Source organism: Streptomyces sp. NPDC025833 (genome assembly GCF_055558055.1).
This window is the reverse complement of sequence record NZ_JBVHNF010000003.1, coordinates 330026-435797: the sequence shown is the minus strand read 5'-3', so window position 1 is coordinate 435797 and position 105772 is coordinate 330026. Positions and strand designations below refer to the sequence as shown.

137 protein-coding genes and 1 pseudogene (2 of these 138 cut by a window edge) are annotated in these 105772 nt (G+C 71.1%); 90 read left to right on the top strand and 48 right to left on the bottom strand.

Annotated elements, in window-relative coordinates; translation table 11 throughout:
- The 8 genes from ACZ4K2_RS07310 to rimP all read right to left on the bottom strand — a co-directional run.
- Window positions 1-3602: the 5' portion of a hypothetical protein gene (locus ACZ4K2_RS07310; RefSeq protein WP_467474608.1), read on the bottom strand. 886 nt of this gene lie to the left of the window's left edge; only the first 3602 of its 4488 coding nucleotides appear in the window; its start codon is at window positions 3600-3602; its stop codon lies off the left edge, out of view.
- A gap of 271 nt (window positions 3603-3873) precedes the next feature.
- Window positions 3874-4779: a tRNA pseudouridine(55) synthase TruB gene (gene truB, locus ACZ4K2_RS07305; protein WP_467474606.1), complete on the bottom strand. Its 906-nt coding sequence runs from the start codon at window positions 4777-4779 to the stop codon at window positions 3874-3876.
- On the bottom strand, window positions 4776-5231 hold the full coding sequence (gene rbfA, locus ACZ4K2_RS07300) for a 30S ribosome-binding factor RbfA (RefSeq protein WP_467474604.1): 456 nt from the start codon (window positions 5229-5231) through the stop codon (window positions 4776-4778). The genes truB and rbfA overlap by 4 nt, the downstream gene beginning before the upstream one ends.
- Before the next feature lie 43 nt (window positions 5232-5274).
- Window positions 5275-5568, bottom strand: coding sequence for a DUF503 domain-containing protein (locus ACZ4K2_RS07295; RefSeq protein WP_467474602.1), 294 nt, complete (start codon window positions 5566-5568; stop codon window positions 5275-5277).
- 190 nt (window positions 5569-5758) lie between these two features.
- Window positions 5759-8830, bottom strand: a complete 3072-nt coding sequence (infB, locus tag ACZ4K2_RS07290) for a translation initiation factor IF-2 (RefSeq protein ID WP_467474600.1) — start codon at window positions 8828-8830, stop codon at window positions 5759-5761.
- A 146-nt stretch (window positions 8831-8976) separates the two neighbouring features.
- Window positions 8977-9273, bottom strand: a complete 297-nt coding sequence (locus ACZ4K2_RS07285) for a YlxR family protein (protein WP_467474598.1) — start codon at window positions 9271-9273, stop codon at window positions 8977-8979.
- A 90-nt stretch (window positions 9274-9363) separates the two neighbouring features.
- Window positions 9364-10350 carry a transcription termination factor NusA gene (gene nusA, locus ACZ4K2_RS07280; protein WP_467474596.1) on the bottom strand — a complete coding sequence of 329 codons (987 nt, stop codon included), beginning with the start codon at window positions 10348-10350 and terminating at the stop codon, window positions 9364-9366.
- 2 nt (window positions 10351-10352) lie between these two features.
- The gene (gene rimP / locus ACZ4K2_RS07275; RefSeq protein ID WP_467474594.1) at window positions 10353-10862 is read right to left on the bottom strand and encodes a ribosome maturation factor RimP; all 510 of its coding nucleotides are present in this window, start codon (window positions 10860-10862) and stop codon (window positions 10353-10355) included.
- Between the two features lie 262 nt (window positions 10863-11124).
- On the opposite strand from rimP, the gene ACZ4K2_RS07270 reads away from it, so the two are divergent.
- The 3 genes from ACZ4K2_RS07270 (at window position 11125) to ACZ4K2_RS07260 (ending at window position 13225) form a co-directional block, all read left to right on the top strand.
- Window positions 11125-11637, top strand: coding sequence for a hypothetical protein (locus ACZ4K2_RS07270; RefSeq protein WP_467474593.1), 513 nt, complete (start codon window positions 11125-11127; stop codon window positions 11635-11637).
- A complete protein-coding gene (locus tag ACZ4K2_RS07265) occupies window positions 11634-12143 on the top strand; it encodes a ferritin-like domain-containing protein (RefSeq protein ID WP_467474591.1) in 510 nt (169 codons plus the stop codon). Before ACZ4K2_RS07270 ends, ACZ4K2_RS07265 begins: the two co-directional genes overlap by 4 nt.
- 182 nt (window positions 12144-12325) lie before the next feature.
- On the top strand, window positions 12326-13225 hold the full coding sequence (locus tag ACZ4K2_RS07260; RefSeq protein ID WP_467474589.1) for an aminoglycoside phosphotransferase family protein: 900 nt from the start codon (window positions 12326-12328) through the stop codon (window positions 13223-13225).
- A gap of 86 nt (window positions 13226-13311) precedes the next feature.
- Here ACZ4K2_RS07260 and ACZ4K2_RS07255 read toward each other — a convergent pair whose 3' ends face one another.
- The 6 genes from ACZ4K2_RS07255 to dxr all read right to left on the bottom strand — a co-directional run bounded on the left by ACZ4K2_RS07255 (window position 13312) and on the right by dxr (window position 20590).
- Window positions 13312-15015: a proline--tRNA ligase gene (locus ACZ4K2_RS07255; protein ID WP_467474587.1), complete on the bottom strand. Its 1704-nt coding sequence runs from the start codon at window positions 15013-15015 to the stop codon at window positions 13312-13314.
- A 74-nt stretch (window positions 15016-15089) separates the two neighbouring features.
- On the bottom strand, window positions 15090-15620 hold the full coding sequence (locus ACZ4K2_RS07250) for a GNAT family N-acetyltransferase (protein ID WP_467474585.1): 531 nt from the start codon (window positions 15618-15620) through the stop codon (window positions 15090-15092).
- A gap of 20 nt (window positions 15621-15640) precedes the next feature.
- Entirely contained in the window at window positions 15641-16489 is an 849-nt protein-coding gene (locus ACZ4K2_RS07245; RefSeq protein WP_467474583.1) for a GNAT family N-acetyltransferase, read from the bottom strand.
- Window positions 16490-16694: 205 nt separating this feature from the next.
- The gene (ispG, locus tag ACZ4K2_RS07240; protein WP_467474581.1) at window positions 16695-17852 is read right to left on the bottom strand and encodes a flavodoxin-dependent (E)-4-hydroxy-3-methylbut-2-enyl-diphosphate synthase; all 1158 of its coding nucleotides are present in this window, start codon (window positions 17850-17852) and stop codon (window positions 16695-16697) included.
- 168 nt (window positions 17853-18020) lie between these two features.
- The gene (locus ACZ4K2_RS07235) at window positions 18021-19322 is read right to left on the bottom strand and encodes a M50 family metallopeptidase (RefSeq protein ID WP_467474579.1); all 1302 of its coding nucleotides are present in this window, start codon (window positions 19320-19322) and stop codon (window positions 18021-18023) included.
- The gene (gene dxr / locus ACZ4K2_RS07230) at window positions 19319-20590 is read right to left on the bottom strand and encodes a 1-deoxy-D-xylulose-5-phosphate reductoisomerase (protein WP_467474577.1); all 1272 of its coding nucleotides are present in this window, start codon (window positions 20588-20590) and stop codon (window positions 19319-19321) included. Before dxr ends, ACZ4K2_RS07235 begins: the two co-directional genes overlap by 4 nt.
- A gap of 303 nt (window positions 20591-20893) precedes the next feature.
- Here dxr and ACZ4K2_RS07225 point away from each other — a divergent pair, with 303 nt between their 5' ends.
- On the top strand, window positions 20894-22492 hold the full coding sequence (locus tag ACZ4K2_RS07225; protein WP_467474575.1) for a recombinase family protein: 1599 nt from the start codon (window positions 20894-20896) through the stop codon (window positions 22490-22492).
- Here ACZ4K2_RS07225 and ACZ4K2_RS07220 read toward each other — a convergent pair.
- A complete protein-coding gene (locus ACZ4K2_RS07220; RefSeq protein ID WP_467474573.1) occupies window positions 22416-22970 on the bottom strand; it encodes a hypothetical protein in 555 nt (184 codons plus the stop codon). The genes ACZ4K2_RS07225 and ACZ4K2_RS07220 overlap by 77 nt on opposite strands.
- 13 nt (window positions 22971-22983) lie before the next feature.
- Entirely contained in the window at window positions 22984-23433 is a 450-nt protein-coding gene (locus ACZ4K2_RS07215; protein ID WP_467474571.1) for a hypothetical protein, read from the bottom strand.
- Window positions 23434-23626: 193 nt separating this feature from the next.
- On the opposite strand from ACZ4K2_RS07215, the gene ACZ4K2_RS07210 reads away from it, so the two are divergent.
- From ACZ4K2_RS07210 to ACZ4K2_RS07115, 20 genes are all read left to right on the top strand, one after another.
- Entirely contained in the window at window positions 23627-23908 is a 282-nt protein-coding gene (locus ACZ4K2_RS07210) for a helix-turn-helix domain-containing protein (protein WP_467474569.1), read from the top strand.
- Window positions 23905-24081, top strand: coding sequence for a hypothetical protein (locus ACZ4K2_RS07205; protein ID WP_467474568.1), 177 nt, complete (start codon window positions 23905-23907; stop codon window positions 24079-24081). The genes ACZ4K2_RS07210 and ACZ4K2_RS07205 overlap by 4 nt, the downstream gene beginning before the upstream one ends.
- A gap of 96 nt (window positions 24082-24177) precedes the next feature.
- Window positions 24178-24513 (top strand): hypothetical protein, encoded by a 336-nt coding sequence (locus tag ACZ4K2_RS07200; protein WP_467769949.1) that lies wholly within the window; start codon window positions 24178-24180, stop codon window positions 24511-24513.
- The gene (locus ACZ4K2_RS07195) at window positions 24510-25196 is read left to right on the top strand and encodes a hypothetical protein (RefSeq protein ID WP_467474565.1); all 687 of its coding nucleotides are present in this window, start codon (window positions 24510-24512) and stop codon (window positions 25194-25196) included. The genes ACZ4K2_RS07200 and ACZ4K2_RS07195 overlap by 4 nt, the downstream gene beginning before the upstream one ends.
- Complete coding sequence (locus ACZ4K2_RS07190; RefSeq protein WP_467474563.1) at window positions 25193-25456, top strand: hypothetical protein; 264 nt, start codon at window positions 25193-25195, stop codon at window positions 25454-25456. Before ACZ4K2_RS07195 ends, ACZ4K2_RS07190 begins: the two co-directional genes overlap by 4 nt.
- Window positions 25453-25824 carry a hypothetical protein gene (locus ACZ4K2_RS07185; protein WP_467474561.1) on the top strand — a complete coding sequence of 124 codons (372 nt, stop codon included), beginning with the start codon at window positions 25453-25455 and terminating at the stop codon, window positions 25822-25824. The genes ACZ4K2_RS07190 and ACZ4K2_RS07185 overlap by 4 nt, the downstream gene beginning before the upstream one ends.
- Complete coding sequence (locus ACZ4K2_RS07180) at window positions 25821-26012, top strand: hypothetical protein (RefSeq protein ID WP_467474559.1); 192 nt, start codon at window positions 25821-25823, stop codon at window positions 26010-26012. The genes ACZ4K2_RS07185 and ACZ4K2_RS07180 overlap by 4 nt, the downstream gene beginning before the upstream one ends.
- Window positions 26009-26242, top strand: a complete 234-nt coding sequence (locus ACZ4K2_RS07175) for a hypothetical protein (RefSeq protein WP_467474557.1) — start codon at window positions 26009-26011, stop codon at window positions 26240-26242. Before ACZ4K2_RS07180 ends, ACZ4K2_RS07175 begins: the two co-directional genes overlap by 4 nt.
- The gene (locus ACZ4K2_RS07170; RefSeq protein WP_467474555.1) at window positions 26239-26517 is read left to right on the top strand and encodes a hypothetical protein; all 279 of its coding nucleotides are present in this window, start codon (window positions 26239-26241) and stop codon (window positions 26515-26517) included. Before ACZ4K2_RS07175 ends, ACZ4K2_RS07170 begins: the two co-directional genes overlap by 4 nt.
- Window positions 26514-27440, top strand: a complete 927-nt coding sequence (locus tag ACZ4K2_RS07165; protein WP_467474553.1) for a YqaJ viral recombinase family nuclease — start codon at window positions 26514-26516, stop codon at window positions 27438-27440. The genes ACZ4K2_RS07170 and ACZ4K2_RS07165 overlap by 4 nt, the downstream gene beginning before the upstream one ends.
- A complete protein-coding gene (locus ACZ4K2_RS07160; protein WP_467474551.1) occupies window positions 27437-27679 on the top strand; it encodes a hypothetical protein in 243 nt (80 codons plus the stop codon). Before ACZ4K2_RS07165 ends, ACZ4K2_RS07160 begins: the two co-directional genes overlap by 4 nt.
- Window positions 27676-28557, top strand: coding sequence for a recombinase RecT (locus ACZ4K2_RS07155; RefSeq protein WP_467474549.1), 882 nt, complete (start codon window positions 27676-27678; stop codon window positions 28555-28557). Before ACZ4K2_RS07160 ends, ACZ4K2_RS07155 begins: the two co-directional genes overlap by 4 nt.
- A 64-nt stretch (window positions 28558-28621) precedes the next feature.
- Window positions 28622-29374 carry an exonuclease domain-containing protein gene (locus ACZ4K2_RS07150; RefSeq protein ID WP_467474547.1) on the top strand — a complete coding sequence of 251 codons (753 nt, stop codon included), beginning with the start codon at window positions 28622-28624 and terminating at the stop codon, window positions 29372-29374.
- Window positions 29374-29811, top strand: coding sequence for a hypothetical protein (locus ACZ4K2_RS07145; RefSeq protein WP_467474545.1), 438 nt, complete (start codon window positions 29374-29376; stop codon window positions 29809-29811). Before ACZ4K2_RS07150 ends, ACZ4K2_RS07145 begins: the two co-directional genes overlap by 1 nt.
- Window positions 29808-30032 carry a hypothetical protein gene (locus ACZ4K2_RS07140; protein WP_467474543.1) on the top strand — a complete coding sequence of 75 codons (225 nt, stop codon included), beginning with the start codon at window positions 29808-29810 and terminating at the stop codon, window positions 30030-30032. Before ACZ4K2_RS07145 ends, ACZ4K2_RS07140 begins: the two co-directional genes overlap by 4 nt.
- On the top strand, window positions 30029-30229 hold the full coding sequence (locus ACZ4K2_RS07135; RefSeq protein WP_467474542.1) for a hypothetical protein: 201 nt from the start codon (window positions 30029-30031) through the stop codon (window positions 30227-30229). The genes ACZ4K2_RS07140 and ACZ4K2_RS07135 overlap by 4 nt, the downstream gene beginning before the upstream one ends.
- A complete protein-coding gene (locus ACZ4K2_RS07130; protein ID WP_467474540.1) occupies window positions 30226-31095 on the top strand; it encodes a hypothetical protein in 870 nt (289 codons plus the stop codon). Before ACZ4K2_RS07135 ends, ACZ4K2_RS07130 begins: the two co-directional genes overlap by 4 nt.
- Window positions 31092-31886 (top strand): hypothetical protein, encoded by a 795-nt coding sequence (locus ACZ4K2_RS07125; RefSeq protein ID WP_467474538.1) that lies wholly within the window; start codon window positions 31092-31094, stop codon window positions 31884-31886. Before ACZ4K2_RS07130 ends, ACZ4K2_RS07125 begins: the two co-directional genes overlap by 4 nt.
- Before the next feature lie 91 nt (window positions 31887-31977).
- Window positions 31978-32262, top strand: coding sequence for a hypothetical protein (locus ACZ4K2_RS07120; protein ID WP_467474536.1), 285 nt, complete (start codon window positions 31978-31980; stop codon window positions 32260-32262).
- A complete protein-coding gene (locus tag ACZ4K2_RS07115; protein WP_467769948.1) occupies window positions 32259-32585 on the top strand; it encodes a hypothetical protein in 327 nt (108 codons plus the stop codon). The genes ACZ4K2_RS07120 and ACZ4K2_RS07115 overlap by 4 nt, the downstream gene beginning before the upstream one ends.
- A gap of 253 nt (window positions 32586-32838) precedes the next feature.
- Here the strand turns inward: ACZ4K2_RS07115 and ACZ4K2_RS07110 are convergent, their stop codons facing one another.
- On the bottom strand, window positions 32839-33051 hold the full coding sequence (locus ACZ4K2_RS07110; protein WP_467474533.1) for a hypothetical protein: 213 nt from the start codon (window positions 33049-33051) through the stop codon (window positions 32839-32841).
- Window positions 33052-33236: 185 nt separating this feature from the next.
- On the opposite strand from ACZ4K2_RS07110, the gene ACZ4K2_RS07105 reads away from it, so the two are divergent.
- The 22 genes from ACZ4K2_RS07105 to ACZ4K2_RS07000 all read left to right on the top strand — a co-directional run bounded on the left by ACZ4K2_RS07105 (window position 33237) and on the right by ACZ4K2_RS07000 (window position 44143).
- Window positions 33237-34112: a hypothetical protein gene (locus ACZ4K2_RS07105; RefSeq protein WP_467474531.1), complete on the top strand. Its 876-nt coding sequence runs from the start codon at window positions 33237-33239 to the stop codon at window positions 34110-34112.
- Window positions 34109-34495, top strand: a complete 387-nt coding sequence (locus ACZ4K2_RS07100; protein ID WP_467474529.1) for a hypothetical protein — start codon at window positions 34109-34111, stop codon at window positions 34493-34495. Before ACZ4K2_RS07105 ends, ACZ4K2_RS07100 begins: the two co-directional genes overlap by 4 nt.
- The gene (locus tag ACZ4K2_RS07095) at window positions 34492-35124 is read left to right on the top strand and encodes a zinc finger domain-containing protein (RefSeq protein WP_467474527.1); all 633 of its coding nucleotides are present in this window, start codon (window positions 34492-34494) and stop codon (window positions 35122-35124) included. The genes ACZ4K2_RS07100 and ACZ4K2_RS07095 overlap by 4 nt, the downstream gene beginning before the upstream one ends.
- Entirely contained in the window at window positions 35121-35522 is a 402-nt protein-coding gene (locus ACZ4K2_RS07090; protein ID WP_467474525.1) for a hypothetical protein, read from the top strand. The genes ACZ4K2_RS07095 and ACZ4K2_RS07090 overlap by 4 nt, the downstream gene beginning before the upstream one ends.
- Before the next feature lie 50 nt (window positions 35523-35572).
- Window positions 35573-36157 (top strand): hypothetical protein, encoded by a 585-nt coding sequence (locus ACZ4K2_RS07085; RefSeq protein WP_467474523.1) that lies wholly within the window; start codon window positions 35573-35575, stop codon window positions 36155-36157.
- The gene (locus ACZ4K2_RS07080; RefSeq protein WP_467474521.1) at window positions 36154-36570 is read left to right on the top strand and encodes a hypothetical protein; all 417 of its coding nucleotides are present in this window, start codon (window positions 36154-36156) and stop codon (window positions 36568-36570) included. Before ACZ4K2_RS07085 ends, ACZ4K2_RS07080 begins: the two co-directional genes overlap by 4 nt.
- Window positions 36567-36875: a zinc finger domain-containing protein gene (locus tag ACZ4K2_RS07075; protein ID WP_467474519.1), complete on the top strand. Its 309-nt coding sequence runs from the start codon at window positions 36567-36569 to the stop codon at window positions 36873-36875. Before ACZ4K2_RS07080 ends, ACZ4K2_RS07075 begins: the two co-directional genes overlap by 4 nt.
- Window positions 36872-37129, top strand: a complete 258-nt coding sequence (locus ACZ4K2_RS07070) for a DUF4326 domain-containing protein (RefSeq protein ID WP_467474517.1) — start codon at window positions 36872-36874, stop codon at window positions 37127-37129. Before ACZ4K2_RS07075 ends, ACZ4K2_RS07070 begins: the two co-directional genes overlap by 4 nt.
- Window positions 37126-37350, top strand: a complete 225-nt coding sequence (locus ACZ4K2_RS07065) for a helix-turn-helix domain-containing protein (protein WP_467474515.1) — start codon at window positions 37126-37128, stop codon at window positions 37348-37350. The genes ACZ4K2_RS07070 and ACZ4K2_RS07065 overlap by 4 nt, the downstream gene beginning before the upstream one ends.
- A gap of 61 nt (window positions 37351-37411) precedes the next feature.
- On the top strand, window positions 37412-37987 hold the full coding sequence (locus tag ACZ4K2_RS07060; RefSeq protein WP_467474514.1) for a MazG-like family protein: 576 nt from the start codon (window positions 37412-37414) through the stop codon (window positions 37985-37987).
- 35 nt (window positions 37988-38022) lie between these two features.
- The gene (locus tag ACZ4K2_RS07055) at window positions 38023-38220 is read left to right on the top strand and encodes a hypothetical protein (protein ID WP_467474512.1); all 198 of its coding nucleotides are present in this window, start codon (window positions 38023-38025) and stop codon (window positions 38218-38220) included.
- Window positions 38221-38297: 77 nt separating this feature from the next.
- Complete coding sequence (locus tag ACZ4K2_RS07050; RefSeq protein WP_467474510.1) at window positions 38298-38831, top strand: hypothetical protein; 534 nt, start codon at window positions 38298-38300, stop codon at window positions 38829-38831.
- Window positions 38832-38908: 77 nt separating this feature from the next.
- Window positions 38909-39226: a hypothetical protein gene (locus ACZ4K2_RS07045; protein ID WP_467474508.1), complete on the top strand. Its 318-nt coding sequence runs from the start codon at window positions 38909-38911 to the stop codon at window positions 39224-39226.
- On the top strand, window positions 39223-40197 hold the full coding sequence (locus tag ACZ4K2_RS07040; RefSeq protein WP_467474506.1) for a DNA-methyltransferase: 975 nt from the start codon (window positions 39223-39225) through the stop codon (window positions 40195-40197). The genes ACZ4K2_RS07045 and ACZ4K2_RS07040 overlap by 4 nt, the downstream gene beginning before the upstream one ends.
- Before the next feature lie 50 nt (window positions 40198-40247).
- A complete protein-coding gene (locus ACZ4K2_RS07035) occupies window positions 40248-40616 on the top strand; it encodes a hypothetical protein (protein ID WP_467474504.1) in 369 nt (122 codons plus the stop codon).
- 170 nt (window positions 40617-40786) lie between these two features.
- Window positions 40787-41140, top strand: coding sequence for a hypothetical protein (locus tag ACZ4K2_RS07030; protein WP_467474502.1), 354 nt, complete (start codon window positions 40787-40789; stop codon window positions 41138-41140).
- 31 nt (window positions 41141-41171) lie between these two features.
- Window positions 41172-41402 carry a DUF6354 family protein gene (locus ACZ4K2_RS07025; RefSeq protein WP_467474500.1) on the top strand — a complete coding sequence of 77 codons (231 nt, stop codon included), beginning with the start codon at window positions 41172-41174 and terminating at the stop codon, window positions 41400-41402.
- A gap of 53 nt (window positions 41403-41455) precedes the next feature.
- Window positions 41456-42043 (top strand): hypothetical protein, encoded by a 588-nt coding sequence (locus ACZ4K2_RS07020; protein WP_467474498.1) that lies wholly within the window; start codon window positions 41456-41458, stop codon window positions 42041-42043.
- Window positions 42040-42312 carry a LuxR C-terminal-related transcriptional regulator gene (locus ACZ4K2_RS07015; protein ID WP_467474496.1) on the top strand — a complete coding sequence of 91 codons (273 nt, stop codon included), beginning with the start codon at window positions 42040-42042 and terminating at the stop codon, window positions 42310-42312. The genes ACZ4K2_RS07020 and ACZ4K2_RS07015 overlap by 4 nt, the downstream gene beginning before the upstream one ends.
- Before the next feature lie 32 nt (window positions 42313-42344).
- On the top strand, window positions 42345-42965 hold the full coding sequence (locus ACZ4K2_RS07010) for a hypothetical protein (protein ID WP_467474494.1): 621 nt from the start codon (window positions 42345-42347) through the stop codon (window positions 42963-42965).
- Window positions 42962-43156, top strand: coding sequence for a hypothetical protein (locus ACZ4K2_RS07005; protein ID WP_467474492.1), 195 nt, complete (start codon window positions 42962-42964; stop codon window positions 43154-43156). Before ACZ4K2_RS07010 ends, ACZ4K2_RS07005 begins: the two co-directional genes overlap by 4 nt.
- 3 nt (window positions 43157-43159) lie before the next feature.
- A complete protein-coding gene (locus ACZ4K2_RS07000; protein ID WP_467474490.1) occupies window positions 43160-44143 on the top strand; it encodes an ATP-dependent DNA ligase in 984 nt (327 codons plus the stop codon).
- Between the two features lie 95 nt (window positions 44144-44238).
- Here the strand turns inward: ACZ4K2_RS07000 and ACZ4K2_RS06995 are convergent, their stop codons facing one another.
- From ACZ4K2_RS06995 to ACZ4K2_RS06980, 4 genes are all read right to left on the bottom strand, one after another.
- A complete protein-coding gene (locus ACZ4K2_RS06995) occupies window positions 44239-44454 on the bottom strand; it encodes a hypothetical protein (protein WP_467474488.1) in 216 nt (71 codons plus the stop codon).
- A 41-nt stretch (window positions 44455-44495) separates the two neighbouring features.
- Window positions 44496-44732, bottom strand: a complete 237-nt coding sequence (locus ACZ4K2_RS06990; RefSeq protein ID WP_467474486.1) for a hypothetical protein — start codon at window positions 44730-44732, stop codon at window positions 44496-44498.
- Between the two features lie 72 nt (window positions 44733-44804).
- Window positions 44805-45218 carry a DUF6221 family protein gene (locus ACZ4K2_RS06985; protein WP_467474484.1) on the bottom strand — a complete coding sequence of 138 codons (414 nt, stop codon included), beginning with the start codon at window positions 45216-45218 and terminating at the stop codon, window positions 44805-44807.
- Complete coding sequence (locus tag ACZ4K2_RS06980; protein WP_467474483.1) at window positions 45211-45519, bottom strand: helix-turn-helix domain-containing protein; 309 nt, start codon at window positions 45517-45519, stop codon at window positions 45211-45213. Before ACZ4K2_RS06980 ends, ACZ4K2_RS06985 begins: the two co-directional genes overlap by 8 nt.
- Before the next feature lie 188 nt (window positions 45520-45707).
- Between ACZ4K2_RS06980 and ACZ4K2_RS06975 the strand changes: the two genes are divergently transcribed.
- The 8 genes from ACZ4K2_RS06975 to ACZ4K2_RS06940 all read left to right on the top strand — a co-directional run bounded on the left by ACZ4K2_RS06975 (window position 45708) and on the right by ACZ4K2_RS06940 (window position 49898).
- Window positions 45708-45872, top strand: a complete 165-nt coding sequence (locus tag ACZ4K2_RS06975) for a hypothetical protein (protein WP_467474481.1) — start codon at window positions 45708-45710, stop codon at window positions 45870-45872.
- A 115-nt stretch (window positions 45873-45987) separates the two neighbouring features.
- Complete coding sequence (locus ACZ4K2_RS06970) at window positions 45988-46932, top strand: hypothetical protein (protein ID WP_467474479.1); 945 nt, start codon at window positions 45988-45990, stop codon at window positions 46930-46932.
- Window positions 46929-47633, top strand: a complete 705-nt coding sequence (locus ACZ4K2_RS06965; RefSeq protein WP_467474477.1) for a hypothetical protein — start codon at window positions 46929-46931, stop codon at window positions 47631-47633. Before ACZ4K2_RS06970 ends, ACZ4K2_RS06965 begins: the two co-directional genes overlap by 4 nt.
- A gap of 9 nt (window positions 47634-47642) precedes the next feature.
- Window positions 47643-48047, top strand: coding sequence for a hypothetical protein (locus ACZ4K2_RS06960; RefSeq protein ID WP_467474475.1), 405 nt, complete (start codon window positions 47643-47645; stop codon window positions 48045-48047).
- A complete protein-coding gene (locus ACZ4K2_RS06955; RefSeq protein ID WP_467474473.1) occupies window positions 48047-48685 on the top strand; it encodes a hypothetical protein in 639 nt (212 codons plus the stop codon). The genes ACZ4K2_RS06960 and ACZ4K2_RS06955 overlap by 1 nt, the downstream gene beginning before the upstream one ends.
- Before the next feature lie 22 nt (window positions 48686-48707).
- Window positions 48708-48956: a hypothetical protein gene (locus tag ACZ4K2_RS06950; RefSeq protein ID WP_467474471.1), complete on the top strand. Its 249-nt coding sequence runs from the start codon at window positions 48708-48710 to the stop codon at window positions 48954-48956.
- An 88-nt stretch (window positions 48957-49044) separates the two neighbouring features.
- A complete protein-coding gene (locus ACZ4K2_RS06945) occupies window positions 49045-49191 on the top strand; it encodes a hypothetical protein (RefSeq protein WP_467474469.1) in 147 nt (48 codons plus the stop codon).
- A gap of 149 nt (window positions 49192-49340) precedes the next feature.
- Window positions 49341-49898, top strand: a complete 558-nt coding sequence (locus ACZ4K2_RS06940) for a hypothetical protein (RefSeq protein WP_467474467.1) — start codon at window positions 49341-49343, stop codon at window positions 49896-49898.
- A 452-nt stretch (window positions 49899-50350) separates the two neighbouring features.
- Here ACZ4K2_RS06940 and ACZ4K2_RS06935 read toward each other — a convergent pair whose 3' ends face one another.
- Together ACZ4K2_RS06935 and ACZ4K2_RS06930 are read right to left on the bottom strand one after the other, a co-directional pair.
- Entirely contained in the window at window positions 50351-50548 is a 198-nt protein-coding gene (locus ACZ4K2_RS06935; protein WP_467474465.1) for a hypothetical protein, read from the bottom strand.
- Entirely contained in the window at window positions 50545-50736 is a 192-nt protein-coding gene (locus ACZ4K2_RS06930) for a hypothetical protein (protein ID WP_467474463.1), read from the bottom strand. Before ACZ4K2_RS06930 ends, ACZ4K2_RS06935 begins: the two co-directional genes overlap by 4 nt.
- Window positions 50737-50860: 124 nt before the next feature.
- Between ACZ4K2_RS06930 and ACZ4K2_RS06925 the strand changes: the two genes are divergently transcribed.
- The 3 genes from ACZ4K2_RS06925 to ACZ4K2_RS06915 are packed head-to-tail and all read left to right on the top strand — an operon-like array spanning window position 50861 to window position 51882.
- Window positions 50861-51199 carry a hypothetical protein gene (locus tag ACZ4K2_RS06925; protein ID WP_467474461.1) on the top strand — a complete coding sequence of 113 codons (339 nt, stop codon included), beginning with the start codon at window positions 50861-50863 and terminating at the stop codon, window positions 51197-51199.
- A 13-nt stretch (window positions 51200-51212) separates the two neighbouring features.
- Window positions 51213-51449: a hypothetical protein gene (locus ACZ4K2_RS06920; RefSeq protein ID WP_467474460.1), complete on the top strand. Its 237-nt coding sequence runs from the start codon at window positions 51213-51215 to the stop codon at window positions 51447-51449.
- A gap of 58 nt (window positions 51450-51507) precedes the next feature.
- Window positions 51508-51882, top strand: coding sequence for a DUF6205 family protein (locus tag ACZ4K2_RS06915; protein WP_467474458.1), 375 nt, complete (start codon window positions 51508-51510; stop codon window positions 51880-51882).
- A 261-nt stretch (window positions 51883-52143) separates the two neighbouring features.
- On the opposite strand, the gene ACZ4K2_RS06910 is transcribed toward ACZ4K2_RS06915, so the two are convergent.
- Window positions 52144-52266 (bottom strand): hypothetical protein, encoded by a 123-nt coding sequence (locus ACZ4K2_RS06910; RefSeq protein WP_467474456.1) that lies wholly within the window; start codon window positions 52264-52266, stop codon window positions 52144-52146.
- 259 nt (window positions 52267-52525) lie between these two features.
- The gene (locus tag ACZ4K2_RS06905) at window positions 52526-52690 is read right to left on the bottom strand and encodes a DUF7218 family protein (RefSeq protein WP_467474455.1); all 165 of its coding nucleotides are present in this window, start codon (window positions 52688-52690) and stop codon (window positions 52526-52528) included.
- 122 nt (window positions 52691-52812) lie between these two features.
- Here ACZ4K2_RS06905 and ACZ4K2_RS06900 point away from each other — a divergent pair, with 122 nt between their 5' ends.
- The 22 genes from ACZ4K2_RS06900 to ACZ4K2_RS06795 all read left to right on the top strand — a co-directional run bounded on the left by ACZ4K2_RS06900 (window position 52813) and on the right by ACZ4K2_RS06795 (window position 74042).
- Window positions 52813-53370, top strand: a complete 558-nt coding sequence (locus ACZ4K2_RS06900; RefSeq protein WP_467474453.1) for a hypothetical protein — start codon at window positions 52813-52815, stop codon at window positions 53368-53370.
- 4 nt (window positions 53371-53374) lie between these two features.
- Window positions 53375-54982: a phage terminase large subunit family protein gene (locus ACZ4K2_RS06895; protein ID WP_467474451.1), complete on the top strand. Its 1608-nt coding sequence runs from the start codon at window positions 53375-53377 to the stop codon at window positions 54980-54982.
- 99 nt (window positions 54983-55081) lie between these two features.
- Window positions 55082-56614 carry a phage portal protein gene (locus ACZ4K2_RS06890; protein WP_467474449.1) on the top strand — a complete coding sequence of 511 codons (1533 nt, stop codon included), beginning with the start codon at window positions 55082-55084 and terminating at the stop codon, window positions 56612-56614.
- Entirely contained in the window at window positions 56614-57639 is a 1026-nt protein-coding gene (locus ACZ4K2_RS06885; RefSeq protein ID WP_467769947.1) for a hypothetical protein, read from the top strand. Before ACZ4K2_RS06890 ends, ACZ4K2_RS06885 begins: the two co-directional genes overlap by 1 nt.
- A 40-nt stretch (window positions 57640-57679) precedes the next feature.
- Window positions 57680-58477, top strand: a complete 798-nt coding sequence (locus tag ACZ4K2_RS06880; RefSeq protein WP_467474445.1) for a hypothetical protein — start codon at window positions 57680-57682, stop codon at window positions 58475-58477.
- Between the two features lie 132 nt (window positions 58478-58609).
- Complete coding sequence (locus tag ACZ4K2_RS06875; protein WP_467474443.1) at window positions 58610-59524, top strand: phage major capsid protein; 915 nt, start codon at window positions 58610-58612, stop codon at window positions 59522-59524.
- A gap of 67 nt (window positions 59525-59591) precedes the next feature.
- Window positions 59592-60062: a hypothetical protein gene (locus tag ACZ4K2_RS06870; protein ID WP_467474442.1), complete on the top strand. Its 471-nt coding sequence runs from the start codon at window positions 59592-59594 to the stop codon at window positions 60060-60062.
- Window positions 60063-60065: 3 nt separating this feature from the next.
- A complete protein-coding gene (locus tag ACZ4K2_RS06865; protein ID WP_467474441.1) occupies window positions 60066-60512 on the top strand; it encodes a hypothetical protein in 447 nt (148 codons plus the stop codon).
- Window positions 60512-60841, top strand: coding sequence for a hypothetical protein (locus tag ACZ4K2_RS06860; protein ID WP_467474439.1), 330 nt, complete (start codon window positions 60512-60514; stop codon window positions 60839-60841). Before ACZ4K2_RS06865 ends, ACZ4K2_RS06860 begins: the two co-directional genes overlap by 1 nt.
- Window positions 60842-60944: 103 nt before the next feature.
- Window positions 60945-61316 carry a hypothetical protein gene (locus ACZ4K2_RS06855; RefSeq protein WP_467474437.1) on the top strand — a complete coding sequence of 124 codons (372 nt, stop codon included), beginning with the start codon at window positions 60945-60947 and terminating at the stop codon, window positions 61314-61316.
- On the top strand, window positions 61313-61777 hold the full coding sequence (locus ACZ4K2_RS06850) for a hypothetical protein (RefSeq protein WP_467474435.1): 465 nt from the start codon (window positions 61313-61315) through the stop codon (window positions 61775-61777). Before ACZ4K2_RS06855 ends, ACZ4K2_RS06850 begins: the two co-directional genes overlap by 4 nt.
- Window positions 61774-62004, top strand: coding sequence for a hypothetical protein (locus ACZ4K2_RS06845; RefSeq protein WP_467474433.1), 231 nt, complete (start codon window positions 61774-61776; stop codon window positions 62002-62004). The genes ACZ4K2_RS06850 and ACZ4K2_RS06845 overlap by 4 nt, the downstream gene beginning before the upstream one ends.
- Window positions 62004-62222, top strand: coding sequence for a hypothetical protein (locus tag ACZ4K2_RS06840; protein WP_467474432.1), 219 nt, complete (start codon window positions 62004-62006; stop codon window positions 62220-62222). The genes ACZ4K2_RS06845 and ACZ4K2_RS06840 overlap by 1 nt, the downstream gene beginning before the upstream one ends.
- Before the next feature lie 3 nt (window positions 62223-62225).
- Window positions 62226-62786 carry a hypothetical protein gene (locus ACZ4K2_RS06835; protein ID WP_467474430.1) on the top strand — a complete coding sequence of 187 codons (561 nt, stop codon included), beginning with the start codon at window positions 62226-62228 and terminating at the stop codon, window positions 62784-62786.
- 44 nt (window positions 62787-62830) lie between these two features.
- Entirely contained in the window at window positions 62831-63250 is a 420-nt protein-coding gene (locus ACZ4K2_RS06830) for a hypothetical protein (RefSeq protein ID WP_467474429.1), read from the top strand.
- Window positions 63251-63318: 68 nt separating this feature from the next.
- Complete coding sequence (locus ACZ4K2_RS06825; protein ID WP_467474427.1) at window positions 63319-63636, top strand: hypothetical protein; 318 nt, start codon at window positions 63319-63321, stop codon at window positions 63634-63636.
- On the top strand, window positions 63626-68431 hold the full coding sequence (locus ACZ4K2_RS06820) for a phage tail protein (RefSeq protein ID WP_467474425.1): 4806 nt from the start codon (window positions 63626-63628) through the stop codon (window positions 68429-68431). The genes ACZ4K2_RS06825 and ACZ4K2_RS06820 overlap by 11 nt, the downstream gene beginning before the upstream one ends.
- On the top strand, window positions 68431-69639 hold the full coding sequence (locus ACZ4K2_RS06815; RefSeq protein ID WP_467474423.1) for a hypothetical protein: 1209 nt from the start codon (window positions 68431-68433) through the stop codon (window positions 69637-69639). The genes ACZ4K2_RS06820 and ACZ4K2_RS06815 overlap by 1 nt, the downstream gene beginning before the upstream one ends.
- A gap of 3 nt (window positions 69640-69642) precedes the next feature.
- The gene (locus ACZ4K2_RS06810) at window positions 69643-72528 is read left to right on the top strand and encodes a fibronectin type III domain-containing protein (protein WP_467474421.1); all 2886 of its coding nucleotides are present in this window, start codon (window positions 69643-69645) and stop codon (window positions 72526-72528) included.
- Entirely contained in the window at window positions 72528-72740 is a 213-nt protein-coding gene (locus ACZ4K2_RS06805) for a hypothetical protein (RefSeq protein WP_467474419.1), read from the top strand. The genes ACZ4K2_RS06810 and ACZ4K2_RS06805 overlap by 1 nt, the downstream gene beginning before the upstream one ends.
- Window positions 72733-72936 carry a hypothetical protein gene (locus ACZ4K2_RS06800; RefSeq protein ID WP_467474418.1) on the top strand — a complete coding sequence of 68 codons (204 nt, stop codon included), beginning with the start codon at window positions 72733-72735 and terminating at the stop codon, window positions 72934-72936. Before ACZ4K2_RS06805 ends, ACZ4K2_RS06800 begins: the two co-directional genes overlap by 8 nt.
- Before the next feature lie 23 nt (window positions 72937-72959).
- On the top strand, window positions 72960-74042 hold the full coding sequence (locus tag ACZ4K2_RS06795) for a hypothetical protein (RefSeq protein WP_467474417.1): 1083 nt from the start codon (window positions 72960-72962) through the stop codon (window positions 74040-74042).
- Here ACZ4K2_RS06795 and ACZ4K2_RS06790 read toward each other — a convergent pair.
- The 8 genes from ACZ4K2_RS06790 to ACZ4K2_RS06755 form a co-directional block, all read right to left on the bottom strand.
- The gene (locus tag ACZ4K2_RS06790; protein ID WP_467474415.1) at window positions 74039-74248 is read right to left on the bottom strand and encodes a hypothetical protein; all 210 of its coding nucleotides are present in this window, start codon (window positions 74246-74248) and stop codon (window positions 74039-74041) included. The two genes, ACZ4K2_RS06795 and ACZ4K2_RS06790, sit on opposite strands and share 4 nt — an antisense overlap.
- Window positions 74248-75111, bottom strand: coding sequence for a hypothetical protein (locus ACZ4K2_RS06785; protein WP_467474414.1), 864 nt, complete (start codon window positions 75109-75111; stop codon window positions 74248-74250). Before ACZ4K2_RS06785 ends, ACZ4K2_RS06790 begins: the two co-directional genes overlap by 1 nt.
- The gene (locus ACZ4K2_RS06780) at window positions 75108-75620 is read right to left on the bottom strand and encodes an HNH endonuclease signature motif containing protein (protein WP_467474413.1); all 513 of its coding nucleotides are present in this window, start codon (window positions 75618-75620) and stop codon (window positions 75108-75110) included. The genes ACZ4K2_RS06785 and ACZ4K2_RS06780 overlap by 4 nt, the downstream gene beginning before the upstream one ends.
- Window positions 75620-75826: a hypothetical protein gene (locus ACZ4K2_RS06775; RefSeq protein ID WP_467474412.1), complete on the bottom strand. Its 207-nt coding sequence runs from the start codon at window positions 75824-75826 to the stop codon at window positions 75620-75622. Before ACZ4K2_RS06775 ends, ACZ4K2_RS06780 begins: the two co-directional genes overlap by 1 nt.
- Window positions 75814-76071 carry a hypothetical protein gene (locus tag ACZ4K2_RS06770; protein ID WP_467474410.1) on the bottom strand — a complete coding sequence of 86 codons (258 nt, stop codon included), beginning with the start codon at window positions 76069-76071 and terminating at the stop codon, window positions 75814-75816. The genes ACZ4K2_RS06775 and ACZ4K2_RS06770 overlap by 13 nt, the downstream gene beginning before the upstream one ends.
- On the bottom strand, window positions 76068-77021 hold the full coding sequence (locus ACZ4K2_RS06765; RefSeq protein WP_467474408.1) for a glycosyltransferase: 954 nt from the start codon (window positions 77019-77021) through the stop codon (window positions 76068-76070). The genes ACZ4K2_RS06770 and ACZ4K2_RS06765 overlap by 4 nt, the downstream gene beginning before the upstream one ends.
- 274 nt (window positions 77022-77295) lie before the next feature.
- Window positions 77296-78246, bottom strand: a complete 951-nt coding sequence (locus ACZ4K2_RS06760) for an NAD-dependent epimerase/dehydratase family protein (RefSeq protein WP_467474405.1) — start codon at window positions 78244-78246, stop codon at window positions 77296-77298.
- Entirely contained in the window at window positions 78243-78671 is a 429-nt protein-coding gene (locus ACZ4K2_RS06755) for a hypothetical protein (protein WP_467474403.1), read from the bottom strand. The genes ACZ4K2_RS06760 and ACZ4K2_RS06755 overlap by 4 nt, the downstream gene beginning before the upstream one ends.
- Before the next feature lie 296 nt (window positions 78672-78967).
- Between ACZ4K2_RS06755 and ACZ4K2_RS06750 the strand changes: the two genes are divergently transcribed.
- The 4 genes from ACZ4K2_RS06750 to ACZ4K2_RS06735 all read left to right on the top strand — a co-directional run bounded on the left by ACZ4K2_RS06750 (window position 78968) and on the right by ACZ4K2_RS06735 (window position 80975).
- Complete coding sequence (locus tag ACZ4K2_RS06750; protein WP_467474401.1) at window positions 78968-79816, top strand: peptidoglycan-binding protein; 849 nt, start codon at window positions 78968-78970, stop codon at window positions 79814-79816.
- A 26-nt stretch (window positions 79817-79842) separates the two neighbouring features.
- Window positions 79843-80202: a hypothetical protein gene (locus ACZ4K2_RS06745; RefSeq protein WP_467474399.1), complete on the top strand. Its 360-nt coding sequence runs from the start codon at window positions 79843-79845 to the stop codon at window positions 80200-80202.
- A gap of 66 nt (window positions 80203-80268) precedes the next feature.
- The gene (locus ACZ4K2_RS06740) at window positions 80269-80649 is read left to right on the top strand and encodes a hypothetical protein (protein WP_467474398.1); all 381 of its coding nucleotides are present in this window, start codon (window positions 80269-80271) and stop codon (window positions 80647-80649) included.
- The gene (locus ACZ4K2_RS06735) at window positions 80646-80975 is read left to right on the top strand and encodes a hypothetical protein (protein ID WP_467474396.1); all 330 of its coding nucleotides are present in this window, start codon (window positions 80646-80648) and stop codon (window positions 80973-80975) included. The genes ACZ4K2_RS06740 and ACZ4K2_RS06735 overlap by 4 nt, the downstream gene beginning before the upstream one ends.
- A gap of 183 nt (window positions 80976-81158) precedes the next feature.
- Here ACZ4K2_RS06735 and ACZ4K2_RS06730 read toward each other — a convergent pair whose 3' ends face one another.
- The gene (locus ACZ4K2_RS06730; RefSeq protein WP_467474394.1) at window positions 81159-81350 is read right to left on the bottom strand and encodes a hypothetical protein; all 192 of its coding nucleotides are present in this window, start codon (window positions 81348-81350) and stop codon (window positions 81159-81161) included.
- A gap of 75 nt (window positions 81351-81425) precedes the next feature.
- On the opposite strand from ACZ4K2_RS06730, the gene ACZ4K2_RS06725 reads away from it, so the two are divergent.
- Entirely contained in the window at window positions 81426-82088 is a 663-nt protein-coding gene (locus ACZ4K2_RS06725) for an HAD family hydrolase (protein WP_467474392.1), read from the top strand.
- On the opposite strand, the gene ACZ4K2_RS06720 is transcribed toward ACZ4K2_RS06725, so the two are convergent.
- Window positions 82069-83286 (bottom strand): helix-turn-helix domain-containing protein, encoded by a 1218-nt coding sequence (locus tag ACZ4K2_RS06720; RefSeq protein ID WP_467474391.1) that lies wholly within the window; start codon window positions 83284-83286, stop codon window positions 82069-82071. The two genes, ACZ4K2_RS06725 and ACZ4K2_RS06720, sit on opposite strands and share 20 nt — an antisense overlap.
- 295 nt (window positions 83287-83581) lie before the next feature.
- On the opposite strand from ACZ4K2_RS06720, the gene ACZ4K2_RS06715 reads away from it, so the two are divergent.
- The 4 genes from ACZ4K2_RS06715 to ACZ4K2_RS06700 all read left to right on the top strand — a co-directional run bounded on the left by ACZ4K2_RS06715 (window position 83582) and on the right by ACZ4K2_RS06700 (window position 85118).
- Window positions 83582-83875: a hypothetical protein gene (locus tag ACZ4K2_RS06715; protein ID WP_467474390.1), complete on the top strand. Its 294-nt coding sequence runs from the start codon at window positions 83582-83584 to the stop codon at window positions 83873-83875.
- Window positions 83876-84035: 160 nt separating this feature from the next.
- Window positions 84036-84239, top strand: coding sequence for a hypothetical protein (locus ACZ4K2_RS06710; protein WP_467474388.1), 204 nt, complete (start codon window positions 84036-84038; stop codon window positions 84237-84239).
- 205 nt (window positions 84240-84444) lie between these two features.
- Window positions 84445-84969, top strand: coding sequence for a glycine-rich domain-containing protein (locus ACZ4K2_RS06705; RefSeq protein ID WP_467474386.1), 525 nt, complete (start codon window positions 84445-84447; stop codon window positions 84967-84969).
- 23 nt (window positions 84970-84992) lie between these two features.
- A complete protein-coding gene (locus ACZ4K2_RS06700) occupies window positions 84993-85118 on the top strand; it encodes a hypothetical protein (RefSeq protein ID WP_467474385.1) in 126 nt (41 codons plus the stop codon).
- Between the two features lie 52 nt (window positions 85119-85170).
- Here ACZ4K2_RS06700 and ACZ4K2_RS06695 read toward each other — a convergent pair whose 3' ends face one another.
- The 6 genes from ACZ4K2_RS06695 to ACZ4K2_RS06670 form a co-directional block, all read right to left on the bottom strand.
- Window positions 85171-85404 (bottom strand): helix-turn-helix transcriptional regulator, encoded by a 234-nt coding sequence (locus ACZ4K2_RS06695; protein ID WP_467474383.1) that lies wholly within the window; start codon window positions 85402-85404, stop codon window positions 85171-85173.
- Window positions 85405-85563: 159 nt separating this feature from the next.
- A complete protein-coding gene (locus ACZ4K2_RS06690; RefSeq protein WP_467474382.1) occupies window positions 85564-85857 on the bottom strand; it encodes a hypothetical protein in 294 nt (97 codons plus the stop codon).
- Window positions 85836-87776, bottom strand: coding sequence for an acyl-CoA dehydrogenase family protein (locus ACZ4K2_RS06685; RefSeq protein WP_467474381.1), 1941 nt, complete (start codon window positions 87774-87776; stop codon window positions 85836-85838). Before ACZ4K2_RS06685 ends, ACZ4K2_RS06690 begins: the two co-directional genes overlap by 22 nt.
- A 212-nt stretch (window positions 87777-87988) precedes the next feature.
- Entirely contained in the window at window positions 87989-89434 is a 1446-nt protein-coding gene (locus ACZ4K2_RS06680; RefSeq protein ID WP_467474379.1) for an aldehyde dehydrogenase family protein, read from the bottom strand.
- A 255-nt stretch (window positions 89435-89689) separates the two neighbouring features.
- Window positions 89690-91267 (bottom strand): PucR family transcriptional regulator, encoded by a 1578-nt coding sequence (locus ACZ4K2_RS06675; protein WP_467474378.1) that lies wholly within the window; start codon window positions 91265-91267, stop codon window positions 89690-89692.
- Between the two features lie 111 nt (window positions 91268-91378).
- Window positions 91379-93550, bottom strand: a complete 2172-nt coding sequence (locus ACZ4K2_RS06670) for a type IV secretory system conjugative DNA transfer family protein (protein ID WP_467474376.1) — start codon at window positions 93548-93550, stop codon at window positions 91379-91381.
- A 279-nt stretch (window positions 93551-93829) separates the two neighbouring features.
- Here ACZ4K2_RS06670 and gabT point away from each other — a divergent pair, with 279 nt between their 5' ends.
- Window positions 93830-95164: a 4-aminobutyrate--2-oxoglutarate transaminase gene (gene gabT, locus ACZ4K2_RS06665; protein WP_467474374.1), complete on the top strand. Its 1335-nt coding sequence runs from the start codon at window positions 93830-93832 to the stop codon at window positions 95162-95164.
- A 674-nt stretch (window positions 95165-95838) separates the two neighbouring features.
- A pseudogene (locus ACZ4K2_RS06660) lies at window positions 95839-96087 on the top strand (phosphatase PAP2 family protein); the annotation flags it as partial.
- 73 nt (window positions 96088-96160) lie between these two features.
- On the opposite strand, the gene ACZ4K2_RS06655 reads toward ACZ4K2_RS06660, so the two are convergent.
- The 7 genes from ACZ4K2_RS06655 to ACZ4K2_RS06625 form a co-directional block, all read right to left on the bottom strand.
- Window positions 96161-97978: a chitinase gene (locus tag ACZ4K2_RS06655; protein ID WP_467474373.1), complete on the bottom strand. Its 1818-nt coding sequence runs from the start codon at window positions 97976-97978 to the stop codon at window positions 96161-96163.
- A gap of 643 nt (window positions 97979-98621) precedes the next feature.
- A complete protein-coding gene (locus ACZ4K2_RS06650) occupies window positions 98622-100052 on the bottom strand; it encodes an NAD(P)/FAD-dependent oxidoreductase (protein ID WP_467474372.1) in 1431 nt (476 codons plus the stop codon).
- Between the two features lie 50 nt (window positions 100053-100102).
- Window positions 100103-100903, bottom strand: a complete 801-nt coding sequence (locus tag ACZ4K2_RS06645) for an ABC transporter permease (protein WP_467474370.1) — start codon at window positions 100901-100903, stop codon at window positions 100103-100105.
- Entirely contained in the window at window positions 100904-101833 is a 930-nt protein-coding gene (locus ACZ4K2_RS06640) for an ABC transporter permease (protein ID WP_467474369.1), read from the bottom strand.
- Window positions 101833-102996 (bottom strand): ABC transporter ATP-binding protein, encoded by a 1164-nt coding sequence (locus ACZ4K2_RS06635; RefSeq protein WP_467474367.1) that lies wholly within the window; start codon window positions 102994-102996, stop codon window positions 101833-101835. The genes ACZ4K2_RS06640 and ACZ4K2_RS06635 overlap by 1 nt, the downstream gene beginning before the upstream one ends.
- Window positions 102993-104240, bottom strand: a complete 1248-nt coding sequence (locus ACZ4K2_RS06630) for a polyamine ABC transporter substrate-binding protein (RefSeq protein WP_467474366.1) — start codon at window positions 104238-104240, stop codon at window positions 102993-102995. Before ACZ4K2_RS06630 ends, ACZ4K2_RS06635 begins: the two co-directional genes overlap by 4 nt.
- 51 nt (window positions 104241-104291) lie before the next feature.
- Window positions 104292-105772: the 3' portion of a gamma-aminobutyraldehyde dehydrogenase gene (locus ACZ4K2_RS06625; RefSeq protein ID WP_467474364.1), read on the bottom strand. Its footprint extends 55 nt past the window's final position; the window shows 1481 of its 1536 coding nt (coding positions 56-1536); the start codon falls outside the window, past its right edge — the gene reads right to left on this strand; it ends in the stop codon at window positions 104292-104294.

Here is a 105772-nt window from a genome sequence, read left to right as displayed (position 1 = left end):
TCCGGGTGCGAACGGGCGGCCGGGGCCGCGCGCAGCCCGAACGCCACCGCCGCCGCCCGGCGGGCGGGGCGCTCGTCGTGCGCCCAGCGGTCGACCGCCCGGCAGACGGCCGCCGACTCGTCCTCGGCGAGGACGCCGAGCAGTTCCCCGGCGCGCCGGTGGGCGCAGGCCGCCAGCGCCTCGGTGAGCTGGTCCAGGCCTCGGTACCGGTGGGTGTGCAGCAGTGCCTGCGCCGCGGTGGCCACGGTGGCGCGCGGGGTCGCGGGCAACGGCCGCTCGTCGGCGAACCATGAGGTGAGCAGGGGCTGTACGGCGTCCGGGGCGGCGGCGAGGAGTCCGGCGACGGCGTCCAGGTACCGGCCGTCCGCCGCGGGCGGTGCCGGGTCCGCCAGCACGAGCCGGCGCAGCAGGCCGAGCCGCTCGGCGTGGGTGACGGGGAGCGCGGTCCAGAAGGCGGGGCCGAACTCGGGCGGCACGGGCCGCCGGGCGCGGTGCCAGGCGACGACCCGGTCGGCGAGCAAGCCCAGCACCTCGGCGTACGGCGTCGCGTCCGGGACCTGGAGCAGGGTCCGGGCGAGCAGCCGGGCGGCCCACCACGAGTCGGTGTCGTGGTCCAGGGCGTCCAGCAACTCCCGCAGCCGTAAGTCGAGTTGGGGGGTGCCGTGCTGGCGGGCCAGGAGCAGCAGGGACTGGACGACGGGGCCGACGCGGTGGTGCGGCACCGGGACGGTGCGGCGGCCCGCGGACCGCTCGCCCGCGCGGTGCACCAGGACGCGCAGGGACTCGTCGAGGTCCAGGTGGATGCCCTGGATCCAGTCGGCGAGGTCCTCGTGGGCGAAGCGGTAGCCGTCGCCGGCCGGCACGAGGAGGCCCTCGGTGAGCACGGCAGAGGCCCAGCCGGTGCCGCCGCCGAGCCGGGCCGGGGCGGGCCCCCACGGGAAGACGGCCTCGAACGCCTCCCGGGCCAGCGTGCCCTGGCCCGGACCGAGGCTGCGCCGGGCGGCCTCGTGCACCTGCCCGGCCACCCGCGCCGCGAGCCGTCGTACGGCCGTGCCGCGCAGGCCGGCCGCGGCGGCGAGGCGGACCGCGACGCGCAGGCACACCAGGTCGAGGTAGGCGGCGAGGACGGCGTGCCGGTCAAGGGAGCCCGTGGTGGGGGCGTCGGGAACGGCGGCCCGGACCTCGGACAGCAGCCGGAGGGTGAGCGGGTGGCGCGCGTCCCGCCCGGCGAGCAGACCGTCCGGGATGCCATGGCGGGCCCGCGCGAGCCGCGCCTCCCCGTCGGTGAGGTCACCGATCCGCACACAGGGCGGCAGCACACCGGCGTCCGCGGCCCGCCTGACAGCCGCGTCGGTGCCACCGGGTGCCGGATCCCCGGCACCGGTCTCCCGGACCTCGGCACCGGCCGCCGGCCCTCCCGCACGCTCCGCCGGGGCGGCAGCACCGGCCGGGACGCGCCCCGGCTCACCGGGCCCCCGGGCGGCGGCACGACAGGCCGCGGTCCCGCTCACGCCCGGACCGGGTGCCGGGCGTCCGTCACCCGGCTCCAGCGCCTCGACACCGCCCACCGAAGCCGCCGCACTACCGGCACCAGCCGCCGGACCTCCCCCACCCTCCACCGGAACGGCAGCACCGGCCGGGGTCCGGCCCTCCCGAGCGGCGGCAGCGCGACAGGCCGCAGCCCCACCCGCGCCCGGACCAGGCACCGGGCGTCCGGCACCGGACCCCAACACCTCCGCACCGCCCACCGAAGCCGCCGCACTACCGGCACCAGCCGCCGGACCTCCCCCACCCTCCACCGGAACGGCAGCACCGCCCGGGGCCCCGCCCGTGCCTGGGCCGGGCACCGGGTCACCGTCCCCGGCCGACGGGCCTCCCACGCCCTCCACCGGGGCGACGGCACGGCAGGCCGCAGTCCCATCCACGCCCGGACCAGGCACCGGGGCCCCGCCGCCGGCCGCCGGACCTCCCACACCCGAACCGGAGGCCGGACCCACGGGGCCCGCGAGCATGCGTACGGGCCCGGATGCCGGGTCGTGCAGCAGGGTCCGAGGGAACGCCCGTCCCGCGCGCTCCCAGTGTTCCTCCCGGCAGGCCACCACCAGGCGTGCTCCGGTCGCGCGCAGCCAGTCCGCCGTGCCCCTGGTCCACTCGGGCAGGCGGTGGGCGAGGAGCGGGGGCATCTCCTCGGGGCCGTCGAGGAGGAGCAGCAGCGGGCGGCCGGCCCGGGCGGCGACCCGGGCCAGGTTTTCGGGGGTGACGTCGCCGAGGTCCTCGGGCCGGGCGGAACGGGCGGCGGCGACGATCCGGGCGGCACGCGCCAGGGAGCGGCGGGCGGCATCGGCCACCGAGCCGTCGGCGTCCGTCAGGTCGGCGCCGCGCAGCCACAGCGTCGGGGCGGGCCGCTCACCCCGGGTGCGGCGGGCCGCGAGCGCCGCGAGTTCCGTCGTACGGCCGCTGCCCGGGGCGCCGACCAGGCCCAGCACGGACCGGTCGCCCGCGGTGAAGGCGGCCAGTTCCCGGGTGATGGCGGCGCGTTCGACCGGCGCGACGGCGTGCAGGTGGCCGGTGAGGGCGCCCGGCGGGCCGTCCTGGCCCACGGAGGTGGCGGCCAGTTGGAGGGCACCGGCGAGGTTGAGGTCGGCGCCGTAGCCGGGCACGGTGGCCGCGTTGCGGGCGAGGAGGTCGGCGAGCGCGCCGTCGGCGGGCCGCAGCGGCAGCGCGAAACCGGCGTCGTACCGGGCGGAGCGCAGGGTGGTGGCGAGGACGCCGAGGACCGCGCCGGTGCGGGCGTCGAGCAGCGGTCCGCCGGCCGCGCCGCCGCCGGGCCGGAGCGCGTCGCGGCCCGCGGTGCCGATGGCCAGTTCCAGGACGTCGTCCAGCGGGCGGGAGCCGTCGCTGGCGGTGCAGGTGACCTGGGTGGCGGCCAGCACCCGTGCCTCGCGCCAGCAGCCGGCGGGGACCCGGGCGTAGGCGCCGGCGTCGATCCGCTCCCGCGCGGTCAGCGGCAGCGGCTCCACGCCGAGGTCCGCGGTGCGCACCAGGGCGAGGCCCCGGCCGGGCAGCGGGGTGACGGTGTCGGCGGCGAGCACGCAGGTACGGTCGCCGGCGGTGTCCAGCACCAGCCAGTCCAGGCCGTCGACCGTCTCGTGACCGGTGAGCAGCGTGCCCTCGTGATCGGCGAGGAAGCCGAGGCCGCGCGGACGGCCGGCCAGGTCCCGGATGCGGACGAGGGAGGCGTCGGCCCGCCCGGGGTCCACGGCACCGGCGGCACCCGTGTCCGCACGGCCACCCGGCACCATCACGTCGCCGCCCGGCCCACCGGGAGCGCCCGGCCCGCCGAGCCTCCCCGGTACTCCCCGCAGGGCCGGCCCGCCGAGCCCGCCCGGTACGTCCCGCGCGTCCGGCCCGCCGTGCACGCCGGGTCCGCCGTAGGCGCCCTCACCGTGCGGGATGTCGCCGTACCCGGACGCGCCACGCACGCGCTCGCCGTACCCCGAGGCCCCGTGCACACCCTCGCCGTACGCGGACGCACGGTCCCCCGGCGCGCGCTCCTCCCGCGCCCGGCGCCCGCCCTCGGTGCGCGGGCCCCGTCCCGCCATGCCGTACCTCCCCGCCCGTCCCCGTGCCCTGGCCTCGACGGTAGGCGCGCGGTGATCGGCGGAACGGTTCGTGCGGTGAACGCGCCCCCTTCCGCTCCCCCGGTTCACTCCGAGCGCCTGCCCGGTCGGGTGAATGGGCGCGGGCGGCCGGAAAGCCCTAGGAATGGGGGAACCGGGGGGAAATGGTGGAGCGGCGGCCGGGGCCGGGCCCGGCCGCCGCTCCACGGCCCACGGTGCGGGGACCGGCGGCGGACCGGTCCCGGAAGGGCACTCAGCCGAAGACGGCCAGACTCTTGGCCTTGCCCCGGTGCTCCTCGACGAGCGCGAGGAAGCGGCCCTCGGGGTCGAAGACGGCCACGGGGCCGGCGCCCGCGTACTCCTCCGGCATGTCCAGCCGGACGCCGTTCAGCAGCAGCCGGGCCCGCCGCGCGTCGACCTGCCAGCGCCGGAACGCCGCGGTCGCCGCGTCGGCGATCGGCATCACGGTCAGTTCCTGCTGCAACTGGTCCAGCGTCCTGGCCGCGTCCAGCTTGTACGGGCCGACCCGGGTGCGGCGCAGTGCCGTCAGGTGGCCGCCGACGCCGAGGTCGGCGCCCAGGTCACGGGCGAGCGCGCGGATGTAGGTGCCGGAGGAGCAGACCACCGACACCACCAGGTCGAGCACGGGCGTGCCGTTCTCGGCGACCGCGTCCCGGACGTCGTACACCGCGAAGGACGAGACGGTCACGGGCCGGGCGGGGATCTCGAAGTCCTCGCCCTCACGGGCCCGCTTGTACGAGCGCACCCCGTCGATCTTGATGGCGCTGACCTTGGACGGCACCTGCATGATCTCGCCGGTGAGCTTGGCGATGCCGGCGTCGATGGCGTCCCGGGTCACCTTGGAGGCGTCGGCGGACGAGGTGATGTCGCCCTCGGCGTCGTCGGTGACGGTGTTCTGGCCCAGGCGGACGGTGCCCAGGTACTCCTTCTCGGTGAGCGCCAGGTGCCCGAGGAGCTTGGTGGCGCGCTCGACCCCGAGGACCAGGACGCCGGTGGCCATGGGGTCCAGGGTGCCCGCGTGGCCGACGCGCCGGGTCCTGGCGATCCCGCGCATCTTCGCGACCACGTCGTGCGAAGTGAAGCCCGACGGCTTGTCGACGATGACGAGGCCGTCGGGCGGGGTGGGCTTGCTGGTCATTCGGCGGCGTCGTCCGTCCGGTCGTCTTCCTCACCGGGCTTGCGGTACGGGTCCGCCTCCCCGGCGTACGAGGCGCCCGCGGACACCTCGCGCACCTTCTCGTCGGACTGGCGCGCCCGGTCGAGCAGGTCCTCGATGGTCCGGGCGGTGTCCGGGAGGGCGTCGGCCACGAAGGTGAGCGTCGGCGTGAACTTCACGCCGGCGGCCGCCCCGACGGCCGAGCGGAGGACGCCCTTGGCGCTCTCCAGGCCGGCGGCCGCCGCCTTCCGCTCCTCCTCGTCGCCGTAGACCGTGTAGAAGACGGTCGCCTCCCGCAGGTCACCCGTGACCCGGGTGTCCGTGATGGTGACGTGCGAGCCGAGCCGCGGGTCCTTGATCCCGCGCTGCAGCTTCTGGGCCACCACCTCCCGGATGAGGTCCGCCAGCCTTTTCGCCCGCGCGTTGTCGGCCACTGGTCCGTCTCCCGTTCTTTCTCTTGCTTGCGTTCTGCTGTGGTCAGTCGTCGTCGCCGTGGAAGCGCCGCCGCACGGACAGCAGCTCCACCTCGGGGCGGGCGGCTACCAGCCGCTCGCACCGGTCCAGGACGTCGCTGAGGTGCGCCGCGTCGCCGGAGACCATGGCGAGGCCGATGATCGCCCGCCGGTGGAGGTCCGTATGGTCCACCTCGGCCGCGCTCACGGCGTACTTCCGCTGGAGTTCGGCGACGATCGGGCGGACGACGGAGCGCTTCTCCTTCAGCGAGTGGACGTCGCCGAGGAGCAGGTCGAAGGACAGAGTCCCCACGTACATGTGTAACCGGTTAACCCGCCGGTACGGGATCGATGGCCCGAAGCCGTGTGGCCGGGGACATCAAGAACCGTACAACGAAGCGGTCCGCGCGATCGACGGATATTACGCTCCGCCGACCCTGCGCGCGGGCCGCAAACGGCGTGCCGGCCGACGGGACCGGAGTCCCGTCGGCCGGCACGCACCGTGGGCGTTACACCCGCGGCTTCTCACGCATCTCGTACGTCGCGATGACGTCGTCGACCTTGATGTCGTTGAAGTTGCCGAGGTTGATACCGCCCTCGTAGCCTTCGCGGATCTCGGTGACGTCGTCCTTGAAGCGACGCAGGCCCTCGATGTTGAGGTTCTCCGCGACCACCTTGCCGTCGCGGATGAGGCGCGCCTTGGTGTTGCGCTTGACCTCGCCCGAGCGGATGAGAACACCGGCGATGTTGCCCAGCTTGGACGACTTGAAGACCTCGCGGATCTCCGCCGTGCCGAGCTCGACCTCCTCGTACTCCGGCTTGAGCATGCCCTTCAGGGCCGCCTCGATCTCCTCGATCGCCTGGTAGATGACCGAGTAGTACCGGACGTCCACACCCTCGCGCTCGGCCATCTGCGCCGCGCGGCCGGCCGCGCGGACGTTGAAGCCGATCACGATGGCGTCGGAGCCCATCGCCAGGTCGATGTCGGACTCCGTGACCGCACCGACGCCGCGGTGCAGGACGCGGATGTCGACCTCTTCGCCGACGTCCAGCTGGAGCAGCGAGGACTCGAGGGCCTCGACGGAACCGGAAGCGTCACCCTTGATGATCAGGTTCAGCTGCTGGACCTCGCCGGCCTTCAGCACCTTGTCCAGGTCCTCGAGCGACACGCGGCGCGTGCGCTTCGCGAAGGCCGCGTTGCGCTCACGGGCGGCGCGCTTCTCCGCGATCTGGCGTGCGGTGCGGTCCTCGTCGACGACGAGGAAGTTGTCGCCCGCACCCGGGACGTTGGTCAGGCCCAGGACCTGGACCGGCGTCGACGGGCCGGCCTCGGCGACGTTGTTGCCGTTGTCGTCGAGCATGGCGCGCACGCGGCCGTAGGCGTCGCCCACCACCATCGTGTCGCCGACCCGCAGCGTGCCGCGCTGGACGAGGACCGTCGCCACGGCACCGCGGCCGCGGTCGAGACGGGACTCGATCGAGATGCCCTGCGCGTCCTGGTTCGGGTTGGCCCGCAGGTCGAGCGAGGCGTCGGCCGTGAGGACCACGGCCTCCAGCAGCGAGTCGATGTGCAGACCCTGCTTGGCGGAGATGTCGACGAACATGGTGTCGCCGCCGTACTCCTCGGCCACCAGGCCGTACTCGGTCAGCTGACCGCGCACCTTGGTCGGGTCGGCGCCCTCGACGTCGATCTTGTTGACCGCGACCACGATCGGCACGTCGGCCGCCTTGGCGTGGTTCAGCGCCTCGACCGTCTGCGGCATGACGCCGTCGTTGGCCGCGACGACCAGGATCGCGATGTCGGTCGACTTCGCACCACGGGCACGCATGGCGGTGAACGCCTCGTGACCCGGGGTGTCGATGAAGGTGATCTTGCGCTCTTCGTCGTTGACCTCGGTGGCGACCTGGTAGGCACCGATGTGCTGGGTGATGCCGCCGGCCTCGCCCGCGATGACGTTCGTCTTGCGGATGGCGTCGAGCAGTCGGGTCTTACCGTGGTCGACGTGACCCATGACGGTCACGACCGGCGGACGGACGACCAGGTCCTCCTCGGAGCCCTCGTCCTCACCGAACTCGATGTCGAAGGACTCGAGCAGCTCGCGGTCCTCCTCCTCCGGGCTGACGATCTGAACCGTGTAGTTCATCTCGTCGGCGAGGAGATGGAGGGTCTCGTCGGAGACGGACTGGGTCGCGGTGACCATCTCGCCGAGGTTCATCATGACCGCGACGAGCGACGCCGGGTTGGCGTTGATCTTCTCCGCGAAGTCGGTGAGCGACGCGCCGCGGGAGAGACGGATGGTCTCGCCGCCGCCGCGCGGCAGCATCACGCCGCCGACGCTCGGGGCCTGCATGGCCTCGTACTCCTGGCGACGCTGCCGCTTCGACTTGCGACCGCGGCGCGCGGGACCGCCGGGACGGCCGAAGGCGCCCTGCGTGCCACCACGGCCACCGGGACCGCCGGGACGGCCGCCGAAGCCGGGACGGCCACCGCCGCCACCACCGGGACCACCCGGACGGCCGGCGAAGCCGCCACCGGCACCGGGGGCGCCGGGACGGCCGGCGAAGCCGCCGCCGCCACCACCCGGGCGACCGGCGAAGCCGCCACCGGGACGACCGCCGCCGCCACCACCGGGACGACCGCCGACACCGGGACCGCGACCGCCGCCACCGGGGCCGGGACGCGGGCCGGCAGCCGGACGCTGCGGCATCATGCCGGGGTTGGGACGCGGACCGGCCGGGCCGGGACGCGGACCGCCCTGCGGACGGGGCATGCCCGCCGGGGACGGCCGGGAACCGCCGGGAGACTGCGGACGCGGACCGCCGCCCTGGGCGCCGGGCGCCTGCGGACGGGGGGCGCCGCCGGGACCGCCGGGGCCGGGACGCGGACCGCCCTGCGGGCGCGGGGACTGCGGACGGGCCATGCCGGCGTTGCCGCCGGACGTGAAGGGGTTGTTGCCCGGACGCGGACCGGCCGGACGGGCACCCTGACGCGGGGCCTGGCCACCGGGGCGCGGGGCACCCTGGCCCGGACGGCCCTGACCCTGTCCCTGGCCGGCGGCCGGACGGCCACCGGGCTTCGGGGCACCCGGACGGGCGCCCGGACGCGGACCCTGCGCGGCCGGGGCCTGCGGAGCCTGCGCGGCCGGAGCGGCCGGCGGAGCGGTGAACTCCGGGGCGGCCGGAGCCGGACGCGGCGCGGGCTTCGGACCCGGGACCGGACGCGGACCCTGGGCCGGCGCGGGCGCCGACGGGGCGGGCGCGGGTGCCGAGGGGGCGGCCGGCTGCTGGGCGGCCGGAGCCGTCGGGGGCTTGGGGGCCGCCGGCCTCGGGGCAGCCGGACGTGCCGCCTGCGCCGGAGAGGGCGCGGCGGGCTTGGGGGAAGCCTTGCGGGGGGCGGGCTTGCCGGCGGACCTGCCGTTGCCACCGCCCTGGAAGGCGTCGGTCAGCTTGCGTACAACCGGCGCTTCGATCGTCGAAGACGCCGAACGGACGAATTCACCGAGTTCCTGGAGCTTGGCCATGACGACCTTGCTCTCGACACCGAACTCCTTGGCGAGTTCGTAGACCCGGACCTTAGCCACTTCGCTCCTTTGAGGTCCGGGTTGAAGCCGGACCGTCGCTAGTTCATGGGCGTACTCATCGCGTACTCATCGAGTGCTCATCGCAATCTCGACCTGCTTTCGACTCGCGAGGTACCAGACCGCACAGGGTTCCGTGCGTCTTGCTCTTACGGTGTTGCCTGCTCGGCAACTGTCGTCTGCTCGACGTGTCGGCGCAACGCCTTTGTGTCGAGCGCTCCCGGGGCGCGCAGTGCCCGCGGGAACGCCCGGCGGCGTAGCGCCTGGTCGAGACAGACCAGGGCGGGGTGCACGTATGCACCCCGGCCGGGCAGCGTACCGCGAGGATCGGGGACGCACGCGTCCTCGATCTTCACGATCCGCAGGAGATCGTTCTTGGCCGCCCGCCCCCGGCACCCCACACAGGTGCGTTCCGGGCATGCTCGGGCTTGCGTCCGGCCAGACACGGTTCAGTCTACCTCCCCGTACCGACCTCACCCCTCCGGGGCAAGAATCGAACGGCTGTTGTCGTGATCTCAGCGGCCTGCGGCCGGGATCTATTCCCCGGTCTGCTCGGTGTCGGGCCGGATGTCGATCCGCCAGCCGGTGAGCCGGGCCGCGAGGCGGGCGTTCTGGCCCTCCTTGCCGATCGCCAGCGAGAGCTGGTAGTCCGGCACGGTCACCCGGGCGGAGCGGGCGCCGAGGTCGACGACCTCCACCTTGTTCACCCGGGCGGGTGACAGGGCGTTCGCGACCATCTCGGCCGGGTCGTCCGACCAGTCGACGATGTCGATCTTCTCGCCGTTCAGCTCGCCCATCACGTTACGCACCCGGCCGCCCATGGGGCCGATGCAGGCGCCCTTGGCGTTCAGACCCGAACGGGTGGACCGTACGGCGATCTTGGTGCGGTGACCGGCCTCACGGGCGATCGCCGCGATCTCGACCGAGCCGTCGGCGATCTCCGGCACCTCCAGGGCGAAGAGCTTCTTCACCAGGTTGGGGTGCGTGCGCGAGAGGGTCACGGACGGGCCCCGGACGCCCTTGGCGACCCGTACGACGTAGCTGCGCAGCCGCATGCCGTGCGGGTAGGTCTCGCCGGCGACCTGCTCCTGCACCGGCAGGATGGCCTCCAGCTTGCCGATGTCCACCAGCACGTTCTTCGGGTCGCGGCCCTGCTGGACCACGCCGGTGACGATGTCGCCCTCACGGCCGGCGTACTCGCCGAGCGTCGCGTCGTCCTCGGCGTCGCGCAGCCGCTGCAGGATCACCTGCTTGGCGGTGGTGGCGGCGATACGGCCGAAGCCGGACGGGGTGTCGTCGAACTCGCGGACCTCCTGGCCCTCCTCGAGGTCCTCCGGGTCCTCCTTCGCCCACACGGTCACGTGCCCGGTCTGCCGGTTGAGCTCCACGCGCGCGTGCCGGCGGCTTCCCTCGGTGCGGTGGTAGGCGATGAGGAGGGCCGATTCGATCGCCTCGACCAGCAGGTCGAAGGAGATCTCCTTCTCCCTGACCAAGCCCCGCAGGGCGCTCATGTCGATGTCCACGGCTACGCCTCCTCCTCTTCCTTCATGTCCTTTTTGTCCTTGCGGTTGAACTCGACCTGCACGCGCGCCCTGTCGATCTCCGGGAAGCCGAGTCTGCGGGTGGTGGCCTTGCGCCCCTTGACCCCGGGGACCTCGACGTCGAGACCGTCCTCGTCGACCGCCAGGATCCGGGCGACCAGCTCGCCGCCCTCGGTGAGCTGGAACCTCACCAGACGGTCGGTGGCCCGCACGAAGTGGCGGTGCTCGGTGAGGAGGCGCTCCGCGCCGGGGGTCCCGACCTCCAGGTCGTAGGCGACGTCGCCCATCGCGTCGGTCTCGTCGAGCCTCGCCGAGAGCGCACGGCTCACATCGGCGATGGCGTCCAGGTCCGCCCCCGTGTCGGAGTCGACGACCACGCGCAGCACCCGCTTGCGTCCTACGGAGTCCACGGCGATCTCTTCGAGATCCAGCCCCTGGGAGGTGACGAGCGGTTCCAGCAGCTCTCGCAGCCTCTCGCTCTGGGTGGTGCTCATCCGGGTGACTCCTCGGCCGCGTGTGCTGTTGTGGGATGGGGCGCGTGTCTGGTCAAAGGGTATCCGGTCGCGAGGGCTGTTGCCGTCCACCCGGGCCCCCGGCGCCGGGCGGGGACCGCCGCCGCCCGGCGGACCGGGTGGGCCGGGCGGCGACGGAGCGCTGAGCCGGTGACGCGGGGCGGACGGGTTCGCGGGTACCGTGATCAGCGGCGGGCCGGCCTTCCCGCCCGTGTGTTCGTACGAGCTCCCGAGGACGTCAGCCGTGCCGTACTCCCCGCCTCCGCGCGCCCTTCCGCGGCCGCGCAGAAGAACCCTGCTCGCCTCCGGCGCCGGCGTCGGCGCCGCCCTGCTGGCGGGCTGCTCGGCCGCCCCCGGCTCCGGCGACGACGGCCCCTCGGCCACCGCCCGGGGACGCGCGCGTGCGGCCCGGGACAGCCGGGGGCTGCTGGCGCGGTACGACGCCGTGCTCGCCGCGCACCCGGGGCTGGCGGACCGGCTGCGCCCGCTGCGGGCGCAGGTCGCGGCGCACGCGGCGGCCTTCGAGGAGGGCGCGCCCGCGACCGCCGCGGTGACGCCCGCGGCGCGGGTCTCCGCCACCGCGGTCCCGGCCGCCGAGAAGGACGCCGTCGCCGGGCTGGCGGCCGCCGAGCGCGCCCTGGCCGACCGGCGCGCAGCGGACCTGCTGCGGGCGCCGGGCGAGCTGGCGCGGCTGCTGGCGTCCGTCGCCGCGGCCGGTGCCGCGCACGCGTACCTGCTGACGGAGGGGGCCCGGTGAGCGACGGGACGGACGCGGCCGGACGGGCCGGACAGGCCGAGGTGACCGCGTTGCAGGCGGCGCTGGCGGCGGAGCACGCGGCGGTGTACGGCTACGGCGTCGTGGGCGGACGGATCGGCGAGCGGCGCCGGACCGAGGCGCGGGCGGCGTACGACGCCCACCGGGCCCGCCGGGACGCCCTGGTGCGCGCGGTGCGGGACCTGGGCGGTGCGCCGGTCGCCGCGAGCGCCGCGTACGCGCTGCCGTTCCCGGTGCGGGACGGCACGGCCGCGGTGCGGCTCGCCGCGCGGCTGGAGGAGCGGGTGGCCGGGGTCTACTCGGACCTGGTGCGGGCGGCGACCGGATCACGGCGGGCCGACGCCGCCGGGGCGCTGCGGGAGGCCGCGGTGCGGGCGGTGCGCTGGAGCGGGGGGAGCGTAGCCTTCCCTGGGCTCGCCGAGCGGTCCGGCGAGCGGACGGGCGCGGCGGGCACGGCCCCGTCGCCCTCGGCGCCGGTGCGGCGCTAGGCAGCGCTACGGCGGACCCTTTCGGCGGGACGGAAACGGACGGCGGGGTACGGACCCGCACGGCTGGGCGTCGGGACGACGGTCCCGGGCGACAGGACGACGGACTCGGGCACGCCCCCGACAGGACCCGACGGGACCCGACGGGACCCGACGGGACCCGACAGGAAGGGAACGACTCGCGCATGGCTTTCGAAGCGCCGCCGCGCCTGGTACGCGCGCTCGGTGAGACGGCACCGGCCGGGGACGACTGGCTGGCGCGGCTGCCCGCGGCGGCCGAGCGGGCCGTGGCCCGCCGCGAGTTGACCGTCGAGCGGGTCCAGGTGCCGGGCGGGCGCAGCAGTCTGGTGCTGCTCGTGCGGCGGCCGGACGGCTCCCCGGCGGTGCTGAAGCTGGCGCCGGCCCGGGCCCGCCCGGAGAGCGAGCGGGCGGCTCTGGCCCGCTGGTCCGGGCTGGGCGCCGTACAGCTGCTGGAGTCCGGCGCGGACGACGGGGCGCTGCTGCTGGAGCGGCTGCACCCGGACGTGTCGGTGCGCTCGCTGCCGGAGGCGAAGGCGCTGCTGGAGGCGGCCGGGACGCTGCGCCGGCTGTGGGTGCCGCCGCCGGCCGGGCACGTCTTCGAGACCGTCGCCGAGCGCACCGGGCGGCAGGCGGTGGCCATGCGGGCGGGCGCGGCGGCCGATCCGGAGGCGGCGCCCCTGGTGGCCGCGGCGCTCGCGGCCCGCGAGGAGCTGCTGGCCGCACCGCCCGAGCCGTCGCTGCTGCACGGCACGTTCCGGCAGAGCAAGGTGCTCGCGGGCGACCGGATGCCGTGGCTCGCGGTGGGGCCGGACCCGGTGGTCGGCGAGAGCGCCTTCGACCTGGCCCGGCTGGTCCGTGACCGGGTGGAGGACCTGATCGCCGCGCCGTCCGGCCCGTCCACCACCCGGCGCCGGATCAAGCGGCTCGCGGAGTCGCTGGAGGTGGACCAGGAGCGGTTGCGCGGGTGGACGCTGTTCCGCGCGGTGGAGTCGGGCATCCGGGCGCGGCGGGTCGGCCGCGAGGGCGACGCCGAGCTGCTGCTGGAGTTCGCGAGCTGGCTGTAGGCGGTTCCCGTGGGACGGGAACCGCGGGCCGGTGCGGTGGGCGGCGGCGCGCCGGGGCGTGCGCACCGCTCACCGCTCGCCCGGCGTCAGGCGGTGAGGCGGGTGAGCGCGTCCTCGACGGACAGTTCCTCGCGCTCACCGGTCCTGCGGTCCTTCAGCTCCAGCACGCCCTCGGCGGAGCGGCGGCCGGCCACCAGGATCTGCGGGACGCCGATCAGCTCGGCGTCGGTGAACTTCACGCCCGGGGAGACGCCGGCCCGGTCGTCGACCAGGACGCGGACGCCGGCCGCGGCGAGCTTCTCGGCGACGTCGAGCGCCAGCTCGGTCTGGAGGGCCTTGCCGGCGGCCACGACGTGCACGTCGGCCGGGGCGACCTCCTTGGACCACACCAGGCCCTTGTCGTCGGCGGTCTGCTCGGCGAGCGCGGCGACGGCACGGGAGACGCCGATGCCGTAGGAGCCCATGGTGACGCGGACCGGCTTGCCGTTCTGGCCGAGGACGTCCAGCTTGAGGGCGTCGGTGTACTTGCGGCCGAGCTGGAAGATGTGGCCGATCTCGATGGCGCGGTCCAGCTTCAGGCCGGTGCCGCAGTTCGGACAGGGGTCGCCGTCCTGCACGACGACGACGTCCACGTACGCGTCGACCTCGAAGTCCCGGCCGGCGACGACGTTCCTGGCGTGGACCTGGTCCTTGTTGGCGCCGGTGATCCAGGAGGTGCCGGGGGCGACGCGCGGGTCGGCGATGTAGGTGACCTTCTCGCCGAGGCCCTGCGGGCCGACGTAGCCGCGGACCAGGTCGGGGCGCCCGGCGAAGTCCGCCTCGGTGACCATCTCGACGGCGGCCGGGGCGAAGTGCGCCTCGACCTTGCCCAGGTCCACCTCGCGGTCGCCGGGCACGCCCACGGCGACGATCTCGCCGTCCACCTTGACCAGCAGGTTCTTCAGCGTGGCGGAGGCCGGGACACCGAGGGAGGCGGCCAGCGTCTCGATGGTCGGGGTGTCCGGGGTGGGGATCTCCTCCAGCGCGGGCACGCCGGCGGCGTCGACCGGCTTCAGGGCGTAGGTGATCGCCTCGGTGTTGGCGGCGAACTCGCAGTTCGGACAGTCCGCGAAGGTGTCCTCGCCGGCCTCGGCCGGGGCCAGGAACTCCTCGGACTTCGAGCCGCCCATGGCGCCGGCGGTGGCCGCGCAGATGCGGTAGTCGAGGCCGAGGCGCTCGAAGATCCGCTGGTAGGCCGCGCGGTGCAGGGCGTAGGAGTGCGCGAGGCCCTCGTCCGCCAGGTCGAAGGAGTACGAGTCCTTCATCAGGAACTCGCGGCCGCGCAGGATGCCGGCGCGGGGGCGGGCCTCGTCGCGGAACTTGGTCTGGATCTGGTAGAGGAGCACCGGCAGGTCCTTGTAGGACGTGCACTGGTCCTTGACCAGCAGGGTGAAGATCTCCTCGTGGGTGGGGCCGAGGAGGTAGTCGCCGCCCTTGCGGTCCTTGAGCCGGAACAGCTCCTGGCCGTACTCGTCCCAGCGGCCGGTGGCCTCGTAGGGCTCGCGCGGCAGCAGGGCGGGCAGCGTGACCTCCTGGGCGCCGATGGCGTCCATCTCCTCGCGGACGATCCGCTCGACGTTGGCGAGTACCTTCTTGCCGAGGGGGAGCCAGCTCCAGATGCCGGCGGCCGTGCGGCGGACGTAGCCGGCCCGGACGAGGAGCTTGTGGCTGAGGACCTCGGCGTCCGCCGGGTCGTCGCGCAGCGTCTTCGTCATCAACTGGGACATGCGCTGGACCGGTGCGTTGGCCATGGTTCTCGTACTCCTGCCGGAATCGGGTGATGGCATAGGAGGTTAGCCGGGGGGGCTGTGCCGGTGGAAATCGGTCAGCGCCTGCGCAGGGGCAGGGGGGCGCCCATCACCGCGTACGGCCGCGCCGCGCTCGGGAAGTGGACCTGGCGGGCGAGGTCGACGTAGCCGAGGGAGTGGTAGAGGCCCCGGGCGGGGCTGTCGGTGTCGATCGCGGAGAGGATCGAGCGGGGTTCGGCGGCGCTGTCGGTGATGGTGGTGATGAGGCGCCGGCCGATGCCGCGGTTCTGGTGGTCGGGGTGGACGTGCAGTTCGGTGATGACGAAGGAGTCGTCGAGCCAGTCGTCGTTGCCGCCCGCGCGGAGGTAGGGCTCGACGACGGTGGACCACCAGTGGGTACGGCTGTTGGGCATGCCGTAGACGAAGCCGACGAGCCGGCCCCGGCTGACGGCTCCGAGGGCCCGCGCGCCCCGGTACTGCATGTGGCGCTGGACGATCTGCCGGCGTACGGAGACTTCCTCGGGGCCGAGCCCGAAGGCCACGGCCTGGACGGCCAGGGCCTCGTCGACGTGGGCTGTCAGGTCCAGGGGGCCGATCACGAGGTCCATGCGGGGAGGGTACAGGGGGGTCAGAACAGAACGCTCATGAAGGCGCCCACCTCTTGGAAGCCCACCCTGCGGTACGTGCGCCTCGCGGCGGTGTTGAAGTCGTTCACGTACAGGCTGGCGACCGGGGCCACGTCCGCGAGGGCGTAGCGCAGGACCGCCGCCATGCCGGGGGCCGCCACGCCCCTGCCGCGGTATTCGGGGGCCACCCATACGCCCTGGATCTGGCAGGCATGGGGGGTCGCCGCGCCGATCTCCGCCTTGAAGACGACCCGGCCCCGCTCGTCGACGCGGGCGAACGAGCGCCCGGAGCCGACGAGTTCGGCGACCCGGGCCTGGTAGAGCAGTCCGCCGTCACCGGACAGCGGGGAGACGCCGACCTCCTCGGTGAACATCGCCACGCACGCCGGCATGATCGTCTCCATCTCGTCCTTGCGGACGCGGCGGACGTACGGGTCGGGGGCTATGTCGGCCGGCATGCGGTCGGTGACCATCAGCGGCTGCCGGGCGCGGACCTCGCGGGCCGGGCCCCAGTGCGGCTCCAGCAGCCGCCAGAGCTCGGCGGTTGACTCGGCGGGGCCGACGATGGAGGAGCAGCGGCGGCCGGCCCGGCGGGCGCGGTCGGCGAAGGCGCGGACGGCGCGCGGGGTGGCGCAGATGGGGACCAGGTTGGCGCCCGCGTAGCACAGGGACGTGAGCATGCCGCCCTCGTACCAGCCCCACATCTCGCCGCCGAGGCGCCAGGGGTCGAGGCCCGCGACCCTGACCCGCGAGGTCACGAAGGCGTTCGCGACCGGCTCGCGGTCGAGGACGGCGAGCGCGGCGTCGAGGTCACTCGGTTCGAGCACCCGGGAGGTGGTCTGGGTCAACACGTGCGGGGCCTCACCCTGGGGGTTTCGCTGGTCCCGGCACTATAACCGCGCCGCTTGGGCCGTGCGCCCCGGAGTACCGGGGGTATCCCGGGTCCGGGCCGCCGCGGGACGTCGCGGACCGGACGCGGCCGGGGGCGGCGGCGTGGGGCGCCGCGGCCCGGTCCGGTCCGCGGGAGGGCGGGGCCGGTGCGGGCCCCGGTCCGCGTCAGCCCGCCACCGAGACGGACGGCTCGCCGGAGGCCGTGCCCTCGGCCTCCATCTTCTCGGCGAGCTTCATGGCCTCCTCGATGAGGGTCTCGACGATCTTGGACTCGGGGACGGTCTTGATGACCTCGCCCTTGACGAAGATCTGGCCCTTGCCGTTGCCGGAGGCGACGCCGAGGTCGGCCTCGCGGGCCTCGCCGGGGCCGTTGACGACGCAGCCCATGACGGCGACGCGGAGCGGGACCTCCATGCCGGTCAGGCCCGCGGTGACCTCTTCGGCGAGCTTGTACACGTCCACCTGGGCCCGGCCGCAGGACGGGCAGGAGACGATCTCCAGGCCGCGCTGGCGCAGGTTCAGCGACTCCAGGATCTGGATGCCGACCTTGATCTCCTCGACCGGCGGGGCCGACAGGGAGACGCGGATGGTGTCGCCGATGCCCTGGGAGAGCAGCGCGCCGAAGGCGACGGCCGACTTGATGGTGCCCTGGAAGGCCGGGCCGGCCTCGGTCACGCCGAGGTGGAGCGGGTAGTCGCACTGCTCGGCGAGTTGCCGGTAGGCCTCGATCATGACGACCGGGTCGTTGTGCTTGACGGAGATCTTGATGTCGCGGAAGTCGTGCTCCTCGAAGAGCGACGCCTCCCACAGGGCGGACTCGACGAGGGCCTCGGGGGTGGCCTTGCCGTACTTCTGGAGCAGGCGGCGGTCCAGCGAGCCGGCGTTCACGCCGATGCGGATCGGGGTGCCGTGGTCCTTGGCGGCCTTGGCGATCTCCCGGACCTTGTCGTCGAACTGCTTGATGTTGCCCGGGTTCACCCGGACCGCGGCGCAGCCCGCCTCGATGGCGGCGAAGACGTACTTCGGCTGGAAGTGGATGTCCGCGATGACCGGGATCTGCGACTTGGTCGCGATGGTGGCCAGGGCGTCGGCGTCGTCCTGCGTGGGGCAGGCGACCCGGACGATCTGGCACCCGGAGGCGGTCAGCTCGGCGATCTGCTGGAGGGTGGCGCCGATGTCGGACGTACGGGTCGTGGTCATCGACTGGACCGAGACCGGCGCGTCCCCGCCGACCGCCACGCTGCCGACCTGGATCTGGCGGCTCTTGCGCCGCTCGGCGAGCTTGGTCGGAACGGACGGCATGCCGAGAGAAATCGCAGTCATCTGCTGTGCAACCCCAAGTCGTGGATCAAGATCCGGCCCCGTGAACGGCGGGCTCGAAGTCCGAGATTACGGCACCGGGGCGGGCGCCAGCACATCCCACCCGGAAACCCACTCGTTGGGACGCGGCCCGGAACCACGGGGTTCCGGGCCGCCCCGAACGCCGGACGGCTAGGAGATTTTGACCGGGTTGACGACGTCGGCGATCAGCACCAGGACGGTGAAGCAGACGAAGATCCCGGCCACCACGTACGCCACCGGCATGAGCTTGGCGACGTCGAACGGACCGGGGTCGGGCCGGCGCAGCACCCGGGCCAGGTTCCGCCGCAGCGCCTCCCACAGGGCGCCCGCGATGTGCCCGCCGTCGAGCGGCAGCAGCGGGAGCATGTTGAACAGGAACAGGGAAAGGTTGAACCCGGCGAGCAGCATCACGAACATCGCCACCTGCTGGGAGGCGGGGATGTCGAGGGTGGCGATGTCGCCGGTGATGCGGGCCGCGCCGACGATGCCCACCGGGGAGTCCTGCTCGCGCGGGCCGTCGCCGAAGGCGGCGTCCCACAGGGCCGGGATCTTGGCGGGCAGGGCGGCGAGCGAGTCGACGGCGTCGCCGACCCGGTCGGTCATCCAGGTCACCGATCCGCCGAAATCCTGCCGGACCACCCCGGTGGCGGCGCTGAAGCCGAGGAAGCCGGCCTCGACGTAGCCGTCGGTGTACTGGCCGGCGGAGTCCTTCCTGGCGACCTTGTTCGTCGTGATCGTCGTGTGCAGGGTCAGCCGGCGGCCGTCGCGGTCGACGACGATCGCGACGTTCTTGCCCGCGCTGTCCCGGATGCGGTCCGAGAGCGTGTTCCAGTCCTGGGTGCGCACGCCGTCGAAGGAGACGATCTCGTCGCCCGCCTTCAGGCCGGCCTTCCGCGCCGGGGAGACCGGGTCGGACTTCTTGCAGGTGTCGCGGTGCTCGCTCTGCTCGATGGAGCAGGGCGAGACGGAGGAGACGGTGGTGGTCTGCTGCTGGATGCCGAAGCCCATGAGCACGGTGAAGAACAGGGCGACGGCGAGCACCAGGTTCATGAAGGGGCCCGCGAACATGACGATGACGCGCTTCCACGGCTTGCGCGTGTAGAACATGCGCGTCTCGTCACCCGGCCGGAGTTCCTCGAAGGCGGCCGAGCGGGCGTCCTCGATCATGCCGCGCCACGGGGAGGTGGAGCGGGCGGAGACCCGGCCCTGGCCGTCGGGCGGGAACATGCCGATCATGCGGATGTAGCCGCCCAGCGGGATCGCCTTGACGCCGTACTCGGTCTCGCCCTTCCTGCGCGACCAGACGGTCGGGCCGAAGCCGACCATGTACTGCGGGACGCGGATGCCGAAGAGCTTGGCCGTCGACAGGTGCCCCAGCTCGTGCCAGGCGATCGAGACGAGCAGACCGACCGCGAAGACCGCTATGCCGAGGATGAACATCAAGGTCGTCATGCACGCGCCTCCGCGGTCGCCGTCGTGGCTGTGAGTTCGCGGGCCCGGGCCCGGGCCCAGGTCTCCGCTTCGAGGACGTCCGGCACGGTGAGCGAGGTTCCCGTGACCGGGGTGCCGTGCTCCTCGACCACCCGGGTGACGGTCTCCATGATCCCGTTGAAGGGCAGCGCGCCGCTCAGGAAGGCCTCGACGCACTCCTCGTTGGCCGCATTGAACACCGCCGGGGCCGTTCCCGCGAGCTGCCCCACGTGCCGGGCGAGGCCGACCGACGGGAACGCCTCGTCGTCCAGCGGGAAGAACTCCCAGGTGGACGCCTTGCTCCAGTCGAAGGCGGGTGCCGCGTCCGGGACTCGTTCGGGCCAGCCCAGACCGACGGCGATGGGGCCGCGCATGTCGGGGGGCGTGGCCTGGGCGATCGTGGAGCCGTCGGTGAACTCGACCATCGAGTGGACGTACGACTGCGGGTGCACGACCACCTCGATGCGGTCGAAGGGGATGTCGTAGAGGAGGTGCGCCTCGATGACCTCCAGTCCCTTGTTGACCAGGGTCGCGGAGTTGACCGTGATCACCGGGCCCATCGCCCAGGTGGGGTGGGCGAGGGCGTCCTGGACGGTGACGTCGGCCAGCTCCGCCCGGGTCCGGCCGCGGAAGGGGCCGCCGGAGGCGGTGACGACCAGTTTGCGGACGTCGGCGCGGGTGCCGGCGGCCAGCGACTGGAAGAGGGCCGCGTGCTCGGAGTCGACCGGGATGATCTGGCCGGGCCGGGCCAGCGCGGTGACCAGCGGCCCGCCGACGATCAGCGACTCCTTGTTGGCGAGCGCCAGCGTGCGGCCCGCCTTCAGGGCGGCCAGGGTGGGGGCGAGGCCGATGGAGCCGGTGATGCCGTTGAGCACCGTGTGGCAGTCGGAGGCGGCGAGCTGGGAGGCCGCGTCGGGTCCGGCGACGACCTCGGGCAGCGGCTCCCGGCCGCCGTACTCGGCGGCCAGCGCCTCGCGCAGCGCGGGCACGACGTCCTCGCGCGCGACCGCGACGGTGCGCACCCGCAGCCGGTGCGCCTGCTCGGCGAGGAGGGCCACCCGACCGCCGTTCGCGGAGAGGGCGGTGACCCGGAAGCGGTCGGGGTTGCGCAGCACGAGGTCGATGGCCTGGGTGCCGATGGATCCGGTGGAGCCGAGGACCACCACGTCCTTGGGGCCGTCGCCGCGGACGGGGTCGTAGACGAGGTGCGGATCGGCGAGGGGTGCCGGATGGGCGGGACTGTCGGTCATCCCCCCATTGTGGCCGCACGGGGCGGCGGCTCCGACAGTGCGTCCCCCGGGGCGGGTGCGTCGGGGGCCCGCATCGCCGGAAAGAGTGATTCTCCGGGGCCGGCGGGCGGCGCGGTGGACGCGCGGATCATGTGATGACACGTCCGCGCGCCGCGGCCGTCCGCCGGGCGGCCGGGTGAGCGGTGCCGCGGCTCAGCGCACCCGGTCGCCGAAGGGCCGGCGGGCGTTCTCGTGCGCCGAGGGCCCGGGGGCGGCGTCGGCGAATCCCTTCCAGATCCCTCGCTTGATGGCTAGCCTCAGCGCATGCCGCTCGCGCCCGAGTACCTGCACATGGTCCATCCCGGCGTCGCCTTTCACGCCCTCCTGTACGGCCGAAACAGCCGGGATCCGAAGAAGAAAGGCCGGTCCGTCGAAGCCCAGTTGCACGACGGCCGAGCCCTCGCGGAGCGCTTCGAGTGGCACATCATCGAGGAGTTCAAGGACGCTGGCCTTAGTGCCAGCCGGCACGCACGCCGTGATCGCGACGACTTCGAGGCGCTCTTGGACGCCATCGAGAACGGCCCGTCTCTCCCCGGCGTCATCCGTATCTGCGTCGCCTACGAAGCCTCCCGCTACTACCGCGACCTTGAGGCGTACGTGCGGCTCCGCAACGCCTGCTACCACGCTGGCGTGCTGCTTTGCTACAACAACACCGTCTACGACCTCAGCAAGAGGGAGGACCGCAAGGCCACCGCGCAGGACGCCATCGCCGCGGAGGACGAGGTCGAGGGCATCCGGGACCGCAACGTCCGCACGGCCCGGCAGACAGCAGAGAAGGGCGGCGTCTGGGGGAAGATCCCGTTCGGCTACTACCGGCGGTACGACCCGAACACCGGGGAGCTGCTCGGACAGTACGAGCACAAGACGCACGGCCCGATCGTTGTCAGAGCGCTCCAGCACGTCGACGGCGGTGGATCGCTCCACTCACTCGTCCAAGAGCTGAAGCGGAACCCGGACGCTGCCCGCCCGGACGGTGCCGAGTGGAACGACAACTCGGTCAAGTACATGCTGCTCAATCGCGTGTACCTCGGCGAGCGGGTCCACCACGGTAAGTCGACGAAGGCGATGTGGGCACCGTTGCGGGGACTGGATGACGCCGAGGGCCGAGCCCTGTTCCGCCGCGTCACCAAGATCCTCACCGACCCTGCCCGCGGCGGACAGTACGATTCCCGGGCCGCGTCTCTTCTCTCTCACCTCGCCGTGTGCGGCGAATGCCTAGACGGCCCTGTCCTGAAAGGCGACAAGCGGCACAGCGACAAGGCGCCCATCTACCAGTGCAAACCTAACCGCAACGTGCGCATCCGCACGTCACTGCTCGATGCGTACGTAGAGGAGGGCCTCCTGGAGTGGCTACGCGACAAGGATGCGGCGCGGGCGGCGCTGATCCCGGACCAGGCGCAGCAGCGGAAGGACGTCGAGCAGGCGCAGGAACTGCTCGCGGTCTATGGCGAGGAGCTGGAAGAGGCGCGGCGGCTTGCCCGGACGCGCAACGAGAGCGGCCGGCCCCTGCTCTCTCTGGCGGCGCTGTCGAATACGGAGTTGGATCTGCTGCCGAAGATTGAGCAGCTGGAGCAGAAGCTTCAGACCGCGACCGGTTTGCCGCTGCTCGTCCAGCAGTTGCTGGCGGCCGTGAATGTCGATGCAGCGTGGGAGAAGCTGACGCTGGAGAAGAAGAGGGAGGCGATCCGGCAACTGGTGACGGTGCGACTGTTCAAGGCGTCACGGCCGGGTGTGCACAAGATCGAGCCGGGACGAGTCCAGTTGGCGTTTATAGGGACGCCGGGGTTCAGGGGCCCACGACCCCGTGCTCGCGGGACCTCTCACCCTTTGGAGCGGCGTCTCGGTCCTTCTGCGGGAACCTGATGAGTCGGCCGCTGCTGCTCGTGGTGTCGGGCGCGAACTTGCCGTTGCGGTACATGTAGAAGGCCGCTTCCACTGACTCGGCGATCAGCGTGGCTCGTTTCTCTTCGAACTCGGCGCGCATCGCTTCTCGCTCTTGGGCCAGGGTGTTGGCGATGCGCCGGCGTTCGGCGGCGGCGTCGCGGTTCAGGCGACCCTGCTCGATTTCGAGGGCGGCCTGGGCGGCGAGGTAGGTGTCCTTTCGGGACTGTGCCTCGCGCTGGGTGGCGGCGAGTGCCTGGCGTACGTCTCGGGTGTCGACTATCCACGACCGGATGAGGACGAGAGCGAACGCTGTCAGGGAGGACAGTGTCAGGCACAGGCCGCCGACGGCGGCGGGGAGATGGTCACTTGGTATTCCCCAGGCGATGAGCGCGAGTCCTGCGAGGGTTGTTACTGCCGCCGTGCTGTTGGTGACTCGCGTACTGCCTTTGGAATCCATTCGTACCCCCGCATCACAGTTGTGCTGCTGCCCCTCCGTTGTCAGCCGGGTGATCGTCGGAGGTGTCATCTTCGAGACGTTTGAGGCGTCGGATGGTTGCAAAGAACACTTCCCGTCCGACTTCGTCACGGATGCCCAGACGATCAGCGGCCTCCTCGGGAGTAAGCGCTGATCGTACCTGCGATCGATCCGTTTCGGACAGTGACTGGAGTGATTCAGGCGGGAGGCCGAGCCCCTCGGTGAGGAGCACTCCGAGGTTTATGCCGGTAACTTCGCTGATCGCCTCGTAGAACCGGGCGTCCGGTACGGCAGTTCCTTGCCATAGCCGGGTGACGCTGCTGTCAGGCATGCCGGTATCTCGCGCGAAGCGCGCCTTGGCGCCGAAGCCGGTGTAGCCGGCGCGTTCAGCGGCGGGCACGACGAGGTCGGCGAAGCGTCGTGCGCGGGGGGTGGCGTCGGTCATATCCAGGAACTGTACCTCCCTATCTAGGGAGTAGCCACAGATTCCCTTGCTCGCAAGGGTTGTGATCAAGTCACTGACCTGCGTCAACGCAGGTCGCGGCACCAAACGAACATACGTCCACCCCGAACCGCACCCCTCCCTGGCAAGCAAGCTCCCTTGCCAGGGAGGGTTTATTCATGGCAGAGTCTCCCTCGTGAGCAAGGAACCTCCTGCTACCAGCGACGACCCTGCGCAAGAGGGGAGTGACTACGTGTTCCGCCTCAACATCACGAAGCTGCGCTACATCGCGAAGAACCACGGCGACCGCAGCGGCTACGCGATCAGCCGACGTACTGGGATCCCCGAGTCGTCCGTCTACCGCTACCTCAACGGCACGGCACAGCCTGACCTGAATTCGGCCATGCGACTCGCCGAGGCCTACGACATCGACCTTCGCACGGTCATCAAGCGCGTCCGGCTCGGCGCCGCCGCATGACCCGCGAAGAGCGCCGCGCGCTCCTCGGCGATGACGTCATTGCGCACATCCACGAGGTGGCCCACGCCGCGCCGGAGCCCACACCTGAGGTCGTGGAGATCATCCGCCGGATCTTCGCTCAGCCGCTGGAGGCGGCTCCCGCGAAGACCACGCCGGCGCCCCGCGCCGCCTGACCTACCCCATGACGCGCCGAGGGGCCGCCCGCTTTGACCGGCCTGGCGACCCCTGATCGGCGAACCTCACCCATCACAGAAAGCGAGGCCCACGCGATGGGCACATCATCGCAGACTCAACTCAGTGCGGCGATCGCGCTGACTCAGCTCTTGCAGGAGCACCCCGAACTGGCGGCGGCTCGTTGGTCGGTGGAGCGGGACGGTCTCCTGTCGGGGACGGTGGACCTGCACGCCGGCTATGACATCCGCGAGGTGCTGCGGACGTACGCCGCGGTTCTCGGTGGCACGGTCCGTGTGCACGAGTTCTCGTCGCCGGACGCGGGTCCGTCGTTGTCGGTGGCGCTGTACGCGACGTGGCGGGACGTGAAGGTCAACGTGTGGGGCACGTGCCTGGTCTCGGCGGTCTCCGCGGGCGCGGCGGTGGGGGCATGAGCGAGACGCCGATGACGCCTGACGTGGCCCGCGTGAGGCTCGCCCAGTACGGCGAGCGCACCAAGACCTGGTCGACGGCGACGTACGACAACGGGACCGAGCGGGCCCTGCACCAGATCGCGTCGACCCTGCTCGCCGAGGTGGACAGCCTGCGGGCTGAGGTCGCCGCGCTGAAGGCGGAGCGCCACTCGACGAACGAGTCCTTGTCCGAGGCGGCGGAGGCGCTGCGTACGAACCGGGACCGTCTGGCCGGGGTGGAGTCGGAGCTCGCGAAGTACGTCGGGAAGGAGCCGACGGTCGCGGAGGAGATGGCCTACCTCTCCCGGTGCATCGACTCGGTACTCGACCTCTGCAAGAAGACCGAGCAGCAGGCGGCCCGGTGGGAGGACCCGCTGCCGGTGCCCGAGTGGGTGGAGTCGGTCCGCGCGGCGGCCGAGGGTTTGGTCGAGCGGACGTCGTACCCGCCGGCGCTGCCGTGGGCGCAGCTGATGGACGACGAGGACCGGGCCGAGTTCTTGGACGAGCTGGCCGCGTCCGCTATCACCCACGCGCCCGCCGACGTGGCGCTGGCCGAGGTAGAGGCGACGTGCGGCCGGTGGCGGGCGATCGCCGAGGCCCAGCACGCCCACAACACCGCACCCGGCCCGGAGGCCTCTGTGGCCGGTGAGGGGGCCGACGAATGAGCACCGCCGTGAGTCTCGCGGACTGGCTGGCGTGCCTGTCGCTGGGTGTCGGCGCGAGTGCTGCCGTCTCTCTGCCGGTCGTCGTCTGGGCCGGCGCGGACTACTGGCTGGTGTCGGACTGGCGGGCGGTGGGTGACCGGCTGCTGGTCGAGGTGACCAACGGCCGGTATGCCGCCCGGGACGTCCGTCGCCGCGCGGCTGTGACTGTCGCTGGCCTGCTTCTCCTTCTCTCCGTTCCCACCGTCGAGGTGACCCCGTGAACCACTCGAAGAAGCCCAGCCTGTCGTTCAGCCTCGGCGCCAACGAACTCCATGGTGTGCTCCGCGTCGACCAGATCCGTACCGACACCCTCGTCCAGCTCGTCCAGCACTGGGCGGAGCCGAAGGACCGGGACGCGGTCATCGACGTGCTTGACGCGCTGGCTGAGGTGGTCTGCGGGCCGCGTGGTGAGGGCGACCTTGACGCGGCGATCGAGAAGGTCGAGGACGCTGCGGCGATGGACACCGCGCAGGTCGAGGTGTCCATCCCGGACTCGCGGCGTCTGCTGGACGAGCTGATCGTGGTGGCGCGCAGGCTGTCGCGGTTCAACCCGAAGCGTCTGCTGGCGGGTCAGCGGGGTGCGGCATGAGCGCCCGTCGTACCGCCCGCTGGGCGCTGCACTGGGCCGTCACTACCGCGGTCGCCGCGCTGGTGTCCCTGGTTGCCGCGGTCCCGTTTGCCGGGCCGGCGGCCGGCACGGCGGGGGTCCTCGCCGCGGCCGGGGTCTGCCTGGTCGGGATCGCGTGCGCACCGCACCCGGGAGGTGCGGCCCGGTGAGCAGCGCCAAGGAACGCCGCAAACGGCTCCTCCGCACCATGCGCCGCCAACCCGGCCAGTACCGCACCGGTGAGGTGATGCGCCTCTACCGCGAGAACGGATGGGGGCCGTCCCGGGCCACGGCGCGGGGTGATCTGCAGTACCTCGCCCGGCAGGGCGTGCTCGCCGAGCACGGCTCCTGGAACGACCGGTTCTACACGCTCAACGCGAGGAAGGACGGCCGCCCGTGAGCGCCGACGACACCACACAGGACAAGTTCACCGCGGTGGCCAGCCCCGTCGAGACCGCCTACGTGATCGCCGTCCACCGCGACCCCCACCCGGAGGGGCACGTCCCCGTCTCGTTCCCGCGGCTGGACATCGCCGAGTGGTCCCCGGAGGCCGCCAGCGAGTTGCTGCACGCCGACTACGGATACACGACGGCCCCGGGTAGCTACTGGCAGCCGCTGGGCGAGGGCCGGTACGGCATCCGGCTGCGCCGCACGGCGGGCGGTGATGCCGGATGACGACGTCCGTGCAGGCCGGGGCCCAGGCCCCGGCCGCCGGCCCGATCCTCGTCGGATGGTTCGAGCCGGGTAGCCCCGACTGGCACGCCGCCCGCGCGCAAGGTATCGGTGGCAGCGAGATCGCCGCCGTCCTCGGTCTCTCCCCGTACGAGTCCCGGTTCTCCCTCTGGCACCGCAAGCAGGGGCTGATCGGGCCGGTCGAGGAGAGCCCGCAGATGCGGTGGGGGAAGAAGCACGAGCCCACCATCTGCTCGGAGTTCGCCGAGCTGCACCCGGAGTGGATCGTCCACAACTCCGCGACGTACACGGCGGCCGGTAGGCCGTGGCAGATCGCCAACCCGGACCGGCTGCTGTACACGCCTGGGACGGACGAGCCGGCTTCCCTGCTGGAGGCGAAGACCGCCTACGACGATGAGGGCTGGGGTGAGGAAGGCACCGACCAGATCCCGGTCTGGTATCGGACGCAGTGCCTCTGGTACCTCGACGTTCTCGGTCTGGCCACCTGCCACGTTGCCGTGTTGGTCGGGCTGTCGGACTACCGCGAGTACGTCGTCCAGTACGACGAGACCGAGGCGCGGCTGCTGCGGGATGCGGCGGCCCGGTTCATGGACGACCTCGCCCGCGATGTGCGCCCGGACATCGATGGTCACTCCGCGACCTACCAGGCCATTCGTGAGATACCCGAGGGTCTTGACCTGGTCGACGTCGAGATCCCCACCAGGTTGCGCGACCGCTTCCACGCGGCGCAGGACGCGGCCTGGCTGGCGGAGGACGAGCTGACTGTCTGCAAGGGCTTGCTGCTGGATGCGATCGGCACCGGCCAGCGCGCTGTCTGCGAGCGGCAGCGGATCGCAACCCGCACGGTCCGCGATGGCTCCACCTACCAGCTTCTCCCTGCCAGGAACCGAAGGAACGCCCGATGACCGAAGCCGAGCAGCTCCTCATCGCGGCCGCTGACCTGACCAGGCGAGCCGACAGTTGCGAGAAGGCGCAGCACGAAGTGTCGCTTCCAACCGATCTCGTCGCCACCGTCGCCTACTTCCTCGAAACGTGCGGCCGCATCGTCGCCCGAGCAGGCGGCATCCGTGCCACCGGCCCGAACGAGGGCCTCATCGAACACGCCCACGACATCGCCCGCGTCCACCTCGGAGAGAACCGATGACCGAGAACACCGTCAGCAACGCCGTCGCCGTCCGCGACAACGGCCCCGGCGCCATGGTCGAGCAGTACCGCGAGGAGTACGCCGCGCTCGTCCCCTCCCACGTCAACGCCGACCAGTGGGTCCGGCTCGCCGTCGGCGCCATCCGCGGCAACCGGGACCTGGAGCAGGCCGCCAAGACCGACATCGGGGTCTTCCTGCGGGAGCTGAAGACCGCCGCCCGGCTCGGCCTGGAGCCCGGCACCGAGCAGTTCTACCTGACCCCGCGGAAGTCGAAGGCCCACCGCGGCCAGAAGATCATCAAGGGGATCGTCGGCTACCAGGGCATCATCGAGCTGATCTACCGAGCCGGCGCCGTGTCCTCCGTCGTCGTCGAGACCGTCCGCCAGCGTGACACCTTCCGGTATGTCATCGGCAGCGACGAGCGTCCTGTCCATGACGTCGACTGGTTCGGCGGCGACCGCGGCGACCTCGTCGGCGTGTACGCCTACGCGATCATGAAGGACGGCGCCACCAGCAAGGTCGTCATCCTCAACCGCGCCCAGGTCATGCAGGCCAAGGCCAAGTCCGACGGCCGCAACAGCGAGTTCTCCCCGTGGAACACCAACGAGGAAGCCATGTGGCTGAAGACGGCCGCCCGCCGCCTCGCCAAGTGGGTCCCGACCTCCGCCGAGTACATGCGTGAGCAGCTCCGCGCGCAGGCCGAGGTCGCCGCCGAGCAGTCCGCCGCCTTCGCCCCGGCGCTCCCGCAGCCGCAGGCGGACATCCCGGACGACGGCGACGACGCCATGGACGACGAGGGGCCGATCGACGCGGAGTTCGTGGACGACGAGCCCGGCCGGCAGTCCTGGCCGAACGTCACCCAGCCGCCCGCCCAGTAGCCCGCACACAGTTCGGCCGCCCCCGCGGGCAGTGCGGGGGCGGCCCCTCCAAGGAGATCACAGCATGGAGCAGACCCACACCAGCGCGCCGCCGTGGTACCTCGGCCGGCTCGTCGGTTTTGACATCGAGTCCACCGGTGTCAGCCCGGAGCGCGACCGCATCGTCACCGCCTGCGTCGTCCAGGTCGGTGGCAACGTCCCGGCCGCGCCGGCCGAGTGGCTGGCCAACCCGGGCGTCGACATCCCGGAGGCGGCCGCGCGCCTACACGGCATCACCACGGAGAAGGCCCGCGCCGAAGGCCGCCCGGCAGGGGAAGTCGTCGAGCAGGTCGTCACCGCACTGACCGCGGTCGTCCTCTCGGGCATCCCGGTCGTTGCGATGAACGCCGCATACGACCTGACCATGCTCGACCGGGAGGCCCGCCGGCACGGCGTCCGGCCGCTCGCCGACATCGTCGGTACGGACCTGCGGGTCGTTGACCCGTTTGTCCTGGATAAGCACGTCGACCCGTACCGGTCCGGCAAGCGGACGCTGACGGACTTGTGCCGCCACTACCAAGTCGCGCTGGACAGTGCGCACAACGCGACTGCGGACGCGGTCGCCGCATGCCGGGTGGCGTGGCGGATCGCTTCCACCCGTGGCGAGATCGGCAACGCCACCCTGGATGAGTTGCACGCCATGCAAATCGAGTGGGCGCGCGAGCAGGCCGAGTCGCTCGCGAAGTACTTCCGACACACCCCCGGCAAGGAGGACCGCGCGGCCACGGTGCGCGGCGACTGGCCGCTGATCCCGGCGCAGCGTGGGGGTGAGGCGTGATGTTCGGACTCGTCACTCGGCGCCGCCACGAGGAGGAACTCGCCGCGGTCCGCGCTGAGGTCGAGAGTCAGCAGGCTGGCGCCGCCGACGCTGCTGGCCGGGTGGCTGAGGCGGAGTTCCGGTGTGAGCAGTTGGTGCGGCGGCTCGCTGAGGCGGATGCCGCGAACCGTCGGCTGCACGGCCGGAACCAGGAGCTGGGCGAGCGGATCTCCGTGCTGGCTGAGGCGGACCCGGAGTACGCCGCGGCGCTGGAGCGGCGCGTGGCCCGGTTGGGCAAGGTCGGCGCCCGTGTCCTCGCCGCGTGGGCTGCGGAGAAGCGGCGCGCGGACCAGCTCCAGGCCCGCCTGGACGACGCTCTCGGGCTGAACACCGCTGCGGTCCTCGACGGCAGCCGGTGGCAGCACACCCGCCCGGACAGGAAGGGGCTCGTGTCGTGATCCGTAAGACCATCCGACGGCTTCCCGCGCCGCTGCGGATCGCCGCGCAGATCCTCGCCCCGACTGGTCAGCATCGCGCCCGCCCGCACGGCGCGATCGTCGCCACCGAGTTCGTCACCTGCACCCCGTGCGGCGGGGTGCAGACCGCGGCCACCCGGCACGGGGACATCGTCCGCTGCGCGGAGGGCCACGAGCAGCCCGGGCCGGAGGCCGGCTCGTGAACACCGTCATCGGCTTCGTGCTGTGGATCCTCCCCGGCGTGATCTTCAACGTGACCGTTCTGGGCCTCGTCCTCGCGGCCAGTCTGCTCGCCCGCCAGGTCCACGAGGGCCGTATCCGCCGCAGCGTGCGACGCCTTGAAACCCAACTCAGCAACCCGACCGCCTCCACCCACTACTCCCGGAAGGAGAAGCCGTGAGCTCCAACCCCGCCAAGGGGCCACTCATCGACGCCGAGCCCGCCCGCCGCCACGTCCGCAACCTCATGGCTGCCGGCGTCTCCGTCCAGCGGATCGCCCAGCACGCCGGCATCGGCTTCGCCGTCGTCAGCAGCCTCCTCTACACCCGCGGTCCGGGCCGCGGTCCCACCCAGAAGATCCGCCTCTACAACGCCCGGCAGATATTCAGCGTCCGCGCCGAGAACGTCGTCACCCACTACGTCGACCCCACCGGAACGCATCGTCGACTCCAGGCCCTCATGGCGAACGGCTGGCCGCAGCTCCGCCTCGGCCCCTACATCGGCCGGCACCCGGTGTACGTCAACCAGCTCCTCGCCCAGCCTCGCATCTACGGCATCACCGCGCTGGCCGTGGCCGCTGCCTACGACCGGCTGTGGAACCAGGACCCCCGTCAGCACGGCGTGCGGGTCGGCACCTGGAAGAAGGTCGTCGGTGTCGCCCGTACCCACGGCTGGGCGCCGCCCGGCGCTTGGGATGACGACACCATCGATGACGCCAACGCGCACCCGGAGTGGACCGGGTTCTGCGGTACCGACCGCGGCTGGTGGACGCACAAGGTCAACGAGATTCCGGTGTGCGTCCGCTGCGAGCAGGCCCATAGCTCGTGGCTGGCTGAGCGCAGGGATCTGCCCGCTCCGGATCGGTTCCGACAGATGGCGCTTGCCAAGGGGGCTGCGTCGAATCGCGGTGCCTGCATCGCCCATGATGCCCGCGAGTTGATGCGGGTCAGTGGTCTCGACTGCGAGCAAGCCGCCGAGCGCCTCGGTATCACCCGCCAGTACCTGCAGCAGGAACTGCTTCGTCACCCCGAGGCGGTGGCCGCATGAGCGCGCGTCCCCACGGTTACGCCCGCTACCGGCTCGACGGCTGCCGCTGCTACACCTGCGGCTGGGCTCGCGCGCAGTACGACGACAACCGGCAGCGCGCTATCCAGCGCGGCACCTGGCAGCCCTACGTGGACGCCGAGCCCGTCCGCGTTCACATCCGGCACCTCCGAGAGTGTGGCATGGGGCTCCGCGCCATCGCTGCCGCGGCCCAGGTTCACCGCAGCCGTCTGGCGGCCATAGTCAACGGCCGCGCCGATCGAGGAACCGGCCCGCAGGAAAAGGTACGGCCTGCCGTCGCCGCCGCGGTCCTCGCCGTCGAACCCACCCTGAAGAACCTCGCCCCGTCCACGCTGATCAACCCGGTCGGCACCCGCCGCAGGCTGCAGGCCCTCGTCGCCGGCGGCTGGCCGCAGCAGCACCTCGCCGACCGGCTCGGCATGACCCCCAGCAACTTCGGTGAGATGTTCCGGCGCGATCACGTTCTCGTCCGCCGTGCGCTCCAGGTGCGCGCCCTGTACGACGAGCTGTGGTGCGCAGACCCCACCGAGCACGGGGCGACCGCGGCCGGTGTCACCCGGGCCCGGAAGACGGCGGCGGCCAACGGCTGGGCCCCGGTCGGCGCCTGGGACGACGACACCGTCGATGACCCGGCGGCCTTCCCTGACTGGACCGGGTTCTGTGGCACCCCGACAGGCGTGAGCATTCACCGCCGGATCGATGTTCCCACCTGCCAGCCGTGCCGGGACGCCTTGTCCGCGCAACGACGCGAGCAGCGGCAGGCCGCCGCGTGACCGCGGGCCGCCGGCCGTGCGGCTGGCGGCCCGCCCGCCCCGGCACAGGCGTCGTGCCGATCTACCGCTACCGGTGAAAGGACCCCACCCCATGAAGAACACCCGCCGATTCACCGCCGCTGTTCTCGCCGGCGCCGCCGCCGTCGGCCTGCTGGCCGGCTGCTCGAAGTGGTCGGAGCCGTTCAAGGACGCGCCCCGCTCGGGTCACGACAACGGCAGCCCGGCCGACGTGATCCGCATGCCTGACGGTTTCTCCAACGCGGCCACGAAGTGCGACCACGGCAATCGGGTGTACATCGCCTACCACGGTGACGCGAAGTACGCCGCGATCGCGGTGGTCGCGGCGGACCCGACGTGTGCGGGTGGGCAACGGTGACCGCGGCGATACAGCCGGCCTTGGACGGCAGCGTTCCGGCGCCGGTCCTCGACTTCCACTCGTGGTGCGACCGCGTGCGGCCCGCATTCGTGGCGGCCGCCCGGACCGGCCGCCGGTTCACGACCTATGAGGTTGCCGCGGACAACGACCTGCCGGAGCCGCCGAACCCGCGCGCGGACTGGGGGAACTTCACGCAGGCCCTCGTTCGGGACGGGCTGCTGGAGCACTGCGGGTTTGACCGGTCCAGCCGGCCGACGGGCGAGAAGAGCGCCGTGGCCGTGTGGAGAGGCACCCGCGCCGCGCAGGCCGGGCGGGTCGCGTGATGGCCGCCCGCTCCTGGCGTCCGAACGGGCCCGGCAGTTTCCAAGCTCCGGCCGGGGTCCGCGCGGTCACTGACCGGGCTGGGCGCCGCTGGTCGAAGCGGGGTGCCCGGTGGACGGCGACCGGCAGCCACTTCATCCGCTGGCGGGTCCTCGTCGCCGAGCACGGGCCGGTCACCGAAGCCGACGCCTGACGCATGCAGCAGAGCCCCGCACCAGCACGGTGCGGGGCCCGGAGGAGGGAGGGGATATGCGATCAGAGGATGTCGTGGTCAGCGGGTTCGTCGCTGAGGTGCTTGAGCCGACGCTCCATGGCCTGCTTCTTTCGCCAGGCGTTGACGCGGGCGTGCGCGTGCCGGCGCAGGTCGTCGGCTCGCGACGTGCCCTCCGCCTCGCACAGCTCCCCGTATGCGGCCCAGGTCGCGTCGTCGATACGGACCATGCGGCCGGGGGTTCCCTTCGTCGTCATGTCGACAGGGTAGCTGACCTCTCACCCGCTACACACCCCCTGCTTCATGACCGTATGCCGAATGTATTGCGGGTGACTATACACCCCGGGGTAGAATCAGAGGCAGGCAAGGCGCTCGAACTGCCGCCCTGATCAGGGGCGTTCATCGACATGCCCTGACCAGCACAGACACGAAATGAGATCCAGTGAGCCTCGACGCGCAGGACTGGGTGTGGGAGCACTCCGCTGCCAAGAACACCCCGCGACTCGTACTGCTGGCCATCGCCGACAAGGCGAGCGGGTCCGACGTCTCGGCCTACGCCGGCACCACCTTCCTGATGCGCCGAGCCAACGCGTCCCGCACCGCCGTGATCACGGCGGTCGACACGCTCCTCAAATCGGGCGAGCTGGAGATCGTAGAGGGCAAGAAGGGCCCGCACGGCGAGACCCGCTACCGCATCCCCGGCGCCAAGGGTCACACCCGCAAGGGGGGTACGGAATCCGTACCGGTACAGAATCCGAACCGGTCCGGAAAGAAGACCCCGGGGGGTGCGGAATCCGTACCGGGGGGGTCCACATTCCGCACCGGCAGGGGTTCAGAATCCGTACCCCATAACGCAGTAAACGCAGAACACACAGATACAACGCAGAAGAGGGAGCAGCCCGGCTCACAGTCGCAGGCAGCGGCCGCCCCTGTCGACGCTTTCGCGCCCTCCCCGATCGAGGTCGACGGCTTCCATCTGAACGACGCCATGCGCCGCTGGGCCCACGCCACCTACCCCGGCCTCGACGTCGACCACTCCACCGCCCAGTTCGTCTCCCACTACCGATCGACTGGTGCCCGCCGGAAGTCGTGGCCGGATGCCTGGCAGAAGTGGATCCGCGACGACGCCAAGAGGGCAGCCGAGCGCGGCCACATCGGCAGCAACCTCCCCGCGGCCCCCGGCCGGAACGTCATCCCCTTCGCCGGCCGCCAGCAGGCCCAGCAGTCCGAGACCGACGCCTGGTTCGAGCGCTCCATGGCCCGCGCGAAAGCCCGAGACGAAGCCGCGGCCCGCCACACCCAGGAAGGAACCGCATGAGCCCCCGCCAAGGCCAGTCCCACGACCGGGCCTTCACCACCGAAACGCTCCAGGAGAAAGCCGACCGTATCCGCCGCGAGCAGGGCCTGCCGCCCGAGGAAGAGGAAGGCCCCCAGCCGTGCCACTGGTACGACGACGGCCGCGGCGGACGCTTCCTCATCCCCGGCTGCATGACCCGCGTCATCACCCCCGAGATCGACCAGTGCTCCTGCAAGTCGATTGAGGAACAGCTCGCGGACGCCCGCGAGGAGATCGCCAGCCTGAAGCAGGCCCGCGACAGCCTTCAGACGTGGCACGACCACATCACCCGCGCGGTCTACGACCACCCCGACGGCGTGAAGATCATGAAGCGGGCCGCCGACCGAGCGGGGATCGGCCGATGAACAGCCAGGAAGCCACGGTCCTCTGCCGCTACGTGCGGGCCCTGTGCCCCCAGCAGAAGTTCGACGAGTTCACCGCAGACGCCTGGGGTGACGTCCTCAAGCCCTACACCCTGAACGACGCCCAGCAGGCCGCCGCCCGCGTGGCCCGCCGACAGCCGTTCGTCGCGCCAGCCGAAATCGCCGCCGAGATCAGCACCATCCGCGCCGAACGCACCCACGACTTCCGGTACGAGCCCCCGCCCGGCGACCGGGACCCGAACTACATCGCCAACTACCGGGCCCAGCTCGAAGCCACCGGCGACGGCTACCGGCCTCCGGTCATAGATCAGCCCGCGCTCCCCGCCCGGCCGGTGGCTGAGCTCGTGAAGAGCTTCGCGGACGCCATCCCGAAGCCCCCCGAACGCGACGCGCCTGAGCCGGTGCCGGCTGTCCGTCGTCCCGGACCGCTTGGTCGGGAGTGCCCGACCTGCCATGCCGCGGTCGGCCGCCCGTGCCGTACGAACCGCGGCCGGGAGCGTGATCCGCATGAGTCTCGTGAGGCCGCCGCTCGTGGCCGCCGGCACGACCCGGCCGCCGAGGAAGCCCGCCGTAAGGAAGCCTCCCGCCACCTCACCGAGGAGCCCGCATGACCCGAGGAGCCGGCCGCTCCCGCGGCTACCGCGCGCAAGACTCCGCCCTCCGCCCCGGCAAGGTCGTCGTCCCCTTCGGCGAGAACACGAACATCTGCCCCGCCTGCCGCCAGCACAAGCACAACGCCTGCTGGGCCCACACCGCCGCCCTCGGCATCGGCGGGGAACCCGGATGCCCCTGCGGCTGCCACGTCCCCCTCGACGAGCCCCTCATGACCGACGAGGCCATCGACGACATGGCCGCCCACGGGCTCCTCGCTGAGCACGTCAAGTTCCAGACCGCGATGGCCCTGCGTTCTTCCCTGGCCATCCACTACCCGGAGGTCTGCCGGCGCTGCGCCGCCCGTGAAGCGACCCGCGCCGACCAGCAGACCGAACTCCCACTCGGCGACGCATGACCGCCCACCGCCCACCCAGCGCCACCGGCCCGCATACAGGAGACCGCCCGATGACCGGCTTTCAGCCCCTCGTCACCGAATCCGACCTCGCTGCCTGGCTGATACGCGAGTTCGGCCCCGAGATCCGGGACGACTACGACACCGCCAACCGGCTCCTCGGCAGCTTCGACTTCATTGCGAGGAATGGCCTCAGCCTGAACAACCGGCACCGCCTCGCCAGCATCATCGCCTCCACCCCCAGCCTCGACGGTCCGTTCGGTCCCGTCGACACCGGGCAGGCGGCGAAGACGCTGCACGCCGCGTACCGGATCACCCGCAAGCCCGCCGACCACGCCAGGCTCCACGTCGACCTGCCCATGCCCGTCGTCGTGTCCCGGCACCAGTGCCCGTTCTGCCGCCGCTTCACCCGCGCCGACCAGCAGGCCGTCCGCGACCACATGACCCGCTGCTGGTCCAACCCCCGGCTCCGCTGCTGCAAGACCTGCGTCCACCACCAGGACGCCGGCCCCTACGACGACGAGTCCTGCACCCACCCCGACGGCCCCGAGTACGAGCAGTACCGGTTCCCCGTCCTCCACTGCCCCCTCTGGCAGCACCGCGACGCCAGCCAGCCGCACACCGAGGAGACCGCATGAACGCCGCCGTCCGTCCGCTCCGGGAGTACGCCCACCCGTACTACTGCGCCGAGGGCAACTTTTATAAGGCAGGCCAGCACCTCACTTACGGCTCGTGGGCCGAGTTCCACGCCGAGTGGGGCGACCTGGATGACGACCTCAACGCCGTTTTCCGCTGGGACTGGAAGACCCCCGACCCCGCCGACTACTGCCCGGCCGACTGCAACGGACACGACGACGGCGGCTGCGACGAGATGCCGGAACCCGCCCTGCACGTGTACTGGGTGCTCCAGCGCAAGGCCATCCTCCGTTCCACCGAGTGCCCCGTCACGAAGGCCGACGAGCCCGCGATCCGCGAGTGGCTGACCCGCAAGGCCCGCTACATCGCTGCGATCTGGGAGCCGCTGCTCGACGGGACGGAGGCAGCCCGATGACCCGCCAGCCCGGCGCCCCCATGCCCGCGAGCCTCCGCGCCCTCATCCACAGCACCGCCACCCACCCCGCGCGCACCATCGCCTGCCCCCACTGCCACGCACCCGCCGGCCGACCCTGCACCCTCCGCACCACCGGCCAAGCCTTGCCCAAGCCGCACCCCCAGCGCGTCAGCACCTGGGCGCAGCAGACCGCCGTCTGCCCCGAATGCCAGACCACCCCCGGCAGCCCCTGCCACGACGACGGCCGCCCCCGCACCACCGTCCACGACCGCCGCTACGCCGAAGCACAGGAGACCGCAGCATGACCGTGTCGCTCTGCAAGCACAGCTTCCCCGTCCAGCCCCCGCATGGCAGCCTCGCCAGCCTCCACCTCCTCCGCGGCAAGGACCTCGCCTGCACCTGCCCCCTCGACCGGGCCTGCCACGCAGTAGTTCTTCTGCACCGGGCCAACATGCCGCCCGCCGAACTCGCCGCGTGGATCACCGTCGTCCGCGCCCGCGTCGACCGACAGCGCACCGCCCGCGGCGAACAGCCCATGTACACCCAACCCGCCCCGTGAGCGCCTGGCATCGGGCCCGCAAGACCTGGTCGACCGCGGACGACTCCGACATCGAGTTCGTCGTCCGTGACCGGCTCCCCGACTGGGGGCTGACCCGACTCGGACGCCGTACCGCCGCCCGCCGGCTCAGCGAACGCGATGCCACCCCCGAGGAGATCGCCGAACTGATCGGCGTTACTCCCCGCACCGTCTACCGGTGGCGCGCCGAAGACGCCGCCTGACCCCGCGGCAGCACCTGACCACGACAGCCACCCCACCACCTGACCTTGAAGGAGACCCCCGATGCTCACCCCCGACCAGTGGACCACGATCCGCGACCTCACCGCCTGGCTCGACCAGCAGAACGGCCGCTCCCAGCAGGAGGTCACCCTCCGCCTCCTCAAGCTCGTCGAGGAGGCCGGCGAGGTCGCGCAGGCCTGGATCGGCTACACCGGCCAGAACCCCCGCAAGGGCGTCACCCACACCCGGGAGCAGGTCGCCGGCGAGCTGGTCGACGTCATCGTCACCGCCGCGGTCGCCCTCACCTCGATCACCGACCAGCCGGAGACCGTCCTCGCCGGCAAGCTCACCGCGATCGCGGACCGGCCCCGCACCCCCACTGCCGCAGTCGACCAGCCCGTCGACCTGGACGACACCATCTGGCTCCAGCAGCGCCCCTGCGGCTGCATCGTCGCCGCCGTCGTGGCCGACGAGTCGAAGCTCGCCACCGCAGGCCAGGCCCACGAGCACTTCAACCCCACCCCGGCCGACCTCGTCCGCGCCGCCGACGCCCGGCTCACGGTCCGGCCGGTGACCGGACGCCAGTACCGCGAGCAGCACCGCGACCGCTGGCGGTGCGACAGCCACGCCGCCGCCTGACCCGCGGCACCACCACAGCACCCAAGGAGACCCGCATGACCGCCTTCCTCCGCGCGTTCCTGTTCTGCAGCGGCTGTCACCAGCCGTTCGACAGCAGCACTGTGCCCAGCGCCACCACCGTCCGCGAGGCGCGTCGCGAGGCCAAGCGCATGGGCTGGGTCCACAAGCGCGACGGCCGCGACCTCTGCGAGTACTGCGCGACCGACGAACAGCCTGCCCCCGCCTTCGCGTGAGCCGGCCCCGCACGACGACGACCGCTGTCAGTGGCCGCCACTACCGCCCCAAACCACTGCAAAACAGGAGGAAAATCATGTCCGAGCAGCTTCCCCACGACCCGTACATCACCGCCGTCTGTGACGCCCTCACCGCCGCCGGCCTCAACCTCACCGACCACTGCTGGACGTCCGACGGCGAGACCCGCGGCACCTACTGCTACCTCGATGCCGTGATCACCCTGGATCCGTCCGAGACGATCAGCTCGGACGACGAAGACGCCCAAGACGGTGCCGCGTGGCCGCACGGTCTGCTCCTGCTCTGGGAGTGGCACACCGGCATCGAGGCCGACCAGGGCGAGCCGGAGCGCGGCCCCGCCTGGCAGTTCGCCGAGCTGAAGAGCGACGGCAGCAACGAGTACCCGACCGACCTGCCGGTGCACGGCTACGCCTCCCCGGCTGCTGTGGTCGAGGCCGCCCGGAAGGTCATCGCCCGCGAGATCGGCGCCGGCCACTTCTTCAACGGTGGCCGGGCCCAGTGGGACGGCGGGGTGATCGGCGGTTCATGGGAGCGCGCGGACGAGCTGGACGCGGCGTGCGGCGTGTGGGCCGCGGACGAAGCCAGCGCATGACCCACGCGACGACGGCGGCCCGCGCTCGTACCGCGGGCCGCCGCCTGCCCCGACCCTACCCAGCCCTTGGAGCCCCGATGACCCAGCCCGACCGCGCGGCCGCCGACGCCCTCGTCGCTGAGGCCCGCCGCACCGTCCACGAGTCCCTGATCCTGCTGCCCGCGTGGGAGGCGGACCGGGTGCGCTCGCTGATCGCCGATCTGGAGACCGTTGTCGAGGCCCGGACCGCGATGCGCTTCACCGCACCCGCGGCGCAGCCGTCGTCCACGCCAGCCGTCTGCTGCCCGCACCCCCAGTCCGTGCACCGACCGGGTGAGGACCCGGTCACGCCCGGCATCTGCGCCGGCTGCGCCCAGTACCTCGCCACCACCGACCACGAAAGGCACAGCGCATGACCACGCCCGCCGAGTACTACCGCGACGAGCACGTGACGCTGCTCCTCGGCGACGCCCTCCAGACTCTGTGCACCCTGCCCGACGCCTCCGTCGACTGCATCGTCACCTCGCCGCCCTACTACGGACTCCGCGACTACGGCACCGAAGGGCAGTACGGCCTCGAGGCATCACCCGCCGAGTACGTCGATACGATGCGCCAGCTGTTCGCCGCAGCACGCCGCGTGCTCGCCGACGACGGGACGCTGTGGCTCAACCTCGGCGACAGCTACGCCTATCCGCCCGGATCAACGCACAAGCAGGGCCAGACCGGCCAACGTCGAGACTGCACCTTCACCGCCGAGACCATCCGCGGCACCACGGCGCTGCCGACGAAGAACCTGATCGGCATCCCGTGGCGCACCGCCTTCGCCCTCCAGGACGACGGGTGGATCCTCCGAAACGAGGTCATCTGGTACAAGCACAACGCCATGCCCGAGTCCGTCACGGACCGGCTGTCCTCGCGGCACGAGCACCTGTTCCTGCTGACGAAGGCCTCGAGGTACTGGTTCGACCTCGACGCCATCCGCGAGCCCCACACCATGCGCCCGCAGCGCAGGCCTCGAGGTCACAAAGAGCGCCAGCGCCTTGGCGTCCTCCCGGCCCAGACTCACTCAACCTCACAGCGCGACGAGCCCGGCGTCGACGGACACCCTCTCGGCCGCAACCCCGGAGACGTTTGGGACATCACCACCAAGCCCTACCCCGCCGCCCACTTCGCCGTGTTCCCCATCGAGCTGCCGCTCCGCTGCATCCAGGCGGGTTGCAAGCCGGGCGGAACCGTCCTCGACCCCTTCAGCGGATCCGGCACCACGGGCGCAGCCGCCCGCCAGCTCGGCCGGAAATACATCGGCATCGACCTCAACCCCGCGTATCACGACCTCGCTCGCGACCGTTTCGCCCAAGGCGTCCTCGACCTCGACACCACCGCCTGACCAGCGCCGCCGACCAACCGCCGCACGACCAACCCCCCGGGAGCGCCGGAATGACCAGCCTGCACGACCTCACCGCCACCACCACCGGCCTGCCCTGCCGCACCGTCGACCCCGACACCTGCCTCAACCGGCCGTCCGGACGCGCGGCGGAGGCTGAGCTGTACGTCCTGCTGCGGAAGGCGGGCGAGGACCGGTACGAGGCTCAGGCGCTCATCGACCGTCACCGGGACGAGGTACTGCGTCGGCTGGCTGGCGAGCAGCCCACGGCCGACGAGGCGCCGGTCTCGCCCACCGAGGCCCTCCTCGCCTCCCGGTGCGACGCCTGCCTCCACACGCTCAGGCAGCACGAGAACTACCGCGGCTGCACGGTCGTGCTCTGTGTCTGCTCCCGCTTCCAGTCGCCCGTCGACTCCGCCTGACCGCCCGCCTGCCGGGGGTCGTGCCCGTCGCACGGCCCCACGGCGGGCCCTCTGGCGGCCCTGTACGCCCGCCTGACGCTCGCACAGCCCGCGCGGGCAGTCCGGGAGGGGGCGGACCCTCACAGAGCTTCACAGCCCCGCCGCAGCCGATCCAGCACCGAGGAGAACCCGTGACACCCGCCGACGAGATCCGCACCGCAGCCGCCACGCTCCGCGCGCTCGCCACCGCCGCAGCCGACAACAGCGGCAGCAGCAACTGGCATACCACCCGCCACCACCCCGACCAGCCCGACTCCACCTTCACCACCCTGTGGGCGACCGGAGTACGCCCACTCCTCGGCGGAGGCGGCAGAGGCCGAGTTCCCTACGTCCACGCCGCCGTCGGCGACTACGCCGCCGCCATGGACCCCGCCACCGGCCTCGCCCTCGCCGATCTCCTCGACGACCAGGCCGACGGCGACGACGAGGGCGTGGTCAACCCGTGGGCCCTCGCCGTGGCCCGCGCCGTCCTCGCCCAGCCGTAGCCCGCACCCCGCCCACCACCAGGAGCAGACCGTGACCGACACCCCGACCCCCGCCACCGGCCAGATCTGGCAGGACAACGACCCCCGCAGCTACGGCCGCCGGCTCCGCATCGTCGAAATCGACGACACCCACGCCACCTGCGAACTGGCCGTCCCCCGCGGCGCCGGCCACCAGCAGGCCAAGCCCGGCCGCCGCACCCGGATCCGCCTCGACCGCTTCCGGCCTACCAGCACCGGCTACCGGTACATCGGCCCCGCCTAACCCCCGCCCGCCGGCCGCCCCCACGCGGGGCGGCCCCCATCCACGGAGCAGCCGTGAACCACCGCATCCCGTTCGCCCAGCTCACCCTCGCCCAGTACACCGACCTGTGCGCCCGCCTCGACCGCGCCGAGGCCGAACTCCGCGACCGCATCGAGGCCGAGTCCGCCGCCGCCGCCGGCAGCTACGCCGGACGCGTCGAGGAACTCGAATCCGAAATCGCCGCTCTGCGCGAAGTGGCTCGCGGCTACTGCCCCGCATGCGGGCGAGGCGACGCCTCGCCGACCACTCAGCAGTGGGAGGACCAGCGCAAGCGAGCAGACCAGGTCGAAGAACTTCTCAGCATCGCGCACGACACGTCCAACCGGTCCGAGGCTGAACGCGCCCGAGCGGTACAGCGCGCGGAGTGCGCCGAGGCCGCCATCGCCCGCGCCCGCGCCTACGCCGACGACATCGCGCGCAGTGGCTGGACCGGGCCCGCGATCGCCCGCCGCATCCTGGCCGCCCTCAACCAGCCCGCGCCGGCGGCGGCGACCCAAGCGACCGGCCGCCTCTACTACTGCCCGGCCACCGCCACCGTCGAAGACGGCACCCAGCACTGCTGCGGGCGGCCCGACCTCCACCTGCCGAAAGGACGGCCGTGACCTGGTCGACGCCGTACACCGGCACCCGCCGCCCCGCCCAGCCAAAGGCCGCCGTCACCAGCCGGCAGAAAGAGATCCTCGCGCTCGCCGGCAGCGGCTACACCGCAAGCCAGATCGCCGGCCGCCTCGGCATCCAGGCATCCACCGTCAACGAACGCCTCCACCGCACCTACCGGAAACTCGGCGCCCGCGACCGCGCCCACGCCGTCGCCATCGCCCTCGTCACCGGACTCCTCGACGCCGACGACATCGAACTGCCCCGCTCCTGACCCACCGCCCGGCCCGCACGAAAGGCACCGCCATGGACGCCGCCCGCACCTGCATCGTCTGCCCGGCCGCCCTGTACGACGACGAGCTGCAGACCTGCCGGCCCTGCACCGAGAGGGTCGCCGCCAACCTCCGCGCGCTCGCCGACCCCGACGGCCTGTACGCCCGCCTCGCGGACTCCCTGCACCCCGGCAGCGGGACGGGCGGGCCCGCGGTCTCCGGGAGCCGCACAGCGCCGCTGCCCGTCCGGCTCCAGCCGCTCAGCTTGGCCGCGCGCGGGGGAGTCGTCACCGTCCTGCAGACCTGGTTGATCGACTGGCACGAGACGCTCGGCTACAAGCACCCCCGCTGGGACGGCGACCTGCAGCAGCAACTCGACCAGGCCGTCAGCCGGCTCCGCAACCTGCTGCCCTGGGCCGCGGCCGAACACGGGGCATTCGACGAGTTCGCGAGGGAGACCGCGCAGCTCAAAGGCCAGTGTGAGGCTGCAACCGGCGGAGAGAAGCCGGCCCGTCGGATAGGCGTCACCTGCTCCTGCGGTCACACCCTCCGCGTCACCCTCGACACCGCGGGCGTCCGCTGCCCCGCCTGCTCGGCCCAGTACGGGCACAGCGAGGCGCTCCGGCTGCCCCTCGCGGAGAGGCGGGCGGCATGACCACCGCCGACTGGATCCGTCTCGCCATCAGCGGCACCGCCGCGGTCATCGCCGTCTGGTCCGCCGTCTCCACCCGCCGGGCCGCCAAGCGGGCCCGGGCCAGCCTCGCCCAGGCCCGAGCCAACATACGCAGCGCGACCGGCCGCCACCACCGTCCACGTGCGGCCCCAGCAGCCAGCGCGTACACCTGAGCTGTGGCCCTCACCCCGCCGATCGCACCGATGCTCGCCGAGCCCTGGCCCGCCCTGCCGCCCGAGCACGCCCTGCCGGGCGGGCTCGCCTACGAGCAGAAAGCCGATGGGTACCGCGCGATCGTCTTCGCCCGGCCCGGCCACGCCCACATCCAGTCCCGCAACGGCGCCGACCTCACCCCCGCGTTCCCAGATCTGGCCGCGGCCGCGCTCGCCCTTGACCAGCCGCTGGTCCTCGACGGCGAACTCGTCGTCGTCCACGACGGCCGACTCCACTTCGGGGCACTCCAGGCACGAGCCCGCCGCCGCGGCCGCAGCGCGCTCCAATCCGCCGCGCAGCAGCCAGCCCACCTGATCGTCTTCGACGTCCTGGAGACCGACGGGGTAGAGCTCCTGGACCGGCCGTACCAGGAGCGCCGCACCCTGCTGGAGAACCTGATCGCGGACGGGGTGCTCGTCGCCCCGTTCACCCTCTGCCCCGCCACCACCGACCGGGCGGTCGCCGAGGACTGGCTCGACCCGGCATGGGGCGCCGCCGGCATCGAGGGCATCGTCGCCAAGGGCGCCACCCAACGCTACGCCCCGGGCCGCCGCAGTTGGATCAAGGTGAGAGCCCGGGAAACGGCCGAAGCACTCCTCGGCGGGGTCACCGACAGCGCCCGGACGCCGAGCACACTGCTACTCGGCCGCTACGACCACGAAGGCCGGCTGCGGTTCGTGGCCCGGACCGCCCCCCTGTCTGCGGCCGCGCGCCGGGACCTCGGCCCCCTCCTACACACGGGCGGGGCAGAGCATCCGTGGCATGGGTGCCACTTCTCCGCCGGCTGGGGCCGCGGCGAACTGGACGTGACGCCCGTCGAGCCCGCGCTGGTGGTCGAGTACCTCGCCGACACCTCCGTCGACGAGGGGCGGTGGCGGCACCCGGTCCGGTTCCTACGCGTCCGCTCCGACCTGGACCGCGGTGACGTCCCCCGATTCCCCGGGTGAAGACGGCGCAGCCCGCGGCAGCGCGAGCATCCAGGGCGCCATCCGCAAGGCCCGGCGCGCCCATCCCCGGCAGTGGCGGCACGCGGCCCGACGCCTCACTGCGTCCAGACATCCGGTCCGCCGCCACGCCACTCGATCAGCTCGGCATGCTGCGCGACATCCAGCTCGTCCCAGCCCTCCAGCCCGGCCCGCTCCAGGAACACGGCAAGATCGTGCAAGCTGAACGCGGTCCCCAGCGGCTGCCCGTCGACGTAGACGCGACGGCCGCCGTTCTCCGCGGGCGACGCCACGACGACACGAGCTGAAGCCATACCCCCACCCTCACCGCGGCACCGGCCGGCCGCACCCGGGGCTACTCCGCAGGGTCTTCCTCCGTGTGCCGGACGGCCTTCTTCACAGCCATCTCCAGCTCGTACCGTGGCTGCCCGGTCGCCGTGGCGTGGTCGGCGATCGCCGCCTGAACGGCCTGCGCCGCCTCCCGCCAGGCCCGGCGCCGCGCGTCGTACTCCTCGCCGTCCAGGCCGGCGAGCTTGGCTCGCTGCTCTTCGGCGGCGCGTTCCAGTGCGATCAGATCATCGGGGATGTCCACAGGCGGATCGTAGGCCGGGCATGACACAGCCCCCGACCTCGGCACGCGAGACGGGGGCTGAACGAGGCGCGGCTACGGCCGCCACTCGACGCGGCAGCCGGGCCTGTCCGCGTATCCGGCTGTCAGGTCGAGCACGTCGAGACAGGGCCAGGCGCGGCCGTCGTGGTTGCAGACTTGCACGCCGGGGTGTGCCCGCTCGCAGTGCATCGAACAGTCGACTGATCCGCTGCTGTGGGGCGAGTGCCGCTCCAGCGTGCGCCGCTTGGCGTCGACCTCTCGCAGCACCCGCGCCGGATCGTGCCGGACGATGTGCGCGCGCTCGTCAGCGACCAGCACCATGGCAACCCGGTGCGCGGGTTCAGACGATGACACGGACCCCGCAGCCACCCAGTTCCCGGACAGCTCGCGCCACTGACCGCCCGCCGCCCACGCGATCCTCTCGTCCTCGTCGAGCTGCTCGCCGAGCCACCGCACCAGCTCATCCATCCGAGGCCTCCCGCTCCGCCGCGGCCGGCCGATCCTTCCCAGACCCCTTGTAGCCGCGCAGCAGATCCTGCACCGTGGCCGGCTTGATGCCCAAGCGCTTGGCGATGCCGCGCACCGACTCACCCTCCTCGTCCTTCAACCGGCGGGCCAGTGCACCGCGCTCCGCGTTCCAGCGGGCGCTCCGCTCCCGTGTCGCAGCCGTGATCTGGACTTGGGCACGCGACCGCGCCTCCGGGTCGGCGATCTGTTCCACGGCGTCAAGGGCCTCGAACACTCGCTGCACCTCCTCCTCATCTGCCACGCCCGCACCTTCCTGTTTCGGCGGGCCTTTCCCCAGAGGCTGTATGGTGACCGCACAACTGGTGTATGGTCACCATACAGCCTCGGGGGTCACCCCGCGCCGCTACGTACAAAGCCCCCGGCCGGAGTTGCCGCTCCACATGGCCGGGGGCGGACCCACCCAGAAGCGATCAAAGGAGCAGGTCCGCCATGGAGCGTACCGACCAGCAGCCCGACCAGCACACCCCTGCGGACCTCACGCCGCAGCAGACCAACCGGGTCATCGCCGAGCCCGCCACCGTCGAGGCATGCCGCGCCGACTACGCCGAGGCACGCGACGTCCGCGCGCGCCTCGGGTGGAAGGACGGCGCCTGACCCTCGGCGCCTGCCTCCTCGGCCGCCACCTCCACTGACCCACCAGACCGCCGGCCCCGCGTACGACAATCCCCCCGTCCGCGGGGCCGGCCCCCTCTGCTCCCGGAGAAGCACCGTGAAGATCCGCCGCACCGACCCCAGCCCCCCTCACATCCTCTACGGTGCCGCCGCCCTGGCCGTCCTCTCCCTCATCTGGTCCGCATACGCCATCACCGACCTCATGCACAGTGGGAGGTTCGGCCTGTCCGTCGCCATCGCCGGCGACATCGGATGGATCACCGTCCTCTGGGCCGAGTACCACGGCGTGACCATCTTCGGCAGGACATGGGCCGCGACCACAGCCGGCTGGCTCATCGCCGGCGGAGTGGCCTACCTCCTCGTCATCCACGGCAACCAAGCCGGCGGCCGCGCCCAGGCCATCGCCGGACCATTCGTCGTCCTCGTCGGGAAGATCGTGTGGGCGTTCGCCCTCGAAGCGATGAAAGACCCCACCGCCCCGACCCCGGAGCAGCAAGCCGAAGTGCACGCCGTGATGCGGGACTCCGCGCACGAGACGGCCCTCAGCCACGCCCGCGCCGACGCCGAGATCGCCCGTATCCAGGACCAGGCCCGCATCACCCTCGCCCACGACGAAGCCGACTTCACCATCGGCCTGGAACGACTGGAGAAGCGCGCCGAGATCGTCCGCCGCACACCGCTCGCCCTCACGTCCGCGACGAGCCCCGGCCCGGCCGAAGCCGCATTCGACGTGGTCGCCGAGCAGGCGATCACCGTCGCCAGCGAACAGGCCGAGCAGCCGAACGCCACCACGAACACGACCGCGAGCAACCCGAACACGGTCCGCGAACAGATTGCGAACAACGCCACCACCAGCGCGAACGCCGATCGCGACCAGCCGAGCATCGCCGAACTCGTCCGCGAGCAGGTCGCGAACAATCCGAGCAACGCCGACGCAGTCCGCGGCGTCATGGCCGCGCTGCCCACCGCCAACCGAGACAGCGTCGCCGCCGCCGTCCGCCGCGAGCGTCGCAAGGGCCAGCCCAAGGGTGGATACGCATGATCAGTCAAGGCGCCGACGAGCGCCGCATCCGCAACTTCCTCGTCCGCCTGGGCGTCGGCCCCGACGCCGCACCCACGACCACCCCCACCATCGAGCGTCGGCCGCAGGTGGCCGACGACCCGTCCGACGCGTGGTGGGACGAGCTGTACGGCGGCACCGAACCGGCCGCCCCCGCGGTCGCGCGCCGCCCGTCGCCGCGCCTGCCGAACTGGTGGGAGAACAAGCCCGAGCAGATGCCCGAGCCCGCCGAGCACAACACCGAACAGGCAGCGAACACCCCACCGAACATCCCCCCGAACACGGCCCCCATCAGCCCGAACAGCACGGAACGCCCCACGACCCCGCCGACCGCCCAGCACCCGCCACAACTCCCCCCCACAGAGCCGCAGCGCGCCCGCCGGCAGTCCCTCGTCGACGCCTGGGACAGCATCCGCCCCCGCACCCGCTGGCTCGTCCGCCACGCCACCGCCGCAGCAGCCGGCTGGCCCCTCGGCCTCGTCCACTGGGGCACCAACACCGCCGCCTGGTACGCCGACGGCAACTGGACCAGCACATCCGCGTGGGTCCTGTACGGGCTCGGCCTGTGCTCCATCGCCCTCTACCGCCGAGCCCGCACCTGGGCCTGGCCCGCCGCCTGGGCCGCGGCCATCCCCGTCTCCTCCATCACCCTCGGCGTACTCCTCTACGCCCCCGGCCAGTAAGGACCCCCAGTGAACAGCGTGTTCGGCAACCTCGGCATCGTCGGCCTGGCCGTCGCCCTGACCGTGCTCCTGCTCGTGGGCATCAAGGGCGGCGGCAAGGTCAAGCCCCTCGGCTGGTGGCCGTGCCTCGTCCTCGGCATGCTCGCCGGGTCGGCATACGCGGCGGCCGGAGGCATCTTCAAACTGGTCCCGGACCTGGTCGGCTCCCTGCTGAAAGCCGCCCAAGGCATCGTGCCCGGCGTCACCATGCCCGCCGTCGCCCTGACCTTGGCGATCGTCATCCTGTTCAAGAAGCTCGACACCAAGCAGGTCGCCCTGCTCGGCATCGTGTTCTGGTACGCGGCCTCGGGCGCGGGCGGCGTGTGGGGCACCGTCTCCGAGTCCATCGCCAACCTCGGCCAGCAGGTGTCCTGATGGTGCGCCGCCTCGCCGACTTCATCCGCACCCTGCTGGCCCTGCTCGGCCCGCTGAGCACAGGATCCCGCGCGCTCTGGGCCCGCCTGCTGGGCCGGTTCGGCTGGAAAGCCGCAGCCGGCCTGACCACCGCGATCGTTTACGTGATCGCCCGGTACCCGAAGGGGGCAGCCTGGCTGCTCCTCGCATGGTGCGTCGCCGCCTGGATGCACGCCCCCGCCCACGATGAGGCAGCGGACGACGATCACCAGGCAGGGGAGGAGACGCCCGTCGAGGGCCCTGCCGACCCGTTCCCAGGCATGCTCCACGACCTCATCGGCGAGGCCCCCGGCGTCCACATCAAGCGGGTCGTCGAGTGGCTCCACGAAAGCGGACAGGACCCCCTCTGCACGCCCGCCGACGTGACCGCCGCATTGGACCGCCGTGGCATCCCCATCCGGGCGTCTGTCCGGGATGCCGCCAACCGGGTCAACCGGGGGGTGCACCGGGACGACCTGAAGGCGTGGGCAGAGGCCCGCTCCCCGGCCCCACCGGTGCCCCTCTCCAAACCGCGTAGCAACGCTGCTACTACGGCTGTGACCTGCGGTGTAGCAGCCGCCCCTACGGACGTAGCTACGCCTGCTACGGCCGCTGATTGACCCGCCCGAGAGGACCCTTCCGATGCCGTACGTCTACTGGTGCCGTCAGTGCGGGGCCGTCTCGCCAGCGCAGCACGCGCGCAGCGCGGCCGCCGAGGACGAACTGCTGGAGCACCGCCGTACCGCGCATGGCGGGTTGGCGCCGGCGGCGGGGGACGGAGTCCGGTCGGTGCACGACGCCTCCCGCGGCGGCGGCTGCATGCCGTCGGGGTCGTTCCTGTTCTTCATGTTTCTGCTCGCTGCGGTCCTGGCGAACTGCTGGGGCCGCTGACCCACCCCAAGCCCCGGGGCGGCCGACTGCTGCCAGGCGCCCGACCGCCCCGGTCCCCATCCCGCACACGAGACAGGAGACCGCCATCATGGCACTCGGCTGGAAGAAACCGCCCGTCCAGGGCGACCCGCGCCTGAAGGGACACGAAACCGTCTACCAGGCGTCCCGCGGTGGCTGGCTGAAGCCGGCAGACAAGCCCGTCCCCGGCACACCGCAAGACCAGCAAAGCCGTTGACGTCCTGCCACACTGGAATCGGGCCCCGCTGTCGCCCCCCGTCGACGGCGGGGCGCACTTCGTTCGGGTCACAGCTTGACCACATCCGCCTCCCACCCCACACAGCCGGGCGGATGATTCCCCCACCGCACGATCCCTGGGGGGACCCCATGAGTGACACCACGCCCACACCGCCGCCGCCAAGCTTCCCGCCCCCGGCTCCGGCACCGAAGAAGTCCCGCACCAACCTCGTCATCATCGGCTCCGCTGCCGCTGTCATCGCCGCCGTCGTAGCTACCGGCGTCGTGGTCGTACAGTCCAACCACGACGACAGCAAGCCCGCCGCGGCCGCTACGCCGAGCGCGCCGGCCGCCGACGACACCACAACAGCCGCAGACGAGGAACCCGAGCAGACGTACACCGACGTCACAGCCAACAGCTTCACCATCGAACTGCGCACCACCAGACGCCAGTGCTTCGGGTCAGCGGGCTGCAACATGACGGTCGAGCCGAAACTCTCCTACCTGGGAGACAGCTCGGGCATCGATCCGGACGCCGTGTACGAGATCACCTACGAGATCAGCGGTACTGACTCCGGCCCGGTCATCGCAACGGCCGAGTTATCGAGCCAGACCAGCCTGAACTACACGCCGTCGATGATCCAGACTGCTTCAGCGGGTACGAAGGTGTCCGTAGAGATCACCGACGTCTCGAAGCGAGGCGGTTGAACGCGTCCGCGGTAGTGACATCAGGCCACCGGCGTCGTAGCGTTTCGGCCAGCGGCAGCCGCGCGGTTCGCTCTGACCAAGCGGCGGGGGTTGCGGAGCTGCGACCCTGCCTCCCCCGTGCGACTGCCGCGTAGACGCACAACGGCCCCGCACCGGATCATCCGGGCGGGGCCGTTGTTCATTCCTCGGGCTGCGCGGTACAGCCCTTTACTGGGCACCGCCATTCCACTATGTAGGACCGCTCCAGTTCTCCCGGGTGAGTGGCGTCGTGCAGGGTGCGCTTGCCGGGTGTTCCGCACCTGGGGCAGGGCTCGGGTTGCAGCGTCGCGAGTTCCGACTTCGTGTAGATCTTTGCCATACCCAGCACGGTAAAGGCAGTTGGCTGAGTTGTTCCCTCCGCCGCCGGGGCAGAGGCCAGTGTCAACGGTCGGTGATCAACGGTCGGCGGGCGCTCACGTGGGCTCCTCGTCCGGGCGCGCCGGGCCCGCGCCGTAGAAGCCGTCCATCTGCACGTTCAATTCGGCCAGGTCCGGGTGCTGGGCAACGTCGCGCGCGATACCCGCGTTGAAGGTTCCGGTGAGCCGCTTCATCGCCTGCGTGGCCTCACGAATGTGGTCGTGCGGTTCGGCGGGGTCAAGGTTCTCGCTCATGCGGTCTCCCCCTCGCTTCTCGCCGGGCGCTCGCGGCGCTTCTTCTTGACCAGGTCGTGCAGAGCTTCGATGACTAGCTCGGAGTTCTTCCGGCCCTCGGCGGCGGCGATGTCCTCGACTTCCTTCCAGAGCACGGGCGGCGGCCGGAAGGTCTTGACGGGTGTCTGGCCGGTTGCGGGCCGGGCCATGGCTCCTCCTACGGGTTCGTATTACAGAAATCACTATCCATCTGCGGAGGACGGTTGACAAGCCTGCCGGTCCGGGTGCATTCTCGTATTACAGAAACTGCACCGAAGCAGGGGGACTGTCCAGATGATCGCCACCAACCGCATCCGCCGCGCCACCCTCAAGGCCCGGACCCGCACCCACCGCGCCGCCGCCCGCATCCGCCGCACCGGCACCGGCACCCTCGCCACCCACTGCCTCGCCGCCGGCCTCCCCATCCGCGAAGCCCGCACCGTCGCCAGCAGCCTCCGGAAGAACGCCGCCAAGGCCGGCGTCACCGGCACCCCCTCCGTCAGCTACACCCACGGCCGCGCCCGCACCTGTGTCCGGTACAGCCCGGCCGAGGTCGCCCGCATCGCCGTCATCTACCGACCCCGCAAGCCCGCGTACCGCATCGCCACCGCCCGGCTTGCCCTGGCCGCCTGAAAGGAGGACCCCCGTGACCGAGTACGCAGTCTTCGAGGACGGCGCCTGCATCGAGGCCGGGTTCCACGGCGAGATCGGCAGAGCAGCGGCCGAGGCGCACATGGCCGACCTAGTCGCCGCCGATCCGGGCATGGTCGACGCCTACGAGGTGACCGCGGTCTGCCCTGACCACGCCGAACAGCCCAAGACCGGCTGCGAGGAGTGCGCCGAGGAGGACGACGAACCGACCGCACGTGACGAGGACGAGTGACCACCCTCGCCGCTTGCCCCCCGCCGTACGCTCAACCCACCGCCGAAAGGAACCCGCCATGGGCTACAACACCTCTGTCGACGGAGAAATTCGCATCGAGCCGCCGCTCACCTGGCGCGAGTTCAAGGACAGCCCGTTCGCAGGTGACGACCTCGACGTGAAGCTCCGCGTCGAGGTGGAGACTGTCGACACCGACGACGGCCCTCTCATGCGCAAGACCGCCCCCGCACTCGTGCCGAGCTGGGAGGGCAACTACAAGGCGTACAACCTGATCAAGCATGTGCAGCAGGCCATCGATGCCTTCCCCGGTCACACGTTCACCGGCCGCTTGGACTGCGAGGGTGAGGAGAACGGCGACCTCTGGCGCGTCGTCATCCGCGGCGGTCGCGCGGAGAAGGTGACGCCGCGCATCGTCTGGCCCGACGAGGAGTAGCCCATCGCCCACCGCCTGACAGCCCGAACGCGACGACGAGAAGGAGGACGCCGTGGCGCTCTGCTCCGATTGCAGCACCGTCATCCCCTGCCACTGTCACCTGAGCCCGCCGGCCCAGGTCCGGCCCGGCGTGTACGCGACCACCCAGCCGCACCCCGCCCAGCCCGATGCCCACCACGGCGAGCCCCCTAACGCCTGACCCGAGCACACTGAAGACCCCGATCCCTCGCCATCAAGGGATCGGGGCCTTCGCCCTTTCTGCTACCCGATCGCCCGGCCCTGACGGCGCTGCCACCACCGCCAACCAGCCCGCGGCGCCTCCCAGTACACAGCACGCATGATCCAGTACCCGGCGACCAGCATCCACCACACCAACTGGAACATGCCCACGATCGCCGCCGCACCCAGCGCAAAGAAACCAGATGCAGCCCGCCCCGGCGACGCCGATACCCGCAACGGCCCAATGCCACCCGACAGCCGAATGCCCATGAAACCCCCCAACGACAGCGCACGCTCCCCAGCGCACAGTGCCGGGATGCTATCGCCGGCCACCGACAGCCGACGCCGCTTCCCGTAGATCAGCCCACATGCGCGTGAGGCCCCGGCGCCACCGCCGGCTCTGGGGCCTCCGCTGCCCGCCGTGTCAGTGACGCTTACGCCCGCGCATCTGCCGCGTCCTCGCCGCCTTGCGGGCCATGAGGCTCCGCTGCGGAAACGTCCGGCCCGCGTTGGAGATCTCCGCGGCTCGCCGCTTGGACATGCCCTTGCGGCGCAGCGCCCGGTAGACCTTCTGTCGCGATCGGTACACGAACCCGTACCGGCCTCCTCGGTCGGACACCATAGCCAGCACCCCACCCTCCACCCGCGAATCGAAGACAGAGCCACATTTTCACCTACGATTCAAAGGTACCCGTATGAGGAGGGGCCACCATGACAGCCGACGACAGCAGCGCCGGCCGCAACGGCAAAGGACAATTCGTCCGCAGCATGGACAACGTCCGCCGCGACGCCGAGGCAGCCCGCCTCTACTCCGCCGGCGGCTGGACCTACCAAGCCATCGCCGACCACCTCGGCTACGCCGACCGCGCCGGCGCCGTCCGCGCCGTGCAGCGCGCCGTCCGCGAAGTCGTCCAGGGCCCGGCCGAACAGGTGCTACGGCTGTACACCAGCCGCCTGGAATGGGCCTACATGAAAGCGGTGGAGATCGCCGAGACCGACCACGTCGTCGTCTCCCACGGCAAGGTCATCACCGACGAGGACGGCACCCCGCTCCGCGACCACGCCCCGGTCCTCGCCGCGCTCCGCGAAGCCCGGCAGACCCTGGAGTCGTTCCGGACCATGATGGGCCTCAACCAGCCCGTCAAGATTGACGCGACCGTCCACGAGGTCACCCAGCAGGACCTGGAGCTGCAGGAGATGCTCCGCGAGGCCAAGGCCCGCACCGAGATGGAGGAGCGGCAGATCCTCGACGGACCCGCCAAGGGCTGACCGAGTGACCACCGCAACCCGCACCCCCAGCTACCTCGACGGCCTCGACGCCGAGACGTTCAACCTCGACACCTACCTCGCCCAGTTCGACCCGCGGCTCCTCGCCGACCCCGAAGGCCGGCGCACCCTCACACGCCTCGACCCGCTGCTGTTCGCCCTCGTCTATCTCCGCCACCACCTCAAAGACGAAGACGGCCACATCACCTTCGGCGACGCCCACCTCGACTGGTGTCGCGCTGGCCGCCGCTGGGTCCGCTCATCAACGGGCCCGGCCGAGGAGCGCGACGCGTGGATCGCCCCGCGGAACACGGGCAAGACGACGTGGTGGTTCCTCATCCTGCCGATGTGGGCCGCCGCCCACGGCCATGTCCGGTTCGCCGCGGCGTTCGCCTCCGCCGCGACACAGGCCGAACGCCACCTCTCCACGTTCAAGCGGGAGCTCGACGGCAACCCGCTGCTGCGCCGCGACTTCCCCGACCTGTGCACCGCGGCGAAGCGGCCGTCGGGTCAGAACGTCGCCGACACCCAGTCCATGTACATCGCGAAGAGCGGGTTCATCTTCGCAGCGCACGGCATCGATTCGAGCGCGCTCGGCATGAAGGTCGAGGAGAAACGCCCCGACCTGCTGCTGTGCGACGACATCGAACCCGACGAGGCGTCGTACTCCGCGACTCTCGCGGCGAAGCGGCTCACTACCCTGCTCGACGCGATCCTGCCGCTGAACATCTACGCGAGAGTGGCGATCTGCGGGACCGTCACGATGCCGGGCAGCATCATCCACCAACTGGTGAAGGCTGCCCAGGGAGTCCAGGTCGCACAGTGGATCCGTGACGAGGGAATCCGGGCGCACCACAGCCTGCCCATCGTCGAGCGCCCGGACGGCACGGAACGGTCGATGTGGCCGGCGAAGTGGCCGATCGGCTACCTGCTGGAGATCCGGCACACGCGCTCGTACGCGAAGAACATGGCGAACGATCCGCTGGCTGCGGACGGCGCACTGTGGACGCCGGACGACTTCCGCTACCCCGAGATGCCGGGCCCACTGGACCGCCTCGCCGGCGCCCTGAACGCGGCCGACCGCGTCGACCCGGTTACCGGCGCAGATCCGGTCACCCACATGATGCTGTCCATCGACCCGGCCACCACTGCGAAACGCGCGTCCGACTTCACCGGGCTGGCGGTGGTGTCATGGTCGGCGCAGCACCGACGGTGCACGGTGCACGCCGCAATGGCGCTGAAGGTCCGCCCGGGCCCGGAGTTGCGCGAGCGGGTGCTGGCTCTGCTGGACGAGTATCCGCGGATCGGGCTGGTCCTGATCGAGGTCAACCAGGGCGGCGACGCGTGGCGGTCGGTGCTGCACGATCTGCCGGTGCGGATGAAGACGGTCCACCAGAACGAGCCAAAGGTCACGCGCGCGGAGGGCCTGCTCGGACTGTACCAGCGGGGCCGGGTCCTGCACGCGCGACGGCTGCCGGAGCTGGAACAGCAGATGTGCACGTTCCCGAAGGGCCCGAACGACGACATGGTTGACGCGGTCGGCAGCGCGGTGCGCCGGTTCATCCCGCCGGTGAAGCGGGCGGCGCCGTCGGCTTCGAAGGCTGCGTACACCTGATGCCTGGGTTTCAAAGCATTAATCAGCCCGACTGGGCGCATGACGCACTTAATTGAACCGTCTATCCTTCGATTCAAAGGTGACGGCCGGGAGGGTGCATTGGAAGACGAGGCGATCGACCCGCGCGCCGACCTCATGTACGGCATCGGAGAACTCGAAGAGGCACGCCCCGCCTACGACCAAGCCCAGACCTACTACGACGGCAAAGTCCCCGAGGTCTTCACCAACGCCCGCCTCCGCCGCGCCCTCAAGGCACACGACATCGACTTCGACCTCAACTTCGCCAAGACCCCAGTCAACGCGGTCACCAACAAGCTGAAGGTCGCCTCCGTTACCAGCCCCGACCAAGACGTCAACGACCTCATCTCGTCGATCTGGCAGGACAACCGGCTCAACATCGAACTGCCCGACCTCTTCCGCAGAGCCGGCGAGTACGGCGACGCCTACCTCATGGTGCTGCCCGTGGAGGACGAGCAGGGCAACGTCGTCCGGGTCGAGATGTACTACAACAGCCCGCAGACCGTCCGCGTCATCTACGACGAGGAGAACCCGCGCCGCAAGGCGTACACGATCAAGAAGTGGTGCGAGGGCAAGTACCACCGGGCCGAGCTGTACTACGACGACCGCACCGAACGGTGGACCACAAGCGCCAACTCCCGCGGCGACCAGCCCAAGGACTGGATGCGCTGGCCCGCCGACCCAGAAGACCCAGAGTCGTGGCTCCTCGACGGCTGGGGTGAACAGCCCTGCTTCCACTTCCGCACCGACCGGCCCTACGGGACTCCGGAGCACTACGGCGCCTACGGCCCGCAGAACGCGATCACGAAGCTGCAGGCCACCCACATGGGCACGGTCGACTACCAGGGCGCACCCCAGCGGTACGCGCTGACGGAGACATCCACGACGGACACCAGCGACCTGGAGCCCGGCGACTGGGACGACGGCGACTGGCCCACCAACGAGCGCGGCCTCGGCCCATCCGACTCCGGCGAGGACTCCAGCCTGAAGGCGGGCCCAGGTGAGATGTGGCTACTTCGTGGCTACAAGAGCGTGGGGCAGTTCGACGCCGCCAACCCGTCCGTGTTCCTGGACCCCATCACCTTCAACGTGCGGGCGATGGCGCAGATCACCGAGACCCCGCTGCGCATGTTCGACCCGCAGTCCACGCAGCGGTCCGGCGTGTCCTTTCAGGAAGAGGACGGGCCGTTCATCTCCAAAGTGGAGAACCGGCAGACCAGCTACGGCGCCGCCCTCCACGAGGCGTTCGTCTTCGCCCTGCGCCGTCTCGGGGTCGAGGACCCTGTCGTCACCGTCGACTGGGTACCGGCCCGGTCCGTGTCCACGGTCGAGGGCTGGCAGACCGTGAAGACGAAGATCGAGGCCGGGGTACCGCGCCGTCAAGCGCTCATGGAAGCCGGCTATCGCGCGGAGCAGGTCGACGCCTGGCTCGCCGGCACCGACGATGCCGAACTGCAGCGCCGCGTCGACGTCCTCGCCAGCCTGGCCGACAGCGCGCAGAAGCTCGGTGCCGCGGCCGCGCTCGGTGTCATCACCAACGAGCAGGTCAGTGCGCTCATGTCCGACACGATCAGCGACCTCGAAGCGCTTGCGCAGGCGCAGGAGGAAAGCTGATGCCGTACTCCAGCGACCGGCTCACTCGCCTCGTGCAGGACGACCACACCGGCGAGGTCATTGACCTGGAGAACCGGCTCGCCGGCAGGGTCCTACTGGGCGCTGACCGCGCGTTCGAGGAACTGATCCGACGCAGCCTCGACCTGTGGACACGGCTGTCCGGCGGGCCCGGCGGGCCCGGCGAGCCCGCGCTGTCGGGTGAACTGCTGCGGCGAGTCATCAACGCCGCACGAGTCGGCGTCCGGGGTGTCCTGGACAGTCTCGCCGAGCGCGCGCCCGGCATCATCGAGGGCGGGCTCGCCCCGGCGCTCGCCATGGGTGTCCAGCAGGGCGCGGACTTCGTACGGGCCGCAGCGGGCCGCCGACGCCGGACCCCGTCGGTGCCGCGCGCGGGTCGGGTACTGCGGGATGAAGCGCGCCGCATTCGGGACATGGTGGTCGAGCGCCGGGACCGGGCATTGTTCCTGCTGCACCCGGATCGAGTGTCGCGCTGGTCGCACCTGCTCGCAGGGCTGGGTGCGGCCCGGGCGGTGCTGGCGGTGATCCGGGCGCATATCGCCTGGGTCATCAATACCGCGGTCCGCGAGGGTTTGGACGCCGTCGTCCGCGCGACCGCCCCGCTGCGGCTGTGGGTGTCGGAGGCCGATGCGTGCGTGCGCTGCCTGGCCTACACCGGCCGCACAGCGAAGCCGGGCGAGCCGTTTCCGGGCGGCCTGTCGTGGGATCCCCGCCAGCGCCGCGCGCGGGCGGCCGACGTGGACGGGCCGCCACTGCACGCGCACTGTCGTTGCCGCACCGTGCCCTGGAACGACGTGTGGCGGACGTCGGGTACGCCGTTCCCGGAGGCGCTGCGCCGCGAGGCCGAGCGCTCCATCGGCTACGGCACCGGCCGGCCGTCGGAGTCCCGCGCGGTCCGGCTGCGTGCCGCCCGTGAGTTGCTCCGCACCGTCGATGATCTGCTGCCCGCGGTCGAGGCCCGCGCTCGCACCGCACTGAGGACTGGCCGGTTCCCGGCTGCCGCATAGACCCCCGGCGCCCGCCGATGGGCCGCCGCAAGCCCCCGTGATGGAGGAGAACACCATGGGCATCCACCCCGCCACCGACCAGCCCGACCCGATCAGCCTGCCCCCCGGCACCATCCTCGGCTACCGCACTGACGGCCGCCCCATCTACGTCATCGCCGGTGGCGCCGAGGACACCGATGACAGCCCCGAGGTCGAGGTCCCCGACGAGGCCGAGGAGCAGCCGGAGCCGGTCACGGACGACGAGCCGGAGCCGGAGGAGACGCCGAAGCCGAAGCCCCCGGCGAAGAAGACCGACGAGGGAGACGACTACAAGCCGCCGTCCAAGGACGAGTGGTCGCGGACGCAGGCGGCGCTGAAGAAGGCCAACGAGGACGCGAAGCGCCACCGGCTCCGCAATAAGGAGTTGGAGGACAAGGCGCGCGGCGACGAGACCGACCACGAGAAGGCGCTCCGCGAGGCCCGCGAGGAGGGCGAGAAGCGGTACCGCACCCCGCTGGTACGGACCGCGGTCCGGGGCGCGCTCGTCGAAGCCGGGGCGCTCGCGTTCCTGCAGGACGAGAAGGACCCGAACGCCGAGTCGGCACGAGAGAAGGGCGAGTCCCGGCTGAAGCGGCTGCTGAAGCTGGTGGACCTGGACGGCCTGGACGTTGACGAGGACGGCGCCGTGTCGGGGCTGGACTCGGCGGTGGACGAGATGCGTCGGGACTACCCGGAGCTGTTCGCGGTACCGGAGCGCAAGTTGAAGCCCCGGCCCACGGCGGCCCCGCGTCAGGCGGCACCGAACAAACCGCGGTCGACGGCGGAGATCCACGCGGCTCGACTGCTGGGCAAAGCTTGACATTCGCAGGTACATTTAGCCTGTGAGCTTTGATTCGGAGATCGAATCGCGCTTACGACCTTGCTTGCGAAGGCGCCCGTGATGGGGCCCGAGCCCACCAGCCTCCCCATCACACGCCCGCAGGAGGGCCCCGTGGCACGCAACACCATGGAAGCCTGGATCCCGGAAGAGTACGAGACCAGCCGGGTCATCCAGGGCATCAACCAGATCAGCGCGGTCGAGTCGCTTGCCTCCCGCATCCCCATGGGCTCCGACACCAAGCACGTGCCGCGCACGGCCGGCATGGGCGTCGACGTCGTCGCCAAGGGCGGAGCCTACGGCGAGGACACCTCGCTGAACGACGAAGTCCTGCTCAGCGCCGTCAAGTTCGGCAAGGCCGCCCGCATCGCCGAAGAGGACATCGACGACTCGGTCGCCAACGTCATCGAGGCGAAGATGATCGGCTGGGGCAAGTCCTACGCCAAGATGATCGACAACGCGACGCTGGCAGTGTCGGCCGCGTCGAACGGCACCACCGTTCCGTTCACGTCGCTGTACGCCCTGCTCAACACCACCGACGCCACCCTCGGCTACACCGGCGGCACCAACATCACCACCGCCGCCAGCACCGGCGCCCCCAGCTACGCCGAGTTCTCCACCGCCATCGCCGGCGTCGAGGGCGGCGACTACTTCGATCCGGGCAACATGGTTGCCATCGCCCACCCGGCGTTCCGCAAGAGCCTCCGCGGTGTCCTCGACTCCCAGAACCGGCCGATCTTCATGGAGGGCCTGTCCGGCACCCCCGACACCATCTTCGGTGTCCAGGTCCGCTGGAGCCTCGGCGCCCGCATCTCCGCGACCGCCACCCCGACACCGACCGGCCGCCCGATCTGCGCGTTCGTGAACCCGGAGCTCATGCTCCTCGGCGTCCGCTCCGGCCCGGAGTCCGTGTTCATCGACGGACGCGACGGCCTCTCCGCCCTTACCGACGAGTCGATCCTGAAGATGCGTGCCCGCCGCGGCTGGGCCTACGGCCACCCGGGCGGCGCCAGCATCCTCGTCGGCTGACCCACCCCCAGTCGCCGTACCGCCCGCCGGCTCCGGGCGGTACGGCCACACCACAGGGAGGTGAGCCATGGCAGCAAGGAAGACCACCAGCAGCAGCAAGCCCGACGAGCAGGCCAGCACCGAGGAGGTGCGGGCGGCGGAGGGCGAAACCCGCGAGCAGGTCCGGCAGCGGCAGTTCCCGGCGAAGGTCGGAGCCGCAGACGTCGAGGTCGACGAGCGGTCCGCCGACGGCGCCGAAGGCGTGCGCTTCGTCAAGGAGTTCGTCGTCAAGGCCGACAGGTGGACGGGCGAGGACTACCAGCACGAAGCCAACCGGGCCGCCCTGACCAACGAGGCGATCCAGCGCGGACTCCACGCCCGCGGTGACGTCTCCTTCGACGGGCAGGAGGAGCACCCCGACGGCCAGTCGCTGGTCCTCACCTACTCGGTGGAGACGGTGCCCGCCTCGGTGGACCACTCGCCCGAAGACACCACCACGCCGCGCGACGTCATCGAAGCCGACGGCAAGGACACCAGTAGCAGCAAGGCGGAGGGCTGACGCATGGTCCAGGCCTGGGCGACGGCGCAGGACGTCATCGACTCCACTGGGGTGACGGTGACGGATCAGCAGCTTGCCCAGGCACAGTCGGACATCGAGATCTTCACGAACCGGATTTACGCCGACACGCTGCGGATCCGGACGCGGGATCTCTACTGGCTGGGCCGGGCCGTCGCCCGACAGGCAGCGTGGCTGGCAGGCCAGTACGGGCTGGAGACGCGGCTGGATGCCACGCAGATCCAGCAGGACCAGGTCTCCACCACGCTGCAGGGCGACGGCCTGGTCCTCGCGCCGATGGCGAAGCGGGCGTTGCAGCGGGTGTCGTGGATGCGGTCCCGCACCGTCCACGTCCGCTCCCCGATCGAAGGGGCGGGCCCAATCATCGGGGACGCCCTCTCCTACGGGTCGGACGAGCACATGGTGTGGGCGCCGTACACCGGGGGAGCGTGATGCAGGCCATCGCCACCACCCGGATCAGTGTCCTACGCGGCACCACCACCGACGCCTACGGCGACGAAGTCGACACCGACACTCCCGTCGCCGCGGGCCTCCCGGCCGCCCTGACCGAGCAGTCCCGGCGGGTCACCACCCGCGACGACCCCACCCCCCGGATCGTCCGGTACGCCATCGCCCGCGTGGCGGCCGGCACGGACGTCCAGGACCAGGACCGGGTGCGTGATGAGCGCACCGGCGTGGTCTACATCGTCGACGCCGTCTCTTCGATGGCGAACCCCGCGGCCGCAGCCGATCTCCGGATCGACCTGCGGCGCACCACCTGATCGCTTTGCGGCTGTCCGCAACGTGATCAAGAACTGAACAGGCCAGCAGCCCGGGGAGACCGGGCGGCCACCGTACGACACCACCTTCGGAGAGGAGGCGGCCATGGCGCGATCCGGTGTACGGATCGACCCCAGTTCCCGCGCGCACGTCGACGCGGCGATCAGCGACTGGCTGGAGAACACCATCGGCCGCGGCATCCTCACCGACGCCCGCAACCTCGTCCCGAAGCGTTCCGGCCGCCTGGCCGAGTCCCTGCGCGCCGAGGTACAGGGCAAGGTGCTCCGGGTTGGCTCCCTCGACTGCAACTACGCGGTGGACGTCGAAATGGGCACCGCACCCCACGTCATCCTCCCAAGGAACAAGAAGGCGCTGCACTGGCCGGACGCCGACCATCCCGTCGCCCGCGTCAACCACCCCGGTACGAAAGCGAAGCCCTACCTGCGGCCGGCGCTGTTCCAGCGGAGGACCGCATGAGCACGCCGCCGCTGCGCGCCACCCACGAACTGGTGGCCACCGCCTGGTTGAAGACCGTGATCGGCGACCGCGTCGCCACCACCCTGCCCAAACCCGCCAAGGACGGCACGCTGTCCTGGGCAGACGGCGGGTTCGTCACCCTCGTCGTCGCTGGCGGCACCCCCAACCTGTACGTCCCGCTACGCGAACCCGCCATCGGCATCGACTGCTGGGCTGCCAGCCTCGGCTCACAGAAACCGCCATGGAACCGTGCAGCAGTTCTGGCCGAGGCGATCCAGGCCGCCTGCTACGACCACCCGGCCATCCCGCAGACCGTCGCCCTGCCCGCCGGGTATCCGGCCGCGCGGGTGCTGTCCGCGTATACCACCGGCGAGCCGCGCCGCATCCCGGACGACCCCTCCTCCTACGCCCGCTACAGCATCCCGGGCCTGGTCATCGCATGGACGGAGGGCCCGGCATGAGCCGCATGTGGGCCGTCCAGGAGGACACCCCGCACGGGCAGCTCCTGTCCTGGAATGGCCGAACGATCGTCCACGGCGACCGCGCGGAGCTGGAGTTCCTCCTGACTGGGCCGATCCGGATCGTGCCGTGTCCGCCGAGCATCCCGCCCGAGCAGACCATCGCACTGGCCCACCTGCCGCAGTTCGCCCACCACCGGTTCCCCATCCGCCGAGAGGACTACCGCTGATGCCCACCGTCCGTACCACCATGCGCCCCGACCAGGAGATCGAAGTCGACGACGCCGAGTACCTCGACCTCCAGCGGCAGGGCCTCCTCGCCGAGGAGAGCGCGGCCGAGGAAGTGCCGCCCGCGACCGCGGCCCCTGCGGCCCCTGAGCAGCCGGCCCCGCAGACCCCGGCGACGCCCACCGCGCCGAAGAAGCCCGGCATCAGCAAGGAGAACTGACCCATGGCCGTCACCACCACCAACCTCATCCAGGGCCCCGCGACGCTCTACAGCGGAGCCTTCGGGGCGACCGAGCCGCTGGACACGGCTGTCAACGCGGTGCCGGCCGCATCGTCGTGGACGGACCTGGGCGGCACCCAGGACGGCGTGAAGCTGTCCGTCGACCAGACGTACTCGGAGCTGGAGGTCGACCAGATCACCGTCCGCGTCGGCAGCCGCCTGACCAAGGTGGACTTCACCATCGAGACCAGCCTGGCCGAGGCCACGCTGGAGAACCTCTCGATGAGCCTCAACGGCGGCACCGCGGCGTCCGGGACGGGCTGGAAGTCCTACGACCCCAACGTCTCGTCCAGCGCGACGCAGCCGAACTACTTCGCCGTGATCATGGACGGCTACGCGCCGTCCCAGTTCCGCCGCAGGGTCATCGGCCGCCGGATGTTGAACACCGACTCGACCGAGCTGGCCTACACCAAGGACAAGCAGACCCTCATCCCGATCAAGCTGTCCGGCCACTACGTGTCGGCGTCGATCGCTCCGTTCCACATCGTCGACCAGACCACTTAGACCCGGCCTCGCCCTGCCCCTGACCACATCGAGGAGCACCACCCATGGCATCCACCCCCGCCCGTACCCGTCAGTCCGCCGCGGCCCGCAAGCGCGCCGCGGCCAAGCCCAGCGTCGCGCCGGGAGACCTCGGCTTCGAACCGGTCCGGATCGCCGCCGACGACGACGTCGTCGAGGAACGCGTCCCGCTCTTCTACATCGGCGACGACGAGTACACGATCCCCCGGCACATCCCCCGCGGTGTCGCCCTCCAGTACCTGCGGCACGCCTCCGAGGTCGGGCATGAAGTCGCCACCGCTCCGCTCCTTATCCGAGTGCTCGGCGAGGGCGCCTACATGGCGCTGGAGCAGTCCAAGGCGCTGGAGGACGACCAGCTCGAAAGGATCGTGGAGATCATCGTCGAACAGGCCCTCGGCAAGCAGGAGAAGGAGAAGGGGAAGGAGGGAAAAGCCAGGCGTGGCTGACCCTCCTGCGTGACTGGCTGACCGAGCAACCGTGGCTGGAGACCATCGCAGACCGGACAGGCCAGGTCATGTGGGTCATCGACCACGAAGCCGACATCGATGCCGACTTCCTCGCCATATACGGCCTCGACCTTGAGCACGTCGAGGTCCCCGCCCGCCGCTACTTCGCCCTCGCCTACCGGCTGACCGCCTACATGGGCGTGATGGCAGCCCGCGCGGACGAGGAGCGCGAAGAGCAGCCACAGCGAAGCACCACCCCAACCCGCACGAGCACCGCCGCCCCGACCGGGCGCGGCAACAGCGAGACAACCGAGGTCTCGCTGACCCAGTTCCGGGCGCAGTTCCCCGGGCTCGTGAGCGTTGGAGGAAGCGACGGTGGCGGGTAGCTTCAGGATCGCTGAGGGCTACGTCGAGGTTACGGCCGACGAGTCCGCCTACGACCGCGCCATGGACCGCCTGAAATCCAAGCGGAACCAGGTCAAGGTCGGCATCCAACTCGACGACCGCGACGCCCTCGCCCGCCTCGAACGGTTCACCCGCGACCGCCTGGCGACCGTCAAGCTACGCGTGGACGACGCCGCGCTGTCCCGGCTTCGGCTCAAGGACATCGACGTCACCGTCACTCCTAAGGTGTCCGAGGCCGCCTACCGGCGCGTTCAGACCCATCTCGACCGGCTCACTGCCGAGAGGGTCGTCACCATCCGCGCGAGTACCGACACCAGAGTCGCCGCCGACGAGATCCGCAACCTCACTGCCCGCCGCCAGGTCCGCATCGGAATTGACGTCGACACCAGGGTTGCGGCGGACTCCCTCGCCAACTTGACCCGCCGCCGGCAGATGACCGTGCAGGCCCGCGCCGACACCGCGGCAGCGAACACCGCGCTCAACCACGCGGCCCGCGACCGCACCGCCAACATCCGCACCCGCCTCTTCGGCCTCGGCAGCCTCACCGGACTGGGGGACAGTGCCGGCGGCTCAGCCGGCGGGATGGGCCTGCTGTCGTCCTCGATCGCGCGGATCGCCGCGCTGGCCGTGGCCGCGATGCCGACGCTCGCATCGCTCGGGCAGTCGATCGCCGCGATGGGCCCGGCCGCCGCACTCGCCGCGCCCGCCATCCTGTCCCTTGGTACCGCCTTCGCTGCGATCAAGGTCGGCACCAGCGGGATCGGTGACGCCTTCAAAGCAGCGTTCGCGCCGGCCGTCACCTCAGGGGCCGCAGCCGAGTCAGCAACCCGGCGTGTGGAGACAGCGCAGCGGGCTCTGGCGAAGGCGCAGCGGGGAGTAAAGGACGCCGAGGAGGCTGCGGCTGAGGCGCGGGTGGCTGCGGCGCGCCGGGTCGCTGACGCGCAGCGGTCGCTCGCAGACGCCGAACGCACCGCTGCCCAGGACCGGGTCCGGGCCGCGCGGGCCGTGCAGGACGCTCAGCAGGAGCTGCGGAACACGGTCCAGGACGTCGCGGACGCCAACCGGCGTGCTGCTGAGCAGGTCGCCGACGCCGAGCGGAACCTGGCTGACGCGCAGCGCGCGGCCCGGCAGGCACAGCTCGACCTGACGGCCGCGCGCAAGCAGGCCGCCGAGGATCTCGAAGACCTGAACAACCGACTCGCCGACGCCCAGTTGGACCAGCGGCAGAAGGTCCTGGATCTGCAGGACGCCGAGCAGGAACTGGCGGCCGTGAAGGCCAAGGGCTCCAAAGCAAGCCAAGAGGAGATCGACAAGGCGCAGCTGCGGTACGACCGCGCCAAGCAGGCCCTGGAAGAGCAGCAGACCGAGACCAAACGCCTGCAGCAGCAGACCGACGAGGCCAACGCGGCCGGCGTCGAGGGCTCCAAGACGGTCAAGGACGCCAAGGACAAGGTCCGGGACGCCACCCAAGAGGTCAAGGACAAGACCAAGGAGCTGCACGACGCCGAGCGGGATGCCGCCCGGACGCAGGAGGAAGGAGCGCAGCGCGCAGCGAAAGCGCAGCGTGACCTGGCGGATGCCCAGGCCGAAGCCGCGAAGGCGGCCGCCGACGGAGCCCGCCGGGTCGCTGACGCTCAGCGGGACGTAGCCGACGCGCAGGAAGCCGCTCGTAAAGCCGCGGTCGACGGGGCTCAGCAGATCCGGGACGCGCAGGACGCGGCCGCCGACGCAGCCCGTGCCCTCGCCGAGGCGCAAACCGCTGGTGCCACGGCGACGAACAAGGTCGCCGACGCCATGGCCAAGCTCAGCCCGAACGCCCGCGAGTTCGTCAACGCGGTCATTGCGCAGGGCGGGGCCTGGCGGGGCCTGAAGCTCGACGTGCAGGACGCCTTGTTCGCCGGACTCGGGCAGAAGTTCACTGAGCTGTCCACCGCGGTCATCCCGTCGCTGCGCACCGGGCTGGTCGGCATGGCCAGCAACTTGAACGCGATGGGCAAGAACGCCGCGAACGCGGTGATCGAGCTCGCCAAGACCGGCCAGCTCCGGCAGATGTTCAGCGGCCTGAACGGGGCCATGTCCCATCTGACCCGGGTCCCGGGCCAGATCATCACCGCGCTTACGCAGATCTCCATTGCCGCGAGTCCCGCGTTCGCGCGGCTGACGACAGCGGCCGGCTCCGCCGCGGACCGTATCTCGCAGAAGATCTCCGATGCGTTCAAGTCGGGCGCGCTGGAGGACAGCATCAACGCCGGCATTGAGATCGCCCGGCAGTTCGGGAAGCTGTTGGGCGATATTTTCGGCACGATCGGCAACATCATGAAGGCCGCGGCGGCCGGAGGCGGTGACGCGCTCGGCTCTCTGGGTGCAGTTTTCTCCGAGCTGCGGCGCATCACAGCGATGCCGGAGGTGCAACAGGCACTTACCGCGATATTCACGGCGGTCCAGTCGATCGCAACACTGTTCGGTACGACGCTGGGTGCGGTGATCGAGGCGGTGCTCCCGCTGCTCGCAGCGATCGCACCGGTCGTCACCGAGCTCGCCGAGAAGTTCGCGCCCGTCCTCGTCGAGCTGGCACAGACGCTGGGCCAGGCCCTCACTCCGATCGTCACGGCCCTGCTGCCGGTGGTGCAGAACATCGGCGGTGTCATCGTCGGCCTCGTTAAGGCGGTGCTGCCTCTCCTCAAGCCACTCGGTGATCTCATCGCTGCGGTCATCACGGCGATCGCGCCGGTCCTGTCCGCGATCGGGGCCGCGCTCGTCCCGCTGGTCGCCGCGCTGGCACAGGGGCTCACCCCGGTCGTGGCCGCGCTGGTGCCGATCGTGGAGGCGCTCGGGGGGTTCCTCGGCCAGCTGGCGCCCTTGTTCCCGCCGCTGATCACGGCGCTGCTGCCGCTGATCCCGCCGGTGGCTGAGCTGGCCGTCGCGCTGGCGGACCTCGCCCTCAACGTGATCACACCGCTGCTGCCGCTGATCGTGGATCTGGCCACCCTGCTGACCACGGTCCTGTCCGCAGCGATCAACGTACTCGTACCGGCGATCACCACCGTCATCACCTGGATCACGACGTTCACGACGGCTGTTACCAACGCCGTGAAGTGGATCGTCAAAAAGTTTCAGGATCTCTATGACGTCCTCGTCGGGCATTCCATCATTCCCGACCTCGTAAAGGCGATCGTCGGCTACTTCTCCAAACTGTGGACGGACACGAAGAAAATCTTCACCGACCTGAAGAAGGGTGTGGCGCAGATATGGAAGGATCTGTGGACCACCTTGTCGGGGGCCTGGTCCACTTTCTGGACTGGACTGAAGACGTCGGTGTCGAATGCGTGGACCAGCTTCAAGAACAGCTTCACCGGGTTGAAGACATCCCTGTCCACCACCTGGAAGAACCTGTGGAACGGCGCCACGACCACGATCACGGGAGTCTTCACCACGATCGGCAGGAAGATCACCGAATTCAAGACGAACACCCAGACCGCCTTCTCGAACCTGAAGCAGGGCATCGGCAAGATCTGGGACGGCGTAAAGGGCAAAGTCGCAGCCCCCATTCGCTGGGTGATTTCCCACGTTTACAACGACGGCATGCGCCGCATGTGGAACACCATCGCCGGGAAAATCTCCAGCAGCCTGACCCTTCCGACCATCACATTGGGCTTCAACAAGGGTGGTGTCGTTCCGGGGTCGGGTAATTCCGACACGGTGCCTGCGATGCTCACTCCTGGCGAGCGCATCCTGTCCAAGCGGCAGGTCGCCCAGCTCGGCGGGCACCGCGGCATCGACGCCATACTCGGCCAGGACACGCCCACTCGGACCGGCGGCAATCCCAGCAGGCAGCAGGAGCGGCAGCGCGAGCAGGCCGGCGGGCAGCACTTCGCATCCGGCGGCATCGTCGGCACCCTCACCAGCGGCGCGAAGGGGTTGTTCGGCGGGGCTCTGGACTGGGCGAAGGATCTGGTGATAGGCGGGCTGAAGACGGCCGCGCGTAAGGCGATCAACTCCCTCGTCCGGCCGCTCGTCAACATGATCCCCGGCGGCGGGTTCGGCAGCCTGCTGAAGGGCCTCACTAACAACACTCTCGACAGCATGCTCAGCTTTCTCGGCAACGAGGACAAGAAGGCCGTGGGCGGCCCCGCAGTGCAGCGCGCGTTCAGCTGGGCCAAGTCGCAGTCGGGCCTGCCGTACCAGTGGGCTGGCAACGGAAACCCGAGCTGGGACTGCTCCGGGTTCATGAGCGCGATTGAGTCCGTCATCCGCGGGGAGAAACCGCACCGCCGGTGGGCCACCGGTTCGTTCGTGGGAAACTCGGGCCCGGCCGGCTGGGTGCGGAACCTGAAGAGCCCCTTCGAAATCGGCATCACCAATGCCGGCGTAGGCCACACGGCGGGCACGCTGGCCGGCGTCAACTTCGAGTCCAGCGGCGGCCGCGGCGTCCACTACGGCCGGACTGCGCGGGGTGCCGGTGACCCGCTGTTCACCAGCCGGTGGGGTTTCGCTCCGGCCACGAAGTACGACTCCGGCGGCCTGCTGGCCGACGGGGCAACGATGGTGGTCAACCAGACGCGGAAGCCCGAACGCATCCTGACACCGTCCCAGAACGCTCTGTTCGAGCAGCTCGTCTCCGGCAGCCACGTCGGCGGTGGCAGCGTCACCATCGAGAACATCACCGTGTCCGGCACGTTCGACTTCTCCAGCCCGAACGCGCGCCGCGCGGCCGCGAACGCCCTGGTGAAGGACATGAAGGAAGCCCTCCGCAAGTTCGACCGGGAGCGTGCCTGATGGCCCTGTACGGATGGGGGGACACCACCCTCGGCCGGATCCCTCTCCGCGAGACCTTCGAGGCCGGCGAGGCCGGCGGCGACGACCGCACCCTTGAGCTCGACGGACAGGAGTCGTACCCGCCGCTCACCCGCGCGCAGGTCATCGCCCGCCACGACGGCATCAACTCTCTGACCCCGGGCCAGGTCATCCCGGTCACCTTCACCGACAAGCCCGAGCGCTCCGGCTACTACGCGGTCAAGTCGGCGGCGTCCTCGTACAGCGAGCACCGCGGGGAACGGGTCACCGCCGACTGGAAGGTCAGCCTGCAGCGGGTCGGCTCCGACTCGGAGACCGACCTCCAATCCCGCCTCACCGGCGCGGTCCGCCTCAACGACTTCGGCCTCGCGGGCGAGCGCTGGCACGCCCCACCGATCGGCCACTACGGCTACTACACCGGCACCACCAACCCGTCCACGATGACCCGGCAGACCGCGGACGGCGCCATGACCGTCTACCGCGGCGTCCCCGCCAACGTCTCCCCGCGATGGGGCTGCCCACCCACCAGCTACCTGACCGGCCGGGTCCGCGTCACCACGACCGGCGGGCAGGAGGTGTACGGCGTCGACGTGCCGCTCGCCGCCGCCGGCTGGGTGCTGGGCAACGGCCTGGTGAACATCGCCCCGTCCGCTTCGGCCACGTTTGACGTGCAGGCGTACACCGCGGGTGCCTTGCGGTCGAAACTGTGGAACGTCTCTATCGCTGGCAGCGGATCCTCGATCCCCTCGTGGGACGGTGCGACGCTGCTCCGCAACGATCCCGAGGCTGCCATCCTGCGCCTCACCAAGAGCCTCAGTCCGGGCCGGGCCACCCTCGACCTCACCCTGCGGCGCGGCTCACGGTTCGTCGAGGGCTACCTTCAGACCGGTACCGCCGCGACGCTCGCCGCGTACCGCAGCACCCTGGAAGCCAACACCTCGTTCGCGGCATCCGGGTACGTCACCGCGACCGCAGCCGACAGCGACGGCAACCAGTTCGCCGCAGGTAGCGCGAGAGCTTTCACGGCACACGCGAACGGCGGCGTCCTCAAGGCCGCCACAACGGCGCTGGACTTCTGGATCGGTGTCGTCGCCGGTGGCGGCAGCGCGATCTCCGGAGACGCGGCGACGGATCTGCGAAACCAGTACATCGCGTGCATGCCGGAGGCTGTCTACGGGGTGCGGAGGTAGCGGGTGGCCGTCCAGGAGATCCTGAAGGCGCTGGGGTCGTGGGAGATCAAACTCCAGCCGATCACCCCCCGCGACGTCCTCGACAGCTTGGACTACTTCGGGCACGTCGCGATCGTCCCGGGCCGTCTCGACCCGGCGCAGTACGGCGACAACCTGCTCACCGCGGCCCGCTACGTCGGGGTCCTCCGCACCCGGACGATCGGCGACGACGGCCGCACCAACGCCCCCCAGGACGACCTGTCCGTGGGCGGCGTCGGCATGGCCATGTGGCTCGGCGACGAGGACAACAAGGGCGCCGTCTACGAGAACGCGGTCACCCCGGCGTCCGCGACGTTCGCCGACACGATCAACATGCTGCTCCCCGCCAGCGGCGCGTACCCGGTCACCGTCGGCACGGTCTACCCGGTGGCCGGCCAGTACACCGGCCGGCACCAGTACGAGACGCCACGCGAGGCGATCACCTACGTCTGCGACACGATGTCCACCACCAGCGTGCCGGTGTCGTGGCGGGTCAACGGGAACGGCACGTTGGATGCCGGCCCGGACAGCCAGCTGTTCGTCACGAACCCGACGTGCGTCATCACCACGAAGGCTCCCGGCGAGGATATGGCGCTGCGGGCGCTGCCCGGCTCCATCGACGTCACCCGGGACGTCGAGGACTACAGCACGCGGGTGGTGCTGCTCGCCGAGGGCGAGGGCGCCAGCATCGCCACCGGTGCCGCTGACATCTCCCCGGCGACCCCGTACCGGGACGTCCACGGCAACCCGCTGAAGTTGACCCGCCTCGTGTCTGAGTCGGATACGGCGACCGCGAACGCGTCCGTGCGCGCGCAGTTGGCGCTCGCGCAGTTCACGTCCACCCGCAACCAGATCAACCTGTCGACGGCGGACTACGACGTGCACGGCACGTTCCAGGTCGGCGACCGGGTATGGGTGTACGACCCCGACTCCGGGCTGGTCGACATGAACACCGAGATCGTGTTCCGGGGCCAGCGGATCAACCCGATGCGGCTGCAGGTCACCGAGGCGAGCTGGTCCATCACCGATCAGTACACGGTCGCCTACCGGACCGGGGACGGCCGCTGGATCGACCTCACCCAGTACGTGGAGTGGGAGACCGACAGCACGTCCACCGTCACAGTCGGAGATTTCTCCCGGCAGCTCACCAGCAGCTCAGGCGAGCCGGTCGGCTCCCGCCCGAACGCCGACACCTCGATCCCCGGCCCTCCGACGCTGATCGAGCCGTTCGTCGGCACCGCCTACCTCGACAGCAGAGGCCTCACCCGGGCCCGCGTCGTGATCTCCTGGAACGCCCCGAACAACACCGACGGCAGCACGATCCGGGACGGCGACCACTACGAGATCCGGTACGCCGTCGACACCGACATGATCTACCCCGCGTCGTGGGCATCCGTCGCCCAGATCCGCTGGTCCGACATGCAGATCTGGCGCCAGCCGTTCGCGGCCCCCACCGCCAAATGGCAGACGATGATCGCAGGCTGGGACACCACCACCGCGCAACTCCAGGACCTCAGCCCGGGCATCGGCTACGACGTGCAGATCCGCGCCGTCGACAAGGCCGGTAACCGTGGCGCCTGGTCCGGGACGACGACGTTCGTGGCATCCACGGACAACATCCCGCCCAGCACGCCGGCGCCGCCGTCGGTGGCCGGGTCGCGGATCGCGGTGCAGATCACCCACGAGCTCGGCAAGTCCAGCGGCGGGACGTACAACCTGGAGTCCGACCTGGACCATCTGGAGATCCACGTCTCCTACGAGCCGACGTTCACCCCCGACGCCACCACCCTGAAGGGCAAGGCAGCGGCCAACGCGGGGATGATCCAGGCCCAGATCCCGGTCGTGTTCACGGTGCAGGTCGAGGAGACCAGCGCACGCTACGTCCGCATCGTCGCCGTCGACAAGACCGGCAACAAGTCCGGGCCCAGCGACAGCGCGACCGCGACGGCGCTCCTCATCGACGACGCCCACATCAGCGACCTGACCGTCTCTAAGGTCACCGCCGGCACGATCAACGCGGACTGGATCGTCGGAGCCCGCATCAAGACCGCCGACACCGGACCCCGCGTCGAACTCTCATCGGCTGGCCTCCAGGCGTACAACGCGAGCGGCACGCAGACCGTGAACATCGCCAGCGCCGACGGGTCGGTGGCCATCACCGGCACCCTGAGGAGCGGGCCGACGGGGCGCCGCGTCGAAATCAATCCCACCGCGGTCCCGGAGATCCGCTTCTACTCCAACGACGGGAACTCCTACGCCTACATCAACGGCTGGGACAACACCCACACTGCGGCCTCAGCCACGGCGATCCAGGTCACAACGGCGAAGAACAGCTCGGACGTCTTCTCCACCCTCTCGATGGACGATACGGGCACCCTCCACGGCCGCTACAAGTACGACCCGATCGACGACCTGTACTACCCGACCGGCGGGTTCGTGCAGACAGGCGACGCGTTCCTGCGCTCCGCCTGGCACTCGGGCAAGGGCGGCAACTACGGCGGCTCCTTCTACGCACGCCAGGACATCGCCGAGGTCGGCTGGTTCGGCGCCGACACCACGAAGTGGAACTGGGTGACCTTCTCCCAGGACGGCTGGACCCGCCACAACGGCAAGTTCTCCACCTCGGCGTGGGCCGTGGGTTTCGCGACCATCGCGGCCACCGCCAACACGCCGAGTTCGGTGACGATCACCGGGCTGAATGTCCAGGGCGACAGCTTCTACTGCTTCGCCCAGGCCAGGACGACCGTGCCCGGCACGGTCATCCTCGGCGTCGGCACCTCCGGCGCAAGTTCCGGTGGCGTCACGCTGTGGCTCACCCGCACAACGACCGGCAGTACAAACGTCGACTTCATGATCATTGGATGGGGCTGATGACGATCACACAAGACGCAAGCGGCGAGTGGCCCGACCTGGACGAGTGGCCGACCGTCGAAGCCGACGTCACCTGCCGCACCCCCGGCTGCCCCGTGGAAGGCATCCCCTTCCGGGTCACCATGTACCGCAACGTGGACGGCAGCCTCCGCGCCCAATGCGGGCGCTGCCTCACCCCCAACGACGACATCCGAGAGGTAACCCATGGCTGACTTCGCCTACCCCTACTACGAGATCAACGGCGACACCACCGACGGCGGCATCGCCGTCCGCCTCGACATCAGCGTCGACGGCGCCGCCATCGACCACGAGACCGTCATCGACGCCGTCCGCTCAGCCCTGGCCGCCGCCCCCGGCGTCACCGGGACCCGCGCCCACCGGTACGAGATCGCCCAGACCTCCCTCTGACCCTGCACCGCGAGAGGTGACCCATGCCCGACCCGTCCACCACCCGGCTCGCCCTGTACAAGTCCAAGTCGGACGGGTCGGAGCTGGTCAACTACACCCAAGACCTCGGCCAGAACTGGGACCGCGTCGACGCCGCGGTCGGTTTCCAGGCGTGCACCTCCACGACCCGACCATCCACGCCGTACTCCGGAAAACCGATCTTCGAGACCGACACGTCCTACCGGACGTTCTTCTCCAACGGCACCAGCCCCGCGTCCGGCTCATGGGTGGAGATCCCGAACAGCTCGGCCACCTTCAGCCAGAACCTCAAGCTCGCCGCCGGACGGCAGATCAACTTCGGTGGTAGCGGCAGCCCGGCCAACGTCGCCATGGTCAACGGCCTGGTGACCGACGACATCTTTTCCAGCCGGCTCACCGGGGACAGTCAGAGCCGGTTCCTCATGGATGCGGACGGCACCCTGTACTGGGGCGCGGGCGGCTCCGCCGCAACCGACGTCAACCTGTACCGGTCCGCAGCGAACGTGCTGCGCACCGACGACGCCTTCATTACCCTCGGGAACGTCACCGTCGGCGGCGACCTCAAGCTGCTCGGCGGCACCACCACCCACCGCAACCAACTGGCCTCCACCACGACCGTCGCCAACAGTGCGGCCGAGACCGCAGTCGGCACCATGACCATCCCCGCCGGTGACGCCGTCGTGGGCGCCGTCTACCGGGTCCGGGTCGTCGCCAACGTGAGTTTCCTGGCGTCCGCGCAGCTGACCTGGCGGGTCCGGCTCGGCGGTGTCGCCGGCACCACCCTGGCCACGGCCGGGCCCACCACCCTGAGCGCTACGGCCCAGACCAACAAGGAGTCTGCCTTGTCGGCCGACCTGGTCTGCGCATCGGTCGGCGCGTCGGGGACGTGGTTCTGCATGCTGCAGGAGGTCCGCAACACGACGGACACCGGCAGCGTCGGTGCGTCCGGCGCGCAGCTCGGCTCAAGCGACGGCAACCTCGTCCGTGACACGACGGTGGCTCAGGACTTCGTCGTCACGGCGCAGTGGGGGGCGGCCAGCGCATCGAACATAGTGGCCGCCCGGACGTACTTCGAGCGGGTCGCCTAGCTTGGGGCGTCGGCCGTTCGGGGGGCCAGTTCCTGGGACTGGCCCTTCGCCGGCTGGGGCTCGGCCAGCTTCTGCTCCAGCTCGGCGACCCGCTGCTCCAGCTCCGCGTTCCGCGCGCGCAGCAGGATGTTCTCGTCGTGGAGCTCGCTGCACCGCTGCCGGAAATGGGGCAGGGCGATCTCAGCACTGATCTGCTGCCCGGGCATCAGGCCACCGCCTTGTCTGCGATCTCCCGGTAGCGGTCCAGGAGGTCGGTGTTGTTGAGGAACGGGTGCTGCGGGAAGAAGCTCCAGTGGCTGACGATCGCGTCGCCGCGGAGGATGTTCGGGGCGCCGGTGGTCAGTGGGTGGTGGACCGTGTGCCACGACTCCTCCTCGTCGGGGACGAGGACGCCGGGCCCATCGGGCAGGCCGGCGTACATGCTGCCGAGGCTGGCGAAGCAGCTCACGGAGAACTGGGTGCCCGGCTGCAGGGGGAAGTCCTGGTAGAGGTACAGGTCCGTCACGGTGTCGCGCTCGATGTGGTCGAGGAGCAGCTCGTGCAGGCGCACTGCGAAGGGGCCGTTGGCCCAGCCGGTCGGGTCCATGCAGTAGGGGGCGACGGCTCCCCAGTCCATGGGGATCTTCTGGCAGGCCTGGAGGAAGTGCGAGCAGATCGCGTTGTTGATGATGACGGGGAAGATGGCGGTCGGGGCGGGCATCTGGAGGCGGGCGCGGGCGAGGTTCTCGATGGCTGCCTCGTGGATGTAGACCACGTCGTCATCGAACCGGAGGTAGACGGTGTCAGGGTCAGTCATCTCGCGGTAGGCGAGGCCTGTCCAGCGTTGCTTGGGCAGGCGGCCGAGGTCGATGCCCTCCGGCCGCTCGATGATCCGGATCCAGTCGTGCTGCTCGGCAAGCTGGTAGCCGTACTCGCGGTCGCTGACTTGGTCGGCATCGGTGTTCATGTACAGGAGGTACTCGTCGACGATGCCCCGCTTGACGTCACGCTCCATGTACTTGACGAGAATGCTGACGGTGCGTTCGCGACCGAACGGAGTCCAGGCCGTTACCTTGCGCCCATCGATCATGCTGCTGCCTTCCTCATGCGCCGGTAGTCGCGATTGCGCTCGTTGAACCGCTCACGGTTGGCCTCCCGCCATTCGGCGGCCATCTCCTGGCGGCACGTCTTGCAGATGCGCTTGTTCGGCTTCTTGGGGTTCCGGTGGGTGTTCTCTGGCGTGTACTCGTGGCCGCGCTGGCAGTGATCTCGCTGCGCCGGTTCGGACCGCCGAACGTTTTCCAGGTGCGTTACCGCTTCGAGGTGCTTGGAGTTTGCGCAGGCTCGGTTGCGGCAGAGGTGGTCGATCTCCAGGCCGTCGGCTATGGGTCCGCAGGTGAACTGGTAGGCGGCTCGGTGCACGTACTCGTTCCCGATGCCGTACCAGGTGACGAGCCCGTATCCCTTCTTGGTCTTCCTGAGCTTCCAGACCCAGCAGGGACCGAGTTCCGGCCTGTGCGTGGGCGTCGGGCCGTCCTTGTCGACATTGCTCCAGAAGCGGGCTTCCCGCTCCTGCCAGGTGGTCTTGCGTGCGGGCATCAGGACTCCCTGCTGATTGCTTTGTCCCAGGCGACGCTCTCGGGGTGCTGGTGTGCGGCAAGGCAGGCGACGAGCGCGGCGGTGTAGTGGGCCTGTGCCTCGTCGGCAAGGCGGGCGCGGCCGTCGCTGCCTTCGGTCATCGTGTTGGCGCGGGCGAGGAGGCGGTCGCCTGCGAGGTAGTGCTCGGGTCCGGTCAGAGGAACCACCTCATGTTGTGCACCATCTCTTGCTGTTGCGCCTCAAGAGCTCTTTCGTCGATCAGCAGCAGCTTGCCCTCCGGACAGGCCACGCTGACCCGCACGGTGACGATGTCGGCGGCGCCCGCCTGGTCGATGGCTGCGCGGACCTGGTGCTCTCGGTGGGGCTCGCACAGGATGGTCCGCTTGGACTCCTGCCGGACCAGGTCGAAGAACTGGATGGCGGTCAGCATCCGCTGCATCTCGTCGGTCACGCCGCCACCTCCTGCGGCACGCGGACGACCGTCTCCCAGCGATGATGCAACGCCTGCATGATCGACCCCGACGCCTCACCCCGCGCGGCCATCCCGACCCGCTGACGCAGGCCCGGATCGTCGACAAGCCGCTTCAGGTACTTCCCCCACTCGTGCTCGTGCCGGACGAGGAAGCCGGTCTCCCCGTGCCGGATCGCCCGCCGATACGGCTCCACATCGGAGGCGATCAGCGGGATGCCCAGCACCGACGCCTCAAGCCACTTCGTCGGGAACTTGCCCCGGTTGAACACCGTGTCCCGGTACGGCGCCACCCACACGTCGAACTCGCTGACCGCGTGCAGATAGTGCTCCAGCCGCTCCACCCAGCCCAGCGCACCGATCTGCCGGCCCCGCAGCCCGATACCCATCGCCTGCTCCGACCCGATACCGACGAGCCGCACCATCACCCCGCCCGGCCGGCGGTACTGGCTGATGCGGTTCAGCGCGCGTACCGTCTCCGGCAACTCGGCGAACGTGCTGCTCGTCCCTGCCCAGCCGACGTACAGCGGCCGGCCGGTGGCCGTGTAGTCCCGCGGGTGGCCGAGGTACTGGGCGGGCAGCCCGTTCGGGATGACCTCGACGTTCGGCGCCCAGCTTCGGAGCACCTCGGCGAGTGGTTCCGAACAGCAGGTAACGAGGTCAGCGATCGCCATGTTGTGGGCGAGTCGGCCGAGCATGTCGAGGTCCCATACGCGGCGTGCGTGGACGTTGCTGGGGTCGATGTGGAAGTAGTCGTCGTCGAGATCGAGGAGGAGCCGCTTCCCCTCGTCCTTCAGGCGGAGCCACATCCGGGACGGGTCGACCTGGGCGACGCGGCAGCCGACGATCGTGCCGTAGCTGGCCCAGTTCGGTGGGAGGCGGACGCCGTGGGTGGCGGTGTGGCCGAGCCAGGTGAGGCTCATGGCGGGCATCACGGCCCTGTAAAAGGCTGAACCGGCCATGTCGGCGGACCAAAAGTGCACGCGCATGTCAGGCCCCTTCCGTCTTGCCGCACCAAGTACAGCGGCGCCCGTGCAGCGCGTAGACATACTCGTAGTCGTGCAGGCCGAGGTGGTGCCGCAGCCTGCGGGTGCGCGTGTACAACCAGACCCAGGCCCAGTAGCTGCGCGGCACGGGATCGAACTCGTCACCGGACCAGGGGCACGGGATCAGCAGTGCGGTTGTCCGCCGGGGCATGACCGCCCCCTACGCCGCGTTGGCCAGGTGGCGCGGCAGCCATTCGTGGGCGTACCAGGCCACCACGTCCGCGATCCCCTCTTCCAGCGGCACCAGCTCCTCCGCGCTCATTCCCACCAGCGGCAGCGTGCTGACATCAGCAGTCACCTGCGCGCCCGGGATCTCCCCCGGCCGCATCGGCAGGTGCGTCAGCGGCACCTCGTCGTAGCCCAGCTCGACCGCGGCCTTGATGACGAGCTCGGCGACCTCGTTCACCGTGCGGTGCTCGGCTGGCCCGACCTCGACGGCCTGCTCCAGGACGACGCCGGCGGCCGCCCGCTCCAGCGCGGATACGAGGGCCTTCGCGCCGTCGGTGACGTGGACCATGTCGGAGACCTGCCGACCGTCGCCGTACACCTCGATCGGCGCGCCGGTCAGCGCGCGGCACACGAACGAGGGCGTGATCTTGCGGACCTTCGCCGCGCCGAACGGCGGCGCCACCGACTGGTGCGGACCGTAGGCGTTGACGAGCCGGACGACGTTGCAGCGGGTGCCGCGCTCCTTGTTGAACATCGCGGCGAACCGCTCGATCGTGGTCTTGCTGATCGAGTAGGTGTTGTTCATCCAGTGGTTGCCGACCCCGATGTACACGCCGGGTATGTCGTACTGGGCGATGGCCTCCAAGAAGTTGAGACCGCCCTGCACGTTGGTCTCGGTGGCCGGCCGCGGGTTCTGGATGGTCTCTTGGGTGCCGAGGCAGGCGGCGAGGTGGATGATGCCGTCGACGTGGGCGGCGAGCTCTGTCATGGCGACGGGGTCGCGGACGTCGCCCATGAGGACGGGCCGGTACGCCTCGGGGATGTTGCTGCGGGCGGTGCGGCCGAGGTGGTCGAAGATGACGGGTTCGTGGCCGCGGCGGGCGATCTCGTCGGCGACGTGGCCGCCGATGAATCCGGCGCCGCCGGTGATGCCGATCTTCATGCGTGCGTCTCCTTGCTGGTGTGGGCGCAGTTCGGGCAGCGGGTGGGCGCGTGACGGCGGAGGGCGGCCCAGAAGCGGCGTGCGGCTTCGTCGGGGGTGTAGCCGGGCCCGTACTCCAACTCGCCAGTGGGGTGGATCGTGACGAGCGGGGTGCGGCCGTCGGCACTGAGGATGACGATGTTCGGCGCAGCCAGCTCCGCGACGGCGAACGCAGGTGTCCTGGTGGCCGTCAGGCTGAGGGTCCTGTCCGCGTGGGGGCAGACCTTGCAGTGGTCGCACTGGATGTGGCCGTCGGGGCAGTCGCAGCGAGGGCAGCGCTGGCCGGTGTCGGGCGTGGGCGCCTCATGGGGGCAGCGCGCGGGGTTGCCCCAGCCGTCGGTGTGGGTGGCGGCGCTGTATTCGGGGCGCGGGCAGGGGCCGGTCATCGGCTGCTCCTGGCGGTGGGCGCGGGCGCGATGCGGGCCTCGGCAGGGTGGGCGGGGACGACAAACGCGAAGAGAGCCGCGAGCGCGGCGCAGATACCGGCCATATCAACTGCTCCAGTGCGGGTTTGTGCGGGTGGGTGCGGGTCGCGCAGCGGCAGGGACGCGACCCGCACGGACACGTCCCTGCCGCAGGCCCTCTGAGCGAAAGAGCCGATCCGAACTGTAGCCTACGATTCGTAGGTTGGAGAGGCATTGCGGGCTACGATTCCAAGGGACGTAACCCTCTGGGAGGACAGATGCCCGACCTCTGGATGCCGGGCGCGACCCGGCTCGACATAGGCGACCACCAGCCGTGCGACGGTGGCCCCGCCAAGGCAGTGGGCCACATCACCTGGGACAAGAACGCCAGCCCGGCCAAGCCGATCGACCTCGTCCCCTACGAGAACCTGCAGCAGTACTTCTCCGGCGGCGGCCGCGGAGTCGCACCGCACATCCTCTGGGATCCGTTCACCGGGCGGCGCACGCAATTCGTCCCCGCCAACTCCCGCTCCAAGAGCCTGGCCGACGCCCCCGGCGGCACCCGCACCAACCGCGCCGGGGCCGTCGTGATCCAGGTCGAGGCTCTGTTCTTCCCGTACTGCCGGGTCGACGGCAAGGTCTACCTCCGGCTCATCGACACCCCGTGCAAGGGCTGGCCCGAACTGCAGGCATGGATTCACTCCTGGGGCGTGCCCAACACCTGGCCCATGGGCCACCCCGCCGACTTCACCTCACGCCGCAGCGAGCCGGTGTGGGAGACGACAGCCGGCTGGTACGCCCACTCGCAAGTACCCGAGAACAACCACCAGGACCCCGGCTCATGGCCCGGCTTCGTCGGCACCGCCCCGACCCCGGCCAAGCCGAAGTACGAGCCGTTCCCCGGCGCTGCATGGTTCACGATGGGCCGCAAATCCCCGATCGTCGCCGCGATGCACGACCGGCTCGTCGCGGTCGGCTGCAACCACTACCAGTCCTCGAAGAACAAGGACGTCATCGGCAGCGGCGACAAGGCGTCCTACGAGGCCTGGCAGCGCGAGTGCGGCTATCCCGGCGACTGGCCGCCCGGCGCGACCACCTGGGACCGCCTCAAGGTCCCCAACGTCTGACCCGCCCCCTCCGAGAGGAACCCCCTGTGAGAATCTTCGGCCGCGAACCCGCCCTCGTCCTCGGCATCATCAGTGCCGGCCTCAGCCTCGCCGTCACCTTCGGCATCGGACTCACCTCCGACCAGGCCGGCGCGATCGTCGCCGTCATCAGTGCCGTGTTCGCAGCGGTCACCGCCGCGATGACCCGACCGGTCGCCCCGTCCGCGTTCACCGGCCTGGTCGCCGCGGTGATCGCGCTGCTCGCCGCGTTCCACTTCAACGTCGCCCCGGAGACCGTCGGGTCGCTGAACGCGCTCGTGCTGGCAGTCCTGGTCTTCATCGCCCGCGGTCACATCACACCGGCCGGGCCCGCCACCGGCGGCCAGGTCCCGCCCCGGAGCGTCTGAGTGAGGGCTCGCGCGGCAACCTGGTTCAGCGGGCACCTGGGCCGCCGCGGGCCCTTCCTCTTTTTCATGGGCGTGGGCAAGGTCTGCTGGGGCGTCGGCATGATCATCGAACCCCCGCAGACCGACGGCCTGCAAGTACTGGCACAAGTCGCGCCACTGCACTGCTGGGCGTCCGCGTGGATCCTGTTCGGCCTCGCCACGTTCACCTCGGCTTGGATGCGCTTCGCCCAGGACACCTGGGGATTCGTCGCCGCATCCATACCCCCCGCGCTGTGGGCATTTGCCTACGGCTGGGCCGGCCTGGTGGACGGCTACGGCCGCGGCCTATGGATTTTCGTTTGGTACATGACGTCGCACTGTGGGGTGATCTGGTGCGCATCGCGAGTCCCGCCTGAGGCCGGATCACCGGATCCGCCCGGCCCGGTGGTCGAGAGGAGATCCGGTTGAACGGATGGGTGGGGCTGGCCGGCGCGATGGTGACGGTCATAGGGGTGATCGTCACCGGGTATTTCACGTACCGGGGAGGGCGGGCGGCAGCCTCAATCCAGACGGCACCGCAGGCGAAGGCGCAGGATTTCGCCGTGCTGCAGGCGACGGTGGAGCGGGTCGACAAGGAGAACAGCGATCTCCGGCAGCGGCAGTCGCGTACTGAGGCGATCCTGCGAGCGTTTTCGTGGAGCGCGGATCGCTGGTGCAGGCAGATGACCCGGGCGGGGATCGAGCCGGAGCCCGCCCATCCGTTGGTGGACGAGTACAACCGGACTGGAGTCTGACCATGGGTGCCGTGCCCAGCCGCCGGACTCATGAGGTCGGGCGCCCAGTGTTGGGGGCACCGTCATCCTCATCAAGTCTCAGGGGCGTCGACGGCGTGTACACGGTGGTCTGTCAGATCGTGACGGCTGGGGGGCTGGTCGATGAGTGGTCGATCTACCTCAGGGTCGCGGAGCGGTGAAGCCTTACGCGGCCGCAGTGATGCTTCCCAGCTCCACCCGCCGGAGCTCTGCGAGCAGCTGCTGATACCGCGTCCGCTGCTCGTGTGACAGCGGCAATGTCGGATGCGCGCCGGGCCGTAGCCAGAACGCGCGGATCTCCTCGTTGATCTCGTCAGCAGCACGCGCTGCGCCCTGGGGCGAGGAGTCGGGGGACATGGGCCCAGCTTATCGGCCGGTCCCCGCGTGCACATACGGCATGGTCGCGCGGGCTGGCGCCGGTAATCTGCCCGCATGATTCGCGCTGTGATTTTCGACGTTGGCGAGTGCCTCGTGGACGAGACTCGGGAGTACGGCACCTGGGCTGACTGGCTGGGTGTACCCCGGCATACCTTCGCCGCGATGTTCGGTGCTGTCATCGCCCAGGGCCGCGATTACCGCGAGACGTTCGTCGAGTTCCGTCCTGGCTTCGATCTGTATGCCGAGCGTGAGCGTCGTGCGGAGACTGGGCAGCCGGAGACGTTCGATGAGGATGATCTCTATCCGGATGTTCGTGACGCGCTGGCTGCGCTTCGTGCTGACGGGCTGTGGCTCGGTATCGCCGGGAACCAGACGGTTCGAGCCGGGAAGATCTTGCGTGAGTTGTTCACCCCGGACGTCGATCTGATCGGTACCTCGGACGACTGGGGCGCGAGCAAGCCGAACCGGGCCTTCTTTGACCGCGTCGCGGACGTCGTCCCGGCCGAGCTGGGCGAGATGCTGTACGTCGGCGACCGAATCGACAACGACATCCGGCCCGCGGCGGCGGCCGGGATGCACACGGCGCTCGTGCACCGCGGGCCGTGGGCCACGATCCAGTGGAAGACGGAGGAAGCGAGGAGGCTTCCCACTTTCCGGGTGGAGAGCCTCCTCGAACTGTCGCCGCTGATCGTCGACTTCAACGGGCGAGCGCGCTGACGGTCGTCGACCATCCGTATAGCCGGTCGTCCAGGTCGCGGACGCACTGCTCGTGCTGGTGGGGGGCCAGAGCGCGCCGTACTCCCCGCACTCGGTCCATACCCATCGCGTACCAGGTGCGTTCGAGTTGATCGAGCGCGCGGACTGCGTACTCGCAGGCTGCCTCCGGGTCGCCGGCGGCGGCCTCGACGGCGGCCAGGTCGCCCAGCACGACTGTCTGTTGCTTTTCCTCGGCCGGGCTGAGCCCGTCGAGAACGCCCAGCAGTGTGGTCCGGGCCTGCGGGAGGTGCCCGGCGCGCAGCTGGGTGTTTCCCTTGAAGGCTGCCAGGCGGACGGGGTTGAACCAGTCGAGCCACTCGGGCGACGTGTGCTCGCCGCCTCGCGCGAGGATGTCTTCGGCGTGTCCGATGAGGTGCAGGGCGGTGCGGGGGTTGCCGCAGCGGGTTTCGCATTCTGCCTCCACCGCGTCGAGCCAGGCGAGCAGCTCGGTGGAGGCTGGTCCGCGGCGGGCGTAGGTGCGTGCGGCCACCATCCGCTCCACGGCTTCGTCGCGTCGCCCGTCCCAGCCGGGGATGAACGCGGTGTGCGCCAGGATCGCGGCGCCCAGTAGCGCGTCGTCGGCCTCGCCTGCGGCCTGGAGTGCGCGAAGCAGGGTTTGCTGCGCCCGGTCGGCGACGCGCATATCGAAGAACTCGATTCGGCCGGCGAGCAGCAGTGTTTCGGCGAGGGCTGCCGCGATCCTTGCTCGGGTTTGGCCTGCTGTCTCGGAGAGCAGTGCGCAGCCGAGGGTGGCGTGCGCGTCCGCGGCGGGGTGGAGGGTGGCCGGTGCGACGGACCAGTACAGGCGCCGGTGGGAGCGGGTCACGGCCTGATAGTCGTCCGCGGCGCTGGCAGGCTGCATGGTTGCGGCCTGGGTAGGCACTGCGGCCAGGCCGACCGCGGCGGCGGTTGCTGCGAGGACGGTACGGCGGGATCGGTCTGCGGGCGCGCCGCCGGGCGGGGTGAAGCCGAGCGCTTCGAGATTTTGGCCGAGGAGCCGTTCAAGGGCTTGTCCCTGTTCGGGGTGCGGCCAGGGTGGGGTGGTTGACTCCCAGCGGCGGACTTGCCGTACACCGACGCGGAGTGCGTCGGCGAGTGCCTGTTGGCTCACGTATCCGGCTGCGATCCGCGCCGCCTTGAGTCTTGGGTTTCCTGCCACCGCGGCACCTCCGTCGTCGACACGTACGGGTCAAGTGTCGCTACGGGTCCGGTGGTTGGCTACCGCTCACCCACTCGGTGCAAGAAAAGTCCTCTTCGGTGACACAAAGAGACCTCTCAGAGTCCTCGGACTGACACCACATCAGGGCCAACCTAATGTGCACCAGATCACATCCGGTGCTGAGGAGTCCACGATGCCGCCCACCCGACTACCGTCCGCTGCAGGAGCCACCCTCCAGGACGCCGGACAGGACTGGGACGCCGTCCGAGTACCACGCAGTGTCGGGCTCGCCGCCATGGCCATCCTCGGCACGCGCTGCGGAGCCGTCATCGAAGACCCGGTCAGCTCGGCTGGCGTCGTCTACTACTTCGTCCCGGTAGGCACGGCCGCCAGTTGGAACGTGCAGAACACTCGGGCGCTCGGTTCCGGTTCCACGCTCGCGATTCCACCGACGCGGCGCACGGAGGGGCCAGGCCCGCACTGGCGGATCTGTCCCGGCGAGGATGGCTGGCTCACAGACCCGACCGCCCTGCTCGCGGCGATCGAGGACGCCTTCGGCCCTCGGATCGGCGAGGAGCAGGCCAGGTGACCGCCCCCGCGGTACTGCCACCCTCGACTTCGTTGACGCGGGCGCAGTACTCGGGCTGGGCCTGCGTCTGGTGCACCGCCTCGCTGCAAGCTGGCGGGGTGTCCGTTGGGCGCGCCAAGGGCTGCAGCGGCGCCCACGACCTGAGCGTCGAGGTGTACGCATGCCGCAGTTGCGCGAGGGCGCGCGGGACGGCGGGCGCCTGATGGTCTGCGCCCGCTGTGATCAGCCGATCCGCCAGGACGAGCCCTACCGCACCGTCGACCACCACGCGGCGTCCGGCCCGGGTGTGACGCTCCACGTCCACAAGCGTCGCTGCCAGCCGGCGCCTCAGCAGAGGTATCCCGCGCGTCGGTTCGGCGCGTGACCACAGACTCCGGCGCGCTGAGGCCGCGCGCCGGGCAGGCCACCCGGAGGAGTAGGCGGGTGGCCGCGCGAGGGCCTGCCGCCGGGGAACCGTGGCCCGGCGGCGGGCCCGTCCACTGCACAGTCAGTCAGCGCCCGGACCGGCATCCCGCGAAGAACGCGGCCCGGGCGTGTCCCCATCCGCAAGCAGCGAAACGGAGATCACGATGACGATACCTCCCGGACCCACCCCGGACGGCGGGCCCGTCGACCCCAAGCCGCCGACCGTGATCGCGCGCATGCTCATCACCGACGAGGCATTCACCAGCTGCCGCCGCACGGTGCTCGACGCCAACCCCGGCATGAGCGAGGAGCTCGCCGGGCGGATCGTGGAGGAGGCGCTGAAGTTCGTGGCGGCCTGCGCGACGCATCCGACTGCCGGCCTGGTCCCGTCGCGGATCGTGGACGAGGGCTGGCACGCCCTGCTGGTCCACACCGCGGTGTACGCCGATCTGTGCGAGCGGCTCGCCGGCCGGATGCTCCATCACACCCCGGGCTACGGCCCGGAAAACTACGACCCGGCGATCCTGGACCGGACCCGCGAGGCGATCGAGGGGCTGGGCTGGGACGTGGACGCCGAGCTGTGGGTCGCACCGGGCGACGAGTCGCTGGTGTCGGTGGCGGCAAAGTGCCAGCACTCCGACGACAGCGGTCCGATCGTCCTCATCCCGAAGAAGCCCGGCGTCGCCTAGCCTTCCTCGCGAAAGGAGGCGGCATGTCCGAGTGGATCGATCCGCGGTACGCGGAACTGGTGGCGGCGTTGCGACGCGCTCAGGCGCCGAGCTCGCGTGACCCGGAGCCGCAGCCGCGGCGGGGATTCGTCATCCCGCCGAAGGGCTGACTGCACCGCCTGGGGCTCGGCGGCGGGCGCCTGCCGGTCGGGCCTCACCCGTTCAGCGGACGAGGTCGGAGAGCGGCACGTTCAAGGCGTCGGCGATCACCAGCAGGTAGTCGATGGATGTCGCGTAGGCGCCCTGTTCGATCCGGTTGATCGTCTTGCGGTCGAGGCCGGTGAGCTCCCCCAGTTGCTCCTGGGTTAACTTCCGGGCGCCGCGCGCTGCACGGACGGCTTCCCCGATGGCCCGGCGGCGGGTGAGTACCCAGGCGGGCAGGGGATCAGATGGCACGCATACACGCTGGCCGCCGCCTTGATCATTGTCTGTACCAGCGCTGGTACATCACGAGTGGGACTTTCAGCCATCACGCAACCCTCCTTCGGGTAAAACACTCGTTCGAGTGTCGTGAGATTTCACCCCTTGCCTTTTGGTAACTAGCAGGCCAACGATTCATGCGCCGTTCAACAAATTGTCGATCAGACGCAACCCACCAGCAACGCACGCGAGGCACGCATGACCGATGAGCCCCCCAGCCCCTTCGCAGGGCGCCTCACTGACCTCCAGCGGGCCCGCGTCGACTACGCTCAACGCGACCTGGAAACCGCCCGCGCGGAAGACCTCGTGCAACTGGACCAGGCTGGCCTCATCCTCATCGTCGGGCGGCTCTGTACCCGTCTGGATGACATGCTGAATCTGCTCGACGAGCTTTGACTTGGCGGGCTTCACCTGCTGCCATACGGCCACCGCACACTTGCGTGAGGGCTTTCGCCCGGACTGGCGTCGGCGATCCAGGGGCCGTCCCCCGAGGGGTCGAGGACGCCCTCCTCCAGCCAGGTGTACACCCCGCCGAGGACGCCCTGGACGACCTTGCGGTCCAGGTCGTCGGTGTTGGTCCACAGGCGTGCGAAGAGTTCGTCCACCCGGATCCGGGACTGGCGGCAGAAGGCGTCCGCGAGCTGGTAGGCGGCGCGGCCGTGGTCGCCCTCGGCGCGCAGCCGCTCGGCGCGGACGCAGGCAGCGCTCATCGCGAACAGTTCGGCGCCGATGTCCACGACCCGGCCCAGGAAGCCCTGCTTGGTCTCCATCCGGCCCTGCCAGCGGGACATGGCGTAGAAGGTGCAGCGGGCCAGCCTGCGGGCGGTGCGCTCGACGTGGCGCAGGTGCCGGGAGAGGTCGACGCCGTGCCGGAACTCGCCGTAGGAACGGGGTAGCTGGCCGGGGCCGGCGACCAGTTTCGGCAGCCACCGGGCGTAGAAGAGGCCCGCGCTCGCGCCCGCCTTCGCCTTGTCGGCGAGGGACTTGCCGGGGTCGATGAGGTCGCCGGCGACCGCGAGGTGGGCGTCCACGGCCTCCCGCGCGATCAGCAGGTGCATGATCTCCGTGGAGCCCTCGAAGATGCGGTTGATGCGCAGGTCGCGCAGGATCTGCTCGGCCGGCACCGGGCGTTCGCCGCGCGCCTTGAGGGACTCGGCCGTCTCGTAACCGCGGCCGCCGCGGATCTGCACCAGTTCGTCGGCCATCAGCCAGGCCATCTCGGAGCCGTAGAGCTTGGCTAGGGCGGCCTCGATGCGGATGTCGTTGCGGTCCTCGTCGGCCATCTGGGAGGACAGGTCGAGCACGGCCTCCAGCGCGAACGTGGTGGCCGCGATGAAGCTGATCTTGGAGCCCACGGCCTCGTGCAGCGCGACCGGCTTCCCCCACTGCTCGCGCTCCGCCGACCACTCGCGGGCGATCTTCAGGCACCACTTGCCGGCGCCCGCGCACATGGCGGGCAGCGACAGCCGGCCGGTGTTGAGGGTGGTGAGCGCGATCTTCAGCCCGGCGCCCTCGGGGCCGATGCGGTGGGCGGCCGGGACCCGGACCCGGTGGAAGCGGGTGACGCCGTTCTCGATGCCGCGCAGGCCCATGAAGGCGTTGCGGTTCTCGACGGTGACGCCCTCGGCGCCGGCCTCGACCACGAACGCGGTGATGCCGCCCCGGTGCCCCTCGGACTCCGGCACCCGGGCCATGACGACGAGCAGGTCGGCGACCACCCCGTTGGTGGTCCACAGCTTGACCCCGTCGAGGACGTAGTCGTCGCCGTCCGGTACGGCCGTGGTGGCGAGGCGGGCCGGGTCGGAGCCCACGTCCGGCTCGGTGAGCAGGAAGGCCGAGATGTCGGTGCGGGCGCAGCGGGGCAGGAAGGCGTCCTTCTGCTCCTGGGTGCCGAACATCTTCAGCGGCTGCGGCACGCCGATCGACTGGTGGGCGGAGAGCAGCGCGCCGACGGCGGGGCTGACCGAGCCGACCAGGGCGAGGGCCTTGTTGTAGTAGAGCTGGCTGAGGCCGAGGCCGCCGTAGCGGGGCTCGATCTTCATGCCGAGGGCGCCGAGTTCCTTCAGGCCGGCCACGACCTCGTCGGGGATGCGGGCCTCGCGCTCGATGCGGGCGGGGTCGACCGTCGTCTCGCAGAACGCGCGGAGCCGGGCCAGGAACTCCTCGCCGCGCCGGACGGACTCGGCGTCGGGCAGCGGGTGGGGGTGGATGAGGTCGAGCCGGAAACGCCCGAGGAACAGTTCCCTGGCGAAGCTGGGCCTGCGCCAGTCCTGCTCGCGGGCGGCCTCCGCCACCTGCCGGGCCTCGCGCTCGGTGACGGTGGTGCGTGGAGTGGTGGTGGCGGACATGGAGGCTCACCTCGCCGCGAGGGGGGACGACTGGGACCGTTCACTACCGACCGGGTCTACTGGATCGTTCGTACCCGAAGCGGGCCGGACCCACCACCCCTCGCGGTCCGATCGGGCGGTGCGGGCCCCGTCGGCCGGGCGGACACGGCGAACGGCCGCAGCCCCCGCACAGTGGGCTGCGGCCGTTCGGTTCCTGACCTGTCCGTGGCAGGTCAGAGCGCGAGACCGGTGAGAACCAGTACGCGCTCGTAGGTGTAGTCCTCCATGGCGAACCGCACGCCTTCGCGGCCGACGCCGGACAGCTTGGCGCCGCCGTACGGCATCTGGTCGGCACGGTAGGACGGGACGTCGCCGATGACCACGCCGCCGACCTCCAGGGCGCGGTGGGCCCGGAAGGCGACCTGGAGGTCGTGGGTGAACACGCCCGCCTGGAGGCCGTACTTGGAGGAGTTGACCGCGGCGAACGCCGCGTCCTCGCCGTCGACCTTCTGCACGGTGAGGACGGGTCCGAAGACCTCCTCGCGGGCGAGCGTGGTGTCCGCCGGTACGTCGGTGAGGACGGTCGGCGCGTAGGAGGCGCCGTCGCGGTCGCCACCGGTGAGCAGCGTGGCGCCGGCCTCGACGGCCTCCTTGACCCACGACTCCACGCGCAGGGCGGCGTCCTCGCTGACCAGCGGGCCGACGTCGGTCTTGGCGTCCGTCGGGTCGCCGGTGACCTGGGCCTCGACGGCGGCGACGATGCGCGGCAGCAGCCGGTCGTACACGGCGGCATCGGCGATCACGCGCTGCACGGAGATGCAGGACTGGCCGCCCTGGTAGTTGGAGAAGGTCGCGATGCGGGTCGCGGCCCAGTCCAGGTCGGCGTCGGAGGCGTAGTCGCCGAGGACGACCGCGGCGCCGTTGCCGCCCAGCTCCAGGGTGCAGTGCTTGCGCGGCACCGAGTCCATGATCGCGTAGCCGACCTTCTCGGAACCGGTGAAGGAGATGACCGGCAGGCGCTCGTCCTGGACCAGGGCGGGCATGCTCTCGTTGGTGACCGGCAGGATCGACCAGGACCCGGCCGGCAGGTCGGTCTCGGCGAGCAGGTCGCCGAGGATCAGACCCGACAGCGGGGTCGCGGGCGCCGGCTTCAGGATGATCGGGGCGCCGGCCGCGATCGCCGGGGCCACCTTGTGGGCGCACAGGTTCAGCGGGAAGTTGAACGGCGCGATGCCGAGCACGACGCCCTTCGGGAAGCGGCGGGTGAGCCCGAGCCGGCCCTGGCCGCCGGCGTCGGTGTCGAGCCGCTGGGCCTCCCCGCCGTTGAACCGGCGGGCTTCCTCGGCGGCGAACCGGAACACGGAGACCGCGCGGCCGACCTCGCCGCGGGCCCACTTGATCGGCTTGCCGTTCTCGGCGGAGATCAGCTGGGCGATCTCCTCGGTGCGCTCGGCCAGCCGCTTGCTCACGTGGTCCAGCGCGGCGGCGCGGACGTGCGCCGCGGTGGCGGCGAACTCGTCCCGCACGGCGTACGCGGCGGCCACGGCCTCCTCGACCTGGGCGTCGGTCGGCACGCTGACCGTGCCGACGAGCCGGCCGTCCCACGGGGAGGTGACGTCGAAGGTGTCCTCGCCGGTGACCTGGCGGCCGGCGAGCCAGAAGGCATGGGTGGAAGTCATGTACGAGTCCCGGCCCTTCCGCGTTGGAGGTGTGCTTGGCTTGCGAGGTCCACGGTAGGGCGGGGGCGACCGGGGGTCGTTTGTCCGACCCGTAGCAGTCGGGACGGGGGGCACTCCGCTTTGGCGTGCTGGTGCGCCTCGGCCGGTGCTTCCCGGTCGCTGCTTCTCGGCCGGTGCTTCCCGGTCGCTGCTTCTCGGCCGGTGCGTCTCGATCGGTGCGGCGGCGGCGCCGGTCCGGGCGCCGGACGCGGGCGCTCACTCCCCCGAGGTCGCCTTCAGGGCGAGCCAGAGCTCCATCCGCACGTCGGGATCGTCCAGGCTCCGCCCGAGGATCTCCTCGACCCGGCGCATCCGGTACCGCAGGGTGTGCCGGTGGACCCCCAGGTCGGCGGCGGCCGCGTCCCACTGCCCGTGCCGGGACAGCCAGGCCCGCAGCGAGGTGACCAGATCGCCCCGGCCCGTCGCGTCGTGCTCGTGCAGCGCCCGCAGCAGCCCGTCGGCGAACGCCCTGACCGCGTCGTCCGCCAGCAGCGGCAGCACGGAGCCCGCCGCCAGCCGCTCGTGCTCCACGAGCACCCGGCCGCGCCGCCGCGCCACCGACAGCGCCTGCTCGGCCTGCTTGTACGCGGCGGCCGCCGCGATCGGCCCGGAGGGCGCCGAGAGGCCGACGACCAGTTCGTCCTCGTCCGCGCGGCCCTGCTCGGGCAGCGCCCGCTCGGCCTCCCGCGCCGCGGCGGCCGCGGCGCACGCGGAGACCGCGGCGCCCCCGTCGGCGGCCAGCACCACCAGCCGCTCGCCCTCGGGGACCACCAGCACGGCCTCCCCGGCGCGGGCCGCGGCGGACTCCACGGTCTCCGCGAGCTCGCTCAGCGCCTCCCCCGCCGTGCCGGAGCCGGACTCGGCGACGATCATCCGGAACGGGGCGTCCAGGAGCCCGCCGTACAGGTCTCCGGCGACGGCGCGGGCGTGGTCCGGTTCCCCGGCCAGGAGCATCCGCAGCACCGCCGAGCCGACGCGCTGCTCGGCCGCGTGCAGGGAGCGGGAGCGCTCGGTGGTGAGGGTGAGCAGGGCGATGGCGGAGTGGACGGCGTACCGCTCGGCGGTGCCGGGGGCGGCGGCCGTCCCCACGGCGAGGGCCGCGCGCGGGCGGCGGCCGGTGCCGAGGGAGTGCAGTTCCACCCGGTCCTCGTGCTCGGGGCCGCCGACCACGGCGGAGGCGGGGGCGGGGCGCTCCCGCAGCCGTTCGACCTCGGCGGTGAGCCGGGCGGCGCGGCGGCCGGCCCACTCCGGGGCGGCGGCGACGACGGCGCCCGAGGCGTCGTACAGCGCCGACCAGCCGTCGACCTGGGCGGCGAGCGCGGTGAGGACCCCCTCGGGGCCGGTGTTCAGCGCCTGCTTGGTCAGCTCCCGCTGCGCGGCGAAGCCGGCCGTGACCGCGCGGTACTGGTCGGCGGCGATCGCCGCGGAGACTGCCTTGCTGATGGCGAGGAAGGGGGTGCGGCGGGGCACCTCCAGCAGCGGCAGCCCCTCCTGGGCGCAGGCGTCGACGAGGGGCTTCGGGGTCTCCTCGTAGTTGACGCCGACGGCGAACCCGAGCCCGACGACACCCGCGCCGGCGAGCCGCCGCACGTACCGCCGCATCGCCTCCGGGTTCTCCGCGTCCAGTTTCAGCGCGGTGATCAGGAGCAGTTCGCCGCCCTCCATGTAGGGCACGGGGTCGGCGAGCTCGCTGACGTGCGCCCAGCGGACGGGCACGTCCAGGCGGTCCTCGCCCGCGCGCACGGTCAGCTTGAGCGCGGAGTGGTGGACGAGCGAGGCGAGGGTCGGGGGCATGGGGCCTTCACGGTGAGCGGGGTCCGGAGATCGGGGCGATCTTTTGGCCGGGACGTATGAACGGCCTGTGCCGATTCTGCCTCACCGTACGACGGCCGGCCCGCCGGTCCCTCAGCCGCGCAGATCCACCAGCAGCGGCGGCGCGTGCTCGCCCCGCACGGTGGTCAACGACAACACCGCGTGCCCCGGCGGCACCCCATGAGCCAACTCGGAAGCGGACCACCGCTCCCGCTCGACCTGGCGGACGGTGACGGCGCGGGCCGTGGGCGCCTGACCGGTGATGACCCGGCGCAGCATGTGCACCGCCTTGCCTGCCGGGGTCTCGGCGATGATCTGCCGGTCGGTGACGTCCCGGGTCTCGGTCCACTCCTTGCCCCACACCTCGGCGAAGTCCTGCCCGTCCCAGGGGGTGAGCCCGGACAGCGCCATCCGGCAGCCCGTGGCGCCGAGGAGCGGGCCGCGCAGCGGCCGGGGGACATCGTCGAGGGTGCGCAGCGTGAGCACCACGCCGGCGTTGGCGCTGCGCAGCCGCTGGACGCCGCGCACGGCCTCCGGGGTGACGACACCGGTGGCGTCGTCGAGCACCAGGCAGGCGAAGAGCGACCGGTCCTCGCGCACCGTCACGGACGCGGTGAACTGGGCGAGCATGAGCCGGGCCAGGATCCGGGAGGCGTCGGCGTGACCGCGCTGGGGCAGGTCGACACGGACCCGGACCGGGTGGTCGAGCGCCTTGAGCGAGAACGGCCGGGTCTGTCCGGAGGTGTCGAAGAAGGCGGCGAAGGCGGGCCGGTCGAGCAGGGCGATCCGGTCGGCGAGGACCGTGCCGACGTCACCCGGGTGGGCCATCTGCCGTTCCCGGGCGTCCAGTTCCCGCAGCAGCGGCGCGTGCCCGGTCTCGGTGAGCCCCTTGCGCAGCGCGGCCAGCGGGCCGGGGGCGCCGTCGAGCAGCTGGCGCAGTTCCGGCACGGAGGGGAAGCGGCCGTGGACGGCGTGGAAGGGGCCGAGCAGCTGGGCGAGGACGGTGGTGGACCGGCGGCTGTCGCTGCCGGGGTGCGGGTCCGCGAGGTCGCCGACGAGGGCCTCGGCGAGTATGGCGGCGGCCTCGTCCGGGTCGGTGGTGCCGCCGTAGAGGTCGAGGTCGTAGACCGACTCGGGGTGACCCACGCGTACGACGACGTCGTAGGACTCGGCCGGTCCGAGCCCGGCGCCGGCCGCGCCGACGACCACGACCGAGGTCCGGCCGGCCAGCGCGTGCAGGCACAGCGACTCGGCGAGCGGCCGCACCAGGGATCCGGTCTTGCCCGAGCCGGCCGGGCCGACGGCGAGCAGGGAGGTGCCGAGCAGGTCGGGGCCGAGGGCGAGACCGGCGCCGCGGTAGTGGTAGGGGTTGCGCGGGTCGTCGGCGGTGGTGCCGAGCCGGACCTGGCCGGTGAGCAGGTCGTGCCGGGCGTGCCGGGCGGGCAGGTCGCGCTCGCCGGAGGGGTGCGGGCAGGCACCGGAGCCGTCCTTCAGCACCGCGCCGGTGAAGCCGGCGAGGCTGTGCCGGCCGGACCGTACGCCCTGCCAGGCCCGGCTGATCCGGGCGTGGTCCACGTCCCGCATGAGCCCGGCCCGCGCCTCGGCGGCCAGCCGCTCGGCGGCCTCGTACGCCCCGGCCTGCCGCAACTGGGGCCACTCGGCGGGGTCGTGGTCGGGGGTGGGCGGTGAGTCTGCAGCGGCGCTGCCGAGGCCGGCGGGCGCGGTGGAACGCAGTGCGGGCACGGCCGCGCGCAGGGCCGGGGTGCCATAGCGGCGCCAGAGCTCACCCCAGTGGCCGATCCTCCCGAAGACCGCGAAGATCGCCCCGAACACCAGCCATGTGTACAGCCACGATGCGGCCCCGCCCACACGGCCGGCCTCTCCTCTCACCCAGGAATCCGGGGCCAGCACATACCACGGCCACTGCCAGAAGTCGCCGAGATAGCCGTTCCACAGGAGGGAGCAGAGCAGCCACGCGCACAGGAGCGAGATCATCGCGCCGCCCAGCAGTTGCCGCGTGGGGGTCTTCTTGGGTTCCACTTCCGGCCGCGGCCGGTAGCGCAGTCGCCAGATTCCGGGTGCCGCCTGCGGCCGGGGCGCGTGCAGCCAGGACAGGAAGGCCGATCCGTCGGGCATCGGCGGCACCCCGGCCATCGAAGGCGCCCCCTGCGGCATCGGCGGCACTCGTCCCTCGACCGGCCCCGTAGGCCGTGGTACCGGTTCGGCGTGTGTGCCGTGGGCGTGCCTCGTGCCGTCGCTGTCCATCGACCCTGCCCCCTGACCAGCCGGTCCGTCCACCATCAGCGAGCCAATCTAACGCCACGGCAAGGGGAGTTCACCGCTTACGTGGCCGTAAGGAGCCGTACCCGCCCGGGCGGGCTATGTCCACCGCGGACAACGGGGCGGGCCGACAACGCCCACATGGAGCATGCCCACCGTCCGGGAGCGGTCTTAGCCTGCGAAGAAAGAAGGTATGCGTCCGAAAACGCACCGCCCGGTACCGCCCGGGACCGCCCGGTACGCAAGATCATCAGGGAGCCCCCCATGACCGCACTTCCGCAGGAGCGCCGCGTCGTCACCGCCATCCCCGGCCCGAAGTCGCAGGAGCTGCAGGCCCGCCGTACCGCCGTGGTCGCCCAGGGCGTGGGCTCCACGCTGCCCGTCTTCGTCACGCGCGCCGGCGGCGGTGTCATCGAGGACGTCGACGGCAACAGCCTGATCGACTTCGGCTCCGGCATCGCCGTGACCTCCGTCGGCGCGTCCGCCGAGGCCGTCGTGCGCCGCGCGAGCGCCCAGCTCGCCGACTTCACCCACACCTGTTTCATGGTCACCCCGTACGAGGGCTACGTCGCCGTCGCCGAGGCGCTGGCCGAGCTGACCCCGGGTGACCACGCGAAGAAGTCCGCGCTGTTCAACTCCGGCGCCGAGGCCGTCGAGAACGCCGTGAAGATCGCGCGCGCCTACACCAAGCGGCAGGCCGTCGTGGTGTTCGACCACGGGTACCACGGGCGGACCAACCTGACGATGGCGCTGACGGCGAAGAACATGCCGTACAAGCACGGCTTCGGGCCGTTCGCGCCCGAGGTGTACCGCGTGCCGGTGGCGTACGGCTACCGCTGGCCGACCGGCCCGGAGAACGCCGGTCCGGAGGCCGCCAAGCAGGCCATCGACCAGATCACCAAGCAGGTCGGCCCGGACAACGTCGCCGCGATCATCATCGAGCCGGTCCTCGGTGAGGGCGGCTTCATCGAGCCGGCCAAGGGCTTCCTCCCGGCGATCCGCCAGTTCGCCGCCGACAACGGCATCGTCTTCGTCGCCGACGAGATCCAGAGCGGCTTCTGCCGCACCGGCCAGTGGTTCGCCTGCGAGGACGAGGGCATCGTCCCGGACCTGATCACGACCGCCAAGGGCATCGCGGGCGGCCTGCCGCTCGCCGCCGTCACCGGGCGCGCGGAGATCATGGACGCGGCGCACGCCGGCGGCCTCGGCGGCACGTACGGCGGCAACCCGGTCGCCTGCGCCGGTGCGCTCGGCGCCATCGAGACCATGAAGGAGCTGGACCTCAACGGCAGGGCCAAGCGCATCGAGGAGATCATGAAGGGTCGCCTCACCGCCATGGCCGAGAAGTTCGAGGTCATCGGTGACGTGCGCGGTCGCGGCGCCATGATCGCCGTCGAGCTGGTCAAGGACCGCGCGACCAAGGAGCCGGACCCGGAGGCCACCGCCGCCGTGGCCAAGGCGTGCCACGCCGAGGGCCTGCTGGTCCTGACCTGCGGCACCTACGGCAACGTGCTCCGTTTCCTGCCGCCGCTGGTGATCGGCGAGGACCTGCTGGGCGAGGGCCTCGACATCATCGAGCAGGCGTTCGCGCGCATCTGAGCGGTGGGTCCGCACCTCTGCGGGGCGCCTGCGGCAGGCCGTGTGAAGAAGGTGTGCGGGGTGGATGGCGGGAGCGGATTCCGTCTGCCCAACCGCGCCGGCCTGCCGTAGGTTCTCTCCAGATGAGAAATACACCCCGCCCACAGGGGACTGTGGGCGACTCCGGGCCGAGGCCTCCCCAGCTTCGCCCCGGTCGTGCCCTCGCGCACACAACCGGCGCCTGACGCCGGGATCTCCTCACCGATCGGACGGTCGCCGCCCCAAACCCCCCGGGGCGTGCGACGTTCCGGTCCGGACGGCCGTCTCGGAACCATCCCCCCCCGGTTCCGAGGCGGCCGACCTCCTTTCCCCCGCGCACCGGTCCGTCCGCTCCGTCTGGGAAGCTGGGCGCCGTGTCGACAGCAGTCCGCCGCGCCCTGGTCCCGGGTATCCCGGCCGTTCTCCTCGCCCTGATCACCTGGCAGGTCGTGGCCGACGGCCCGCTGCTCTCCCTGGACGCGCGGCTCAGCCGGGCCCTCGTCCGTCCGGACCGGTTCTCCGAGCTGCTGTCGGACCTCGGCGAGGTCCAGGTGGCCGTCCCGGTGCTCGTGCTCGTCCTGGCCGTGGTGCTGTGGCGGGACCGGGCGGCCGGGACGGCGCGGTGGTGGCTGCCGGCGCTGGCCGCGGCCGTCCTGATGGCGCTGGTCCCGGCGGTCGTCGTGCCGCTGAAGGAGTGGACCGCCCGGCCGGGGACACCCGCGGTGCCCCCGGCGGTCGGCTACTTCCCTTCCGGTCATACGGCGACGGCGATGGCCGCGTACGGCTGCGCGACCCTGTTCCTGCTGCCCCGGCTCCGCTCACCGGCCGCCCGTCATGCCCTGGTGGCCGGCTGCGCGGTCCTGGTCCTCGGGGTGTCGTACGGCCTGGTGCGCCGGGGCTACCACTGGCCGCTGGACGTGGTGGCCGCCTGGTGCCTGGGCACCGTGCTGCTGGCCGCCCTGTCCCCCGTGGCCGGGCTCAGCCGAAGTAGGCGTCGAAGTTCTTCTGGAACGCCCAGTTCGAGTAGCGGTCCCAGTTCACCGACCACGTCATCAGACCGCGCAGCGCGGGCCAGGTCCCGTGGGTCGTGTACGAGCCGCAGTTCGTCTTCTTCGTCAGGCAGTCGAGGGCCTTGTTGACCTCGCCCGGGGAGACGTAGCCGTTGCCCGCGTTCGTCGAGGCCGGCATGCCGATGGCGATCTGGTCGGGGCGCAGCGGCGGGAAGACGTTGTTCTGGTCGCCGGCGACCGGGAAGCCGGTGAGGAGCATGTCGGTCATGGCGATGTGGAAGTCGGCGCCGCCCATGGAGTGGTACTGGTTGTCCAGGCCCATGATCGGGCCGGAGTTGTAGTCCTGGACGTGCAGCAGGGTGAGGTCGTCGCGCAGGGCGTAGATGACCGGCAGGTAGGCGCCGCAGCGCGGGTCCTGGCCGCCCCACTTGCCGGTGCCGTAGTACTGGTAGCCGTTCTGCACGAAGAACGTCTCCGGGGCCATGCTCAGCACGAACTTGGCGCCGTACTTGGCCTTCAGGGTCTTCAGCGCCGAGATGAGGTTCACTATCACGGGGGTGGTCGGGTTCTTGAAGTCCGTGTCGTTGGTGTTCAGCGAGAGCGAGTGGCCCTCGAAGTCGACGTCGAGGCCGTCGAGGCCGTAGGTGTCGATGATGTTGGAGACCGAGGAGACGAAGGTGTCGCGGGCCGCGGTCGTGTTCAGCTGGACCTGGCCGTTCTGGCCGCCGATCGAGATGAGCACCTTCTTGCCGGCCGCCTGCTTGGCCTTGATCGCCGCCTTGAACTCGGCGTCGCTCTCCACGTTCGGGCACTCGGTGACCGGGCAGCGGTTGAAGCGGATGTCACCGGAGGTGACCGAGGTGGGCTCGCCGAAGGCCAGGTCGATGACGTCCCAGCTGTCGGGGACGTCGGCGAGGCGGGTGTAGCCGGCGCCGTTGGCGAAGCTCGCGTGGAGGTAGCCGACGAGGGCGTGGGTGGGCAGGTCGCCGCCCGTGCCGCCGCCGCCACCGGGCGCGGCGCTGGTCGTCGCGGTCACCGCGGTGGACTTCGCGGACTCTCCGGCGTCGTTGACCGCGGTCACCTGGAAGCTGTACGCGGTGGAGGCCGCGAGTCCGGACACGGTGGCCGAAGTGCCGGTCACCGTCTGCGTCTTGACCCCGTCGCGGTAGACCGCGTAGCTCGTGGCGCCGGTCACCGCCGACCAGGACAGCCCGACGGAGGACGAGGTCACGGAGGAGGTGCGCAGGCCGGCCGGGGCGGCGGGCGGCTGGGTGGTGCCGCCCCCGCCGGGGCCGATCAGGGTGATGTCGTCGGCCTGGTAGGTGCCGGTGCCGTACCAGCCGTGGGTGAAGATCGTGACCTTGGTCGTGCTCGCGCCGGTGCGGAAGGTGGTGCTCAGCGGCTGCCAGTCGGGGGCGGACTGGGTCCAGGTGTACACGTCGGTGGTGCCGGTGCCGCTCGCGCCGAGGTAGGCGTAGGAGCCGCGGACGTAACCGGACAGCGTGTACTGGGAGTTCGGCTGGACGGTGACGGTCTGGCTGCACTGGGCGTTGTCGCCGCCGGCCGGGGTGGCCTGGAGGGCGGCGGTGCCGCCGTGCACGGGTGAGGCGACCGTCTTGGCGGCGGAGCAGGTCCAGCCGGTCAGGCCGGACTCGAAGCCGCCGTTGACGGCGATGTCCGCGTCGGCCGCGCTGGCGGCCGGTGAGAGCGCGGTGAGGCCGGGCACGGCCAGCAGGGTGGCCGTGAGTACGGCGAGGACGGGTCCGGGACGTCTTGCGCGGTCCACAGGGGCCTCCGTGTTCGGGGAGTTGGAGGAGCGGAGCGCACACAACTTGGTCCAGACCAATGCCGTTGTCAAGGTCTCCGGCCGTTACCCGTCCCCGGCAAGGCGCCGGACCGGCCCCGCCGCCGCCTCGCGCATCGCCCGTTCCAGCGGTGCCGGATCGGTCGGCGTGCGCGATCCGTCCGGTGCCACCGGCCGCCGCACGGCGTGGACCGCCCGGCCGGGGTACGGCACGACGATCCGGGTCCGGCGGCACGGCGATCCGGGTCCGGCGGCACGGCGATCCGGGTCCGGCGGCGCGGCTGCCGGTGCCGAGCCGGCGCGTCCCGGGTCCGGCCCGCGGGCAGGAGGGCGACCGCGAGGGGTTGCGCTCGAACTCCCGGCGGCAGACCCCGGGATCCGGTGCGGCGGATGCCGGCCACTCGACCGCCGCCTCCGCCCCGGTCATGCGAGAGGCCTCCCTCTCCCGCCCCCGTGCGGCGCGGTCGCGCCAGGAGGAGAGAGGGAGGCCTTCGGGGGCGTCACGCGGATTCGGCCGACCCGTCGGAGCGAGCCGGCGCACGGCCGGATGTCCTGGTCGCACCAGTCGCACCAGTCGCTCCGGATACGCCGGTCGTACGGGACGTGCCGGGCGCGTGGGGGCGGGTCAGCTGTCGAAGCCCAGCCCCAGCCGGTCCATCGTCCGCAGCCACAGGTTGCGGCGCCCGGCGTGCTCGTCGGCCCGGGCCAGCGACCACTTGGTGAGCGCGATCCCGGTCCAGGCGAAGGGCTCCGGCGGGAACGGCAGCGGCTTCTTGCGGACCATCTCCAGCTCGGTCCGCTCGGTGCGCTCCCCGTCCAGCAGGTCGAGCATCACGTCCGCGCCGAACCGGGTCGCGCCGACGCCGAGGCCGGTGTAGCCCGCCGCGTAGGCGACCTTCCCCTGGTGGCCGGTGCCGAAGAACGCCGAGAAGCGGGAGCAGGTGTCGATCGCGCCGCCCCAGGCGTGGGTGAAGCGGACGCCCTCCAACTGCGGGAAGCAGGTGAAGAAGTGGCCCGCGAGCTTGGCGTACGTCTCGGGCCGGTCGTCGTACTCGGCGCGCACCCGGCCGCCGTAGTGGTGGATCGCGTCGTAGCCGCCCCACAGGATGCGGTTGTCGGCGGACAGCCGGAAGTAGTGGAACTGGTTGGCCGAGTCGCCGAGCCCCTGCCTGTTCCGCCAGCCGATCTCCGCCAGTTGCCCCTCGGTGAGCGGCTCCGTCATCAGCGCGTAGTCGTAGACCGGCACGGTGTACGACCGCACGCGCCGCAGCAGGTTGGGGAAGATGTTGGTGCCGAGCGCGACCTTGCGCGCGCGGACGGCGCCGTACGGGGTGCGTACGGCCATCCCGGCGCCGTGGCCGCGCAGGGTCAGGGCGGGCGTGTGCTCGTACACCCGCACGCCGAGCCTGACGCACGCCGCCTTCAGGCCCCACGCCAGCTTCGCCGGGTGGAGCATGGCCACGCCCCGGCGGTCCCACAGGCCCGCCTGGAAGGTGGGCGAGTCCACCTGCTCGCGCACGGCGTCGGCGTCCAGGAAGTCGATGCCGTCGGCGAGCCCCTTCTCCTCCAGCTCCCGGTGCCAGTCCCGCAGCTCCCACGCCTGGTAGGTCTCGGTCGCGACGTCGATCTCGCCGGTGCGCTCGAACTCGCAGTCGATGCCGTACCGGGCCACCGCCTCCTCGATCCCGTCGAGGTTCCGCCGGCCCAGCTCCTCCAGCTTGTGGATCTCGTCCGGCCAGCGGGTGAGGCCGTTGGGCAGGCCGTGCGTCAGGGACGCGGCGCAGAAGCCGCCGTTGCGGCCGGAGGCGGCCCAGCCCACCTCGCGGCCCTCCAGGAGGACCACGTCGCGCCGCGGGTCGCGCTCCTTGGCGTTCAGCGCGGTCCACAGGCCGCTGTACCCGCCGCCGACGACGAGCAGGTCGCAGGTCTCGGTGCCGGTGAGGGCGGGCTCGGCGGCCGGCTTCCCGGGGTCTTCCAGCCAGTACGGGACCGGCTGGGCTTCGGAGAGGGCGGAGATCCAGTTGTCTTTGCCACGGCTCATGGCGCTTGCGGCCATGATTTCAACTCCCTACAGGGGCGTGCGCGGAAGGCGGCGCCGGGGACCGGCTAGGCCTTCTGCTTGTTCCGTCGATTGCTGACGACCATCGAGGTCAGGACGAAGAGGACGGCGAGGAGGAACATGGCCGTACCGATCACGTTGATCTGCACGGGCGTTCCGCGCTGCGCCGACCCCCAGACGAACATCGGGAAGGTGACGGTCGAACCGGCGTTGAAATTGGTGATGATGAAATCGTCGAAGGAGAGCGCGAACGAGAGCAGCGCGCCCGCGGCGATTCCGGGTGCCGCGATGGGCAGGGTGACCCGCAGGAAGGTCTGCACGGGACCGGCGTACAGGTCCCGGGCGGCCTCCTCCAGCCGCGGATCCATCGACATCACGCGCGCCTTGACCGCGGTGACGACGAAGCTCAGGCAGAACATGATGTGGGCGATCAGGATCGTCCAGAAGCCGAGCTGCGCGCCCATGTTGAGGAACAGGGTGAGCAGCGACGCGGCCATGACGACCTCGGGCATCGCCATCGGCAGGAAGATCAGCGAGTTGACGGCGCCGCGCGCGCGGAACCGGTAGCGCACCAGCGCGAAGGAGATCATCGTGCCGAGGAGGGTGGCGCCGACCGTCGCCCAGACGGCGATCTGCAGGCTGAGGGAGAGCGAGCCGCACAGGCCGGCGACACCGCACGGGTCCTGCCAGGCGTCCGTGGAGAACCGCTGCCACTCGTAGTTGAAGCGGCCCTTGGGCTTGTTGAAGGAGAACACCGTGACGATGACGTTCGGCAGCAGCAGGTAGCCGAGTGTCAGCAGACCGGCGATGACGACGAGACGGCGCTTGAGCCAGTTGACGAAGGGCATTTAGACCAGGTCCTCCGTCCCGGACCGGCGGATGTAGAAGGTGACCATGGCGAGGATCGCGGCCATGAGGATGAAGGACAGGGCCGCGGCCGTCGGGTAGTCGAGGATGCGCAGGAACTGCGTCTGGATGACGTTGCCGATCATGCGGGTGTCGGTGGAGCCGAGGAGTTCGGCGTTGACGTAGTCGCCGGCCGCCGGGATGAAGGTCAGCAGCGTCCCGGAGACCACGCCCGGCATGGACAGCGGGAAGGTGACCTTGCGGAAGGTGGTCCACGGCTTGGCGTACAGGTCGCCGGCCGCCTCGTGCAGCCGCCCGTCGATCCGCTCCAGCGAGGTGTACAGCGGCAGGATCATGAACGGCAGGAAGTTGTACGTCAGGCCGCAGACGACGGCGAGCGGGGTGGCCAGGACGCGGTCGCCCGCGGTCCAGCCGAGCCAGTCGGTGAGGTCCAGGACGTGCAGGGAGTTCAGGGTCTGCACGACCGGGCCGTTGTCCGCGAGGATCGTCTTCCAGGCGAGGGTGCGGATCAGGAAGCTGGTGAAGAACGGCGCGATCACCAGGATCATGATCAGGTTCTTCCAGCGGCCGGCGCGGAAGGCGATCAGGTAGGCCAGCGGGTAGCCGAGCAGCAGGCACAGCACGGTCGCGGCGGCGGCGTAGAAGACGGACCGCAGGAACTGCGGCCAGTACTCGGTCAGCGCGTTCCAGTAGGTGGCGAAGTGCCACGTGACCTTGTAGCCGTCCTCCAGGGAGCCCTGCTGCACGGAGGTGGACGCCTGGTAGATCATCGGCAGGGCGAAGAACACGATCAGCCACAGGATGCCGGGCAGGAGCAGCCAGTACGGGGTGAACCGGCCGCGCCTGCGCGCGGGCTTGCGCTCCGGCTCGGCCGGGGCGAGCGGCGGGGGCGCCTCGGTGAGCGTCGGCATCAGGCGGCCGCCTCTTCCTCGGTGCCCGCGTCGATGTCCTGGTCCGCGTCGAGGCCGAAGGTGTGCGCCGGGCTCCAGTGCAGGACGACGTCGGCGCCGGGGACGAGCCGGCCGTCGCGCTCGACGTTCTGGACGTACACCGCGAACTCGTCGCAGACCGGGGTGTCGATCACGTACTGCGTGGAGACGCCGATGAAGCTGGCGTCGGCGATCCTGCCGGTGACGCGGTTGCGGCCCCCGGGGATGGTGCCCGCGTCGTCGGCGTGGGTGAGGGCGATCTTCTCGGGGCGGATGCCGACCAGCATCCTGCCGCCGGCCGCCGTGGGGGCGGAACATCGCGCCCGGGGCAGCACCAGCTTGCCGCCGCCCGCCTTGAGCACGATGTCGTCGCCGCTGCCCGTGTCGACCTCGGCCTCGATGAGGTTGGAGGTGCCGAGGAAGTTCGCCACGAACGTGGTCTTCGGGTTCTCGTACAGGTCGGTGGGCGCGCCGAGCTGCTCGACCCGGCCCCCGTTCATCACGGCGACCGTGTCGGCCATGGTCATGGCCTCCTCCTGGTCGTGCGTGACGTGCACGAAGGTGATGCCGACCTCGGTCTGGATGCGCTTGAGCTCGAGCTGCATCTGCCGGCGCAGCTTGAGGTCGAGGGCGCCGAGCGGCTCGTCCAGCAGGAGCACCCTGGGGTGGTTGATCAGCGCGCGGGCGACGGCGACCCGCTGCTGCTGGCCGCCGGAGAGCTGGTGCGGCTTCTTGCGCGCCTGCTCACCGAGCTGGACCAGCTCCAGCATCTCCTCGACCTGCTTCTTCACGCTCTTCAGGCCGCGCCGGCGCAGGCCGAAGGCGACGTTCTCGAAGATGTCGAGGTGCGGGAAGAGCGCGTAGGACTGGAACACCGTGTTGACCGGCCGCTTGTACGGCGGCAGGTGGGTGACGTCCTGGTCGCCGAGGCACACGGTCCCGGAGGAGGGTTCCTCCAGGCCGGCGATCATGCGCAGCGTGGTGGTCTTTCCGCAGCCCGAGGCGCCGAGGAGGGCGAAGAAGGAGCCCTCGGGCACGGTCAGGTCGAGTGGCCGCACGGCGGTGAAGCCGTTGTCGTAGGTCTTGGAGATGCCGGAGAGGCGGACGTCGCCGCTGTTGTCCGGTGTCGTCTTCATCGTCGTCACGCCCCTGTGAGCTTCGCGAACTTCTCTTCGTAGGTCGTCTCTTCCTTCTGGCTCAGGGAGCGGAAGGCATGGGACTTCGCCTGCATGGCCTTGTCGGGGACGATCAGCGGGTTGTCCGCGGCGTCCCGGTCGATCTTCGCAAGGTAGGGCTTCACCCCGTCGACCGGCGTCACGTAGTTGATGTAGGCGGCGAGCGCGGCGGCTTGAGCGGGCTCGTAGTAGAAGTCGATCAGCCGCTCGGCGTTCGTCTTGTGACGCGCCTTGTTGGGGACGCACATGTTGTCGGTCGACGTCATGTAGCCGCTGTCCGGGATGACGAAGGCCACGTCCGGGCTGTCCGCCTGGAGCTGCACGATGTCACCCGCCCAGGCGAGGCAGGCCGCGAGGTCGCCCTTGGTGAGGTCGGAGGTGTAGTCGTTGCCGGTGAACCGGCGGATCTGGCCCTTGTCGACGGCCCTTTGCACGCGGGCGACCGCCGCGTCGTAGTCGTCGTCGGTGAAGCGCGCCGGGTCCTTGCCCATGTCGAGCAGGGTCATGCCCATGCTGTCGCGCATCTCCGACAGGAAGCCCACGCGCCCCTTCAGCCGGGGGTTGTCGAGCAGGTCGGAGACGGACTTCACCTCGATGCCGTCGAGCGCCTTCTTGTTGTAGGCGATGACGGTGGAGATGCCCTGCCACGGGTACGAGTACGCCCGCCCGGGGTCCCAGTCCGGGTCGCGGAACTGGGCCGACAGGTTGGTGTAGGCGTGGTGCAGGTTGGCCGGGTCGAGTTTCTGCACCCAGCCGAGGCGGATCAGCCGCGCGGCCAGCCAGTCGGTGAGGACGATGATGTCCCGGCCGGTGTCCTGCCCCGCGGCGAGCTGCGGCTTGATCTTCCCGAAGAACTCGTTGTTGTCGTTGATGTCCTCGGTGTAGTCGACCCGGATCCCGGTCCGCCTCCGGAAGGCCTCCAGCGTCGGGTGGCGCTTGCCGCTGTCGTCGACGTCGATGTACTCGGTCCAGTTGGAGAAGTTGACCACCTTCTCCCGGGCCGAGCGGTCCTCGGCGGCGGTGCCGCCCCGGGCCATGCCCGCCGCGGGGATCCCGCAGCCGCTCAGCACCCCGAGGCCGCCGGCCGCGAGCGCGCCGCCCGCGCCGACCCGCAGCAGGGAGCGGCGGGTCAGGGCGGCCCGGCCGCCGCGCAGGCTGCGGCGCAGGGCGGCCGCTTGGGGCGGGGTCAGACGGTCGGGCTCGTACTGCCTCATGCGCGTGATGCCCTTTCGGGAGGGGTTCGGGCCGGTCGCCGGCCCGGTGTTCTATCGGTCCCCGAAGATCGTGCGGTGCCAGTCCTTCGCGGCCACCGCCGTGTTGTCGAACATGACGTGCTTGACCTGTGTGTACTCCTCGAAGGAGTACGCCGACATGTCCTTGCCGAAGCCCGACGCCTTGTAGCCGCCGTGCGGCATCTCGCTGATGATCGGAATGTGGTCGTTGATCCAGACGCAGCCCGCCTTGATCTCGCGGGTGGCCCGGTTCGCCCGGTAGACGTTCGTGCTCCACGCCGAGGCGGCGAGGCCGTACGGGGTGTCGTTGGCCAGCCGGATCCCCTCGTCGTCGCCGTCGAACGGCAGGACGACCAGGACCGGGCCGAAGAGCTCCGACTGGACGATCTCGCTGTCCTGCGCCGCGTCGGCGACCAGGGTGGGCCGGTAGTAGGCGCCGTCCTTCAGCTCGCCCTGGGGCGCCTCGCCGCCGGTCACCACGCGCGCGTAGCCGCGCGCGCGGTCCACGAAGGCGGCGACCCGGTCGCGCTGGACGTGCGAGATGAGCGGTCCGAGATCTGTGCCGGGCGCGAACGGGTCCCCGAGCCGCACGGTCTCCATCAGCGCGGCCGTCCGCTCCACGAACGCCTCGTAGAGCGGGCGCTGCACGTACACGCGCGTGGCGGCCGTGCAGTCCTGCCCGGTGTTGATGAGCGAGCCGGCGACCGCGCCGTGCACGGCGGCCTCCAGGTCGGCGTCGTCGAAGACCACGAAGGGCGCCTTGCCGCCGAGCTCCAGGTGGAGCCGCTTGACGGTGGCGGTGGCGATCTCGGCGACCCGCTTGCCGACGGCGGTGGACCCCGTGAAGGAGGTCATCGCGACGTCCGGGTGCCCGACGAGGTGCTCGCCGGCCTCCCGGCCGCTGCCGGCGACGATGTTGATCACGCCGTCCGGGATGCCCGCGTCCGTGGCGGCCTGGGCGAACATCAGCGAGGTCAGGGGGGTCAGCTCGGCCGGCTTCAGCACGATCGTGTTGCCCGCGGCGATCGCCGGGAGGATCTTCCAGGCGGCCATCTGGAGGGGGTAGTTCCAGGGCGCGATGGACCCGACGACCCCGATGGGCTCGCGCCGGACGTACGACGTGTGGTCGCCGGAGTACTCGCCCGCGGACTGCCCCTGGAGGTGCCTGGCGGCGCCCGCGAAGAAGGCCGCGTTGTCGACGGTGCCCGGCACGTCGAACCCACGGGTGAGCTTGAGCGGCTTGCCGCACTGGAGGGACTCCGCGCGGGCGAGGTCCTCGGCGCGGTCGGCGAGGACCGCGGCGAACCGGTGCAGGGCGTCCGACCGTTCGCCCGGGGTGGCCGCGGCCCAGGCCGGGAACGCCGCGCGTGCGGCGGCGACGGCCGCGTCGACGTCGTCGGGGCCGGCCAGCTCGTAGGTGTACACCTCCTCGCCGGTGGCGGGATCGACCACGGCGTGCCGACGGCCCGAGGTGCCCTTCGTCAGCCGGCCTGCGATGAATTGCGCGCCTTCCG

Excerpts from the sequence above, each read along its gene's own strand:
- ACZ4K2_RS06630 (WP_467474366.1), bottom strand. The coding sequence starts at position 104,240 with ATGAGGCAGTACGAGCCCGACCGTCTGACCCCGCCCCAAGCGGCCGCC.
- ACZ4K2_RS06755 (WP_467474403.1), bottom strand. The coding sequence starts at position 78,671 with ATGACCGGCCCCTGCCCGCGCCCCGAATACAGCGCCGCCACCCACACC.
- ACZ4K2_RS06685 (WP_467474381.1), bottom strand. The coding sequence starts at position 87,776 with ATGTCCGCCACCACCACTCCACGCACCACCGTCACCGAGCGCGAGGCC.
- ACZ4K2_RS06860 (WP_467474439.1), top strand. The coding sequence starts at position 60,512 with ATGCAGGCCATCGCCACCACCCGGATCAGTGTCCTACGCGGCACCACC.
- ACZ4K2_RS06730 (WP_467474394.1), bottom strand. The coding sequence starts at position 81,350 with ATGTCCCCCGACTCCTCGCCCCAGGGCGCAGCGCGTGCTGCTGACGAG.
- ACZ4K2_RS06790 (WP_467474415.1), bottom strand. The coding sequence starts at position 74,248 with ATGCCCGGGCAGCAGATCAGTGCTGAGATCGCCCTGCCCCATTTCCGG.
- ACZ4K2_RS06835 (WP_467474430.1), top strand. The coding sequence starts at position 62,226 with ATGGCCGTCACCACCACCAACCTCATCCAGGGCCCCGCGACGCTCTAC.
- ACZ4K2_RS06715 (WP_467474390.1), top strand. The coding sequence starts at position 83,582 with ATGGCCATCCTCGGCACGCGCTGCGGAGCCGTCATCGAAGACCCGGTC.
- ACZ4K2_RS06800 (WP_467474418.1), top strand. The coding sequence starts at position 72,733 with ATGGCTGACTTCGCCTACCCCTACTACGAGATCAACGGCGACACCACC.
- ACZ4K2_RS06830 (WP_467474429.1), top strand. The coding sequence starts at position 62,831 with ATGGCATCCACCCCCGCCCGTACCCGTCAGTCCGCCGCGGCCCGCAAG.
- ACZ4K2_RS06910 (WP_467474456.1), bottom strand. The coding sequence starts at position 52,266 with ATGTTCCAGTTGGTGTGGTGGATGCTGGTCGCCGGGTACTGGATCATG.
- ACZ4K2_RS06935 (WP_467474465.1), bottom strand. The coding sequence starts at position 50,548 with ATGAGCGAGAACCTTGACCCCGCCGAACCGCACGACCACATTCGTGAG.
- dxr (WP_467474577.1), bottom strand. The coding sequence starts at position 20,590 with ATGACCGACAGTCCCGCCCATCCGGCACCCCTCGCCGATCCGCACCTC.
- ACZ4K2_RS06870 (WP_467474442.1), top strand. The coding sequence starts at position 59,592 with ATGGCAGCAAGGAAGACCACCAGCAGCAGCAAGCCCGACGAGCAGGCC.
- ACZ4K2_RS06840 (WP_467474432.1), top strand. The coding sequence starts at position 62,004 with ATGCCCACCGTCCGTACCACCATGCGCCCCGACCAGGAGATCGAAGTC.
- ACZ4K2_RS07090 (WP_467474525.1), top strand. The coding sequence starts at position 35,121 with ATGACCCGAGGAGCCGGCCGCTCCCGCGGCTACCGCGCGCAAGACTCC.
- ACZ4K2_RS06845 (WP_467474433.1), top strand. The coding sequence starts at position 61,774 with ATGAGCCGCATGTGGGCCGTCCAGGAGGACACCCCGCACGGGCAGCTC.
- ACZ4K2_RS07040 (WP_467474506.1), top strand. The coding sequence starts at position 39,223 with ATGACCACGCCCGCCGAGTACTACCGCGACGAGCACGTGACGCTGCTC.
- ACZ4K2_RS06650 (WP_467474372.1), bottom strand. The coding sequence starts at position 100,052 with ATGGCCGCAAGCGCCATGAGCCGTGGCAAAGACAACTGGATCTCCGCC.
- ACZ4K2_RS06780 (WP_467474413.1), bottom strand. The coding sequence starts at position 75,620 with ATGCCCGCACGCAAGACCACCTGGCAGGAGCGGGAAGCCCGCTTCTGG.
- ACZ4K2_RS06700 (WP_467474385.1), top strand. The coding sequence starts at position 84,993 with ATGTCCGAGTGGATCGATCCGCGGTACGCGGAACTGGTGGCGGCGTTG.
- gabT (WP_467474374.1), top strand. The coding sequence starts at position 93,830 with ATGACCGCACTTCCGCAGGAGCGCCGCGTCGTCACCGCCATCCCCGGC.
- ACZ4K2_RS07110 (WP_467474533.1), bottom strand. The coding sequence starts at position 33,051 with ATGACGACGAAGGGAACCCCCGGCCGCATGGTCCGTATCGACGACGCG.
- ACZ4K2_RS07085 (WP_467474523.1), top strand. The coding sequence starts at position 35,573 with ATGACCGGCTTTCAGCCCCTCGTCACCGAATCCGACCTCGCTGCCTGG.
- ACZ4K2_RS07250 (WP_467474585.1), bottom strand. The coding sequence starts at position 15,620 with ATGGACCTCGTGATCGGCCCCCTGGACCTGACAGCCCACGTCGACGAG.
- ACZ4K2_RS06915 (WP_467474458.1), top strand. The coding sequence starts at position 51,508 with ATGGGCTACAACACCTCTGTCGACGGAGAAATTCGCATCGAGCCGCCG.
- ACZ4K2_RS07100 (WP_467474529.1), top strand. The coding sequence starts at position 34,109 with ATGAGCCCCCGCCAAGGCCAGTCCCACGACCGGGCCTTCACCACCGAA.
- ACZ4K2_RS06765 (WP_467474408.1), bottom strand. The coding sequence starts at position 77,021 with ATGCCCGCCATGAGCCTCACCTGGCTCGGCCACACCGCCACCCACGGC.
- ACZ4K2_RS06985 (WP_467474484.1), bottom strand. The coding sequence starts at position 45,218 with ATGGATGAGCTGGTGCGGTGGCTCGGCGAGCAGCTCGACGAGGACGAG.
- ACZ4K2_RS07080 (WP_467474521.1), top strand. The coding sequence starts at position 36,154 with ATGAACGCCGCCGTCCGTCCGCTCCGGGAGTACGCCCACCCGTACTAC.
- ACZ4K2_RS06750 (WP_467474401.1), top strand. The coding sequence starts at position 78,968 with ATGCCCGACCTCTGGATGCCGGGCGCGACCCGGCTCGACATAGGCGAC.
- ACZ4K2_RS07050 (WP_467474510.1), top strand. The coding sequence starts at position 38,298 with ATGTCCGAGCAGCTTCCCCACGACCCGTACATCACCGCCGTCTGTGAC.
- ACZ4K2_RS07255 (WP_467474587.1), bottom strand. The coding sequence starts at position 15,015 with ATGGCCAACGCACCGGTCCAGCGCATGTCCCAGTTGATGACGAAGACG.
- ACZ4K2_RS07035 (WP_467474504.1), top strand. The coding sequence starts at position 40,248 with ATGACCAGCCTGCACGACCTCACCGCCACCACCACCGGCCTGCCCTGC.
- ACZ4K2_RS06640 (WP_467474369.1), bottom strand. The coding sequence starts at position 101,833 with ATGCCGACGCTCACCGAGGCGCCCCCGCCGCTCGCCCCGGCCGAGCCG.
- ACZ4K2_RS07125 (WP_467474538.1), top strand. The coding sequence starts at position 31,092 with ATGAGCGCGCGTCCCCACGGTTACGCCCGCTACCGGCTCGACGGCTGC.
- ACZ4K2_RS07205 (WP_467474568.1), top strand. The coding sequence starts at position 23,905 with ATGACCCGCGAAGAGCGCCGCGCGCTCCTCGGCGATGACGTCATTGCG.
- ACZ4K2_RS07295 (WP_467474602.1), bottom strand. The coding sequence starts at position 5,568 with ATGTACGTGGGGACTCTGTCCTTCGACCTGCTCCTCGGCGACGTCCAC.
- ACZ4K2_RS06880 (WP_467474445.1), top strand. The coding sequence starts at position 57,680 with ATGGAGGAGAACACCATGGGCATCCACCCCGCCACCGACCAGCCCGAC.
- ACZ4K2_RS07215 (WP_467474571.1), bottom strand. The coding sequence starts at position 23,433 with ATGACCGACGCCACCCCCCGCGCACGACGCTTCGCCGACCTCGTCGTG.
- ACZ4K2_RS06705 (WP_467474386.1), top strand. The coding sequence starts at position 84,445 with ATGACGATACCTCCCGGACCCACCCCGGACGGCGGGCCCGTCGACCCC.
- ACZ4K2_RS07055 (WP_467474512.1), top strand. The coding sequence starts at position 38,023 with ATGACCGCCTTCCTCCGCGCGTTCCTGTTCTGCAGCGGCTGTCACCAG.
- ACZ4K2_RS06925 (WP_467474461.1), top strand. The coding sequence starts at position 50,861 with ATGATCGCCACCAACCGCATCCGCCGCGCCACCCTCAAGGCCCGGACC.
- ACZ4K2_RS06785 (WP_467474414.1), bottom strand. The coding sequence starts at position 75,111 with ATGATCGATGGGCGCAAGGTAACGGCCTGGACTCCGTTCGGTCGCGAA.
- ispG (WP_467474581.1), bottom strand. The coding sequence starts at position 17,852 with ATGACTGCGATTTCTCTCGGCATGCCGTCCGTTCCGACCAAGCTCGCC.
- ACZ4K2_RS06855 (WP_467474437.1), top strand. The coding sequence starts at position 60,945 with ATGGCGCGATCCGGTGTACGGATCGACCCCAGTTCCCGCGCGCACGTC.
- ACZ4K2_RS06795 (WP_467474417.1), top strand. The coding sequence starts at position 72,960 with ATGCCCGACCCGTCCACCACCCGGCTCGCCCTGTACAAGTCCAAGTCG.
- ACZ4K2_RS06995 (WP_467474488.1), bottom strand. The coding sequence starts at position 44,454 with ATGGCTTCAGCTCGTGTCGTCGTGGCGTCGCCCGCGGAGAACGGCGGC.
- ACZ4K2_RS07075 (WP_467474519.1), top strand. The coding sequence starts at position 36,567 with ATGACCCGCCAGCCCGGCGCCCCCATGCCCGCGAGCCTCCGCGCCCTC.
- rimP (WP_467474594.1), bottom strand. The coding sequence starts at position 10,862 with ATGAGCACCACCCAGAGCGAGAGGCTGCGAGAGCTGCTGGAACCGCTC.
- ACZ4K2_RS06760 (WP_467474405.1), bottom strand. The coding sequence starts at position 78,246 with ATGAAGATCGGCATCACCGGCGGCGCCGGATTCATCGGCGGCCACGTC.
- ACZ4K2_RS06805 (WP_467474419.1), top strand. The coding sequence starts at position 72,528 with ATGACGATCACACAAGACGCAAGCGGCGAGTGGCCCGACCTGGACGAG.
- ACZ4K2_RS07180 (WP_467474559.1), top strand. The coding sequence starts at position 25,821 with ATGAGCGCCCGTCGTACCGCCCGCTGGGCGCTGCACTGGGCCGTCACT.
- ACZ4K2_RS06670 (WP_467474376.1), bottom strand. The coding sequence starts at position 93,550 with ATGGACAGCGACGGCACGAGGCACGCCCACGGCACACACGCCGAACCG.
- ACZ4K2_RS06930 (WP_467474463.1), bottom strand. The coding sequence starts at position 50,736 with ATGGCCCGGCCCGCAACCGGCCAGACACCCGTCAAGACCTTCCGGCCG.
- ACZ4K2_RS07225 (WP_467474575.1), top strand. The coding sequence starts at position 20,894 with ATGCCGCTCGCGCCCGAGTACCTGCACATGGTCCATCCCGGCGTCGCC.
- ACZ4K2_RS07235 (WP_467474579.1), bottom strand. The coding sequence starts at position 19,322 with ATGACGACCTTGATGTTCATCCTCGGCATAGCGGTCTTCGCGGTCGGT.
- ACZ4K2_RS07060 (WP_467474514.1), top strand. The coding sequence starts at position 37,412 with ATGCTCACCCCCGACCAGTGGACCACGATCCGCGACCTCACCGCCTGG.
- ACZ4K2_RS06710 (WP_467474388.1), top strand. The coding sequence starts at position 84,036 with ATGCCGCAGTTGCGCGAGGGCGCGCGGGACGGCGGGCGCCTGATGGTC.
- ACZ4K2_RS06950 (WP_467474471.1), top strand. The coding sequence starts at position 48,708 with ATGCCGTACGTCTACTGGTGCCGTCAGTGCGGGGCCGTCTCGCCAGCG.
- ACZ4K2_RS06900 (WP_467474453.1), top strand. The coding sequence starts at position 52,813 with ATGACAGCCGACGACAGCAGCGCCGGCCGCAACGGCAAAGGACAATTC.
- ACZ4K2_RS07155 (WP_467474549.1), top strand. The coding sequence starts at position 27,676 with ATGACCGAGAACACCGTCAGCAACGCCGTCGCCGTCCGCGACAACGGC.
- ACZ4K2_RS06975 (WP_467474481.1), top strand. The coding sequence starts at position 45,708 with ATGGAGCGTACCGACCAGCAGCCCGACCAGCACACCCCTGCGGACCTC.
- ACZ4K2_RS07150 (WP_467474547.1), top strand. The coding sequence starts at position 28,622 with ATGGAGCAGACCCACACCAGCGCGCCGCCGTGGTACCTCGGCCGGCTC.
- ACZ4K2_RS07010 (WP_467474494.1), top strand. The coding sequence starts at position 42,345 with ATGGACGCCGCCCGCACCTGCATCGTCTGCCCGGCCGCCCTGTACGAC.
- ACZ4K2_RS06945 (WP_467474469.1), top strand. The coding sequence starts at position 49,045 with ATGGCACTCGGCTGGAAGAAACCGCCCGTCCAGGGCGACCCGCGCCTG.
- ACZ4K2_RS06675 (WP_467474378.1), bottom strand. The coding sequence starts at position 91,267 with ATGCCCCCGACCCTCGCCTCGCTCGTCCACCACTCCGCGCTCAAGCTG.
- ACZ4K2_RS06645 (WP_467474370.1), bottom strand. The coding sequence starts at position 100,903 with ATGCCCTTCGTCAACTGGCTCAAGCGCCGTCTCGTCGTCATCGCCGGT.
- ACZ4K2_RS07095 (WP_467474527.1), top strand. The coding sequence starts at position 34,492 with ATGAACAGCCAGGAAGCCACGGTCCTCTGCCGCTACGTGCGGGCCCTG.
- ACZ4K2_RS06680 (WP_467474379.1), bottom strand. The coding sequence starts at position 89,434 with ATGACTTCCACCCATGCCTTCTGGCTCGCCGGCCGCCAGGTCACCGGC.
- ACZ4K2_RS06955 (WP_467474473.1), top strand. The coding sequence starts at position 48,047 with ATGGTGCGCCGCCTCGCCGACTTCATCCGCACCCTGCTGGCCCTGCTC.
- ACZ4K2_RS07195 (WP_467474565.1), top strand. The coding sequence starts at position 24,510 with ATGAGCGAGACGCCGATGACGCCTGACGTGGCCCGCGTGAGGCTCGCC.
- ACZ4K2_RS07145 (WP_467474545.1), top strand. The coding sequence starts at position 29,374 with ATGTTCGGACTCGTCACTCGGCGCCGCCACGAGGAGGAACTCGCCGCG.
- ACZ4K2_RS07070 (WP_467474517.1), top strand. The coding sequence starts at position 36,872 with ATGACCGTGTCGCTCTGCAAGCACAGCTTCCCCGTCCAGCCCCCGCAT.
- ACZ4K2_RS07005 (WP_467474492.1), top strand. The coding sequence starts at position 42,962 with ATGACCACCGCCGACTGGATCCGTCTCGCCATCAGCGGCACCGCCGCG.
- ACZ4K2_RS06965 (WP_467474477.1), top strand. The coding sequence starts at position 46,929 with ATGATCAGTCAAGGCGCCGACGAGCGCCGCATCCGCAACTTCCTCGTC.
- ACZ4K2_RS06850 (WP_467474435.1), top strand. The coding sequence starts at position 61,313 with ATGAGCACGCCGCCGCTGCGCGCCACCCACGAACTGGTGGCCACCGCC.
- ACZ4K2_RS07160 (WP_467474551.1), top strand. The coding sequence starts at position 27,437 with ATGACCGAAGCCGAGCAGCTCCTCATCGCGGCCGCTGACCTGACCAGG.
- ACZ4K2_RS07220 (WP_467474573.1), bottom strand. The coding sequence starts at position 22,970 with ATGGATTCCAAAGGCAGTACGCGAGTCACCAACAGCACGGCGGCAGTA.
- ACZ4K2_RS07200 (WP_467769949.1), top strand. The coding sequence starts at position 24,178 with ATGGGCACATCATCGCAGACTCAACTCAGTGCGGCGATCGCGCTGACT.
- ACZ4K2_RS06725 (WP_467474392.1), top strand. The coding sequence starts at position 81,426 with ATGATTCGCGCTGTGATTTTCGACGTTGGCGAGTGCCTCGTGGACGAG.
- ACZ4K2_RS06865 (WP_467474441.1), top strand. The coding sequence starts at position 60,066 with ATGGTCCAGGCCTGGGCGACGGCGCAGGACGTCATCGACTCCACTGGG.
- ACZ4K2_RS07045 (WP_467474508.1), top strand. The coding sequence starts at position 38,909 with ATGACCCAGCCCGACCGCGCGGCCGCCGACGCCCTCGTCGCTGAGGCC.
- ACZ4K2_RS07190 (WP_467474563.1), top strand. The coding sequence starts at position 25,193 with ATGAGCACCGCCGTGAGTCTCGCGGACTGGCTGGCGTGCCTGTCGCTG.
- ACZ4K2_RS07120 (WP_467474536.1), top strand. The coding sequence starts at position 31,978 with ATGAAGAACACCCGCCGATTCACCGCCGCTGTTCTCGCCGGCGCCGCC.
- truB (WP_467474606.1), bottom strand. The coding sequence starts at position 4,779 with ATGACCAGCAAGCCCACCCCGCCCGACGGCCTCGTCATCGTCGACAAG.
- ACZ4K2_RS06940 (WP_467474467.1), top strand. The coding sequence starts at position 49,341 with ATGAGTGACACCACGCCCACACCGCCGCCGCCAAGCTTCCCGCCCCCG.
- ACZ4K2_RS06825 (WP_467474427.1), top strand. The coding sequence starts at position 63,319 with ATGTGGGTCATCGACCACGAAGCCGACATCGATGCCGACTTCCTCGCC.
- ACZ4K2_RS07165 (WP_467474553.1), top strand. The coding sequence starts at position 26,514 with ATGACGACGTCCGTGCAGGCCGGGGCCCAGGCCCCGGCCGCCGGCCCG.
- ACZ4K2_RS06885 (WP_467769947.1), top strand. The coding sequence starts at position 56,614 with ATGCCGTACTCCAGCGACCGGCTCACTCGCCTCGTGCAGGACGACCAC.
- ACZ4K2_RS07260 (WP_467474589.1), top strand. The coding sequence starts at position 12,326 with ATGGCTTTCGAAGCGCCGCCGCGCCTGGTACGCGCGCTCGGTGAGACG.
- ACZ4K2_RS06740 (WP_467474398.1), top strand. The coding sequence starts at position 80,269 with ATGGGCGTGGGCAAGGTCTGCTGGGGCGTCGGCATGATCATCGAACCC.
- ACZ4K2_RS06815 (WP_467474423.1), top strand. The coding sequence starts at position 68,431 with ATGGCCCTGTACGGATGGGGGGACACCACCCTCGGCCGGATCCCTCTC.